Raw genomic sequence first — 115,343 nt, 5'->3', positions numbered from 1 at the left:
GTTTAATCCCGGTGCAACTTTTTGCGGCTTTTGGTCATCTAAGAACGAGAACAATCTAGGAACTTAAGGTATGACAGACAGGAAACGGGCACTCATTACTGGGATCACAGGGCAAGATGGGTCATATCTAAGTGAGCTGCTGTTGGAAAAAGGCTACGAAGTTCACGGCATTATTCGCCGTACGTCTACCTTTAATACCGATCGCATCGACCACATCTATGAAGACCCGCATAGTGAGCATGCCCGCCTGTTCCTGCACTACGGCGATCTAACCGATGGCACGACCCTCCGCCGCATTCTTGAGGAAGTCGAGCCTCACGAGATCTACAACCTGGGTGCCCAATCTCACGTTCGAGTGAGCTTTGATGCGCCTGAATATACCGTTGATACGGTAGCCATGGGTACCTTGCGCCTTCTAGAAGCCATCCGCGATTACCAACGTCGCACGAATCTCCAGGTGAAGTTTTACCAGGCGGGCTCTTCAGAGATGTATGGTAAGGTTCAGGAAATTCCCCAGACAGAAACAACCCCCTTCTATCCCCGCAGCCCCTACGCCTGTGCCAAGGTCTATGCCCACTGGCAAACTGTAAATTATCGGGAATCCTATGACCTGTTTGCCTGCAATGGCATCTTGTTTAACCACGAATCTCCTCGCCGTGGCGAAACCTTTGTGACTCGCAAAATTACCCGCGCCCTGGCTCGCATTGTTGCAGGCCAGCAGAAAAAAATGTACCTGGGCAACCTCGACTCCAAGCGCGACTGGGGCTATGCCAAAGACTACGTCCGGGCCATGTGGCTGATGCTGCAACAAGATGAACCCGATGATTACGTCATTGCAACCAATGAAACCCATTCCATTCGTGAGTTTCTAGACCTGGCTTTCGGGTACGTCAACATGGATTGGCAGAACTATGTAGAATTTGATGCCCGCTATCTGCGTCCTGCGGAAGTCGATATTTTGATTGGGGATTGCAGTAAGGCAAAACAGAAATTAGGTTGGGAACCCTCCGTTACATTCGAGCAACTGGTTCACCTGATGGTCGAGGCTGACCTCAAAGCCCTTGGGTTGATTCCTCTGAACGGCCACAGCATTCAAGCTGTTTTGGACCAAGCCACCGTTCGTGGCATTGGCAGCAGCGTATCGTGATCAGGAGAACCCCATGACAGCAACAGCATTGGATTTAAGCAAGCAACGAATTTTGGTAACTGGTGGTGCAGGTTTCCTGGGGAAGCAGGTGATCGATCAGCTCTGCAAAGCTGGGGCTGATGCGAACAAGATTACGGTGGTGCGATCGCGCGACTACGACCTGCGCCAGATGGACGCTTGCCAGCGTGCTGTAGACCAACAAGACGTTGTCATTCACCTGGCTGCTCACGTCGGCGGCATTGGTCTCAACCGCGAAAAACCTGCCGAGCTGTTCTACGACAACTTGATGATGGGCACGCAGCTCATCCATGCGGCGTACCAGGCTGGCGTCAAAAAGTTCGTCTGTGTTGGCACCATCTGTGCCTACCCTAAATTCACCCCCGTTCCCTTCAAAGAGGATGACCTCTGGGCAGGCTACCCTGAGGAGACTAATGCTCCTTACGGTGTCGCGAAAAAAGCGTTGCTCGTGCAACTTGAAGCATACCGTCAGCAATACGGCTTCAACGGCATTTACCTACTGCCCGTCAACCTCTACGGCCCCGAAGACAACTTCGACCCTCGCAGTTCCCACGTCATTCCGGCCCTGATTCGCAAAGTCCACGAAGCTCAACAACGGGGCGACAAAACCATCCCTGTGTGGGGCGATGGCAGCCCGACCCGTGAGTTTCTCTACTCCACAGATGCGGCCCGAGGCATTGTGATGGGTACGCAGCTCTACAATGACCCTGATCCTGTTAACTTAGGCACTGGCTACGAAATCTCCATCAAAGATTTAATCGAACTGATTTGCGAACTGATGGAGTACAAGGGCGAACTGGTTTGGGAAACGGATAAACCCAATGGGCAGCCACGCCGTTGCCTGGATACCGAGCGAGCCAAAGCTCGCTTTGGCTTCGTTGCTGAAGTTCCCTTCCGAGAAGGGTTGCAGAATACGATCAACTGGTATCGGCAACACCATACCTAACCTCAGTTTGGGATAACTTGAAGTGCCCATTTTGGCGTGCGCTTTACGCACGCCAAAATGGGCTTTTTTGAGGGCGCAAAGCGCGCCCTCAAAAAGCCATAACCTGAACTCTGGTTACCCTAGCGGCGCATTAGCGTCTGAATCAGGCTAACGTGCTTTGGTAGCAAGTCAGATAGTGCGTAGTTGTCCACAATGGTTTTGCGGGCATTTTCGCGGAGAGGTTTAAGTTCGTCTTGATGAGTCAGGGCGTATTCGAGGCGATCGCATATTCCCTTCGTATCAAAGAAGTCCACCAACAATGCATTGACTCCGTCTTGAGCCATCTCCCGAACAGGAGGTGTGTCAGATGCAACAACGAGACACCCGGATGAGAGAGATTCCATAAATGACCAGGAGAGAACGAAGGGGCGAGTCAAGTAAACATGAACGGAAGATGCTCGCAGGATGAGTTTGTAGATGCCATAGGGTAATGTGCCGAGGAAGTGAACCCGATTCATATCCAAGGGGAACCGTTCTAACATCACCTCTTTAAAGCTGTTGCCTTTGGGGGCAGCGGGGCCATAGGCAATACGATCGCCTGCCACAATCACCACATGGCAATTAGGCCGTCGTTCTAGAAGTAGGGCGATCGCCTCAATAAACTGTGGGAAACCCCGATAGGCGTCCATTCCCCGCGATACATAGGTGACAATCTCATCCACATCGGAAAGGTCTAACCCAATTTCAGGGAAGCACATCTTCTGGTTAGGGTCGGGGAAGAAATAGTCAGTATCAATGCCGTCGTGGAGGACGTCGATTTTGGATTGGAATTCGGGGGGAAGTTGGGACTTTTGCCAGTGGGTGGGGCTGATGCCGCGATCGCAACTGTACAAATCGACCAGTAAGGTGGCGTTGCCTGCCCGAATGCGAAGATGATCATCCATGTCCAATGGAAAGGCTGGATCGAAGTCGGCGTCAGTGCCCTTGGCATGACCAAACCATTCGAAGTAGGAGAGTAAGGCTGTATCCGGGAAGGCATCTTTGATAAAAATGCCGTTGCCCCAGCCAGCATGACTACAAACGACATCAGGTACAAAGTCTGATTTCTTTAACTGATCGGCCAATCGGAAGACCGCCTGTCCGTGCAGCACAGCGCTTTCGTAGGAGCGAACATAGTGGTGGGTGCTGGCATGGGGGTCACGACTGGGAGCATAGTTGACTTTGATGACTCCGGGTAGCTGCACATCTTCCGTGTGCTTAGTTCCGTAGACCACTCTGTTGTTAGGGTCACGGGCCAAAGCTTTTGCCAGTTCGCGGTATTGGGCAGGGAAATTGTTGTGCAGAAACAGGATATTCATGGGGATAATCCAGAAGCCACGCCCTCCAGTGTATGCCTGGGAAGGTGAATTTTTCTTACTCCTTAGAAGAAAAATCTAGCGCCAATCATTGCAAATACGCCTTCTGAATGTGCTTTGCATGCTCAGAAAGCCTAGAACTCAGAGGAAAGATGCGCTAAGCGCATCTTTCCTCTGAGTTCTAGGCTTTTTGTAATCGACTGAGCGTTTTGGATGACTAAAGCTTCTCGTCCGTCCAGAGTAGGCGAATGCGTTGACGAAAACTACCTCGAGCTTCACGGCGAAGCATTTGGGTTTTGCGGACAGTTTCCGGGGATATCTTGTAAGCAGCCATGAGAGCCATCAAAACTTCTTGAACATCAGCCAATTCGGTGATCAGGTCTTCGTCCTGGGCCGTGGCGACTTCCTGGGCTTCCTCGATCAGTTTGGCACGGAGAGCCTGGCGGTAGTCGGTTTCTGACAGCACCTCGGTGTCGCAAGTTTTACCTGCGGCCCGAATTAAGTCAGGAATGCGATCGCGAACGAGCTTGTTGAAATGGTTTCGCATGGGAATGGAGTATCAGGGGTGGGCACACGGCTCCCATCGTCTTTAGTGGTAACGCATTGTGGGGGATATGTAGCGATCGCAACGCAAATCCAACGAAGTTTTTCTCGATGAACCTGTTTCTTAAAGCCCTTCAGAAAAAAGGTGGTTGCGTCGCTGTACGGGGTAAATGGAACTTTCTACACCAAGTGGCGCAGTAAGCAGGTTTATGGCGGGCACGACAAAGCAAAGCTTTGTCACGGAAAAACGGTGGGGCCGGTTTGGTAGAGGCCGGGGCTAGACTAGTGCTGCTTTACACAGTTCGCGGAAGTGGTCGCCACGATGCTCGAAACTCTGGTATTGATCGAAGCTGGCACAGGCCGGAGAAAGAAGTACAACACGGGCGTTGTATTGCTGAGCCAGGGTTGTGCTGCGGGCGATCGCCCGATCCATCGTTTCTACAATCTCGTACGTAGTGTACCCTATGGATTCTAACTGCTGGGCAAAGGCTGGAGCAGCACTACCAATGAGAAGCACAGCGGCCGCTTTTTGTTGGATAGTTTTGAGCCACCCAGTGTCGTCGCCATCTTTGGCTTCGCCCCCGGCAATGAGGATGGCTGGAGCTTCGACGGCTGTTAATCCAACCTCAGCGGCATCGTAGTTGGTGGCTTTGCTGTCGTTAATGAAAGCAACGCCCTGCCAGGTGCAGATATGTTCCAGGCGATGGGCTACACCGGGGAAGGTCTCAATGGCCCGGGTGATCGCTTCCGTTTCAATGCCAGCCAGCTTCGCAGCCAGGACAGCCATCAGCAAGTTTTGGTGGTTGTGGCTACCGACCATACGGAGGGCCGAGACGGGAACGATGGGAGCCCCCATGGCGATCGCCCAGCCATCCTCAATCCAGGCTCCCCGTGTGGGTTGGCCCGGTAGGGTATCTTTGCCGGTCACGCTAGTCCAATAGGCGTCGGGCCAGGATGTAGCGACTTGCCGCAGATAAGGGTCATCCCCGTTAAAAATTTGTGATTGGGAGTGATTCAGTAGCTTGGCTTTGATGGCGTAGTAATTTTCCAGGGTGTAGTGGCGGCTGAGGTGGTCGGGAGTGAACGTGGTCCAGACCCCAATGCGGGGGGCGAGGGTCGCGGAGGATTCAATCTGGTAGCTGCTGATTTCAGCGATAATCCAGTCGGGGGAGTGGCCCTCAGCCTGAGCTTTGAGGGCGACTTCGCAAGCGGCAAAGCCGATGTTGCCACAGGCAGGGGCGCACAGGCCCGCAGCCTGGAAGATGGCAGCAATCAGGGCCGTGGTTGTGGTTTTGCCGTTGGTGCCGGTAATGCCAAGCCAGGGGGAATTGGGGAGCGATCGCCAGGCTAGTTCCATTTCGCCCAGGGTTTCGATGTCCTGCTCGCGCGCCTGTAGGAGGGCAGGGAGATCCCATCGGACGCCGGGGCTGACGATAACCTGTTGGAAGGCGGGATCGGGGGTGAAGCGGTGATCCAGTAGGACTGTAATGCCTTCGGCTTCGAGTTGTTGTCGGGTTTGTTGCAAGGTATCTGCGTTACCAGAGTCACTGACAGTGACGGTCCAGCCTTGCCGATGAAGTAGTCGGGCTGCGGCGATTCCAGAGCGGCCTAAACCAACGATGCAAGCTCCCGGCATGGGCGAGTTCTTCCGAAATGGGCAAGGCTAATCTTACTATCAAATCCGCTATCAAATCTGGCTGAAGAACCATAATATGCAGGGTTATATTGCGCCGCACCACAGCAATTCTCATTACGGACTTCAAAGCCAAAATGGGCATTGCTGGCCGCACCCCTGCGTATTATGCGCCGATCATATCCTCAGAGGTTTTGTATATTCCAATGACGGGTTGAAAACGTTGCTTGAACCTTGTGCTTACAATACGAGTACTTGTTGGGCCCCCTGAGTTGTGATGTGTTGTTGGGGCTGCTTCTTGTGTTCTGTTAAAGCTTTAGTGACTTTACCGTTATGCCTGAGTTGCTTGAAATTGCTCAATTGGGAAATCCTGCTTTGCGGGAGATTGCGCAACCTGTTTTGGATCTCCACAATCTGGAGTTCCAGGGTTTTTTAGATCGGCTACTGGCGACGATGCTAGAGGGAAATGGTGTAGGGATTGCGGCTCCACAGGTAGGGCGATCGCTCCAGGCACTGATTGTGGCATCACGTCCAAATCTTCGCTATCCACAAGCTCCGTTGATGGAGCCTGTGATTATGCTCAACCCTCAACTCCTCAGCCACGATGATGAGGTTGTTGTGGATTGGGAAGGGTGCTTGAGTATTCCGGGCTTGCGGGGGCAAGTGCCGCGCTACCGGGCGATCGAAATTAGCTATATGACTCGGGATGGGAAAATGGTGCGGCAGGAACTCACAGATTTTGTCGCGCGTATTTTTCAACATGAGTTTGACCACCTGAGCGGCAAGGTGTACTTGGATCGGGTGGCACAGGTTCAAGATTTGGTAACGGAACAGGAATATCTGAAGCGTGTCCTGTAAAGGCGTGGTTCTGCTTAATCGTAATAGGGTAAATCCCCAGATTCTTTAAGAACCTGGGGATTTCTTAGCTTTATAGCACTACGCCCTTAGAACCAGGAGGATTCTTGTAAAAGCTGTGCTTTGCCCGACTTTTCAGCAAGTAATCTGTCCTAACTTAATTGCATCAGGCTACGTGACTAAAAGAACATAGATTAGCCTTGCTCAGAAGGCTGTGGACGATATGTCAACGACCAGACTAAAGCAGGCGCTAATACAGAACAGGCGATCGCAATAACTCCAACGATCGAAAAGACATCCATCAAGTTCGTAAACATAACAACTTCGCCTCCAGGTAGTGAAGCGTAACCAGGATGAGGCACGTTCCTTCGGGGTGTTCCCTTACTTCTGTCTCTCCAGCACGTTAGCCAGGCTCCAGGAGAGATGAACGTTTTTGCTTCTATCATCTATGATACAAAAGTTAATAAGCTTCAGTAGAGCCAGCCCTTGACTGCTTTACAAAACTTTACGTTGGAATTTGAGTAAGAGTGGCTAGTTGTTCGGTTCTATCGACCTGCTCGTATCGGTTATCCTCTTAAGATTGCGTCCGCGACGCGAGACACGTCGTACATCTCCCGAATGTCATGAACTCGTAGAATGTCGGCTCCTCCGGCGATCGCCCCATAGCAAGCGGCTGCCGTGCCCCAGACGCGTTGTTTGGCATCGGGCTGATTCAATATATGACCAATGAAAGCTTTGCGTGATGGGCCGACCAGAATGGGGTAGCCCAGTGCTTTCAATTTCGGCAGTTCCCGTAGAATCTTCAAGTTTTGGGCATAGGTTTTAGCAAATCCAATGCCGGGGTCGATGGCGATGTGGGTTTGGGAAATACCGCTGGCAAGTGCCGCTTCTATCCGCCGTGCCAAAAAATTATAGATGTCGCCCATGAGGTCGTCGTACTGGGTCAACTGCTGCATGGTTTTTGGGGTACCCCGCATGTGCATCAGAATGATGGGAACACCGAGCTCAGCTACGGTGGGCAGCATATCGGGGTCGTAAACCGCACCCGAAATGTCGTTGATGATATCGGCTCCAGCGGCGATCGCCTCCCGAGCAACAGCAGCTTTGGTCGTATCGACTGATATGGGAACCGTTAGTGGTGGATGGTGCTCAGATCCCTTACGAATGCTTTGAATAACCGGGATGACACGGTGGAGTTCTTCTTCCAGGGAAATATCGTCGGCTTGAGGTCGGGTGGACTGGCCACCAATATCCAGCACATCAGAGCCGCTCTGTACAAGGATGTGGGCTTGATGCAGGGCTGATTCCAGGGTGCTGAAGTCGCCCCCATCGCTAAAACTATCGGGGGTGACGTTGAGGATGCCCATCAGGTAGGTGCGATCGCCCCAGTTCCAGCTTCCCCGCTCTCCAAAATTCCACATACTGTTATGCAAAAACGCCTGTTATATCCAGTTTGCTAGGAAGAGGGACCGTGTGGTGCATTAAAGCGTGCGTCAAGGGTTTGTTTACGCGTGAATCGTAGGAAACCTCAGTTCGGGATAAGCTGAAGTGCTCATTTTGGCGTGCGCTTTGCGCACGCCAAAATGAGCGTTTTCGAGTGCCGCGCAACGCGCGGCACTCGAAAACGCCCTTAACCCGAACTCAGGTTAGGAAAATTGTGTGGTTGTATTGGAGCTTCTGATACAGAAAATAAATCCTAACTTCCTTCTTAAGAATGTGCAGAGAGATTCACTCCGATTTTTATAATCGGGGGCAGTGTCAAGAAATTTTCTGTTATGAGTGATACCCCTCGAATTTTGGCGTTTTCAGGCAGCGCCCGGAAAGAGTCATTGAATAAGCGTCTGGTGCAAATTGCCGCCAATGGGGCGAGAACTGCGGGAGCCGAGGTGACCTATTTGGATTTTCGGGATCTGCCGTTGCCACTGTATGACGAGGATCTGGAAAAGGAGCGGGGAATTCCTGAGAATGTGTTCAAGCTGAAGGAGTTAATGAAATCCCACCAGGGTTTTCTCATTTCTTCACCCGAATACAACAGCTCGGTAACACCGTTGCTGAAGAATGCCATTGATTGGGCATCTCGCCCCACAGACGGTGAGCCGCCCCTTTCCTTAACCGCTTTTACGGATAAGGTCGCGGGATTGATGAGTGCCTCTCCAGGCGGATTGGGTGGATTGCGGGGGTTGATTCATTTGCGATCAATTCTCGGTAACATTCGTGTTCTGGTCTTGCCAGACCAGGTTGCGGTCACGAAAGCTTATGAAGCCTTTAATCCAGATGGAACCTTGAAAGATCCTCAGCAACAGAAGTTGGTTGAAGAAATTGGGGTGAAGGTTGCAACCGTTGCCGCCAAGTTAAACGGGTAACCGGTTATGTTTGAAAAGCCTTCTGCATGGCTTTTCAAACATAAAAGACTTACGCAGTTGTGGTGTGGGTGGGTGCTTCGCACCCCACCCACACCACAACTGCACTACGAATAGGGGACTTGCGTTAGTCCTGAAATAATTAATCTGAGTTCGGGTTAAGGGAGGTTTTCGTGTGCGCTTCTCGCACACCAAATGGGCACTTCAGCTTATCCCGAACTGAGGTTCATTAAGGCTATATCCATGGATGAGATTGGCCCAATTAATCCAACAGGCTCCCTTTCAGCACATAGTAGATGTGCTCCTGTTCCTCGGCGGTCAGCTCAGGAAACATCGGTAGGGAGAGCACTTCCTGGGCTACTTGCTCCGTGACGGGTAGTTGGCCCGGGGTGTAGTTGAGATGCTGATAAACCGATTGCTGGTGGAGCGGAACGGGATAGTAGATCATGGAGCTGACGCCCTGGTCTTGAAGCTGCTGGCGCAGGCGATCGCGCCGTCCCTCTTTCCCCTCGCTCAACACGCGGATGGTGTATTGGTTCCAAACACTGCGTCCACCTACGGTATTCGCCGGAGGAACAATGCCAGGTAGGTGGCTGAGTAACTCGTGATAGCGATGAGCGATCGCATCCCGTTGCCAGTTGAACCCCTCCAGGTACCGCAGCTTGACTCGAAGCACAGCGGCCTGCACCGCATCCAACCGACTGTTGATGCCGATGGCTTCGTGGTAGTAGCGGGCGCGACTGCCATGCTCTTTTAGGATACGGATGCGATCGGCGATCTCGGGGTCCTGGGTTGTAATCGCTCCCCCATCGCCAGCACCCCCCAGGTTTTTGGTGGGGAAGAAGCTGAAGCACCCGATGAGCCCGATGCTACCGACTTTTTGTCCATCCCAACAGGCTCCTGTAGCCTGGGCACAGTCTTCGATCACCGGAAGTTGATGGGATTGGGCGATCGCCATCAGCCGGGTCATATCTGCCGGACGACCAAACAGGTGAACCGGCATGATCGCTTTGGTGCGGGAGGTAATGGCGACCTCAACGGCCGTGGGGTCGATGTTAAACGAATCCGCCTCGATATCGACAAAGACCGGCGTAGCCCCAACGGCACTAATGGTTTCGGCAGTGGCGAAGAAGCTGAAAGGCGTGGTGATCACTTCATCCCCTGGGCCAATGTTGAGGGCGCGTAGGGCCAGGTAGAGCGCGTCAGTACCGGAGTTACAGCCAACGCAATAGGCTGTGCCGGTGTAAGCAGCAAATTCTTCTTCAAAGGCCTGAACAATAGGGCTATTAATATACTTGCCCGAAGCCAGAACCTCCAGCACAGTGCTACTCAGTTCATCACCAATAATTCGATATTGCCGGGTCAGATCAAAGGGGGGAATAAAATTCACGCCAATTTACCAATAACGAGGACGTTCACCCAATCCTGGAATTTGCCTGGATTGTGACCTGGTCACCCATGGGAGCTGGGGGCAAGGGGCGGGTTAGATTCATGGAATTCTTCTCGCCCATCGGGTAATCCCTCGCTATATTCCCAGATTTGGCGCATTGACGTATCTCCTGGGTGGACAGTTTCAGGTGCCAGTTTTCCAACTGGCAGTTTTATCCTTCACTTATAGGTTCTACGGCACAGGGGTTCAGCAATTCTCATTTTGGATTGATGTTCTAGGCGGTGGGGTGAAAGGGGCACGAGGTGCCCCTTTCACCCCATCCCCATCCACTTTGAGTGGACGGGCTTTTGTAGGTGAGGTGGGCAAAAACTACCTCACCTACAAAAGTGCAGCAATTCTCATTTTGAAATCCAACCCGAAAATAGCCCGCCGAAGGCGGGCTATTTTCGGGTTTCAAAGCTGAGAGTTCGTGCCCTTCGGGCACAAACTCTCAGCTTTGAAACCCATACTGAGAATTGCTGACAAAAGTGGGATGCACTTGACGCATCTCCCTGTGGAATTGGTATACTCGCGTCTCGCAAGGGTGTGGAGGCATAGGGTGGAGGAAACAATCCAACTCGATTTGGCGCGGCTGGGGTGGGCTTTGGGCTTAATGGTCATCGCTGTGGGGCTCTCTCTGTGGCAACACCTGGGCCTCGAATGGAAGCTGGGAGTTGCTACGGGACGTACCATTGTTCAACTATTGGCAGTGGGGTACTTTCTGGCGGTCGCCTTCAGTATCCAAAACTCCTGGCTGGTGCTGGCAATTATTGGGGTCATGATGTTTACGGCGACGGTGGTGGCCCGTAACCGGATTAGCCGCAAGCTCCCCCAGCTCTTACCCTTACTTGGTGGAGTGCTGTTCTGCACCACAACTCTGACTCTGGCCTATGTTCACCTGTTGGTGATTCGTCCCCAACCCTGGTTTGATCCTCAATACCTGATTCCCCTGGCCGGCATTCTGTTAGGAAATGCGATGAATGCAGCGGCGATCGCCGGGGAACGCCTGGTCACCAATCTCAACAGTAGCCAAATAGAAATTGAAACACACCTGAGCCTCGGTGCTACCCCTGCTCAAGCAACGCAGCAGTACCGTAACGATGCGATTCAGGCGGGCTTAATTCCCATCCTGAATGCCATGACGGTCATTGGTATCGTCACCCTTCCCGGCATTATTACCGGGCAAATACTGGCCGGGGCTGATCCCTTCAATGCCGCCCTCTATCAAATGCTGATTATGTTCATGCTGGCATTTGTAGATTTACTCGCCAGCCTGCTGGTGACCCAAGGTATCTACCGGCAGTTTTTTAATGGGGCAGCCCAATTTACACGCCATTAGTCAGAACTTACACATTTGTGTTGGGTGTGCTTCGCACGCCCAACACAAATGTGCCAAATATGGTGGGCGCGTAAGCCCTGAATTTGTGCCGTATCTGGTACAGCACAAAATCCTATCGGTTCAACTGGGGTACAAATCCATTCATCTGCGGATCATAAATCCCAAAGAGATTTCCTTCGGCTTCGTAAAGCTCGATCGGAGCGTTGCTGAACTCTCCTACGGAGGCGATCGCCTGTAGTAGTGGATTCATATAGCTCATGCGAGTGGTATCGTCGAGCGGAGCACCAGAATTGGCCATAGCCTGGTCGAGCGCCTGTTCATAGGCTCGGGTCATGCGGACTTGTACCCGATTATCAACAGGTTCGTAGGTACAGGCGCGGGGCTGACCCCCGCAGAGGGGATCCAGTTCTTGAAGTGCGGCTTGAAGGGCGCTGGAAACCCGCAGACGTTCCTGAGCATTGGTCAAAGCTGCCTGGTAGGAGGCCTTAAGAGATTGCCCCCGCTCAAAGGCGGTGCTGCCTTTTTCTAGCTGCTGGAGTTGGGCTAAGGCCAGTTGCCACTGTGCGACCGCTTCTCCCCATTGATTGCGGCGTTCAGCGGCCTGGGCAGCCGTTGCGAGGGCGATCGCGCGGTCGTAGCGATTGTTGGCTTGGCCTTCTAACCGCAGACGATCTTCTGCGGCCTGTAACTGAGGACGGTAGAGTTCTGACAGTTGCAGCGCTTCGGCATAGGCCATTGTTCCATTGGGGACCTGAGCCAATATTGCCAGCACCGACTGCCAGGTGGCCCGTATGCGCTCCAACCCTTCATCAGATTGGGCGATGCTTTGTCGTGTTTCAGCTTCTTTCGCGGCTTTGCGAGCCATCGTGACCCGCTCCTGGGCCTCCACTTCGCGCCGAATGCGAAGATCAATCTGGCCTAAATTAGCCCGATACTCCTTGAGCTTATATTGCGCCAAATCATGGACGGGGCTGTTTTGGGGGACGTTCTCGAGTTGGGCGATCGCGGCCCGCCAACCCTGTTGCACCTCACGCCATACAGAGAGGGGATGGGGCGGGTTTTGGCTTTTGACGGCGGCCTGCATAGCTAAACGCTGAGCCAGTACCACCCGTTCTAGTTTTTGGGCATCGATCTCATAGGTGTTCAGCAATCCCTGAGCCACTTCGTAGTGGGGTGACCAGGAGGGAATGCGAGCCAGTAGATAACTCGCCTCCACCAAAGACTCATAAGCAGCGACCACATCCTGGGCCGACTTCCCAGCGGTCATCTTCTCAGAGGCGGTGGTTTGTAACTGTTGGGCCGTGTCCAGGGCAGTGCAACGGCCTACAACGCAGGGCCGTGTCAGGGCGTAGGTTCCACCAACGGTCAGCATGGCGGCAGCGGCGATCGCTCCCGCTACTACCATACGAGGAATTCGCACCCGCTTCCAGGGCAACCGCCACCGCACCGGAATTTCTGTGGCTTCAACATCGACCACCTCCAGCCGCGGTTCATCCGTGGGGGTCGGTAATACTGTTAAGAATGCCGGGCTTGCCAAGGCTGGGGATTCTGGCAGATCAGACTGGGGATCTGTCGAAATGGGATGAATTGCCGGGGATGGAGAAAAGGGTGGAATGCCTGTAGTGGGAGCGGAAGCAATCCCATCGCTGGAAAAGACCGAGTCCCAGGCCATTCGGTAAAAGCCATAGGGCTCTATCTCACCTAGCCGCCGTACATAGAAGTGGACGGCATAGAGGTCGGGCGATCGCGCCATCCAAGCTTGAATACTTGGCTCTTGCCGCATAGCCATTTCTAGAACTTTGAAGACCAGCGACTGATTGACGCGCTCTTGAGGCGCATGCTGCACTGCCACCAACAATTTTCCTTCCTTTGCCGCGCATTGCACAGGCCAGTGCAAGCTCTCAGGCAAGACGGCCCGCAGGTTCTCTTGCAACTGTTTCTCTAGACTACGCAATTCAGAAAATTGAGTTGTCGTCATCGCCCCTCCCTGTCCCCTGAGTCTGATGGAACACGCCGACGCAAACGAATCTTCGCAAGTCTAGCAGACTTGTTTACCTATCTCCCAGCGCATTAAAGAACCTCCTCCTGTCAAAGCCTAAAGCCTTCGTATTGCAGCGTAGTATCTACAACATGAAGGCTTTGAGCTTTGGTAGATACCCGATAATGCCATTCGGAAACCCCTTATTTAAGAACACGTCTTCCTTTGCTAGCATACGTTCAGCAACGGCCTCAAGGGCTAAAGTTACCAGAGCCATGGATATTCTGATTGTTGAAGATGAAGCTGAGATTGCTCAATTGATTCAGCTTTATTTGGAAAAAGAAGGGTTTACCTGTCGTGCCTGTCGCGATGGCCTTAGTGCTGTGCAACTGTTCCATGAGGTGAAGCCGGACCTCATCATTTTGGATCTAATGTTACCCGGGCTGGATGGGTTAGAGGTTTGTGCGCGCATTCGTCAAAAACCTGGTGCAAAGGATCCCTACATCCTGATGCTGACGGCCAAAGGGGATGAGATGGATCGGATTATCGGCTTATCCACTGGAGCTGATGATTACATGGTGAAACCTTTTAGCCCCCGCGAATTGGTCGCTCGGGTGCGGGCACTGCTACGGCGTAATTTGCGCCAGGGTGGGCAGTCTCACACCTACCAGACGCCACACTTTACGGTGGATTTAGACCAGCGGTTGGCCCAACGTCATCTGCTGTCGCAAGAGATTGAGGCACTAGATTTGACAACTCTGGAATTTGACCTGTTGGCTACCTTTGTCAGTTACCCCGGTCGCGTTTGGAACCGGGCTCAGTTGATTGAAAAGCTCTGGGGCAGTGACTTCTTTGGGGATGAACGGGTGGTAGACACTCATATTGCTCGGCTGCGCAAGAAGATTGAGCCGGACCCTTCTAACCCCGTCTTTGTTAAAACTGTGATCGGCGTAGGTTATCGCTTCGAAGATTCGAGTAGTGCTTGATGCCCATTGCACTCAAGTATAAAAATCTAGGCCAAATAGCTTGTACGCGAGGGAGAACGGAGCAAAGCCCTGCCCATATATAAGTAATGCACTAGACCTGACAAAAATATGTAAGTCCCTTAAGTAAGCTACCTCAGCATCGCTAGATGGCTTACTTAAAGGATTACGGGTCATTAAACTTTTATAGCGTTTCGAGAAATTTAAGCAGATCGGCCATATCTTGGGGAGTGGGTTGAAATTGAGGCATGGGTGGCGTGCGGCCACTTACAACCTGACGAATCAGCCCAACCTTAGACTTACGCGAAGAGACGTTCTGTAAACTGGGCCCAACTTCCCCTTTGCCATAAGCACCATGGCAAGTGGCACAGTTCATTAGAAAAATCTCCGTACCCCGTCTGGCATCGCCATGCAGCGACAAAACATCCCGCGCATAGGGATCAGCGCGGTCAACAAAATGGATTCCGGCGATCGTAATACTGACAATGGCCAGAATCCCAAAGAGAACGGACATCACTTGCCGGATGGGAAAGGATGACGAAGATGCCACGCTTTCGGCCCGGTTGTCCATTACCTGTTGTTTATCCAAGAGTTCTCTAGTCAAAGCCAGGTGGGTGGAGTGTTTCTCAATCTATAACTTAGATTAAGGTTTTTTGCATAGCATGAGGAGATTACACAGATTTATTTAATATGTGTACGGCCTCATCCATTGGGCAGAGATTCCGCAAAGCTGTCAAAACAACTGGTTTTTGGAGCCTGATAAGGCGTATTTTGGGCTTTTGCCGTTTTATCAGTGCCTTCAATTTTCTATTTTAAGCTATGCCTTTATATAGATATCTCTGTTAACTGTGTCGGTGTGTGAAGTATTGGCGTAAAGAACTCTTGCGGATCTAAAGTTCTGTAACGTCTGCCATTTCAGGATAGGGGCTAAGCTGCGAAGCATTTTCCCCTAGGTCTGGAACTCGACAGCAGTTCTCATTATGAGCTTCAAAGCCAAGATTACGCGCCCGTCAGGCGCGCAATCTTGGCTTTGAAGCCCGAAAACCGCTTGCCTTCGGCAAGCGGTTTTCGGGCTTAATTCCATACTGAGAATTGCTGGGAACTCGAAGGCTCCATTTTCTCGATGAGCATCTTGCTATAAGATCAAGGTGATTCTTAAGGAGAGCATACTGTGGTCGAACCCTTACTTTCTGGTATCGTTCTGGGGCTGATTCCCATCACGCTGGCAGGGCTGTTTGTTGCGGCTTACCTGCAATACCGTCGTGGTAACCAGCTTGGCCTGTAAGCCTCTGGTTTGCAATCTGTATTTAAAAAGCGCCAGGGCGATCGCCCCGGCGCTTTTGTTTTGGAAGGTACTCCACTGTGAGGCGTACTTCTTTATGGGCTGTCCAGAGCAAAAAAAGTGACCGCAGTATTGCCATAAACTTTCTCCCGGCATACCGCCAGGGGCATTACTTGTGCCAGTAACTCCGCCCAGGCTTCCTTTGACCAGCGTTTGGGCTCATGCTCTACGGCTAATTCCCCATCGGGAGCCAGCAGGTGGTCTCGACCAATAATTTGAAGGACGGGCAGATAGAGCTCGCTGGCATAGGGTGGGTCAAAGTAGATGCGATCGAAGCTTTGCCCTTTCAGGGTTGGCAGCTTTTGCACAACATCCCCCCGTAGCAGTCGAAATCGTTGCCCAGATTGGGCAATGCGCTGCCAGTTTTCGGTAATCACTGTGCAGGCTTTTGCTGATTGTTCAATGCCCACCACTTCAGCGGCCTCTCGACCCAGGGCTTCTGCACCCATGGCTCCGATGCCACTACACAGATCCAGCCAGCGGCACCCTGGAATGGCTCCCTGCCAGATGTTGAATAGCGCTTCCCGTACTCGTGCCGGAGTTGGACGGGTTGCCTGCCCCGGTAACGTTTTGAGAGGGCGGTTCCCGTAGACGCGCAAACTCATGGATTTAGAAATAGGGGTCTAAAGACAGAATTGATGTTTCGTGTGCATAGAACACGAAACATCAATGGTTTCAAGATTGTTTCTCGTCCGCAAAGCGCACAAAAAACGAGTTAGGAGGCAACCCCCGCAAGCTGTTTCTGCTGCACCAGCGTTACGAAATTGGCGAGAATTTTCAGACCTGTCGTCGAGGATTTCTCAGGGTGGAATTGGGCGGCCATCAGGTTGTCGCGGGCGATCGCTGCCGTCACCGTTTGGCTGCCATGGGTAACGGTTGCCGCAACGACGACTGGATCTGTTGGGTCGGCATAGAAGGAATGTACGAAGTACACCCAGGGGTTAGGTAGCTCCTGCCATAGGGTCAGATCCGACTGCACTACTTGCAGTGGGTTCCAGCCCATATGGGGAATCGTAATTCCGGGTTCTGGGCGGAAGCGTCGTACCATGCCAGGCACAATACCCAGACCTGCTTCGCGTCCCTCTTCGCTGCCTTCTAGAAGAATTTGCAGACCCAGGCAGATACCCAGGAAAGGCTTGCCACTAGCAATGACGTCACGGATAGGATGGATTAGATCGCGCGATCGCAAATGCTGAATCGCTGGGTCAAATGCTCCCACGCCAGGTAGCACAACCGCATCGGCTTGCTCTAGATCGCGGGCCACGTCAGTTACCAGGGTTGTGGCACCCGCCTTCTCCAATCCTTTGCAGGCCGAATGCAGGTTTCCCATGTCATAGTCCACCACTGCAATTCGCACCATGTTTCCAGTCCTCCGCCTGTGTAGCAGAACATTATCACTATAACGTTGAGCGTGTTGATTCAGCGCTACTGCCGGTGATGTTTCAAGCCTGTGGACAGGATGCGGGGAAAGGGGCACGAAGTGCCCCTTTCCCATCTGCCCTGAATCACGGTAGTTCTCCTGATGAGCTTAAAGCCCTGAAACAGCCTATCGAAGGTAGGCTATTTCGGGGCTTCATTCCAAAACGAGAGTTGCTGCTTAATCAACACGCTCACGCAGATGTGATGACGGGGACACGGAGCATCCCTTCCGGCAGCATTAATCGATAGTGATGACGCGAATGGGATCATCGGTTGGCATGGGCTCCTCTTCTTCAGGAAGCTCTTCTCCAAACCAATCGACCACTTTTTGATGAGCGGTCTCTTTGATTTCCGGGGTGATAGCCATTGCGACGGTGGCTAGAGCGGCGGCCAGGGTGCCCAGATCATCGGCGAACCCAGCGATTGGAGTGACATCGGGGATGGCATCCATCGGCAGAACAAAATAGGCCAGTGCGGAATAGATGACTGTTTTGGCCCAGAGAGGTGTTTCAGGTCGTTGGGCGGCAAAATACAGAGTCAACGCTTTTTCCACCACTTCACGTCCCGCTTTGGTGGCAAAGCGAGTCAGCTTGTTCCAAAACTGCTTATCCGAAAAGACCGCCTTAGTCATAGTTGAGTGGACTTGCAACGTATTCTCCAACTCTAGCGTGAGGAATTTTATCTGGGGGGACGGGATGGCCGATCCAATCAGGTAGGGAAACCGTGATCACCTCCCCGCTCAATCAGGGAACACTGAGGAAAATACCTACTCATGCAACATCGTGCATCAGGAGAAGAACCCTGTGAGTGAGATTGGCGTAGTCGCCATTGGGCGTAATGAGGGCGATCGCCTGCAGCAGTGTCTGAAGTCGGTCATCGGTCGAGTTCGGCAGGTGGTGTATGTAGACTCGGGCTCAACGGATGGCAGTGTCAAGATGGCGCGCAACCTGGGCGCTGATGTGGTGGATCTGGATCTCTCCATTCCTTTTACGGCAGCTCGGGCTCGTAATGCCGGGCTGGAACGATTGCTGACCCTCTGTCCTGATTTGACCTATGTGCAATTCGTCGACGGGGATTGCGAGGTCGTTGAGGGCTGGCTCGAAACCGCACAACAAGCTTTAGACACGAACCCTGAGTGGGCGGTCGTCTGCGGTCGCCGTCGCGAACGCTTCCCGGAACAGACGATTTACAACAGGCTTTGTGACATTGAGTGGAACACTCCCGTTGGGGAGGCGAAAGCCTGTGGTGGCGATGCCTTGATGCGGATTGTGACGGTGCAAAAAGCAGGCGGTTACAATCCCGCTCTGATTGCTGGAGAGGAACCCGAACTGTGTGTGCGGCTCCGACAGCAGGGCTGGAAGATTTACCGCCTGGATGCGGAGATGACCCTGCACGATGCCCAGATGACACGATTTGGGCAGTGGTGGAAGCGATCGCTGCGGGCAGGCCATGCCTATGCAGAAGGCTCTTCCTTGCATGGTCAGCCACCGGAGCGGCATTGGGTGAGGGAAACGCGCAGCAATTGGCTGTGGGGATTAGTGATTCCCGGCGGGGCGATCGCATTGGCCTTCTTGACCCATGGTCTGAGCCTGGTACTACTGTTGGGCTATGGCTTAATGGTTTACAAGATTTACCGCTATATGCAGAGCACTGGGCTATCCAACAGCGATGCAGCACTGTATGCGGGTTCCTGCGTTTTGGGCAAATTTCCGAATGTGTTGGGGCAGCTCCAGTTTTATCGCAATCGCCTGCTGGGTAAGACCAGCCGCTTGATCGAATACAAAGGGCCTTAGACAAAGCTCGTCAGCGCTTCCAGAATCTGTTTTAGAGAATGTTTTTTGTGCGTGAGGCGCACAAAAAACATTCTTGCTAGCGGCTTTACAGCACGCTTTTGCTAGCAGTGCAACTCCAACTTACAGTTGTATAGCGCTATGCATCCGGAACTAGGACAGTTTAACTTTTGAAAAACTGCGCTCCGTGTAGCTTCTCAAAAACTAAACGTCCTAACCAGATCAACTCAGGCTGTAGCCCACCATGCAATGCTGCATGTTGCTCACCTAAAATCTTCAAAAATATTAGACTGGTTCTGACATTTGACACCGCTTCACGTTAAACAGCGATAGATTGACAGGAAGACAAAAACCTAGTCTGCTCCATGACTCCCCCTGATTCCATTTCCACTGGCAACGCCTCTTCTGGTGTTAGCGAAGCGCCGCACGAAAAGCGCCCTACCCTGGTGCAATTGCCTGCCTGGTTACGTCGGCCTATCGGTAAGGCCAGCGAATTGTCAACGGTACAACAAATTATCAAGCAGCGGCAAATCCACACGATTTGTGAGGAAGGGCGTTGTCCCAATCGGGGCGAGTGCTATGCCAGCGGGACTGCAACGTTTCTGCTGATGGGGCCGACCTGTACGCGCTCTTGTGCTTTTTGTCAGGTGGATAAGGGGCATGCACCGATGCCTCTCGACCCGCAGGAACCTCAGAAAGTGGCAGAAGCAGTGCAGCTCCTAGGCTTGCGTTATGTGGTCCTGACCTCTGTGGCACGGGATGACCTGGCAGATGGAGGTGCCAACTGGTTTGTGCAAACTATGGAAGCCATTCGCCAGGTTAATCCAGCGACTCAGGTCGAAGTGTTAACTCCCGATTTTTGGGGTGGATTGTCAGGCGAAGCGGGTCAGCGGAAGCGAGTGACCCAGGTAGTTACTGCAAACCCTGCCTGCTATAACCACAATGTGGAAACGGTAAAACGGCTGCAGGGCGTGGTGCGTCGGGGCGCTAAGTATGAGCGATCGCTCCATGTCCTTGCCATCGTGAAGGAACTGAACCCTACGATTCCCACCAAATCTGGTCTGATGCTGGGCCATGGCGAAACTGAGACTGAAATCGTTGAAGCTCTGCAAGATCTGCGAACGGTAGGGTGCGATCGCCTCACTTTAGGCCAGTACATGCGCCCCTCACTGGATCACCTGCCGGTGCAGAAGTATTGGGCACCCGAGGAGTTTGAGCACCTGGGGGCGATCGCTCGGGATATGGGCTTTTCCCATGTGCGATCGGGACCATTGGTGCGGAGCTCTTACCATGCTGGTGAAGAGGCGTAATCATCCGTCCAGATTTGTAGATAGGAGCACACTTAGCTTGCGCCCATCTACAGAGCAGTTGCCAGGCAAAATTATTCCAAAATATTGAGTTTTGTCTGTGAGCGTAGCAATGGGTACAGGTTGGTTAATAATGGCGACAGAGGTTCACGGTTGAATTGATTTTTAAGGACAATCGCAATGACTTCCAAACAAGCACAAACTAAGAAGCCCCCTTATACTTTCCGCGCTGGCTGGGCCTTGCTGCTCCTGGCTATTAACTTCCTCGTGGCGGCTTATTATTTTGGAATTATTCAATAATCCTTTTGGATTAACGAATGCCTTTGTTTCCCCTGGATCTCTGCTCTGGGGGATTTTTTTGCTTTCTACGGAATCTCAGTTTGAGCTGACGGTGTTTTCGAGGGCGGCGCTTCGTGCCGTTCTTGAAAACGCCCATTTTGCGTGCTAACGCGCGCAAAATGGGCACTTCGGCTTATTTTGAATTTGGGTTACTGAAATTAGGTGAGTAGCACGAATGGCACTGACATAAGCTGGGATGCTTGCATAAACCTGGCTTGGGGGCGCGTCGCCCCCCAAACCCCCCGACTGGGGGGACGGCTGCCCGTCCCCCCAGACCCCCCTCGGCAAGGAGGTTTTGCATAGGAGGTGTCAGGTCGCTTCGCTTTGCTGGGGTTTTGAAGCAGACCCCGGCCTTTCTCTAACGTAGGTTTGGGCTTATTTCAGTGCCATTTGTGGGTGGCACCCATTTCACAAAGACTACATTGTGCCTCTAAAAATCCCCTGGGGTCGGATCAACAGCACGGCTACCATCAGCACCAGGGCTACTGCCAGCTTGTATTCTGCTGAGAACAGGTAGGTGCTAAGTTCTTGGGCAATGCCGATGACGTAGGAGCCGGCGATCGCCCCATAGGGATTGCCAATACCCCCCAGAATCACCGACGCAAACATGGGCAGAATCAGGAACCATCCCATGTCGGGACGGACGGCTGTAATCAGTCCATACATGGAGCCTGCAATAGAGGTGAGTCCTGCGGCCAGAATCCATGTCCAGATCACGACTTGATCGACATTAATGCCGGTCACTCGCGCCAGGTCAACGTTATCGGCGACCGCGCGCATCGCTTTGCCGACCTTGGTGTGCTGTAACAGGTAGTGCATCCCCAGCATGGCGACGATCGCCAAACCCACCACAATAATCCGAGTCATCGTGATACGGATGCCACCGAGGTTGAGGGCCGCTAGCACGGGCAAATCGTACTGCTGGTTAGCGGCTCCCCAGGCCAGAATGATGCCGTTGCGGAGGAACAGGGCGAGGCCGATCGAAATGATGATTAAGGTCGTAGATGAGGCGCGGCGATCGCGCATGGGCGACCATATGATTTTTTCGAGGAGCAGGGCGACGGCGATCGTCAACAATGCACCTACGACCGTCGCTAGCCAGATGTTGATCCCCAGCGCATTGGCTGTCCATGTGAAATAGGCACCCAGGGCCATCAAGTCCCCGTGGGCAAAATTTGCCAGTCGTAAAATGCCATAGGTTAAGGTTAATCCCACGGCTGCCAGGGCAATAATGCTGCCCACGGCCACCCCATTGACTAATGTTTGGATAAGCTGTTGATCCATCGGCTAACTCCATTTGGCCCCAATCTTTGTAGCCTATCAGAATTAAACTCAAACGGATTTTGTGAGCGGAGAAGCTCACATACTGAAACCTTTGTGGTAGGGATATGGCATACAACGTCCCTATCGCATAGGTTTTAGCGCGATAGCAAAAGCTAGTAGCCTGCGGCCTAAGTTCGCAACCTATGTTTTGTGTGGGGTGCTTCGCACCCCACACAAAACATAGGTGATGGATTTCCGCCTCAGCGTACTAGTCTAGGTGAGCAACGTATTGCAAACACCGTTCGTATTGCTCGGGGTAGTCTCGAGCGACGCGTTGTTCTAGGCGGTGGGCGATCGCCACGTCATGCTTAGCATTGCCGATTAGATGGGTGTAGCCCAGTTGCTGGGGTTGTTCTTCTGAAAAGGCCGATTCAGGGGTGGCAAACAGACACTCCATGGCAACGCCGGGAAAGGGGGTGTTGGGGTGTTGCCGGTGATAGTTCACGCAGGCCGCTAGAAAGTATTGCTCAATCAGCAGGCAATCCCCTGGCTTATTGTCCATGTGCTCAAAGGCAGCTTGGTTGCGGGGGTGGGTGGCGATTTGTAGCGCCAGGTCGGCATAGTGCCGAATAAAATCTACCTGGGTGCCGCCAAAAATGCCGCAGCAGTAGGCCCGGTTAGAGCGTTGCACAAGATAGGCGTGCCATTCGTCGGGTAGCCATCCGCCCGTCTGTCTGACGCGCTGATCAAAGATCTCAGGTCGGTACCACCAGCAGGTGGCGTCATGTTCTCCAAACACAAAGTATTCGGGGTTTTGGGTGAGCACGGGGGCCGTGGCCAGATCCGGGGGCAATGCCTTCCAGAGAAACACGTCGCTGTCTACATGGATGAACGGATGGCTCTGGCTGCGATAGGCCCACAGCTTGCCGAGAACCCACCAATCTGGGTCCTGATCATGCAGAGCGTTTAACTCCGTAGAGACGGCGTCAAATTGTAGCCCCAGTCCATCCACCAGCATCTGTGCGCCTTCGTCGTCCGTGATCAGAGCGGTTTCGGGATAGTGCTTGCGGGCTGTTTCCAGGGAGAGAATCCAGGCCAGTAAATGGTGCTTTTCGCTGAGCCAGATGGTTTGTCGATGGGCCCGGAAGGGTTTTGTCCAGAAGGACCAGACCGAGCGGGTAATGGATGGGCTCATAGCAAGTTCCCTCCGATCGCCTGTCCAGAACCGTAATAGCTGCTGCTGAGGATGGTGAAGGAATCTTGTGTGGTAACGGTTCCAACGGAGGTTTGTACCGTAATTGAGGTGGTCCGGGGAGAGATGGAAGGGACGCGGACGACAATTTGCGTTGCGCTGGTACTGATAATCGCGGCTTGAACCGTGCCAAACAGAACCATGGGGCTTCCCTGGTTGAAGTTGCGGCCTTGAAGGGTGATGCGATCGCCCGGTCTTCCCGATTTGGGAGTGAATTGGTTGGGGGGTGAATTGAATTCGGGCGGGGGTGGCAGGGCAGGCTGCACCACAAACTCCAGCATGAACCGATTATTAGTGGGCGACTGATCCTGTAGCGTGTTGTCAGGGTCAATGATGACGCTGACCCAGTAGGTGCCAGGTGCCGTGAAGGCCGCCGTAAACTCCAGGGATGGATCGGTAGAGGTTTCCTGGGCTTTTAATGGGCCGTGGAGATAGTTCTCCTGAATGATAGTTCTGGGGAGTGTGGGGAAATCATCGTCAACTGGGCGAGCTTGCAAACTGTATTCGATGGGGGGTTGCCCAGAGGTGGTCGTCACGATCCAACGGACGGGGATGTTGGGGATACTGAGGGTGCCCTGGTTGATTAGAGTTGCCTGGAAGGCGATCGCCTGCTGCACCCGGAGAACCCCTGGAGTTTTCAGGGTGATGGTTTGCACCACCAGATCCACGACATGGGCTCGCCAGGGTTTGGTGTTGGTGCGCTGGTCGTTCACTTTGGCGATCACACTACCACTGCCAGTGACGCTCCTGGGCATCTCCACCGTCAGTCGGGTACTGGTACGCTGAATCATCCTCGCCAGCCGATCTTGAAAGTAGACTTCTACAGTATCTTCAGGGGTTCCAAGGTTGCCCCCATCGATTACCACAATGCTGCCAGCAGGGCCGCTTTCGGGCTGAATATCCGAGATAAACGGCCACTGTCGCCACAGGCGCAACCGGGCTTCATCCACTCCGGCTTTGAGCGACACTTCTGTCAGCATGGCCGGGGTTTGGGTCGCACCATACAGGTCGTTGACCGAATGAATGCCTACCGTTCTGAGTCGTTGAATTTCGCTCTCCTGAATATCAGGCAGCGTATTTAACGGTTCCAGTTCATCGGTTTCCAGGTCGACAGATTTGCGCGTTTCCTGCACCTGGGTATCGAGGGCAGGGGTAAACCCTAGCTTCAGTACCGTCGCTCCCGAGTGCCCTGGAGCCGTGGTGCGAAACAGGAGGCGACCATTCGGGTCACGGCGCACGTCCACCTGGAGATCCAGATTGAGTTGGTTCACCATCATCGATAGGCGACGGTTTTGCGACTTGAGGATTAAGGTGTCCTGGGCCTGATCCAGCTCAGCGGTGACCAGTTGGATGAGTTCAGACAATTCCCACTCTTCGTTGGGGAGGGCAGGGGAATCGTTAGGGGTGAGGGAGCGATCGCGATCTTCCACAGGGCTACGCACCGGGGTAAAACGTCAGGGTCATTCTAAAACGGCTTAAGCCTGTTGCCGACTTGGGCACTAGGGGTGATGGCAGGGTTGTCATCAGGCGGGGGTTAGTGCCGGTGTCAGCTTGATCAGGCGAGACGTGGAAATGGACGGGAATCTCCACGGTAATCTCATCCAGATTGAGATGGGGCCAGGGAGTGTTGGGAGGTGGGGAAGGCAGGGAGGATTCGGCCAGGAGTTCCGCCAGAACATCGGGGGGAGGGTCGTAGGTGGCAGGGATGTCGGCGATCGCCCCCACGGTCAGTTCCACCAAATTGCGAAAGGAAATCGAAGGCATTGTGCTGCGGAGAGGTCGTGTGGTTGTAGGGGCTAGACACCCGGTGTTTTTGGAAACACCGGGTGTCTTAACGCTAAGCTAGGCAGCCGGTTTAGAGAATGGGAGCCAGATCAGACTCTTTAACGGAGCCGCTGCTGTCATTCAGGGGTTTGTAATCGGTCTTGAACTTCAGGGTGACTTGACCGCTCATGCGCGTCAGGGTTTCGATATTCCCCACCGAGGTTTGATCCACCGTGCTGACCTTGAGTTGGTTGTAGTGCGCGCTCATGCTGGCACTGCCCCATCCCCAGAAAGCTCCAGCTTTTAGATTGCCACCGTAGCTATTGCGATCGGTGTTGCTGGTCCGGGATGTGTTAGTTTCCTGGGAAGAAACCTGGAAGATTAGCTTGGTGTCGATCTGACCTTCGGTGATGACGATCCGAGCCATGCCTTCCCGCGCCATTTGCCGCAGTTGGTTCATGCCATCGCGGGCTAAGCCATGCTTGATGGCCGCTACAATGTCGGCCATGTCATCGTCGGTATAGATTTTGGAACCCCGAACTTCGATCCCTCCGACGCTATCAAAGTCTTCTTTTTCAAAGATGGCTTTAACTTCGTCCTCTTTGAATTCGGCGGTTTTGGAATCAATAACACCAAAGGCATAAAGAATCGCCGCTCGATAACCGCCGGTGACAGGAGCCAGGTAGAACAAACGCTTGAGATGGTAAGCCCGACGAGGTTCGCCTTTTTTCAGCTCAAACTTTTCGTCCCCTTCAACCAGGGTGAGCTGCTCCAGCTTTTCATTTACCGCATCATCAGAGACGTTGTCAGAGGCGAACTCCTTCAAGCTCTTGGTGATCTCCGCCACCATGTCGCTGTAAGCCTTCATCTGGTCGATGGTGGCTTTGATGATGGAGTTGAACGTACCGCTAATGAGGCCCTGGGTGAAATTCACAAAGGCCATACCGACCTCCTGGGAACCCCGTACTGCCAGGTCAACGGCATTCTTAGAGGTCTGATTTCCGTCAGTGCCCAGCTTGGTGTTCTCGTTGAGGGGAGCAATCAGCCCCATGGATGCCGCTTCCATACTGCCATCCTGGGGTCGCAGGAAGTCGAGCAGAGTTTCTTGAACAATCGTGGTGACACCCTGCCGCAGCATTTGCCGCTCGGCATCATCGTCACCCAGATTCTCAACGGTTTGCTCGATCACTTCCATTAACCGATCAACACCGCTAGCGATCGCCTCATCAGCCGGTTGCACGACCAGAGAATCTTCCAGATTGGACTCTTCGTTGTTGGGGTTTTCGTTTTGCTTGCGAATGCGAGTCATGATGTTTCCTTTCGTGACGATTTCAGTTGACTGAGACGGATTCAGGATTATCCGTCGTGCGAACAATCCAACCGATGGTGCAACCCCAGGAACGGCTCTCGACCGTTGTCTCTGGCTGACCATGACAGTTGAAACTTTGTGGGGAGAATGTTCGTGCAGATGCCTTTGGCTATCAACATTTGGGATCTGCACGAATTCTCCCAAGCTGGAATTTCGATGCGACCTGTCTCGTAAATGGCTTCAGAACTGTGCCTGTTTCAGAAATGCGAGTTCAATCGGCTGTGATTGTTGAGGGACGGGCATCTTGTCCATCTGGGCGGGTCAGGGCACCTATCCCACAATTGATTGAATTCACAGTCCTCAACTCAACATCGTCTTTTGAGGACGTTCAAGGCGACAACGAAACTATTGACGAAAGGGGCCAAATCGACTTCCAGGAATAGCGGGATCAGGCATTGAGCCCAAAGACACCCGTATCCACCCAATCTTGTTTGAGGAGCACCCACCAATCCACGGAAAGGCCCCGCTGAATGTAGGTGTAGGGCAACCAACCGTAGCCTTCTTTACCCCAACTTGTACCCCAGGAATTCCGGACGAGAATGGCCCCTTTGCTCTTAATGCCACCCGGCTTAAAGTGCTCGATCACCAGGGAGTCGTCGTAGCCCACAGCCGTCATGGCATGACCACCCAGGGGGCGATCGCTACTCACGGGGAAGGGCAGTTGCCCCAGGGTATTCGCCCGACTGGCATGGAGCAACGGAGCATCGAACATCATTGTGCCAAAGGCCAGGGGAAAACCGGCTGCCAACTGGGTTTTGATGGTTAGCAGTAATTCATCATCGTAAGTGTCGGGGGCATCTAACCGGACGTAATGCATCGCCTTGTAGTTGGAGGCAAAGGCGTAGCAAAAGGCGGGAGGCTCTACATTCAGTTGGCCCATTTCGTATGCCCAATACTCTTCGGGGGGCAGCCCAAAGAGCCGCAGGGCTCCCATGGTGGTGCGGAGAAAGACGCCGACGTTTCCCTCCGATTTGAGCAAGTTGCGGGTGGTTTTGTAGAGGAACAGCCGTGAGCGGTGGCGATACTCTTGCGTCGCTTTTTGCTCCAGGTATTCGGCGATCGCCGTCACCACATGGGCGGTGCAGGATTCCATCTTGCCCTGGTCTTCTACCGGGGAAAACCCAGGCCGGAGGTCTACGAAGGAAGGGAGATCTAACTTTTTGAACTGACGATTCTCAATAAACCGGGCAGAGCGGCCCATCACGGTATCGAGCAGAGGACGAACAGCTTTGCTGGTGAGCCGTAAGTCTCGATGGTCGGGATAATCTCGGAGCCAACCCATACCGTGCTGGCGACGAATAGTTTCACTCATGCAGCGTGATTACTTTTGGGGAGACGATTCAGGAACACCGAATCCCGGTGAGAAGCTAAAGTGCGCTTTCCACAAGGATTTTGGGTTTTTTGTGTAGAATTACACAGGAACTCTCTAAACTTCACGTAGTGACCGTAGGATTCCGGACTTTCTCTGATGCCTTTAGCGTAAAGATCCATTACGTACTTTGCTTTTGAGCCAGAACGCTGTCGCAAAGCCGTATAGGGCATTTTTACCCCAAGGATGTTGGGGTGCATCCTAGCTTTTGCAGATTTGGAAGCCCACTTTTGTAGATGAGGCGGGCATTGCCCGCCTCATCTACAAAAGTGGATGCACCCGGATATTGAGATGTAGAAACCATGGTTTCACACTTCAATTCCATGAGAGAGGAAGATAAGATGCGGCGATCGCCCATAACCTTAGGAGGTTATGCTGGACGCAATTTTTCTTTAAGCTCACCTCAGCCTGGTTTGTTGCTTTAGCAGGGTGAATCTCCGCCATGTTCATGCCCATTGATTTTGTGTTGCGTTTGCTAGCCAATCTGCTGACGGTAGTTCTGCTAGGGAGCGGCATTTACATTCTCTACGAGTGGTATGAGGTGGAATTGGTTAGCGATCGCTGGCTCTACCTTGGCATTGGCCTCCTACTCTGGTCATTTCTAGGGTTCCTGCCCATCTTGCTATTGCATCGCCCTGGAAAAGATGAGCCTTCGCCACTGCGCAGTAATCGAGTGCAGCGGGTATCCCGGCCTGATGGGAGTGAAATTCAAGTGGAATTTTATGGCCCCGATCACGCGCCAACGCTCATCCTGACCCACGGTTGGGGACCTGACAGCACAGTCTGGTATTACGCAAAAAAACAACTTGCTGATCAGTTTCGCGTGGTGGTCTGGGATTTACCGGGACTGGGCAAATCCAAAAAGCCCGACAACCGGGATTACTCAACGGAGAAATACGCCCGTGACCTGGATGCGGTGATATCCCTGGTGGATGATCAGCCCGTTTTCTTGCTCGGACACAGCATGGGAGTCATGATTCTGTTGACCTTTTGCCGCTTGTTTCCCGAACGGCTGGAGCAGCGCGTTGCAGGTTTAATCCTGGTGGATGGCACCTATACAAACCCATTGCGAACCACGACGCTGAGCAAGTTGTTACTGGCGTTGCAAAAGCCTCTGTTGGAACCGTTGCTGCATGTGGTGATCGCCCTCTCTCCCCTATTCTGGCTCATAAGCTGGCTCAGCTATTTGAATGGCATAACACTGCTAACTACAGAAATTTCAGGCTTTACGGGTCGTGAAACCCGAGGCCAGCTTAATTTCTCCACCTTAACGGGCCTTAAAGCATCTCCAGGAATTTTGGCCCGTGGCGTTCTGGAAATGTTTCGGTTTGCAGAGGCCTCAACGTTGCCTAAAATTTTGGTGCCAACCCTTGTGATTCATGGCAAGTCTGATATTGCAACACGCCCCTTCGCAAACCAGCGCATTGCTGAGCAGATACCTGCTGCGGAACGGAATGTCCTTGCTCCAGGTGGGCATATGGCATTGATGGAGCGCAATCAGCAGTTTTCAGACATTATTCGCAGCTTTAGTGATGCTTGCTTGAGATTGAAACGGTAAACAGCTTGTTCGCTCAAATCTAAGGCGGGTAATATGCCCACTTCGCAGGAGTTACAGGCAACTACTCGCCTCAGAATTTTTCAAAACTTAGGGCGATCGCTGACAGTTTATTTCAGCGCTATTCACCCATACTGGAATAACCTCAGTTCGGGATAAGCTGAAGTGCTTATTTTGGCGTGCGCAAAGCGCACGCCAAAATAAGCGTTTTCGAGTGCCGCGCAACGCGCGGCACTCGAAAACGCCCTTAACCCGAACTTATAGCGCTGTGCACGTTGATTAAGTACGGTGGTGTGGGGCACTTCGTGCCCACACCACCGTTGCTGTACTTAACGCACTTGCACATTGCTACAGGTTGGAATAGTACTGACGACGCATGCTTGTTGTGTTTGGTGTGAAAATCACACTACATACAGCAAGCATGCGTAAGTCCTCAATATGTTTGAGAAGGTAATGTTTTGTACACAATCCTGCCAGCAGCTATTAAAGGCCTGTGATAGCATCCAACTATTCATATAAATGTTGAAATGCTGAGCTGCTTATGGGTGACAACTGCTGTCAAAACAAGGGTTGTGAGCTAACGAAGCTAAAAAAACAGCAAGCTAAAGTCCTGTGGGCCGTGTTGTTTATCAACCTGTGCATGTTCGTGATTGAATTTGGCTCAGGGCTCCGTGCTGGTTCACTATCTTTAACAGGAGATTCGCTTGATATGCTGGGCGATGCGTTAGTTTATGCCAGCAGTTTGTACGTCATTAATAAGGGTAATAAAGCTCAGGCTGGTTCAGCTTTCTTGAAAGGAATTATTATGCTTCTGTTTGCTATTGCAGTCTTTGCAAAAGCAACCTATCAACTGTTTGTAGGTGCCGTTCCCGCAGCAACCATTATGAGCGTGGTTGGCGTTGTGGCATTACTGGCCAATCTAGTCTGTTTGCTTCTACTAACTCGGCACCGAAACGACAACATCAATATGTCGTCTGTCTGGTTGTGCTCCAGGAATGACATCATTGCAAACACATCTGTTCTTCTCGCAGCCGGATTGGTTTTTCTGACCCAATCCGTACTTCCAGATTTGGTTGTAGGTTTGTTCCTCACAGTTGTTTTTGCGCAATCAGCAGGTAAAGTCCTGACCCAGTCATGGAGAGCAATGCAGCAAGCCTAGTGTAACTTCAGTGTTGCTAGACCCTTGTTGTGGGTATGCCGTGCTCACAATAAGGGTTTTAGAAAAGATGTCTGAGCCTGTGTTGAGTTAGGAAGGGGTGGAGCGTACGCTCCACCCCTCCTTAAATTGAATTTCGAATGGGCATTTCAATATTTGGAGGTGGCAACCAGCAATTCTCATTTTGGAATCCAATCCGAAAATAGCCCGCCGAAGGCGGGCTATTTTCGGGCTTCAAAGCTGAGAGTTCGTGCCCGAAGGGCGCGAACTCTCAGCTTTGAAGCCCATACTGAGAATTGCTGGGTGGCAACTCTGGAGGTATTAGAGGGGTAGGATTCTGGTAGGCTGAAGGAGACGACGGTCTACTCCGGGGAAGCTGATGGATACCAAGGCGTTTAAGCGATCGCTCAACCACTCCGATAACTACCACCGCAAGGGCTTTGGCCATGAAGCCGAAGTTACGGGCATGATGAAGTCGGAGTACGAAAGCCCGCTGATTCAAGAAATTCGCGCCAATGACTACCGCCTGATGCGGGGAGATGTCACCATTCGGCTGGCGGAAGCTTTTGGATTCTGCTGGGGGGTTGAGCGAGCGGTAGCAATGGCCTACGAAACCCGGCAGCACTTCCCCAACGAGCGCATCTGGATTACCAACGAAATCATCCATAATCCCTCAGTAAACCAGCGGCTCCGGGAGATGAATGTCGAATTCATCGAAGTCGATAAAGGCGTCAAAGATTTTTCGGGTGTAGCAAAAGGCGATGTGGTGATCCTTCCCGCCTTTGGAGCCAGCGTGCAGGAAATGCAACTGCTGAACGATCGCGGCTGCACCATTATCGATACGACCTGCCCCTGGGTTTCCAAAGTGTGGAACACCGTTGAGAAGCACAAGCGGGTAGAATACACCTCCATTATCCACGGCAAGTACAACCACGAAGAGACGATCGCCACTAGCTCCTTCGCTGGCACCTATCTGGTAGTGCTGAATCTGGAGCAGGCTCAGTATGTGGCAAATTACATTCTGAACGGGGGCGATCGCACTGAATTCCTCGCCAAGTTCAAAAACGCCCATTCCAAAGGATTTGACCCCGATCGCGACCTGGAACGGCTGGGAGTGGCTAACCAAACCACCATGCTCAAGAGCGAAACCGAGCAGATCGGCAAGCTCTTCGAGCACACCATGATGAAGAAGTACGGCCCGGAAAACCTCAACGACCACTTCCTCGCGTTCAACACCATCTGCGATGCCACTCAGGAACGGCAGGATGCCATGCTGAATCTGGTGGAAGAAAAACTAGACCTGATGGTGGTGATTGGCGGTTATAACTCTTCCAACACGACTCATCTGCAAGAAATCGCTATTGAGCGGAATATCCCCTCGTTCCATATTGATAGCAGCGATCGCATGGGTCCCGGCAATCGCATCGAACATAAACCCCTGGGGCGCGATCTGGAAGTCACCGAAAACTGGCTTCCTTCTGGCCACCTGACGATTGGGGTAACATCCGGAGCCTCAACTCCTGACAAGATCGTGGAACAGGTGATTGAGAAGATTTTGGAATTGAAAGGGGCAATGGCGATCGCCTGAGCTACCATTTCCTGAAACTACACCCTGTTGTAAAACTGTCTGAAAGGATTTTTTTATATACGAAGCGCACGAAAAAGATAACTTCTGAAACGCTTCTAGTAAATGAAGCCGTTGATACTCATCAACGGCTTCATTTATTGGATGTCTTCTATTGCTTCGCAGGCTGCTAAGGGTAGTGGGCGATCGCGCATGAACAAAGACTAATCACGCACGGTTTCAAGCATTTTGCTGGAAAAATAAAAAACTTTTCTAAGCTTTATTTCTATGGTAATTAACCTCAGTTCGGGATAAGCTGAAGTGCTCATTTTGGCGTGCGCTTTGCGCACGCCAAAATGAGCGTTTTCGAGTGCCGCGCAACGCGCGGCACTCGAAAACGCCCTTAACCCGAACTCAGGTTAATTAGATTCCCTAAAACGGCTGTTTCTAGCCGTCATTCTTCCGATTCCTATTTTTAAATATTGGTTTTACTTGCCATTATTTGCGCCATCTGCCAATGAATTTATGATTGGTTTTAATAGGAGAATCTATTGATCTTCTCGTAATACTGGAAAATGTTCAGGAATTAGTATGAATTGTAGCGGTAGAAACAAATAGATCATAAAGCTTTGGAAATAATTGAAGTCTGATTTGATTGGGTATTCAAAAGCTTGATAGCCTGCATTTTTCCCATAAAACTGTGAGAAAAATGGGCTCCAAACACTTGCACACCTACATTTGTGCTTTAGCTGAGTCAAGTAAGTATCCACACAATCAGAGTTAACGATCTAATTTTTTCACCTGAATATTTCTATGCCGCGTCGTCGTGATTTTCTTCTTGGCAGCGCCGCTGCTGCTGCTGCTGTGTCTGTCTTGCCTAAGGCTCGTGCTCAAGAAACCGCGCGGCCCGAAATGGCTGCCCTACAGGAAGGCTACGTAGGGCAGTATCAGGGAGGCGTCTATCTGCTCCCAGCTACGGATGAAACGGTGCAGTGGGGTTGGTTCAATAATGCTGAGCCACCACGGGCCCGGATCAAATCGGGCGACACGATTATTCTAGAGACGATGATGGCTTCCCAGAATCAAATTCTGCCGGGAGTCTCCATTGAGAAAATCACAGAGTTGCGGGTTAATTACCCTGGACGTGGCCCTCATACCATTACAGGGCCTGTGTATATAGAAGGGGCAGCCCCCGGCGATACCCTGAAGGTCAAAATCAATCGCATCGTTCCCCGCACTTATGGGGCAAACTGGAATTTGCCCGGAGATCTGAACCTTGGGCAATTCCCCAGCGTCTTCACTGAACCCCAGGTAAAACACTTTTTCCTGGATCTGAATCGGAATAAAACAGAATTTTTACCCGGTATTGAGTTACCCGTGCGCCCCTTCCCCGGCATTTTGGGGGTAGCCCGTGCCGAGAGTGGCCAGTACAGCACGGTACCTCCCGGCCCCTTTGGCGGCAACCTGGATTGCCGCGAATTGGTAGAAGGTACAACGATCTACCTGCCGGTTTTTGTGGATGGAGCGTTGCTGTGGTCGGGTGATTCCCACGCCGTGCAAGGAAACGGTGAGATTAACCTGACTGCCATTGAATCGGCCTTTAATGAATTGAATCTGACAGTCGAAGTGATTAAGGGCAAAACCCTGAGTTGGCCTCGCATTGAGTCGGATACCCACTGGATTACCCTGGGCTACGATCGCGATATGAATATTGCTCTCGACATTCTGCAAGAGGAAACCGTCAAGTTTCTCGCGGAGTGGAAGGGGATGCGTGCCTCAGAAGCACGGCGCTATATGGCAACCTATGGGGACTGTCGGGTTGCAGAAGTCGTGAACCAATTGAAAGGGGTGTACTGTATGCTGCCCAAGGATGACGATGCACGTCCCTTGCCTCCCAATCCTACGGCTGATACCCGTAGCAGCTATGTCACCTACGCCGTTGATGCCAATGGCATGGAGGCCATGAATAAAGCGGCGATGAGCCTGATTGAACGGATGCAGGCGGAGAAGGGTTTGAGTGCGCTGGATGCTTACGCGTTGGCGAGTTTGGCGATGGATGCTCGCATGGGTGAACTGGAACCCGGTGCCAAGCACATTCACTGTTTAATGCCAAAATCCCTGTGGGTGTAAAGGATATTCGTGCCTGCTTCTTGGGTAGTTGAAGTGTGATTATCAAAGTGCGGTGCTTTACGCCGCACTTTTTTAGTCGCAATGCTGCGAATCACTACGAAGGCTTAATTTTTTACGGGAAGTCGACTTGTAGAAAATAGAAGATTTTAGAATCAGTTCTAACTTTAAACAGACAAATCTACTAGAAAAATCACGCTACCATTCACCGAGAGCGCTCGTGGTATTCCGCTAATGTAATTTCTGCGTTAAAGAATTCGTTTGGGAAAATGGATTGGCGATCGCTAAATCTGTCCTCAAACGCGATCCAAAATCACGTGAGGAAACAGGGTTATGGATGCTCGGACTACAAAAGGTGCCCTGCTGATTGTGGGAGGTGCTGAGGATAAGGAGGGCTCCTGTACTATCCTGCGGGAGTTTACGCGGTTAGCAGGAGGGCAGCGGGCTCGCATTGCGGTGATGACGGCTGCAACCAGTTATCCCGACGAAGTGGGGCGAACCTATACCGATGTATTTTTGCGGTTAGGGGCAGAGGCGGTGGATGTCGTGGATACCCGCGATCGCCGCGATTCTGAAGCCTCTGATCTGATTGATGTCATTCAATCTGCCACTGGTATCTTTTTCACAGGGGGTGACCAGGCCCAAATCATCGACCGTATTAAAGATACGCCCCTGGACAAGGCGATTCGTGAGCAACATGCCAGTGGTGTTGTGGTTGGAGGCACCAGTGCTGGAGCCGCGATGATGCCTGACATGATGATTGTGGAAGGAGATTCTGCGACCAATCCCCGGTTAGATGTCGTGGAAATGGGGCCGGGAATGGGTTTTTTGCCAGGAGTCGTGATTGATCAGCATTTTGCTCAACGGGGGCGTTTGGGGCGATTGCTGTCAGCTCTGCTGATTGAGCCCAGTATTTTAGGATTTGGAATTGATGAGAATACAGCGATCGCCGTCCAGGGTGATGAACTGACGGTGCTGGGGGAAGGTGCGGTGACGGTCGTAGATGAATCAGAGAGTACCTACAACAACCTGAAAACAGCGCTAAAAGACGAAGATTTAGCCGTTTATGGTGTCAAAGTTCATATTCTGCCCCGTGGGCATCAATTTAATCTAAAGACACGCAAGCCCACTCCACCCTGATAGTTGCAGGACTTCACCACACCAATTTAACAGGTGAGATGAGGCGGGCTTTGTCCGCCCATCTCACCTGTTACAGCGCTTTTTAGCGCTTAAAATTTGGTTGTTTTTGTGAGAGCCGCGCGGAGCGCGGCTCTCACAAAAACAACCGTGACTGATTCAAGCGCAAAGCGCTGTAAATTGGTGGCCTGCTGTTATAAAAGTTACATGAAAGCTGCGTAATTCCTTTGACAGATAGTTTTCCGCGAGTTATCTCTGAGGAGAAGATTTGCTTTCATTAAAAAGGCTTCTGCCATTGACAGGAGCGGGAGCACCTTCGTATGTCCTTCTGGCGTTTCTAAAGCAATGGTGAATTTAGCAGCCCCCGTTCTCGACACATCTTTAGATTTGCAACTGGCTCCTATCTCTAACACGATTACGGATGCAGCAAATACTGGCATTACTGTTGCCGAGCTGATTGATGGCCTCATCACAGATGCCGATGCTGATGTAGGAGCGATCGCCATCACCCAGGTAGACAACTCTACAGGTACCTGGCAATACTCCCTGGATGGTGGGGTTAGCTGGGTCGATTTGACCAACGTGTCTGAAAGCAACGCGGTGGTATTGGGCTCAATTCCGCTTTTTGCTCCAGGTGTCAACGGTACTCCTGACCCCAGCGATCAGTCATGGCTCAGTCTTACTCGCTTTTCTCAAGGAAGTTTGTTCTCCCCGGGGGGAACTGAAACATCAACGGGTGCCGGGACAACTCTCAACACAACCCGAAGCGGTAATGAGAATGATACCTATGCCGGGTATAGCAACTACTCGGTAAATCTCCTTAACCAAACCTATACCCTCAAAAATTCTGCTTTCCCTTCCCTCAATCACAATGATGGCTTTCAGATCTCCTTTGAAGCGCAAGTCATTAGCAATACCCTAGCGAATGATGATCGTGCGGTGTTCAGTATCACGCTGGTGATGGCTGATGGGCAAACTGCCATCGAGCTTGGCTTTCAACGGACTGGCCCAGGGCAAGGACGAATTTTTGCCCAATCCGATGATCGGACTCCAAATCCGGGGGGCCTGCCTATGGAGCTCTTCACCTCGGCTGAAGAAACGACCTTTGATACCACATCCAGTCTGGTTCGCTATACCCTCGATGTCTCTGAAACAACCTATTCCCTAAAAGCGAACGGCACCCAGATTTTGACGGGGCCTCTACGCAACTATACAAGCTTCGCTCCGCAACCCATCGGCGGATTCACCCCACCCAATCCCTATACAGTGGCCAATTTGCTGTCCCTGGGGGACAACACGACCTCAGCCGGGGGCAGCTTTACTCTGGGGGATGTGTCGTTGCAGATGGAGACGCGCCTGCGCTTTGTACCTACGGCAAACTCGGTAGGCTCGGCGATCTCGTTTCGTGCCTGGGATGGTAGCGATGGCCACGCTCCGGGGAGCCGGGTGAATACGACAGCGAACGGTGGCACTACCCCCTTTAGTGCCGCTTCGGAGACGGCTACGGTTGCGGTCACCTCGTCTACTGCCATTTATGACTTTAGCGCCGCTACCTATCGGGTCATTGAGGGGAACACGGCTAATACGGTTAATGCGGTTGTGCTAACCCGCTCAGGCAATACAAATATTGCCTCTACCGTAACGGTTGTGCTGGGCCCAGACACCACCAATCCGGCTGCCCTTAACGATTATGGGACGTCGAGCGTAGCGGTGTCCTTCGCCGCTGGAGAAACCCAAAAGGTGATCCCAATTGGGATTTTTGGGGATGTGCGTTTTGAACCGGATGAGCGAATTGCCCTATCCCTGACAGCTCCCAGTGCTAATAGCAGCCTTGGAACACGCGCTACCGCTATCTTGACCCTGGTTAACGATGACCCTTTAAATGGAACCCCGAGAAACGATAGCCTCACCGGGAATGCTGGGGCCAATGTGATCAACGGGTTGGCTGGTCGAGATTCACTCGTGGGAGGTGGGGGGAATGACTCCCTAAACGGAGGTTTGGGAGCCGATACCCTTAACGGTGGAACGGGGGGCGATCGCTTCCTCTACCGGGGCACCAGCATCATTGCGGCACACGGCAATTCCCTCGTTGCGGCACCCGATCGGATTGTGGGTTTTTCGTCGGTGCAGGGCGATCGCATTCAGCTAGATTACGACAACCGCCTGAACACTTCCAACCGCCCCACAGGCGTCTTTAACGCAGGCGCAAAAACTGGAACATCTCTGGCTGCTGCTACCCGAGCAGCCTTTGCCGACAAGAACCAGGCTTTAGGCGGGCAACAAGCTCTCCGAGCTCGTGAAGCTGTCTTCTTCCGCTGGCGCAATCAGACCTACCTGGCTGTAAACGACAACCTGGCTGGCTTCTCCGCGAGCCGCGATTTGATTGTCAATGCTAATGGCATCCAGTTTGCTACGGGAGACGCGACGCGTGGTGCTTTAAACACAGCCAACTACTTCGTGTGACGCCATCCTGGAAAAGCCAAAGAGCAGATGTTTCTGAAAATACCCGCTCTTTGGCATCTGACAGCTTAACCATTTGCAGCACATCCCAGTCTAAAGCCTGGGGCCTACTTTAAGGCGCGCCCTGGTCTTTCACTACAGGATAGATGGGGTAGAGTTCGTTTGCTCCGTCTATCCTGTGATAGAGAAATAAACCCTCAATGACGTAGGGCTATAGAGCAATGTGCAAGTACGTTGATTAAGTACGGTGGTGTTGAGCACTTCGTGCCTGACGCCGTACTTAATCAACGTGCACCGCGTTATAGAACGTTTCGCCCAACCATTGGAGAAACCGTTGAAACGTTTGATTTTTCCTGCACGACACCTGTGAAAAATCAAATTTGTAAACAGAGTAAATTTTATTCGCCTTATGGTAGAGCCCGTATACCAAAAAAATGTACTTTGGGGTCGCCAGACCGGGGGATTTTGCTTATAAAAAACTTTGCCAGAATAAGACTGTCCTGTCAGAAAATCTTTCGCCTAGCCCCCCCGTCGAAAGGTTGTAGATCGAACAGCTACAAGCACTCATTCGCTTACCAAGGTCTGTCATTCCTATGAAAATTGCTGAGCAATCTGAAGTCCAGCCTTCAGGTTCTCCAGTTCTCCTATCTACACAAAAACTACTCAAACGTGGGTGGGTCGGAATCCTTGGAGGGCTGGCGGCGATCGCCCTATTGGGGACTGGAGCTATGCGCCTCATTTCCGTTGTCTCTGCTCCGGCTGAGCCTGATTCTGCCGTCGAGGCAGCCCCCCAACGGGTAGAAGTTGTTGCTCTGGGCCGCATCGAACCTCAAGGCGAAGTCCTACGGGTTGGTGGCCCTACCGGAGAACGCATCGCCGAGTTGCGGGTTAAACGGGGTAGCCAGGTTAAAGCGGGCGATGTACTGGCTGTGCTGGAAAGCTACGACGAGCAAAAAGCCCAACGCGATCTTGCTGCCAGTCAATATGCCGAAGCTGTGCGCCGCCTGGAAGCCCAGACCCGTCTGGGTCAGGCTCAGATTCAAGAGGCTGAGACCCGCGTTAGCCAGGCGGCTGATCCTGTTGAATTTGAAATTGCCGCCCAACAAGCCAGGGTACGAGAGCTGGAAGCATCTCTGGATCTGGCCGAGCAAGATTTACAACGCAACCAGAGCCTATACCAGGAAGGAGCTATCTCCCGGCAGGAGTTAGATCAACAGGTCACTCAGGCACAAGAACTGCGAGAACAGCTTCGCAATGCTCAGGCAACACTGGTACAGGTGGAGCGATCGCGTAGCGCCGACATCCGCAACGCCCGTGCCCAACTGCAATCCCAACAGGCCAACCTGACCCTTTCCCAGATTCAGGCAGAGGTTGAGTCTAGCCAGCAAAACTTGAAGCTAGCTGAAGCCCGACTGGAGCGCACCCTGATTCGGGCTCCCCGCGAGGGACGGGTGCTGCGAATCATGACCGATGGTGGAGAGGCGATCGCCCAGGACGGCGGAGTGCTGGAACTGGGGGACACTCGCCAGATGTACGTGGTAGCCGAAGTTTATGAAACGGACATTGGCCTTGTAAAAGCTGGCCAGAGAGCGGTCATCACCAGCCGCAACGGTGCGTTTGAGGGCACCCTGACGGGAACTGTTGAGGAGTTGGGTTGGCAGATTTATAAGAATGACGTGCTAGATGACGACCCCGCCGCTAATGCCGATGCTCGGGTGATCGAAGCCCGTATTCGCCTGGACAATGGGAAGCTGGTCGAAGGGCTGACTAATTTGCAAGTGGATGTCCGCATCGACGTGGAGCCGTAACCATGCGTACCCCGCTGGCTTTGATGAACCTGGTGCACGAGCGGACGCGATTGGTGGTGGCGATCGCCGGGGTTGCTTTCGCGGTCATCCTCGTCTTCATGAATCTGGGTTTTTTGGGCGCGCTCTCCAAAACGGCCTCCCTATTCTACGGGCGCTTTAACGGAGAACTCTTCATCATTTCGCCCCAGGCGTTAGAAATTACGACCACCAAACCGGTTCCTATTGAGCGGATTTATCAAGTAGCAGGGGTGCGCGGCGTCGAGCAGGTAATGCCGATGTATTTGGGATACATGCAGTGGCGCAATCCCGAAACTCGCCAGAATCGAGCCATCTTTGTGTTTGGTGTGAATCCAGATGACCCGGTATTTCTGTTGCCGGAATTGCAAGATGCTCAAACTCAAGCCGCATTGCGACGTCCCGAAACGGTGCTTATTGATCGCCTTTCCCGCCCCGAGTATGGCCCTCAAACGACAGGAACCGTAACGGAAGCCGATCGCCGCACGGTAACCATCGGTGGGCAGTACACCATGGGAGGCGGGTTTGCAGCGGATGCCACGTTGATCATGAGTGATCAAAACTTTCGTCGTTACTTTGATCCCTTTCCCTTAAGCCAGATCAGTTTGGGGTTGGTGAAGCTGAAGCCGGGAACCGAGGCAGAACAGGTGAAGACCGAGATGCAGCGCATTCTGCCAGAGGATGTGGTGGTCTTGACGAAGGAGGAGATTATCGCGCGCGATCGCGACTATTGGATTAACGCGACGTCTACTGGATTTATCTTTGGTATGGGTGTTGCCGTTTCCTGCATTGTGGGTGTGGTGATTGTCTATCAAATTCTCTACACCGATATTTCCAGTCATCTCAAGCAGTACGCTACCTTAAAGGCAATGGGATATCGCAGTGGTTTTCTTTTCTCCACCGTGATTCAAGAGTCCGTTATCTTAGCCGTATTGGGTTATATTCCTGGCTTCATCGTTTCTCTGTTGCTTTATCAACTCACGTTGTGGGCGACCAGTAATGCCTTACCTGTTGAAATGGAGTTGCTGCGGGCGATCGTCGTATTTTTCTTGACGATCATTATGTGTACTTTGTCGGGGCTATTCTCCGTTAACAAAGTTATTCAGACCGATCCTGCGGAGGTGTTTTAACCATGCGAACGCCTTTAGCCTGGTCAAATCTCACCTATGAGCGCCGCAAATTAATAACGGCGTTAGCCGGGGTATCCTTCGCCGTACTCCTGATGTTTATGTTCCGTGGGTTTGAGAATGCTCTGTATGATAGCCAGGTGCAACTTCTCAAGATGCTCAACGGTGAGATTGTGGTTGTTAATCGCTTGAAGTACAGCATGTTTGTGCCGGAGCAATTTGCTCGGCGGCGGTTGTACCAGGCACAAGCGTTTGATGGGGTGGAAGCGGCCTACGGTCTGTACATGACCACGGCAAACTGGAAAAACCCTGAGACCAAAGCCGTGCGACCTCTACGGGTATTGGCCTTCAACCCGGCAGAACCAGTGCTACCCTTGCCGGGGATTTTGGCAAACCGGGCCGCCTTGCAGTTGCCCTGGACGGCTGTAATTGATGACAAATCCCGCTCAGAAGTTGGACCCACCCTGGCTGGGGTTGAGACAGAACTGGCGGAACAGCAGATTACCATCGTCGGCACCTATAGCCTGGGAACGGATTTTGCATCCGGCAACGGTAATCTGGTGATGAGCGACCAAAACTTTCTGCGGTACTTTGCCAACCTTGGCCCTGAAGAGGATAGCCGCACCCTCAGTACGGTTGATATTGGCTTGCTCCGATTATCTCCAGGGGCTAATGTTGCTCAGCTCGCTAAAACCTTGCAAGATCGACTACCAGATGATGTGCTGGTCCTGACCAAAGATGAGTTTGTCAATTTTGAATTGACTTTCTGGCGTGAGAACACCAGCATCGGCTTTGTATTCACCCTCCTAACCACCATGGGCTTCGTGGTCGGGATTATTCTCGTTTACCAAATTCTCTACACCGACGTATCTGATCACTGGGCCGAATATGCCACCTTGAAGGCCATGGGTTACAGCAACCGCTATTTGCTCTGGGTGGTGGTACAGCAGGCTCTCATTCTGGGGGTTATGGGGTTTGTGCCGGGGTACTTTATCGCATTGGTGCTGTATCACATGACCGCAAACGCCACGGGGTTGTTAATGGTGATGACCCTGACGCGGGGCATTAACGTGTTACTGGCGACGGTCGTGATGTGTCTGATTTCGGGGGCGATCGCCGTCCGCAAGGTACAGGCCGCTGACCCCGCCGAAGTCTTTGGAACGTGAAGGAGACCTCATGATAGAACCATCCTCAATAGCGCCTGGAGGATTGACCCTGGAGGCTCCTGCGGTTCGTATCCAGAATCTAAATTACTTCTTTGGGCAGGGCGATCTGCGGAAGCAGGTGTTGTTTGATATTAATCTGGTGCTGCCCAGGGGGCAGATCGTCATCATGACGGGGCCATCCGGTTCCGGAAAGACGACGCTGTTGACGTTGATCGGCGCACTTCGTACCGTGCAGAACGGGAGCCTGGAGGTGCTGGGACAGGAGATTGTTGGGTTGAGTAAGTCTCAACTGGTGGAGGTGCGGCGCAACATCGGCTTTATCTTCCAGGCCCACAATTTGTTTGACTCCCTTACGGCCTCCCAAAATGTCGAGATGGCGATCGAACTCACCCATGACTGGAAGGAGAAGCGCCAGCGGGCTGTTGATGTGTTGAGTCAGGTGGGGCTGGGCGATCGCGTCGACTACAAGCCCAAAGCTCTATCGGGGGGACAGAAGCAGCGGGTGGCGATCGCCCGTGCCCTGGTCAACCAGCCCCCTCTCATCCTGGCCGACGAACCCACGGCGGCTCTGGACAAGAAATCGGGGCGCGACGTGGTTACTCTGATGCAGAAACTGGCGAAGGAAGAGGATCGCACCATTCTCATGGTGACCCATGACAACCGCATTCTAGATGTGGCCGATCGCATCATTACCTTAGTGGATGGGCGTCTGGAATCAGACGACAATCTGGATCAATTTGTCGTTAGCCATGACCCCAAAGCCCTGGATCGCCGAATGTTTATTATCTGATGACCTATGGCTCTGTCGTTTGCCAGCAAAACTCAGGAATTGTCCTACACCAAAGTCGTGGACTATCTGCAAACCTCTACCCTGTTCGAGAATGCGGTGCAGTTTTCCACCACTCAACCTCGGATTAACCTGACCTACGGCTCAGCCCGTGTTGCTGTTGAGGTGCTGACGTGGGACGTGCATCCCTGGGAAGAACGGGAATTGGCGATCGTGCGGGCTTCGAGCTGCGTGACGGTCAACAGCCATCTTGGCCCGGAATTGATGGATTTTCTATTGACAGAAAATCAACGCATGCGGTTTGGGGCCTTTCATCTGGGGCCGCAGGGTGAGGTGCTGTTTGCCCACAGTGTTCTGGGGGGCGAGGGAATGGATTTGTTGGAATTGCAAACCTGCATCCTGTCCGTGGTCACCATTGCAGATACCTATGACGACCTGATTGTTGAGCAGTTTGGGGGGCAACGGGCTTTGGATTTGGGGATGTAGCGATCGCCACTAGAATTGCAGAAGCAATAGCCCTAATTGTTTTGTGCATGTAAAGTACCCACAGAATAATCAGGGCTTCCCGTGTCCGAATTGAATTCTGTCCATAAACTCCATTGACTGCCCATGATAATGCGGTAATGTGGATGTCGCAGAGTACCAGTCGGATACGGACTTCGCTGGAGCCAAAAGCTTTTCGCGTCAGCCCTCCACGACTTCGTCTCCGCGATGGTATGCCTGCTGTGTGCACTCTTCCCTGATTTACGGACTGTCCCGCTCGACCTGCTATGTCTTCGGAGCCGATCGCCATTGTTGGAATGGGTTGCCGCTTCCCTGGAGCCTACGGCCCGGAAGCTTTCTGGCAACTGCTGCGGGATGGTGTCGATGCCATCACCGACGTCCCGTCTTCTCGCTGGGATGTGGCCCAGTTCTACGACCCTGACCCTCGGCAACCGGGCAAGACGAACTTGCGCCATGGGGGTTTTCTCGACGGCGTTGACCAGTTCGATGCATCTTTCTTTGGCATTGCCCCCCGAGAAGCTATCACCATGGATCCTCAGCAGCGGTTACTGCTGGAAACTTCCTGGGAAGCCCTTGAAGATGCTGGATTTGTGCCTGAGCAGTTGCGTGGCTCCCAAACTGGCGTTTTCATTGGCATCGGCACCCACGACTATTCCATCCGCATGTGGCAACACCTGGTGGATGACCCCTACGCCACCACGGGCACGGGCAATTGCATCGCCGCTAACCGGATTTCCTACAGCTTCGACTTCAAAGGCCCCAGCTTGGCGGTAGACACGGCCTGTTCATCCTCTCTGGTCGCGGTGCATTTAGCCTGCCAGAGTTTGCAAACGGGCGAGTCCGATCTGGCTCTGGCCGGTGGAGTGAATGTGTTGCTGCTGCCGACCGTAACAGTCGGTTTTAGCAAAGGCGGCTTCATGTCTGGAGCAGGCCGCTGTCAGAGCTTTGATGCCAATGCCGACGGCTATGTGCGGAGTGAAGGGGCTGGAGTGGTGGTGCTGAAGCGGTTGTCGGAGGCGATCGCCGATCAAGACCCCATCTACGCCGTCATCCGGGGCACTGCCGTCAACCAGGACGGTTTCAGCAACGGCATCGCTGCGCCAAACCCGCGTGCCCAAGAGGCGGTTTTGCGGACGGCTTACCGTCAGGCAGGCGTCTCTCCGGGGCAAGTTCAATATGTTGAAGCCCACGGCACCGGAACCAAGCTGGGCGACCCTGTCGAGATGGAAGCCCTGGGCACCGTGCTGTCTGAGGGGCGTGAATCTGACCAAATCTGCACCGTTGGGTCAGTTAAGACTAACATTGGCCACAGCGAGACCGCTGCTGGGGTCGCAGGGCTGATCAAAGTTGCCCTCATGCTGAAACATCGTCAACTGGCTCCTAGCTTGCATTTTCGGGAACCGAATCCGGCGATCGCCTTCGACCAAATTCCTCTCCGGGTTCAAACTTCGCTTACGGATTGGGTTCCGCCCGATGGAATGCCGCGTCTGGCTGGGGTGAACTCCTTCGGCTTTGGTGGCACCAATGCCCATGTGGTTGTCGAAGAGTGGTCGGAAGCAGCTCTCTTGCGCACAGAGGTATCTGAGCCGGAGCCAGCCTGGCATATCTTGACTCTCTCAGCAAAAAATGAGGCAGCTCTGCAAGCCCTGGCGGGGCGTTACGCGGAGTTTCTGACCCAAAATCCCACGGTACCTTTAGTGGATCTTTGCCGGATGGCAAATGGGGGGCGATCGCACTTTTCCCATCGCATTGCCATCCCGGCCGTATCCGTTGAATCCATGCGGCTGGTGTTGGAGGCGATCGCCAGCGGGACAGCAGTCGAGGTGCCCAAAGGTGTTGTGGGCAAGGGCAAGGGAACTTCAGAACTAGCTCCTAATATTGCGTTTTTGTTCACTGGGCAGGGTTCCCAATATGCTGGAATGGGGCGCGAGTTGTACCAGCAGTACCCGGTATTTCGGGAGGCCATTGATCGGTGTGCGGAACTTCTGCAACCTCATTTGGATTGCTCTCTGTTGAGCCTCCTGGATCTACCTCTTGCGCAACCGGATTTGCGTTCTACCGAACTGCTAAATCAGACAGCTTATACGCAGCCTGCCTTATTTGCCGTCGAGTATGCCCTGGCGCAGCTCTGGCAATCCTGGGGAATTCAGCCTGCGGTGATGATGGGGCACAGTGTGGGAGAGTACGTCGCGGCCTGCTTGGCCGGGGTATTTTCTCTGGAAGATGCCCTGACGCTGATTGCAGCGCGCGGGCGGCTGATGCAAGCGCTGCCCCCCAATGGCGGTATGTTAGCAGCGATGGCAGACGCGGCCACAGTAGAACCGTTGTTGAGGGATGGAGTGGCGATCGCCGCTCTCAATTCCCCGCAGAACACCGTCCTCTCAGGCTCCCTGGATGCCCTCATCACCCTTAAGCAAGCTTTAGAGGCGCGAGGTATCAAGGCCACTCCTCTGCAAGTTTCCCATGCCTTCCACTCGCCCTTGATGGAGCCGATGCTGGAGGAGTTCCGGGCGATCGCCTCCCAAATCACCTATCGGCCACCCCAACGCCCCATCATCTCCAATGTCACCGGCGATTTTGTCGAGGAAGAGATCGCCACTTCCGACTACTGGTGTGCTCACATTTGCCAGCCTGTGCAATTTGCGCGTAGCGTGGAAACATTGCATGAGGCCGGGTATCGGCTCCTGCTGGAGTGTGGTCCCAAGCCTGTGCTACTGAGCATGGCGCGATCGGTGCTGTCTGATACTCAAAATCTTCACCTTCAAAATGGGGAGTCTAACTCCACGATCTACCTGCCGAGCTTGCGCCCACCGCAGCCAGAGCCACAGCCCTTACTGCATAGCCTTGCCAGTCTCTACACAGCAGGCTTCCCAGTAGATTGGGAAATAATTGATGGAAAGCTTCCTCGGCAGCATCTGCGCTTACCCACTTACCCGTTCCAGCGAAAATCCTTCTGGTGGAACCCACCCCAAACGCCTGCCCTTGCCCCTGCCTCTGCCGCTCTGCCCGTACCCGATCGCCCTCACCCTCTATTAGGGCAACGGGTTAGCGGAACCGGAGTCATGGGATATGAGGGGGCGATCGCCGCTTATTCCCCTGCTTATTTAATCGATCATCAAGTTGGTGAACAGGTAGTTTTCCCGGCAGCCGCTTTTGTGGAAATGGCTCTGGCCGCTGCTACCCGGCAATTGAAGACCCCTACGGTTTCCATTCAAGATCTGCAAATTGAGCAACCTCTGCGCCTGTCAGAAGCTCCTGTAATGCTGCAAACGGTGTTGCATCCTGAGCCTGCCGGAACCTATAGGCTGGCCATTTATAGTCAGCATGCTGCTTCTGACTTTACCCGGCATGGAACGGCTTGTATTGGTTTGGCAGAGCCAGGAGTATATCTCTCTCTAGCAGAGCTAAAGGCCGCTTTTTTCGGTGAATCGGCTCCCATGGAGGCAGCACAATCGAATGCTGTTTCCGCCTACTACGACCAACTGCGTCAGCAAGGGTTGCACTACGGCCCGGCCTTTCAGGGTATTCGTCTGCTGGCACAACTGCCGGGACAAGCTCTGGCCCGGTTGCAGCTTCCTGCTGAGGTCAGTGCTGAGGCGTATGTGCTACATCCGGCTCTCCTGGATGCAGCTTTCCAAACCCTGGGAGCAGCGCTGGGGGCATCACACCCCGGCACTTATCTACCCGCCGGGCTGGCACGTTTGCAGGTATACCGTCCAGCGGGCACATCCCTCTGGTGCTTCACCCAGGTGCATCTGCCTCAAGGTACCAATGGTAAAGCTTCGGCAGAGCTACGAGCCGACCTGTGGTTGATGGATGAAGTGGGTACTGTAGTGGCGCAAATTCAGAGAATGTCTCTGCGCTACCTGCATCCCAGCTCCCTCCAGCGGCTATTTCAGGGGCCACCCTCGGTTGCATCAGCGATCGCCCCCGCTTCAACGAACTCCGCATCCAATCAAGAGAACTTAGAACCCCAGATTTTTCAAACATCTACAGAACTGGGTACACAAACGTTGCCAACGGCATCATCCGCCGATCAAGCAACAGCTATCATGCCAGCCACCGATTGGCTCTATGAGATCACCTGGGAACCCAGTGAAATTCCAGCCACGATCGCGGCTGAATCAAGTACCTGGCTGGTGTTCCTGCCCTCGACGGCCATAGGAACGCGGTTGCTGGAGCAACTGCAAGAGCGTGGTGACTCGGTGCTGCGGGTGTATCCCGGGGAGGGGTTTTCTCAGGAGGGCGATCGCTTCACGGCAAACCCCCTCAACCCTGAGGATTTCCAGGCTGTGGTGCGGGCTGTCGGGCTCTCGACTCTACGCGGTATCCTGCATCTGTGGAGCCTGGAACCCACAGAGAAGGCTGATCCAATGGCTGCTCAACGGTTGAGTTGTGCCAGTACACTGCACCTGATGCAGACACTGCTCAAGACGAAAACCGCTGCGCCATCGCCCCTATGGCTGGTGACCCAAAATACCCAGGCCGTTCAACCCACCGATGCCGTTGTTCCGACCCATGGTTCCCTCTGGGGATTGGGGCGCGTGTTGCGGTTGGAACAGAGCGGCTGGCCCTGTCTCAATCTGGATCTGGATGGCACGGAAGCCTCTCTCGATGGCTGGCTGGCAGAGCTGGATGCGCCTGTACAGGAAACTCAACTGGCCTACCGGCGGGGCGATCGCTACGTTGCCCGGCTGACCCGTCTGTCTGACCCTGTCTCCCGTTCAGCGGATTTGCCTGCGGAGCCTTTCCGGTTACAACTGACGGATTATGGTATTCTCGACAACCTGATCCTGGTTCCCATGGAGCGGCATGCTCCGGCTCCCGGTGAGGTGGAGATTCAGGTGGCGGCTTCAGGGGTAAACTTTCGGGACGTGCTGAATGCCCTGGGAATGATGCGCCCCTACCTGGAACAGATGGGCCATGCCAGTGCAGACCAGGTGCCCTTTGGAGGCGAATGTTCTGGTCGGGTGACTGCTGTTGGAGCTGGAGTGACAGGGTTGCAGGTGGGCGATCGCGTCATCGCCGCTCAAGCAATGGGTAGCTTGAGCCAGTACATCACAATGGATGCCCGCTTCGTAGTGCCCATGCCAACGGGCCTGAACTTCGTCGAAGCGGCAACGGTGCCAACTACGTTTCTGACAGCGTACTACGGGTTATGTCGGTTAGCCCAGGTGAAGGCGGGCGATCGTGTCCTCATTCACGCGGCTGCCGGAGGAGTGGGTCTGGCCGCTGTGCAAATAGCCCAACAGCTCGGTGCGACTGTCTTTGCCACCGCCAGCCCTGGTAAGTGGGACTACCTCCGCTCTACAGGGGTGGAGTACGTGATGAACTCTCGCACTCTAGGCTTTGCCGATGAGGTGATGCGCCTGACGGATGGAGCCGGAGTGGATGTCATCCTAAACAGCTTGAATGGGGATTTTATTTCCAGGAATCTGGAGATTCTAGTTCCTAATGGGCGTTTTATCGAAATTGGAAAACTTGGCATTTGGAGTGCAGAACAGGTACAGGAGCAGCGCCCTGATGTGGCGTATTATCCCTTTGACTTACTGGAGGTTTCCAACGCGCAACCTGAATTAATCACTGAGATGTTGCAAGTGCTCATGGCCGAGTTTCAGGCCGAGCGATTGCAGCCCCTCCCCCACACAATTTTTCCCATTCAGGAATCGGCCAATGCGTTTCGCTTTATGGGGCAGGCCAAGCATATCGGTAAAGTGGTAATTACGCTGCCGCGACCCCAGGTTCCAGTCTCTATCCAGCGTCATGCAACCTATCTAATTACGGGTGGCCTGGGGGATCTAGGCTTGCAGGTGGCTCAGAAACTCGCAGAGGCAGGGGCACGGCATCTATTGCTGATTGGGCGAAAGCCGCCATCCGTGGAAGCGCAGGACGTGCTGCAAAAGCTAGATGCTGCCGGAGTTCAGGTGTCTGTACTGACGGTAGACGTTAGCGATCGCCCTGCCCTCGCGGCTGTTCTGGAACCCTGGCTTGCGCCCCAATCTGCAACCAATGCTCCACCTTTACGAGGCATCATTCATGCCGCTGGCGTGTTGCAAGATAGCCTGGTGCCGCGTCAACGTTGGGACAGTTTTGAGCGGGTGATGGCTCCAAAAATCTTGGGTGGCTGGTATCTACATGAATTGACATCAGCTTTGCCGCTTGATTTCTTTGTAAGCTTCTCGTCCATTGCCTCTCTCTGTGGCTCACCCGGGCAGGCCAACTATGCGGCTGCCAATGGCTTTTTAGACGCGTTGATGCACCATCGTCGCCAGGCCGATCTGCCGGGTCTCAGTCTCAACTGGGGACCCTGGGCGGCTGGCATGGCCGCACGTCTGCCCGATGCTGAACAGCGCTTTGCGGCTGCTGGTTTGCGCCTGGTACCCCCGGCTCTGGGTTTGGAGGTTATGCGATCGCTCCTCTCTGCACCGTATCCCCAAATTGGCGTCATTGGCTTTGATTGGCCCACCTTCTTGCGTCCGCAACCCGCTACCACCCTTCCCTTCTTTACCCACCAACGTGCCGAGGCTGATGAACGGATTCTCCCTGCGGCTGAAGCCCAAGGTTCTACTGCGCTAGAACCCATCCCGGCTGAATCCGATCCATCTCTCAATGCGACCGAAGCAACGACCCCGCCATCCCCCTCTTTGCCTTCTATGAGCCCAACCACCGAATTTCTGCAACACCTTCAGACCCTGGCTGAAGGCGATCGCATCTTCCATTTGCGCCATCACATTCAAGAGCAACTGGCTCGTGTCATGGGCTTTGCCTCCGCTGATGCCATCGATCCGCAGGAAAACTTTGGCGATCTCGGGATGGATTCCCTCATGGCTGTGGAGCTGACCAATCGCCTGCAATCCAGTCTGGGGTGTGCGGTCGCCCAATCTATGCTATTCGACTACCCCACTGTCGAAGCCCTGACTGTCTGTCTGCTTTCCCTGCTGGCCGAATCTCTATCAGCTCAGCCGCGACAGGCCGCTGGTCAAGCCCCCATGCCTGCCTCCCTGACCCCAGCACCCGCTTCTACTCCCCCAGTAACCCCGATTTCCCAGCCTCCTATCACCAGTGGTTCTTCAACGACTATCCCCCAGCCATTGACCACTAATGGTTTCCAGAATGGGGCTATTCCTCAACCCCTGGCAAACAACGGTTCTCAGACCCTATCTATCCCTCAACCGCTCACAGGCAACGGCTCTCAACCCGCCGCTATTCCTCAGCCGTTCAACCATCTCAACTCTCACTCCCCCTCTCAAAACGGCCAACGCATTGCTCAAATCACGGCTGGCCCATCCACCCATTCACCCATCTACCCATCCGCTCCCTCAGCGCCCCTGCCCGATCTCTCCCAAATCCCACCTGCCTATTACCAGCTCTCTCAACTGCCCGAGTACCTTGCCCTGCGGCAGGATCTTGATCGCGTTGAGCCGATGGGTAATCCCTTCTTTGATGTCCACGATGGCATCATGCGTGATACCAGCCGGATTAATGGCCGGGTGGTAGTGAACTACTCCAGCTATAACTATGTGGGCATGTCGGGGGATCTGGAGGTGTCTCAGGCGGCGATGCGGGCGATCGCCCAGTATGGCACTTCGGTCTCTGCCAGTCGCGTTGTCTCAGGTGAGCGCCCTCTGCACCGGGAACTGGAGCGGGAGATCGCTGATTTCCTGGGGACTGAGGATTGCATTGTGTTTATCGGGGGGCATCCGACGAATGTCACCACCATTGGGCATTTGATGGGCGATCGCGACCTCATCCTCTGCGATTCTTTGAGCCATAACAGCCTGCGGGAGGGTTGCAAGCTTTCGGGCTCTACGTTAATGGATTTTCCCCACAATGATTGCCAGGCGTTGGAAACTATCCTGCAACAGCATCGCCTCCAGTACGAGAAGGTGCTGATTGTGGTGGAAGGGGTGTATAGCACGGATGGTGATATTGCACCTTTGCCGGAAATTGTAGCCCTGAAGCACCGTTACAAAACCTTGTTACTGGTGGATGAAGCTCACTCGATTGGTGTTCTGGGGGATACTGGGCGGGGTGTTGGTGAGCACTTTGGAGTGGCCCGTACAGATGTGGATCTGTGGATGGGCACCATGAGCAAAGCTCTGGCCAGTTGCGGTGGTTACATTGCGGGCTGTAAGGAGATTGTGGAATATCTGAAATACACGGCACCCGGTTTTGTGTTTAGTGTGGGGATGGCCCCTCCTAGCGCAGCGGCGGCGCTGGCGGCGTTGCGGAGGCTGAAGGCGGAGCCGGAGCGGGTGGCGACCTTGCGGGCGCGATCGCAACTGTTCTTGCAGTTAGCCCGCCAGAAGGGACTGAATACGGGGATGAGTCGAGACACGCCGGTTATTCCCATCATTGTTGGGGAGCCGCATCGGGCGGTAATGCTGGCTCATGTGTTGTTAGAGCGGGGGATTAATGCGCGTCCGATGGTGTATCCGTCGGTGCCGTTTAATGGGGCGCGGTTGCGGTTCTTTTTGACGAGTTTGCACACGGAGGCGCAGATTCGGTCGACGATTAATGTTTTGGCGGAGGAGTTGGCGCGGCTTTAGGGGCTAAACGGTTCTTTTCGGGTTTGAGTGTCTGAGTAAAGGTTTGACTTGGGGGCGCGTCGCCCCCCAAACCCCCTGACTGGGGGACGGCTGCCCGTCCCCCAGACCCCCTCGGCAAAGGGGTTTTGTTATGCATGAGTCGGGTTGGGTCGCTTCGCATCTGTGGGGTTTTAAATTAGGTCTGGGTGGGGTTTGTCGGTGGGTGTTGTGGGCGGTTGTGTTTCAAGCCTGTGAATGGGTATGTGGAGAAGGGAACATAAACGGCTCCTTCCTATGTGCTGGGGTTGTGACGGAGATAGTTGGGTGGGGAATTTAGCCATGAATGTTGCACTATTCTCCATGGGTTCTGTTCCAATGCTTCTCCTTGATGCAGGTAATTTTTTAACAAGTAAAGTTAAATGCTTATGATAAAAAGTGGCGCGGCGCTTTGCACCGCGCCGCTTTTTATCATAAGCATTTAACCCGGCATGATATTAGGGGTGTTTTAGGGCATGGCGAAAACCTATCGTGTTGCGGCGTTACCGGGTGAGGGGATTGGGCCGGAGGTTGTTGAGGCGACGCTGGAGATTTTGCACGGTTTGGCAGGAATGCATGGGTTTGCGATCGCCCCCCAGTTTGCCCTCATTGGCCCTCCGGCTTTTGCTGCAACGGGCCATTATCTTCCCGATGAAACCCTGGCAATTTGCGAACAGTCGGATGGCATTTTGTTTGGGGCTGTTTCTAAAGGTGGCTTGTTGGAGCTGCGGAAACATTTTGATTTGTTCATCAACCTGCGCCCTGTTCGCCCGTCCCGTCACTTGTATCACACATCTCCTCTTCGCCCAGAGTTGTTGGAGGGCGTAGACTTACTGTTTGTCAGGGAGCTAGCCAGTGGCATCTATTTTGGAGCATCGGGCCGTTCTACAGATGCTCAGGGTGATTATGGTTTCCATACCATGCAATACCACGACTGGGAAGTGCGCCGCATTGCTCGGGTTGCTCTGGAGCTGGCCCAGAAACGGCGCGGAAAACTGACGGTGGCCCATAAGGAAAATGCGCTGCCTCATTTACCCTGGACGGCTCTGACTCAGGAAGTGGCCCAGGATTTTCCAGACGTAATCGTGGAACCGATGTTGGTGGACAACCTGGCGATGCAGTTGGTGATGCGTCCCCAGGAATTTGATGTGGTACTGGCGGGAAATTTGTTTGGGGATATTTTAAGTGATTTGGGTGGGGCGATCGCCGGTTCCATTGGTATGCTCGGCTCGGCGAGTCTCAATGCGAAAGGCTTTGGTCTCTATGAACCGATTCATGGCACCGCCCCCGACATTGCTGGAAAGGGCATCGCGAACCCCATGGGTACTCTGGCTAGCGCTGCCCTGATGCTGGAACAATGGGGCGAGATAGTTGCCGCTCAACATCTGCAATCTGCTCAAGAGCAACTCCTAGCGGAGGGTTACCGTACGGCCGACCTGGCTTCCCAAGGAGGCGATCGCTATCCCTCCACGCGTGAGTTCATTGATCGTCTGGTGCAGAAAATTGAAGCTGTCAGGTAATAGCTTGTTTGGCTGGATAGATGGGTTCGAGCGAGACGGATTTGCTCAGAGTCAGAAACCCGGTGTTTCTAAAACACCGGGTTTCTGGGCTTTGGTTAGGGTTTGAAACTTTTTAGGCGATCGCCATTTCCCCTCGCAAAACTTCTGTTGCTGCAAGGTCAATTGTCATGGTTTGCGGATCAATCACAACACCATATTGCAGCCGTGCATTTTCCAAGCTGACATAATCATCCAGCACATCCTCCAAAACTTTCTGAGGGTCGCGCTTGAGCGGATCGCCGTACCCACCACCACAGGGGCTAATGGTTCGTAAGGTATCGCCTGCGCGTGTTTTACGGCAGGGAAACTTGGAAGGCAAGTCAACCATGTCGCCATCGTAAGCGTTGTAAACCTGTACGGCCCCGGGGGTGCCATCCTTGCCACCAAAAATGCCCCAGGGTGCGTACTTGTTGCCTTCCCCTTCCAGCGACATCTGCCCATTGCCGAGGAATTGAATATCACGAATCGAACCTAAGCCACCGCGAAACTCTCCGGCTCCAGATGCATCCTCAATTAATTCGTAGCGCGATACCCGTAGCGGCAGATGCGCCTCAATGTCTTCGATGGGGTTATTGCGTGTGTTGGCGTAGAGTGTATCCACACCATCCATGCCATCTTTGCCGTGGCGACCGCCATAGCTGCCTTCGGTGATGTCCATATACACCCAGTAATCTTCATCGATCACACCGCTGTAAGACACCACTTTGATGTTGCCGATGCCACCGCTAACGTTCTGCGGGGCAACCTGAGCTAATGCTTTCATCAGCGTATCGGCGACGATATTGCCAGGGCAACAGCGGGCGATGACCGGAGCGGGATAAATCGGATTGGCGAGACAGCCTTTCGGCGCAATGATCGTGATCGGGCGTGTCAAGCCGGAGTTTTGTGGTACATACTCCATTAAGGCTGTGTCGAGCAGAACCGATCGCAACGTCACAAAGATCGCAATATCCACCGTGCCGACGAGGGGCATGTTGATGGGGCGATCGTCTACTTGAGGTGCAGTGCCTGTTAAATCGATGGTCATATCACTGCCGCTGATGGTGACAGTCACGGCAATTTTTAAATCCTTTTTGCTGGGGTCGGGGTCATCGAGAAAGCCATCGATGAAGCCTTCGGCATAATAGGAACCATCCGGTAGTTTTTCAATGGCGCTCCGGAGCATGCGCTCCGAGTAATCCATCAATTCATTACTGGCGGCAAGTACAGTTTCTAAACCGTACTGTTCGACCAATTCCAAAAAGCGGCGTTCGCCAACACGGCAGGCAGCTACCTGTGCTTCAATATCGCCCACGACAATATCGGCACTGCGAATATTCTGCCGTAACATTCGCCATACCTGGCGGTTCTTTTCACCCTTCTCATAAAGCTTCACTGCTTTGAATTGCAAACCTTCTGCAAACGCATCCACGGCATCGACAATGCCGCAACTTCCAGGTGAGCAAGAACCAATATCTAAATGATGTGCGGTTGTGAATGAAAATCCAATCAACTCATCATCTTTGAAGATCGGAATGCCAATGCCAATATCTGGTCCATGGGATGCACCATAGTATGGGTGATTATGCAAAATCACATCACCCGGATAGAACTCTTCACCGTCCTCTTCCATCGCTTTAAGGACACCCCGCATGTATCCCGGAATTGGTCCCAATTGCAGCGGTGTACTATACGCACACTCCGCTAATTGCTGACACTCCGCATCCAGAATGGCGGCTCCAAAGTCTTCTGATTCGCGAATGATACTGGAGTAGGACATCCGTGCAAGCTTATGTCCCATTTCCAGCGCAACGCTATTTAATGCGCCTGCAATAACCTGTGCGGTGACTGGATCAATTTTAGGTAAAACACGTTGTGTCTGTTTGGTGAGAAGAGATGCCATTGTTTCATCCACAAAATTGTTGAGGTCGATCGCTCATTTCCTAATGCTTGAGTAGCGTACGTCTTACAAAACTGCTTCCATCACCATGCGTTTCTCTTCCACAGGTTGCGGTTCTAGATGAATCAGCAAGTTACCATTGGCCTGCACGATCGCCCACGTGTGGGGCGGCAACAGCGTTGTAGAATCCTTCTGGAAGATTACAGCTGGGCCTTCGATCTGAGCGTTAACGGGGAGGCGATCGCGCTCAAAAAAGTTCGTCGAATACTTTTCCAGTTGCCCGTTTACCCGGAAGTAAGTTTCGGTCGTTTTCAGCCAGGCTTGTTCCAGTTCCCCGGTTCCTGGTGTGGGGAGTTCGGAGAGCTTGGGCATCGGGCCTTTCCCGGTAATGCGCAATGTCACCAGCTCGACCGTGTTTTGTGGGAAGGCGTGACCATATTCAACGGTGTGGCGATCGTGGAACTGCTGCCACACCTGACCCAACTTCTCCTCATCAATCTCACCCATGGGAACAGAAACGCGCAATTCATAACCCTGACCGACATACCGACAATCCGCTAACCGTTCCAATGTAATTTCATCATCATTAAATCCATCGGATCGAAGCTGTTCTCGAACCTGTTCCTCCAGTAGTCGCAAATCATGATTAAACTTTCCTAAATTCGGTTCTGAACTGAGCAAAAACTCGTTCTGGATCAGGTCATATTTTAGATCCGTGGTCAGTAGCCCCATCGCAGAGGTAATGCCAGGGTAGCGTGGCACAATCACCTCAGGGATGCCCATGGATTGTGCGACCTCAACGGCGTGGAGTGGGCCTGCACCCCCAAGCGCGACCAGGGCGAACTGGCGTGGGTCATGGCCCTTCTGGATGGTGCGCGATCGAATCGCATTCGCCATGTTGTTGTTGACGATGGTGATCACACCCGCTGCAGCTTCGTAAATGTCTAACCCCAGGCTATCGGCCAGGTCTTGCATCACCTGAAAGGCATTGTCGGGATAGATGTCCATTTCACCGCCCAGGAAGTGTGCTGGGTCAATGCGGTTCAACACCACATTGGCATCCGTCACTGCGGCCTGGAGTCCACCTTTGCCATAACAGGCTGGCCCTGGCGCGGCCCCGGCACTCTTTGGCCCGACGCGGAAGGCTCCCCCTGCATCCACATAGGCGATGCTGCCACCCCCGGCACCGATGGTATGCACATCAATCATCGGCACCATGACGGGATAGCCTGCAATCCAGGTATCACGGGCCGTTCCTTCTACAAAGCCGTCTTCGGTGACAATGCCAATGTCGGTGCTGGTGCCGCCCATATCGAAGGTGATCAGCTTTTGCCGTCCCGACAGGTTGCCTGTAGCCGCACCGCCCAGTACGCCAGCCGCTAACCCTGATAGCAACAGCGTTACAGGTTCCTGAGCCGCCACCTCAGCAGTTGCAACACCTCCGTTCGACCGCATAATATGCAGCTCTAAATCACCGGCCAGCTCCTTCAATCGCTGCCACAGGTGGTCGACATAGGATTTCACCTTCGGCCCCACAAAGGCGTTGATCAGCGCTGTGGTGAACCGCTCAAACTCGCGGAACTGAGGGAAGATGCTGGCACTGGTGGTGACAAAGGCTTCGGGATAAATTTCCTTCACCATGGCTGCCACCTTCGCCTCGTGGCTGTCGTTGATGTAGGAGTTGAGGAAACAGATGGCGATCGCCTCCACTCCTTTCTCTTTCAACGCCTCAATGGCTTCCCTTGCCTCTGCTTCATTCAGTTCCGTCAGCACTTCACCTTTGGGGCCAAGCCGTTCGGTCACAACATGGCGATCGCGCCGCATCACCAGGGGGTATGTCTGCCAGGGGATATCCTGCATGATGGAGTAATGCTGAGGCCGTTGGTGCCGTCCGATGTGGACGATATCCCGATAGCCTTGAGTCGTGATCATCCCCACCCGCGCGCCTTCATGGGTCAACAGAGCATTGGTGGCGACGGTGGTGCCGTGCAGAAAATGGTCAATGTGTTCCGGCGTGATTCCGGCCATCTGGCAAATGGCCTGGATGCCGTCCACCATACCAAGGGAGGGATCATGGACGGTAGTCGGGACTTTGTGAATCCAAATTTGTTGTTGTGCGGTATCAGCCAGAATCAGGTCTGTAAACGTTCCGCCGATGTCTACACCAATGAGCTTCATGGGCTACATCCAATTGGAAATACGGGGTGGAGTGACTGATGGGTAACGCGATCGCCCTCCCACAGAATGCTGGGGGACGCACCACTCACGCACACTGTATACAGCCCTGACCATGCAGAATGTATTTCAGTACACGGTTCACTGAAAAGAAGGGGGAACCGGTTCGTGTTCGTTGTTTCCCTGAAACACCTGAAATCCCTACTGTAAGAACGTTACATCTAATGTCCTTACAATAGGGATTTCAGGTGTTTCAACTAGGGATTAGCCTGCTTTGATGAGGGATTGGGCGATCGCCAAATTTGCAACAATGGTCGACTTCCCGGTGCCTCCTCGAAAGGAGTTGAACGCAATAATCCTGAGCATGGTGGTTCCGTAAGAGATGCAGCTAAGGGAGCAATCTGTTATTACCAAATACGGGAAAAATTACGGCCACTCAGCCATAAACTACGGCAATTCCAACTCGCTTCTCTGAAAAACGCGCGGCTCTTTCGAGAATGAGTAGAAAATTTGAGCGCAAACGCACAGTTTTTAACCTCAAAATCCGACCCAATTTAAGCAGCACGTTCGTAATAGATAGGGGTAATTTTTATGGCACGCATCATTACTGTTGGGGCTGCTCAGCTTGGCCCGATCGCCCGTTCCGAATCCCGTATTTCTGTGGTGAACCGCCTGATTGACTTGATGAAACAAGCCAAAAGTATGGGCTGTCAGCTAGTGGTATATCCCGAATTGGCACTTACCACCTTCTTCCCACGCTGGTACATGGAGGATCAGGCGGAAATTGATCAATTCTTTGAAATGGCAATGCCCAATCCTGTAGTTCAGCCGCTGTTTGATCTATCAGCACAACTCGAAATCGGCTTTTATCTGGGCTACGCCGAAAAGGTTGAGGAACACGGTCAAATTCATCGCTACAACACATCTATTCTGGTCAACCAACGCGGGGAAATTGTCGGTAAATATCGCAAAATTCACCTTCCTGGTCACGCAGAACATGAGCCCTGGCGAGCCTTTCAGCACTTAGAGAAACGCTACTTTGAAGTGGGCGATCTGGGCTTTGGCGTATGGCGTGCCTTCAACGGCATCTTCGGTATGTGCATTTGCAACGATCGCCGCTGGCCTGAAACCTACCGGGTGATGGGTCTTCAGGGGGTTGAAATGGTGCTCCTTGGCTACAACACGCCCCAACATGTTCCGGCCGCTCCCGAACAAGACCACCTCAACCATTTCCATAACCTGCTATCCATGCAGGCAGGCGCATACCAAAATGGCACCTGGGTTGTGGGCGTTGCCAAGTGTGGCCGCGAGGAAGGTTGCGATTTGATTGGCGATAGCTGCATCGTTGCCCCTTCCGGCGAACTAATCGCCAAGTGCCGCACCGTTGAGGATGAATTAATCGTGGCACAATGCGACTTGGATGCAGGGGCTTCCTACAAAAACACAATTTTCAACTTCGCGGCCCACCGTCAGCCTCAGCATTACCAACGCATCTGCGAGCAGGCTGGAACAGTTCTGCTCTGACAACGGCTGGCGCGATCGCCTCCCTTCTGAACTACAGCCAACCATGGGCAGAAGGGAGGCGATCGCTGTTAATCACTGAAGTTGCATAGCTTCAGGGACTTGAACTGACTGAAAGTAGGAGAGGTCAAGTGTGTTCTCCTCACCCCAATCAACACCTTGGAATTGTCCAAGGTCCTTTCGAGCTTGGCGAGAATACCCTAAAGATGCCAGGAGTGAATTGGCGAAAGTAGCACAATTTCTGTTGTACAAGTTGAAATTGATGATAGGTGAATGCGCTTGAAAGTTTTTGGCTGCTCGAATGATGTTCTGAATTTGTTGTCGGCTGTTCCAATGGGGCAGGGGTGGGATGTAATGCCCTTCATAATCCAAATCGGGTGAATACCACCTGACATGTTCTTTGGGGTCTATATATTCTCGAATAGAATGAATGTCATTCTTCTCATTGAATTCACAGTAGATGCGATCACCAAGCCCGTTAGCAAACCCTCCAACTGACATGAAGTAATAGGTTTGCCCGTCTTTCTCCTCTGTGAGGTAGTCAACCTGCATCGTATCGCGTATAAAATCAGCTGCCTTTTGATTGTTGAAGATGATGCTGAGGAAATGATGATTCCCAAGTGGAGAGTTCGCTAAATCTCTTGCAGCCCAGTAAACTCTTCCCAGGTTGTCAAATCTATCCAATTGGGGCGATTGTCCTCCTGTATTCCCTACAAGCGACCATTGCAATTGCTGACCGTTGCTAGACCCTAGCCACCAATTACCGTCATCAGCACAATAGAAAAGTACATCGGTACGACCATCTGCCGTAAAATTGCCCGTCAAGAAACGAATGGAAGGACGGGTGAGATCCTGAAAGCCAGATGTGTTGCCTGCATGAGCCCATTGCAATGTACTGCCATCACTGCGCCCAAGCCACCAATTGTGGTCACCAGCGAAATAGAAGAGGATGTCTGTGCGGCCATCACCTGTAAAATCGCCTGTAAAGAGCCGAATATCACTACGAGTTAGGTCTACAAAACCAGCCGTATTTCCAGCGTGAGACCATTGCAACGTGCCACCATCACTGCGCCCAAGCCACCAATTGTGGTCGCCAGCGAAGTAGAAGAGGATATCGGTACGACCATCACCCGTAAAATCGCCTGTAAAGAGCCGAATGTCATTACGGGTTAGGTCTACAAAACCAGCCGTATTTCCAGCGTGAGACCATTGCAACGTGCCACCATCACTGCGCCCAAGCCACCAATTGTGGTCACCAGCGAAATAGAAAAGGATGTCTGTGCGACCATCACCCGTGAAATCGCCTGTAAAGAGCCGAATGTCATTACGGGTTAGGTCTACAAAAACAGCTGTATTTCCAGCGTGGGACCATTGTAACGTGCCACCATCACTACGCCCAAGCCACCAATTGTGGTCACCAGCGAAGTAGAAGAGGATGTCTGTGCGACCATCACCTGTGAAATCGCCTGTAAAGAGCCGAATGTCATTGCGGGTTAAGTCTACAAACCCAGCTGTATTTCCAGCGTGAGACCATTGCAACGTGCCACCATCACTACGCCCAAGCCACCAATTGTGGTCACCATCGAAATAGAAGAGGATGTCTGTGCGGCCATCACCTGTAAAATCGCCTGTAAAGAACCGAATGTCATTGCGGGTTAGATCCACAAAACCAGCTGTATTTCCAACGTGGGACCATTGCAATGCACTGCCATTACTACGCCCTAACCACCAATTGTGGTCGTTAGCAGAATAGAAAAGGATATCGGTATGACCATCGCCTGTGAAATTACCCGTAAAGAAACGAATAGCATTACGGGTTAGGTTTCCGAAGTTACTATAGCTAGCCATAGATATAGCCTTAAGACAACTTTGTCTTCTACAAACTGGAATTTAAAGACTCCTGATAAAACTAAAAATATTGACGGGGAATTGATGGATAATAAGAAGTAAGATTAAATGCCAATGATAAAAAGTGGTGCAGTGCAAAGCGCTGCACCACTTTTTATCATTGGCATTAACCCGACATGATATAAGGTGACGATCTAAGTAACCTCAGTTCGGGATAAGCTGCAGTGCTCATTTTGGCGTGCGCAAAGCGCACGCCAAAATGAGCGTTTTCGAGTGCCGCGCAACGCGTGGCACTCGAAAACGCCCTTAATCTGAACTCAGGTTAAGTACAGGGCAAAATTGGAGAGCTTGTTGAAACTCATCAATCATTAATCCTATGTTCAGCAGGCTTCCACGTAGGTGGTCAAACCCGTAACGAAAGATGCTTCTAGCTTTACGCCCATGCTTTTTGCATGCCATAGGCTTCTGTTCGGCTAACCATTCTCCTGTGGGAGAGGAAGTTAAAGAACCATCACAAACAGGCGTGTCCTCGTGGACACACCTGTGGCAACATTGGGAATCTTGCTGAAGATTTTATAGCGCCAGTTGCAACAACGTATGAAGCAAAACATTAGCTCCCGCAATCAAATCCTCAGGTGCGGTGTACTCCTTCACATTGTGGCTAATGCCGTGGACACTAGGAACGAAAATCATGGCAGTAGGGCAGACAGCCGCAAGTAAACCAGCATCATGCCCGGCACCGCTGGGGAGACGTTTTGTCGAAAAGCCGAGGGTTTGAGCGGTAGTTTCCACCAGGTCAATCATGGCAGGGTCGAAGTCAACGGGTCGTAGACGTACCAGGGGACGAGCGGTGATCTCGACCCCTTCGGCCTGGGCGATCGCCCCTATCTTCTCCGCCATCCGCCGCTCTGCTTCTTGCAGCCGCAACTCATCGGTATTTCGCAAATCCAGCGTGAATACTGCGGTGTTGGGAATGACGTTCACCAGGTTGGGATGAAGGCGAATAGAACCGACCGTGGCTACCTGATTACCGCCCATTTCTTTGGTCAATTCACGGGCCGCGAGGGCGATCGCCATGGCCGCGTATCCCGCATCATGCCGCAAACGCATGGGTGTTGTACCGGCATGGTTCGACACACCTTTGACGGTATATTCCATCCACGACATCCCTTGTACGCCTGTTACGGCCCCAATCGTCACACTGTCCTGTTCCATCACCGGGCCTTGCTCAATGTGCAGTTCCGCAAAAGCGTGAACGGAAGGGTTACCACATGGAGCATCCCCCTGGTATCCGATGCGTCGTAATTCTTCTTCGACGGTTGTGCCAACGTTGGTGGTCGTGGCGAGCGCTTCTGCTAGGGAAAGGCTACCTGTATAGACCATGCTGCCCATCATGTCGGGATGGAATCGGGCGCCCTCTTCGTTGGTAAAGACAGCAACCGCTAACGGGTGGCGTGGACGAATGCCGGCTTCCTGTAAGGTTTGAATGACTTCCAATCCACCCAAAACGCCGAAGTTGCCATCATAACGGCCTCCAGTGGCGACGGTATCGATGTGAGAACCCGTCATGACCGGCGGCAAATCTTCGGTGCCAGGCCAGGTGCCTACAATATTACCGATGCCGTCGATAGTGATGCTTAATCCCAGATCTCGCATCCATTGCACCACCTGATCGCGTCCTGCTTTGTCGGCATCTGTCAGGGTTAAACGGCAGACCCCACCACCGGCGATCGCTCCAATTTGCGCTAACTCATCAAGGCGTTGAAGAAGGCGATCGCCCCTCACCCGCAATCCATCAATGCCCGGAATGTTTGCAGTATCCGTATATTGAACAGACAACTCAGCAACCATGCTCTAGCCTCCTGTACGTTATGGAAGGTGTAGCTGTTGGCCATATTGACAGTAACCGCTACTCTTGGCTGTACAGCAGACGATATTTTTATTTTAGATGGGGCGAATCCTGGGGTTTTCTACTGACATAATTCAGCCACTTGCGATGGAGTTTTGCCAACGATCTGAGCGTAGCTTTTCGGGTCCATCGCCCCTTCAGTACCGAAGAGGAGAACGCGAGAATCGGCTTCTAGCTGAATTTGCGATCGCAACCCTGACTGCTTAGCAATAGTCAATAACGCCGCCATTCCTGCCGCACCCGATTCTCCGGCGATGATAGGGCGATCGCCCCCCGTCCCCTGGGCTAGCACTCGCATGGTTGCCGCTGCTGCTGCATCGGGGATGGTAACAAAAAAATCCGCTCCTGCCCGCAAAATATCCCAGGCCAGTAGCGAGGCACGGCCTGCCGAAAGACAACCCATCAGCGTATCGAGACTACCTGAAACATCCACCAGTTGATCCTGCTGTGCAGTTTCGTAAAGGCAGGCCGAATTTTCAGGCTCCACCACAATAAAGATGGGGCGGCGATCGCCCAGGCACTCCCAGAGATGGGCGCAAATAGCTGCGGCTAATCCACCTACACCGGCCTGAACAAAAACGTGGGTTGGGCCAGCTTCGCTCCAGAGGGCCTGCCACTGCTGCAAGGCTTCCTCTGCCATGACGCTGTAGCCTTGCATGACATCGCAGGGAATTTCGGTGTAGCCAGGGTAGGAAGTATCTGCAATAAGCACCCAATTATTGGCAGCGGACTGGGCATCGGCCCAACGTACTGAACTATCGTAGTTACCGGGAATCCGCTCGACCCGTGCCCCAAATTGAGCGATCGCCTGCTCCCGCTCCTCACTGACCCCTTCGTGGATAAAAATGACGCAGGTGCATCCCGCTTGTTGCGCACCCCAGGCCACCGATCGCCCATGATTCCCATCCGTTGCCGTTGTCACCACCAAATCTGAAATTTGCTTGGCATAACGCCCCGAGCGCACATCCTCTAAAGAGATATCCGGATCACCTGTGGTCACCTGGAGGTACTGCGCCACCTGACGCATTACGGCATAGGCTCCCCCCAATGCCTTAAAACTCCCCATCCCAAACCGCGTTGCCTCATCTTTGTACCCAATCTGCGTTACCCCCAACGCCTGGCTGAGGCCCGGAAGCGATCGCAACGGTGTTGGCTCATATCCAGGCCACGAAGAGAGTTCACTCATAACGGCGGTTGCCCGCTCTCGATTCAAAATCTGCTTCAGCTCTGTATCGTAGTGCTGGCTACGGTGTGGATTCTTCCAAATCTGTATGGGTTGCCGCGTCATGGTGTTGAAGATAGCCGGATGAGGGGATGAGTTGGTGAGGAATTCGAGCTAGAAATATAGTACGTTTGTCTTTCAGGAATCAAGCCGACCGTTGTTCTTCCAAGAAACATCAATCTACACGCCCTTCTCTTTCTTGTCTTCCCCCTCTCGTCCTCGCTACACCCACGTTCTGGCTTTCTCTACTTTCCCTCATTCATCCACTCATTTACCCCATGACTATCCGCAAAATCATCCACGTCGATATGGATGCATTCTATGCGTCAGTGGAGCAGCGCGATCGCCCCGAACTGCGGGGTAAGCCTGTGGCGGTGGGTGGCCGCCCCGAGCAGCGAGGAGCCGTGGCGGCAGCCAGTTACGAGGCGCGTGCCTTTGGGGTGCATTCTGCAATGCCGTCTCGTACTGCCATTCAGAAGTGCCCTCACCTGATTTTTGTGAATCCGCGTTTTGATGTTTATCGTGAGGTCTCGCAGCAAATCCGCACGATTTTCTACCGCTATACCGATCTGGTAGAGCCGTTATCTTTAGATGAAGCCTATCTGGATGTGACAGAAAATAAGCAGGGAATGCCTTCAGCGACGTTGATTGCAGAAGAAATTCGGCAGGCCATTTATGAGGATTTGCACCTCACCGCGTCGGCAGGAATTTCCATCAACAAGTTTTTGGCGAAGATGGCTTCCGGGATGAATAAGCCAAATGGATTGACGCTGATTCGGCCAGATGAGGCAGAAGCCTTTGTAGAAACGCTACCCATCGCTCGCTTCTATGGTGTGGGGGAGGCAACAGCGGCAAAAATGCATCGGTTAGGCATCCAGACCGGAGCAGACTTAAAGCAATGGTCCGAGGATGCCTTGGTAGAGGCGTTTGGCAAAGTCGGCCACTTCTACTACCGCATCGCCCGAGGGCAGGACGATCGCCCAGTTAACCCCAACCGCATTCGTAAATCCATTGGAGTCGAAACGAGCTTCTTCAACGATTTGCGCGATCGCCCCTCGATTCTCGCCGCCCTCGAAAAAATTGCAGAAGAACTGAAGGAACGCCTGGATGCCAAGCAATCTTATGGCCGTACTCTCACCCTTAAGGTGAAATATGCTGATTACCACCAAATCACCCGCAGCCGTACCGTTACCGAAATCTTGCGCGACCTGCCGCTCATTCAACAATTGGCGGAGGAGTTGTTGGAGATGACAGAGGTCGAGCAAAAGGAAGTTCGCCTGTTGGGATTGACGGTGTCGAATTTGGTTGATGCTTCAGTGGAGAAGCGGAGCGGCCACTCCAATAATGAAACCTACATCCAACTCACCCTCAACTTTTATACTCATAGACATCTTTGTTAACCTCAGTTCGGGTTAAGGGCTTTTTCGAGTGCCGCGCAACGCGCGGTACTCGAAAAAGCTCATTATTGCGTGCGCGAAGCGCACGCAACAATGAGCTTTTAGCAAATTTGTTGTTATGAGGATGCTCCGCGCGATCGCCGCCAAGAATACGTCGAAAAAATTGCCAACGCTGCCCAGATTAGGCCAAACGACACCGCATGGGTACGAGTAAACGGCTCATGATACAAAAATACCCCCAATAGAAGTTGCAAGCTGGGGGCTATATATTGCATGAAACCCAGTGTTGCCAAAGGCAGACGATGGGCCGCATTGTTGAACCACAATAGCGGTAGGGATGTGACCAGACCACACCCGATAAATAGTAGACTCAGTGTCCAGTTAAAACCGAAGTGATTGTTGCCGGCGATCGCCCCCTGCCCCAGCAGTATTAGCGCAACCGGGGTAATGACCAGGGTTTCTACGGCAAGTCCTACCATCGGCTGTACTGGGGTAATCTTTCGCAGCAACCCATATACTGCAAAGGAAATTGCCAACCCCAGGGCAATCCAGGGTATCTTGCCCAGGTTCACAACAAAGTTGAGCACCCCCAGAAATGCCAGAAAAACGGCCAACCCCTGCCATCGGCTTAACCGTTCTCGCAGGAATACGCATCCCATCAACACACTAATCAGTGGATTGATGAAGTACCCCAGACTGGTTTCGACAACGTGGTTGGCATTAACAGCGTAGATATAAATGCCCCAATTTGTGGAAAGAATGATGGCTGTCGTTGTAAACGTGGCAATGTAACGGGGCGATCGCCACAACTTCTGTAATTCCTCCCAGCGTCCCTGTAGCGCCAGCACTCCCAGTAACAGTACCGACGACCAGACAATCCGATGGCAGAGGACTTCTAGGGCCGGAACTCCTCCAAAAAATTTCCAATAAATTGGCAATAAGCCCCAAGCACCATAAGCTAGCAGCGCAAAAAGCAGCCCCTGGGAAGCGGAGGAACGGGAAGAAGCAGTCATTGTAAGTAGCTCACCCACAGTAAAAGAATGCGCAGCCCGTAGCGTGGGAATGCGTCAAACCTTTACCAGGCTAGCAGGCACGACGAATATTGGGGCAATTCATCCATCAACGGAAAAGGTTGCTGCAGGTGTGAGATGGGTTGTGGAAGCGTGGTTGCACAATCCATCTCACACCTGCAGCAGGCCACAAAAAAGAGTGGGAGGTAAACTCCCACTCTCTTCAGCTTTACAGCTTAAGCGGCTGATTGTTTCGCAGGGGCTCGGCTTCCTTCCTGGCGGCGAATATCACGCCAGATTTGTGTGGCGGCGAGAGCTCCGTCAGCAGCGGCCACAATCACTTGGTTCAGCCCAACTTTGAGGTCCCCTACGGCAAAGATGCGTGGGTGAGAGGTGCGGTTCATCCCATCGGTGACGAGGTTGCCGCCTTTGTATTCCAGATCAATACCGTTCAAGTAATCAGCGTGGTACTTCGAACCCATCGATACCAGGCCAGCATCCAGGGGAATTAGCGTCCCGTCCCGCAATTCCACACCGCTCATAATATGGTTCTCACCAACAAAGCGGTGCAAAGGGCGCTCCTCTAGCCTGTAGCCGTGAGTACGGAGGCGATCGCGGAACCCATCACTCACGTCAAAGGCTCCCCCCGTAAATAGGGTAATGTCTGAAGTAAACCAGCCCAGAGAAAAGGCGACCTCCAGGCTACCCTCGTTACGGCCAAACACGCCTACCCGTTGCCCCTGCATCTCATAGCCATCACAAATGAGACAAACATGCAGGTTATACCCGGCATAGTCATAGACATTTTGCATGTCCGTGAAGGTCGGCAGATTGTCAATAATGCCACTGGCCGCAATCAAATAGCGACTGCGTAACGTCACATAAGAGGGATTGTTTCGGCCAATGCGAACGCGTAGCGCAAAGGTTTCGCCCTCGTCAGTCGCCTCTTCTACAAAGGCATTCAAATAATCCCCATCTAGAGAGAGGTAGTGCGCTTTGCCCTGCTTCAACAAATCTCGGCCCGATGAATCTGGTGGCAATCCCAGGTAATTGTGCATCTCCTGCATCCAAAGCGACCGGGCCTTGCCTTTGTCAACAATCAGGGTAGAAAGTAAATAGCGCTGTAGGTAAATGCCAGCAGATAGACCCGCCGGCCCACCGCCTACAACCAGTACATCGTAAACCTGATCGGTGCGTTGTTCAGCCTGTTGTTTGGATAGTTGCATAGAAGCCTCCCGGCGAATGATGAGTGCTGGATGAGGTAGCAGAGTCGCAAAACTCCACTCACAAGGAACAGCCATGGGCTGTGGAAAGCTATATCGAAGGAAAGTCACGGGAACTAACAGTCTTGGTAAATGAGCATCTTGACTGTTCGTACAGTTAAGACGCTGAGCTCCACAAACGTAAGGTTAAGCGAATGCATTGATGGAAGCAGGTTCGCAGCGATCGCACACTCCCTGCACTGCAACCTCGTATTGTTCTGCCTTCAGACCCGGCCGTAGAGCCGACAAGTTAACCCCCTGGAAGACTTCCCAGGCAATGTCTTCAATCTCGCCGCAGCATCGGCAGCGGAAGTGATGGTGCGGATGAACGTTGGCGTCGTAGCGAGCGACTCCCTCCTCAAGCAGCACTTCTCGCACTAGCCCTACGTTCTGAAGCGCTTGTAGGGCAGTGTAAATGGTGGCCTGAGACGCAATGGGAACGTCCTGATTAATGTCTGTCAATAATTGCTCGGCGGTAGGATGGTCGCCTCGGCCGCACAGGTTGGCATACACCGCAAACCGCTGTGGCGTAACTCGTAGGCCCTTGGCTTTCAGCAATTCAATAATATGGCTCGACTGTTCGTTCATTCCCTTGGCCGTCCGAACTGATAAATCCTTTGCACGCTTATTTCACTAATCATAACACTTCCTTTATAGATATTGCTCTTGATTCTGAATAATTTGTTTCTTTAAGTCAGTATGACTATTGACTAATTCCTAAATCAGAATTATTCTTACTTCTAAGTCCAGTAACGAAACATTGAGAGACCTACCGAGGTAAAAAAATATGGCCGTTATCACCCGTGTACCCAGCGTTGTGTTCAAGACCCGAGTACGGGACGAGTCTATTCCTGGCCCCAACCCCTACCGCTGGCAAGATCTGACCACGGAAGAAATCTTTAGCGGCAAGAAGGTTGTTCTCTTCGCTCTGCCGGGTGCGTTCACTCCTACCTGCTCCTCCAGCCACTTGCCTCGCTACGAAGAACTGTACGAAGAGTTCCAAGCACATGGGGTTGACCAGATCATTTGTTTGTCAGTGAACGATGCTTTCGTGATGTTCCAGTGGGGCAAACAGCAAGGTGCTAAGAATGTATTCTTGCTGCCCGACGGAAACGGTGACTTCACCCGCAGGATGGGTATGCTGGTCGATAAGTCTAACCTGGGCTTTGGGATGCGCTCTTGGCGCTACTCTATGCTCGTCAACGACGGCAACATTGAGAAAATCTTCATTGAAGAAGAGTTCGGCGACAACTGCCCCGTTGATCCGTTCGAAGTTTCGGATGCTGACACCATGCTGGCTTACTTGAAAGGCGTTGAGTCTGCTGGAGTATCTGCTTCTCGTAAAGAGTTTGTTGGCTAATTAGTTTGCTTCGCTTTGAATAAACTCCAATTACCCACGGGTGATTGGAGATTTTGTGTTGGCAAGTGGAGCCAGTTGTTGAGGTTTGCTTTGTTAACCAGGACTTACGCATTCCTGTTAGGTGTGATGTGCGAAGTACACTACATGCAACAAGAACGCGTAAGTCCTATTACAGTGCTTTGCGCTTGAATCAAGCCACGGTTGTTTTGTAAGAGCCGTGCGGAGCGCTGCTCTTACAAAACAACCAGATTTTAAGCGTTGAAAAGCGCTGTTATGACGGCTTATTTGAGAAAATATAAATCTCCCCTGAACTACCGTAGATTATGCTCAACAATACATTCGAGTTAATCTCCAATTGGAGTTCTCTTATGGCGAGCCATAATCTTTACTCGGTGAGGCTTTGAGAATTTTGCCGGATGGCATGGCTCCTACCGTCCCTGTTCACAATGCTGATTCCTGTGAGGTTTTGCTGTCTGTTTTTATGAAGAATCTACGGTTAGGCTATCGGGATAGGTGACTTTTTGGAAAAGGTGGCATAGAATCTGAAGGTAACGGAGTGCAGTTGTCCAGTTGTTCATTGCACCCACCAAATGATGATGGAACTCATTTGCGATCGCCCCCGAACACCCACATACCCCTCTGAGCCAAGCTTCTATTACTTTGCCTATGGCTCCTGCATGTGCCCTGTGGATTTGAAGCGTACGGTTGGTGAGGCCACTCATCCCCATGTCATCGGTCATGCTACGTTGTCCGGTTACCGGCTGGGGTTTTATCGCCGCTCTGCGTTTCGCAACTGTGGTGTATTAGATATCGTGCCTGACCCGACGGCTCAAGTAGAAGGTGTTCTGTATCGCCTGCCCTGGCGCTTTAGCGAACCTCTTGATATTCGGGAGCAGGGTTACCACCATGAGTTCATCACGGTGCAATGCGGTGGCAAGCGATATAACAACGTTCGCACTTACACCGTGACGGAGAAATTGGGAGAGGAACACGCTCCCAATGATTGGTACTTTCAGGTCGTGATGCGAGGAGCGGTGACTTGCGGTTTGCCTGAGCAGTACTGCTGGAAGCTCTACCACCACATGACGGAACTGCAATTACAGGAATTGCGATCGGCTTAATATAACGTCTGCAAATCGTAAAGGCCTCTACACTAGTAGGCTGCGGCCTAAGTTCACAACCTATGTTTTGTGTGGGGTGCGAAGCACCCCACACAAAACATAGGTGATGGATTTCCGCCTCAGCGTACTAGTAGGCTACGGCATAAGTCCGTAACCTATTTGTCTGTGGGGGTGCTTCGCACCCCCACAGACAAATAGGTTATATATTTCCGCCTCAGCGTACTAGCCAAACAAATACCCGGTGTTTTTTAGAAACACCGGGTATTTGTTTGACTTCTCAGCTCATCAACGTGGCTCAGACCGCTGACCAGAAGTGGCAGTTCTCGAAGAATTGCCACTTCTAGTTTTTGCGTATCAGTCAATTAAGCCTTAGATAACAGCGTTTGCTGTTTCTCTGGCAGGGTTGTGTACTCCGACACGACTTTGCGGAAGGTGTCGCCATCCACGGTTTCCTGATCAATCAGCATGTCTACCAGCTTGTCGATCAAGGGGCGGTGGTTGCGAATGATCTGGCGGGCTTGCTGGTAGCAGCGCATCACAATCGATCGCACCTGTTGGTCAATCTTCGTGGCGATCTCCTCGGAGTACTCAGAGCGCACCATCAAGTCACGTCCCAGGAATACCTCACTATTTCCCGATTCCAGGGCGAAGGGACCCAGATCTGACATCCCATAGCGGGTAACCATGCGACGGGCGTAGTCAGCGACCGCTTGCAGGTCGCTGGAGGCCCCCTGAGTTACCTCATCATGGCCGAAGATTTCCTCCTCCGCAGCCCGACCACCCAGGAAGATGGTGATCAGATCTAGCAGACGGGCGCGGGTTTCCAGCCCAAAGTCACTGTCTTCACTGGGGAGGGGCTTAGCAAAGCCACCTACACCACCCGAGCGGGGAATAATCGTCACTTTATCGAGTGGATCGGTATGGGGCAGCAGCGTCATCAGCAGCGCGTGGCCAACTTCGTGATAAGCGGTGAGGCGCTTTTTCTTGCTGTCCATCAACGGGTTCATGGTCATACCGATGGTAACCCGGTCGATCGCATCGTCAATTTCCTGAGTGGCGATCGCATCCTTTCGCCGCCGCGCCGTCAGAATGGCCGCTTCGTTGAGCATATTTGCCAGATCAGCTCCCGAGAAACCAGGAGTACGACGGGCAATCACTTCCAGCGATACTTCCGGCTCCAACTTCTTATTGCGAGCATGAACTTGCAGAATGCCCAGCCGTCCTTTGTAGCTAGGCAGATCCACCATCACCTGCCGGTCAAACCGTCCAGGACGCAGCAAGGCCGAATCCAACACATCTGGTCGGTTTGTTGCCGCAATAATAATGATGCCGGTGTTGCCCTCAAACCCATCCATTTCTGTGAGGAGCTGGTTCAGGGTTTGTTCCCGCTCATCGTTGCCGCCGCCAATGCCGGTGCCCCGCTGACGGCCCACCGCATCAATTTCATCAATGAAAATGATGCAGGGAGCATTTTCCTTTGCTTTACGGAACAGGTCACGGACGCGAGAGGCTCCCACCCCAACAAACATTTCCACAAATTCAGAACCAGAAATGCTAAAGAAGGGAACAGCGGCTTCTCCGGCGATCGCCTTTGCCAACAGGGTTTTACCTGTCCCTGGAGGGCCAACCAGCAGCACGCCTTTCGGAATCTTGGCTCCGATGGCCGTAAACTTCTCAGGCTTTTTCAGGAAGGTCACGACTTCCTGTAATTCTTCCTTCGCTTCTTCGATACCTGCCACATCGTCGAACATTACCCCAGTTTTGGCTTCCATCTGAAAGCGAGCTCGGGATTTGCCGAAATTCATCGCTTGGCCAGAGGCGTTGGCTGAGCGACGCAGGATCATTAATAACCCCAGAATCAGCAGAAATGCAAGTAACGCGTGGCTCAACAACCACGCAACCGCTCCACTATCCGCCGAGGGTTGAGCATCAATCTCGACCCCATTTTTCCGGGCGACTTCAATAATCGGCTGATTATCGCTTTCGTTGGCGAACAACCGGACTTCCTCCGGTTGCTTGGCGTCAGCCCCCTTGAAGTGAACTTGGGCAACGCCGCGCACCTGATCCAGTTCGATCCGCTCGACCTGATCTTCTTGAATAGCTTCAATCAACCCGGTGTAGCCGAGGGGTTCTTTTTGGGTCGGTGTCTGACTCAAGGCTGGGGGGGCGATGAGAATACTTTGTAGAAGCAACCAGATGCCGGTTACAGCTCCTGAGGTCACGGCTGCTTTAGAGGGCGATCGCCGTTTGGACAGCGAATGGGTATGCCCCTGAGTGTCGTTACTCCGTTGAAAAACCCGTTCCTGCTTGTCAGACCTTGTCATAACGCAAATGAGCCTTCTTACTATCCAGCCGGAAATACTAGTTGATGGGTTTCTGCAATACAAACCCAAGATAAGTTCACGCTTGCCGTCAACACGATATGCCTAGTGTAACCTTACCCAATGGGCTATGGCAGGAAAGCAACTAGTGTCGCACTAATAGCGAATGAGCCAGCCCTATCGCTTTTATTAATAGGACTTTACTTCAAGAGTATTGGCTTCAAAACTAACGTTCGGAATAGAGACCTAAATCAGTTTCATTAGACATAGTCGTAATGAGTATGACTTAGTGGTATGATAAAGAGTACATACAACTTAAGAAAGACTTCGAATGCTCGATCTTTGTTGCTGACACTTGCCAAAGATGAGTCATTAACGAACCTTTCTCCGTGTTTTCTAGGCAGATCAGAGCTGATGAGCCGTGCTGAATCGTCATTTCATTGCGGGCTCTGCGGGATAAACTGCCCAGTTTGCAACGCGCATTTTGTTCTCCTAACTCTTGGGTTTTCTTATGGTCAAAATTATTGGCATCGGTGGTAGTTTACGTCCAGATTCTTACAGCCAACGGGCGCTACTCTTAGCGGCGGAGCGGGTTAAAGCTCTGGGAGCTGAAGTGGAAGTATTAGATTTACGGACGATGAATTTGCCTTTCTGTGACGGTGGCGATGATTACAGCGCCTACCCAGATGTGGCTCGCCTGCGACAGATCGTCAAAGCAGCAGATGGCTTAATTCTGGCGACACCGGAGTATCACGGCAGTGTCAGTGGGGTTCTGAAAAACGCTTTAGATCTCCTGAGCTTCGACGAGCTATCCAACAAGGTGACGGGGCTAATCAGTGTGCTGGGAGGCCAATCCAACAGTAATGCGCTGAATGATCTGCGGGTCATTATGCGGTGGGTTCATGGTTGGGTTATCCCTGAGCAGGTGGCGATCGGGCAGGCTTGGAAAGCATTTGACTCCGACGACAACCTGGTGGATGAGAAATTAGCAGAACGCTTGGATGCGTTTGCTAAAAGTCTGGTTGAGAGCACCCAGAAATTAAGAGGCGTTGCCGTCTAGGTTTTACTTAAGCCAGGAAAGGGATGTGGAAGACACCTACCTTCCTGGCTAGTCAACTGCAATCCCCTCTTGTGTTGTCACGATGCGACAGCACCAGAGGGGATTGCTATGTGTGTAATATCATGTCGGGTTAAATGCTTATGATAAGCATTTAACTTTACTTGCTATAAACAGGATTTGAGTAGAGAGATATTGCAGAGTTTTAAGAGTTGGGAATAAAAGTGCTCTGGTACAAAAACACCTAAAGAATTTTTGTCATGTCGGTAACGTTGCCAAAATGCCAATTTTTGTCGGATCAAACTGTTAAAGCTATAGCCGTAATAGGTATTAAAGAAGAGATTTATATTCCTTCATGTTAGAAGGGCTTGTTTCTGACTTTAGATAGATGTTTTCTATTAAGTAAGCTAACAGATCGTTTTGATAGGAACTCTAGTGATTGCATAGAGAAATATCTTTGTAGGTTCCCATTCTGTATAGCTTCTATAGAACCGCTTTGCCTTCATGAGTTTGTAAGTACTATTTAAAAAAGGCTCTGAATTCAAAGAATTCAGAGCCTTTGGTGATTTATGGAGGTCTCTAGAAATCGGCCTTTATGCTTTGGCCGATAGCTTCACCAGAGTTATTTATAGACCAGCATTTATATAGGGTTGCTGGCGGTTTTGATTCGATACTTATAAGATAGCACGGCCTATTTTCAGAACTTGCGGAAACTCACATTTTCTTTAGGGTTCGTTACTTCTATTTACAAAATAAGGGAAGGCACGATTGACAAAATTATCCTACTGTATTTGTGCTTATGAACAACAATCGGAAGGAGTATTTTTACTGAAATGTGTTTATCTTTTCTTTAAAGAAGCATTTAGGAATGCAAATTGAATAAAAGCCTGTTTTTTATGGAAGGAGTAGCTAAGCCACACCTCCTATAAAAAAGGCTTTTATTCTTTACGAGATGCTTCATATTCACGAGCATTTCAGCTGCTACTAACGAGATACTTGCCGTTGAATGCCCCACAGAACCGCAACGCTAACAGCTCCGCTTAATGCACCGAAGCCGAAGCGCGACCATCCGATGAGGATGCTGCTCACCCCGGCGATCGCCAGCACCATCCAGAACGATTGTGTCAATGTCAACATTCGCTCTAGCGCCTGATTCTGTTGTAGTAATTGCTGGGCCAGGTCACCTTTCTGCATGAGCGGTAGCGTTTCTTTAAGAGTGGGCTGGGCACTCTGATATTTTGCTAAATCTAACTGGTAATAAGTGCCCAGCTCGCTATCACGCATAGGGGCCACAGAGTGCAACCCAAATTGTTTGGCATGGGCGATCGCCTCCCGAATCTGCCGTTTGGTGGCGTAGGGCTGAAGCGCTTCAAACACTGATTCTCGGTAGACACCTGTGCGTCCCATGTCCAGAATTCTTTGGCTCAGCTCTAATGTGCTGAGGCGGCGTGAGAGGTCGGTCATAAGCGGTTAGAGAGCGATCGCCATAGTAATTCTGTACCCTATTATGCCGATTTTGACATCTTCTTTCAGCTTGCAGAAATGATCATGTTCTAGACATGTGGATGGAGTGAAAGGGGCACGAAGTGCCCCTTTCACTCCATCCACACATTAGCGGTCTGTTGAGTCAACATGAACTGTGATATAGGCGATCGCCCCCTTCCACCCTACGGTCTGGTTTTGTAGCGATCGCACAAAGGCCTGCTGTACCGTCGTAATTTCCTCATTCGAAAGCGCTTTGGACAGATAATCACAATAGCTTGGGCGTCCTTGCCCCGGTTGAAACCAGCGATCGAGGAGTTCTGAGGTGATACGAAGGTCAGTGGGGCGGATGTCAAGTTGAATGTCGGCTGTGGCGTTGAGGGTTTCAAAGAGCGATCGCCAATCCGCCACATCCCAATGCAAAGTTCCGGCGTTGCCCTGGGTGTAAATGACCTCTTCGGCTTTAACCAGGCGTTTGTGTAATGTGGCTTTTAAGACTTTCGGTCCTAGCAGGTCATACAGACGTTGACCGAGACGCGGCACGGGTTCCGCCAGAATCAGGGAGCCATCCGGTTGCAGGCGTTGAAGGAGGGATTGGGCGATTTCCTCCCGCTCTTGCTCGGCTGACAGGATGTTGCGTCCGAGGATGGCATCAAATTTTAGAGTGGGTGCTTGCTGATCAAGAATTGTCGCTAAATCCAGTAAGGAACTTTCTAAAACGATGGGACGGTTCAGTTCGGGGAGCATACCGGCCTGCTCTTGGAGGGCGATCGCGTCGGTTTGCTGCTGGACCTGAGCGTATACAGAGCCTTCGGGTACTTGCCGCACCGCCTCCCAGGTGAGGAGGCCGCTACTCGCATTTAAGGTCAGAAGAACATGGTGACGTTGAGGTTGTGCCAGGGTGAAGAGGCGATCGCGCACGTCTGCCAGGCGCTCTCCAGTCTGGTCGAGGGTGCGTTGGAGCCAGCGATCGCGCCCTCGATCGGTGGGGCTGAAAGTGAGCACTTCGGGTAAGGCACTACTGCCATCAACGAGAGCGGCCAGTTGTGCTTCTCGCCGCCGTGCCACCTGAATGCGAATTTCATCCTCATAGCCCTGATTGGAGGGCTGATAAAAGACCTGGCCCTGCAAGCTGCCAGGGAGATATTGTTGCTCGACCCAATGATCGCGGTAGGCATGAGGATACAGGTAGCCCTGTCCGTGGCCAAAGCTATGCTTATCCCGGTTGGCATCCCGCAGATGTAGAGGCACATCGTCTTCCCGCTCCTGCTCAACCGCTGCCAGAGCATCGAAAAAGCCCATGACGCTGTTGGATTTGGGACAAGTTGCCAGGTAAAGCGCGGCTTGTGCCAGAGGATAACGTCCCTCAGGCATTCCCACCCGATCAAACGTCTGAGCGCAGGCATTAACGACCACGACTGCGTTGGGGTCAGCTAAACCAACATCCTCTCCCGCCAAAATCAGCATGCGCCGGAAGATGAAGCGTGGATCTTCCCCGGCATAGACCATGCGGGCCAGCCAGTATAATGCAGCATCAGGGTCAGATCCGCGCAGGCTTTTGATGAAAGCGCTGATCGTGTCGAAGTGGGCGTCGCCCTCCTTGTCATAGAGAACGGCCCGTTGCTGAATGGATTCTTCCGCAACGGCGAGGGGAATGGCAACAATACCTTCGGCGTTAGGGGGAGTGGTTTCGACCGCTAATTCCAGCGCATTCAGCAGGGCACGGGCGTCGCCATTGGCAATGTTAATCAAGTGCGCTTGTGCATCAAGGGCAATCTGCACCTTTAGCTGACCGTAGCCCCGTTCACGATCCTGTAAAGCCTGGTGCAAAACCTTTTCCAGGTCGCGATCGCCCAAGGGCTTCAATTGAAAGATGCGCGATCGACTCACCAGAGCTTTATTGACTTCAAAGTACGGATTTTCTGTCGTTGCGCCAATCAGAATAACCGTGCCATTTTCTACCCAGGGTAATAGAGCATCCTGCTGAGCTTTATTAAAGCGGTGCACTTCATCAACGAAAAGGATGGTGCGCTGGTCGTACATCCCGCGCTTTTCCTGGGCAGTGGCGATCGCCTCCCGAATCTCCTTTACCCCCGCCAATACTGCGTTGATGGAAATAAAGTGTGCCCGTGTGGTGTTGGCAATTACCATTGCCAGGGTTGTCTTACCTGTTCCCGGCGGCCCATAGAAAATTAGCGAAGAAATCTGATCGGCTTGAATGGCCCGACGCAGGAGCCGTCCTTCCCCCAAGATGTGATCTTGCCCAATGTACTCATCCAGCACTCGCGGCCGCATTCGCGCGGCTAAGGGCGCTTCTGTCTGGGTTACATGCTGGCGATGCTGCTCAAAAAGCTCCATAAGGGTATGGATAGAACGGGTCTTTCCCCTACTGTAGCGGTATGTAGGAACCCTAAAGGCTTAAAATCCTGGAGAAGGGAATGCGAGCTTAGCTCGCACCCCCTTTGTATGAGAGAAGGCCCAGAAGGGTGTGGCGCTTGCGAAACAGGTGCCACACCCTTCTGGGTTTTATGCTTAATCATGATTACCTACCTACAATCCCGAATTCTGCTGAATAGGGAAGACAACCGTAAAACTTGAGCCCTCACCGGTCTGGGACGATACGAGAATTTTGCCCTGCAATAACTCGACCAACTGCGCCACAACTGCCAGCCCTAAACCTGTTCCCTGATCTTGTACAGAGGCAGGGATGTCACCCACGCGAAAATAGGGTTCAAAGATGTGTTTTTGGTCATCCTGGGTCATGCCGATGCCGCTATCCGTAACCGTAATTGACCAACAGTCATCTTCTAGGGTTTCGCCAGAAACGGTAACGTATCCTTTTTCGGTGTAACGTATCGCATTACTGAGCAAGTTTGTGAGGATCTGCTGTAGGCGTAAGGGATCGGTTTGAATGGCTTGAGGGATGCGATCGCAATCCACCTTTAACTCCAAACCTTTATTGCGAACTAATGGCTCAACAATTTCTAGGACGGCTTGAATTAAATCTGACGGGTTGATCGAAGCGATCTTGAGCTTGATTTGTCCGGCGTTCTGTTGCAGTTGTAGGGTGTCATTAATCAGTCGTAGCAGTAATCGACCACTGCGCAATACCCGCTCAATGCTTTCTAAATGAGCATAGGAATCTTTGGGATGAGGGTTTTGCTGTTGACGCAGAAACAAATCGGCATACCCGATGATGGATGTCAGCGGAGTTTTGAGTTCATGGGCCAGCTTCGACATATTGTCTTGACTGGCGCGTACCAAACGCGTGAGTTCCTGGTTCGTTAACTGTAGCTGTGTTTTGAGTTTTTCTAAATTTTCAATACGACCCTGGGTGTAGCTGTCAAAGCAACGGGCGATCGCTTCATCAACCACCGTGTCAATTAATCGAATGGCCCACAGCACTTCCTTGGGAGATGCCTTAATTAAGTCGTCTTCCAATTCTGAGAAAATGACAGAACGCAACAGTCGGTATTCCCGCGCAATTTCTGCGGGCTCGAATCCCTGCTGAGCTCGGATAACGCCATGTTCTAAGCTGGCCTCATCAATGACTCGAAAATCTTCTAACTTGCCTTCGGCGAGTAGGCTAGCGAGCGACTCCAAAACCCTTGGCAGGCTATCGCGCACCGCGTTAAACGTTAGTTCTTTGGTCGCTTCGATGTCTTGATCCTCGAAAACTGACCTGGTCCACCGTTCAACAATCGTGTCACGCTTTTGATTCAGAATTGTGCTGAAATCCATGCTCATGAGTGTAGGAAACAGGCAGGCTTTTCGTTTGGTGAAAGTATTACGCTATCGCCTGAAGAGGGGCGAGCGCATCTAGTAAAAGGCAGAGGGCCAGTAATATGAGCTCTGGTTGAAGAACCATACTGTGCAATCGTGCGGCGCATTGCACCATGCCACTCTCTCGTACCTCATTGGATCAGAAAACGCTGTATTGAGTCCAATACTCTGAACAGTTTTTCCTGAAACCCTTGATTTTGCGTGCGCTTCGCGCACGCAAAATCAAGGGTTTCAGGAAAACTGTCCGAACTTAAGTAACCTCAATTCGGGATAAGCTCAGGAGCCCATTTTGTCGTGCGCTATGCACACGACAAAATGGGCTTTTTCGAGGGGCGCGCAAGGCGCGCCCCTCGAAAAAGCCCTTAACCCAAACTGAGGTTAAGTAGATAGTTTGTGTGAAGGCCATAACACGCGGAAACCGTGTCAATCCATATCAAAAATTCTTTAATCGAACCATGAGAAAAGATATGAGAGAAGGCAATAAAGGCTGTTGCACATTTTGAAATGCGATCGCACCTCTCTCCCGGCAATGGCAGACTAAGTTCGCCGATTTGCATAACTGAGCAAGCTCTGAACGTTTGGCATTCAGCCTGCTCCCTTTATTGGAGGACTCCTTTATGCCGCGATCGATCTACATGATTGGGATGGGGTTGATGCTGACATTAGCTTACTCCTCCTGGGTCATACTGGGTCAAAACATACCCTTTGGGCAACAGGCTCCTGGTGATAAGGCTGCACCTTCGTTGCGCTCCTTCCAATCAACACAAGAGCTTGGTCGAAACCAACTACCCACCATGATTCGGGTAGAAGATGGTGATACGGTTGTGGTGAGCGATCGCCAACAATCCCTAACGGTGAATCTGGCCTGTGTGGATGCGCCCGAGTTAGGGCAACCAGGTGGGGAAGCAGCACGCGATCGCCTACAAACACTACTGCCATTAGGACAAGCCATACAAATGCGAATGTTGGAGGGCGATCGCTCCACAGGTCCTGCCGCGAGCTGTTTCTGGGGCTTGAACCCGTCGGGGCCCTGCTAGTACACGCTGGAGTTGCTAGCGTCACACCTGAGCTGGCTGAAGATTGTTACGACACCCAAAGCCGCTATTAAGACGTTCTTGTAAATAGGGCTTACACAAGCTCGCTATATCTAACGCATTCTTGTTGTGTATGGTGTGCTTTGCACGTCATACACAACAAGAATGTAGAAGAGCTATTCAAAATTACCTGGAAAGGTCGTCTCTCCCGTACATGCAGCATGTGCTACAACAACCTTAGGAGATTTCTGAGAAACAATATCCCCATTATTTGGAAAAAAGGCGCGGCGAAGCCGCGCCTTTTTCCCAAATAATGGGGAAGTTCTTATCTGGAAATTTCCTTAAAGCAACCCTTGATACTCGACAGGTTAAGCGTTTCTAGGTTTGAAGGTGGAGAGTGTGACGTACCCTCCACCTTCAAACCTAGCTTAGTTTCCTATGAGTGCCGCATTTTGTGCGGCACTCATGGCATCTTTGCAAAGAATGCGAGAAATTAGGCCTGCTGCCAGAGTTCAAGCACTTTGCCAGGCAGGAAGCTTGCAACCTCTTGAACCCGCTCCTGGGAAAGCTCATCCTTCGTCGCCGAGAACACTGCCTTAACCACTTGCTCAACTTCAACCTGAGGAGGTAATCCTGCTTCCTGTTTAATCCGGAACAGGAAAGTCGTATCCCGGATGTGCAGGGCAGGGCGAATGCGGCTGAGGAAGTGAACGATAGGATTGGTATCTTCCCACAGATCCTCTACCTCAGTGGCCAATGGAGTGGCCGTGTAAAGAGTTTTGTCCTTGTCGTTTTCTTGCAAGGGAGAATGCAGTTCCTCTGCAACGTGCTCAACCGCCTCGTTGGTCATCATGTCGCGCATCGTGCGGAACACAACTTCGGTAATATCGCGGGCATCGTACAGATCGGCCAGTCCACCCTGAACCATTACCTTTTCCAGAAAAGATCGATGCTCTTCGGAAGGAAAAGCACGAGAATCTTCAACCTCGGTTGGATCGATTTCTGGAAGAGTATTGTTATAAACCTGATCTGGCATATTTCTTTCTCCCATGCGTTCTACATAAATGGCACGTTGGCTAAACCATTCTTTCGCTCCCAAAGACTCTGAAAGCTAAATGATGAGCTAATTGTGCTGTCAACACAATGCCTGAGTTGAAAAGATTCAACACCAATCTGAGGTTTGAGTTTGCCGCAACCAAAAGTCATAAACCGATGGACGGTGCTACTCAGTCGTTTATGAGATGCTTCTTGAGAAGCGGATCGAATGGACTCACCTGGCGGCTCAGGAAGCCATTGAGATTTTTATATACAAACGACTACATCAGGCGAGTAGGTACAATCAAACATAAACCTGGAATGTTGTATTACCTAAGAAGTTGATGGCACGACGCTCTGGGCTTTATGTTTAATAAAGTCGAATTACTGACAGGAAGTAATGATTATGTGTATATATTTTCAGATATGCAATCATTACTTTGGTAAATTTGCCGACATTGCCCAACAGAATTAGATTTCCAAGTCTTGAAGAATTCCGAGAACTGAACACTTAGGAGGTTTCTGCATAAGAATTTACCCAGAATGTTGGTGCTTTGCTCGCGAAGCGGGCAAAGCACCAACATTCTGGGGGTAATTTCATTACTGGAAATCTCCTTAGGTTTTCCTTATGTAGCCATATTTTGCATATTTCTAAAGCTAAAGCCCAAAAAAATGATTTTTCTGTTTCAAAGCAGCTGACAAATCATCCTTTTGGGTTTTGGTGCTGGATTCTAAGTATCATTAGCTCGGGCAGTTTTTTGAAACCCTTGATTTTGTGTGCGCGAAGCGCACGCAAAATCAAGGGTTTCAAAAAACTGCCCAGAGTATTGAAGTATGGAAGTCCGAAAGTTTTCTTTAAAGGGCGGACTGGAGGTGAAAAAATCTACCTTTCAAGAAGCATTTAACATTTAACAAGTTATATAAAAACGGTGTATATCTTGTCTACCCATCAGTTCGACTCCAGCAATTCTCATTTTGAAATTAGGCCCGAAAACCGCGCGCATTTGGCGCGCGGTTTTCGGGCATCAAAGCCAAGAGTTCACGCCCGTAGGGCGTGAACTCTTGGCTTTGATGCCCATACTGAGAATTGCTGGTTCGACTCAACTAAGGTGATTTCTGGAAAAGAACTTCCCCAAAAGATGGGGATATTCTTTCTCGGAAATCTCTTAAGCATAAGAACTGCCTACTCTTTTGAAGAACAGGACTCATATTTTGTCTCTATCTGGTAACGGCACAATGTAATGCCAAGTGGGGTTAAGTAGCAGACGTAGAATGAAGTCCTATACCCAATTAATCAGAGGCATAGGTTCTGGTTTTGGTGTAGTTGTAAGATGAGCCCCGCTTTTTCTTTAAAACATAAGCGATTATAATCAAAGGCCCCTTTCTAACTTTTTTCAGAGAATAGGTAATTTTACTAGGCTCTGTGCCCCAGATTACGGTTTGGGGGATTTGTCCAGGATATGGGGAATTCTAAAAGAATACGGAATGCATAATCCAGCCATAACATTATGGATGTACAGGAGTTACTGAGTCACTATTCCACAGGTATTCGAGACTTTCGTGAGGTGAGCTTCATTGGAGCTGATCTGAGTGGGAGAGACTTGCGGGACGTCAATTTACGCCGAGTGAATCTGAGCCGCGCAAACTTGCGAGGGGCCAATTTGGTCATGGCCAACCTGCGAGAGGCCAATTTAACGGGGGTAGATCTCCGGGGGGCTATGCTTTCCCAGGCCAACCTGATTGGTGCAGAGCTACATCACGCTAACCTCAGCGAAGCAGATTTGACTGAAACTGGGCTGCGGGGAGCTAAATTAATCAGTGCAACTCTGACCCAGGCGCTCTTGAAAGGGGCAAACATGGCAGAAGCTACCCTCGATCGGGCAGACTTGACGGGAGCTAATTTGAGTGAAGCTTGCCTCAATCGTACCAAATTCATCGGAGCGAATTTAACAGGTGCATCCCTGGAGAATGCTAACCTTTCCAATGCCCTGCTCAACGAGGCAATCCTGGCCTCTGCTAATTTGAGCAATGCCATCTTGCATGGTGCCAGCCTGGAGGAAGCCGACCTGCGAGAGGCTGATTTGAGTCGAGCTCGATTGACCAGTGCCAGCCTGATTAACGTCGACCTGAGCTATGCCAGTGCGCGGGATGCCAATTTTAGCTGGGCATCGTTACGAGGAGCCACTCTCCGGAAAACGAACTTTTATCGGGCACGGTTGAATTGGGCCAACTTGAGTGAAACAGATATGACAGAGGCCTTGTTGCTGAGCGCCCGGATTAATGGAGCCAATTTCCAAAACGCCAATCTTATGGGAGCCTTGATGCCGGATGGCATCGCTCACGAGTAATCTTACGTTAGGGTTTGCAAAAAATTGTGCGTGGCACAAAACACCACTTGCAAGATTGAAACTGGGCTCCCTTGCTACCGCTACAAAGGCAGAAAGGGAGCCTGATTTTTAATACAAGACTATGGTTAACCTGAGTTCGGTTTAAGGGCGTTTTCGAGTGCCGCGCCTTGCACGGCACTCGAAAACGCTCATTTTGGCGTGCGCAAAGCGCACGCCAAAATGAGCACTTCAGCTTATCCCGAACTGAGGTTATGGTTACGTAGCGCTTCTCGCTTTGGTGTATCTAGCATTTTCCGCTCTAAGGTTTGTTCTAAAGGTTGTTTTTTCGTGTGCTTCGCTTACGAAAAACAACCTTTAAGGCATGCCTGAGGCCCGAGAGGGCTGTGGGACGCTATCCCGTATTCCTCTCTCGCACCTCCCTATAGCGCTATGCGTGTTAAGTACGGTAGTGTGGGGCACTTTGTGCCCCACACTACCGTACTTAACGCACTTGTGTACTGCTATAGATTGGAGAAATATAAAAGAAGCTTATCAATAAAAAACGCACAGTACCCCAATTTTGAGTTAGGAATGTCAAGATTGGTAGAGAGAAGCAGCCTTTTGAGTGGCTATGCCTAACCATCCCGGCTCCCTTGCGCAACATTACCACGAGCGTACCAAGTACGCCCCTGATACGGTCGCTAATCATCCCCAACCTGATTGGAACCGACAGCCTATTCCCTTCAAGGAATACAAACTAGGCCCAACTTACGACTTGCGGCCCTACTTGACGACAACCGACGAGGATGATCGCCTTTGGCGGCGGCTCTCTCGGGTACTCTTCCACACCTATGGACTAACTTACAAAACCACGTTAATGAGTGGTGAGGCCGTTTATTTGAGGGCTGCACCGTCTGCTGGGGGCCTGTATCCGGCTGAAATTTATCTCATTTCGCGGGGAACTCCAGACCTGCCCCCCGGACTGTATCACTACCAACCCAAAACTCACTCACTCATCCACTTCTGGGAAGATCGAGTGTGGATGTCTCTTCAGGAAGCGTGTTTCTGGCATCCCTCGCTAGAAAACACGCAGATGGCGTTGATCACTACAGCTATTTTTGCCCGTTCAGCCTGGCGCTATTTCGACCGAGCTTACCGCCGCATCTGCCTCGATAGTGGGCATCTGTTAGGTAATCTTGAGCTGGCTTGTGCTGTGCATGACTACCGTCCTCACCTGATGGGTGGTTTTGTCGATCAAGCTGTGAATCAGTTGTTGTATTTGGAACCGGGTGTGGAGGGAGCGATCGCCGTCATTCCCCTAGCTGACCTGTTGGAGGTGAATCAAAACCTTTCCCCTGCCAAAACTGCATTACCCTCCCCCAAAGAGACGGATTTCCCCGAAATTCCTGATGGGCAGCTCCTGGCTCGCCTGCACCACAGCAGCCAGATTCCTCCAGACGCTGAATTGGTCATCGAAAAACCAGTACCGCTTCCTGTCCCCAGGTCTACGGAGCCTCCAGAACCGGTTCAAGACAAATATAATTTTCCCTTCTGTTTGAAGGTGTCTACGGTCTGTATGCCCATTGAATGGGGGGAAAATCTGACGGGGCTGGAGCAAACGATAATCAAGCGTCGCTCAACCCGCGCCTATACTGGGCAAAATTTAACCCTTAACGAGTTACGCCAATTGCTCGATTTCACCTACCAGCCCGAAAACTCCATAGAGCAAGGGTTAGACCGCGCCCCCGATTACTTTGACCTCAGCCTGATTGAAACCTTCATTGCTATCTCCGGAGTGGATGGTTTGGAGGAAGGCTGCTATTACTACGCTCCTAGAGCGCAGGAGTTGCGCCAGATCCGCTTTAAGAATTTTCGGCGAGAGCTGCATCGGCTTTGTCTGGGGCAGGATCTAGGTCGCGATGCTGCTGCCGTGGTGTTCCATACTGCAGATTTGGCAAAGGCAGTGGAGGTGTATGGCGATCGCGCCTACCGCTATCTCCACCTGGATGCCGGTCATCTAGGCCAGCGCCTTAACCTGGCGGCTATTCGCCTGAATCTTGGGGTGAGTGGGATCGCGGGCTTCTTTGATGACCAGGTCAACGAGGTATTGGGCATCCCGGCTGATGAAGCCGTTATTTATATCACGACCTTAGGCCGACCCAGGCAAGTTTGAGGGGGCATTTAGACCTGTGGATAAGGTGAAAGGGGCAGTTCGTGCCCCTTTCACCTTATCCACAGGTCTAGAACAGTATTCGTCTGAAGCCTCGGGCTATTCAAGAAATTCCAGGACGTTGACTTTGGGAGATTCGAGGGCCTGGTATTTGGCAGCGCGGGTTTCGATCTGGCGGAGTTGCCCCAGGGCGAGCCCGCAAGGACTCCCATATTTTGCTCGAACGCGATCGCTCGCAATGTTTAAAGCGGTGCGCGATCGCTCCACGAAATCAACCAGGTCATATAGGGTACCGGGTTCAAAGTAGTCCTTAATGACCAGGGATGGCGAATAGCAGGTTTCCTGGGTGCCGTCGGGCCATTGGATTTGGAAGTGCATTTCGGGCATAGTTTTTGTAAGAAATGGATAGGGGATGAGTTAATAGGGAGATGGGCTTGGTAGTAGACAGAGTTACTCTGTCGGTTTCCCTGCCCTCGGTTCTAGAGCGTGCTGGAAGGGTTGTTGCGTGGGCCTCGTGTACAAAAAACAACGTCTTAATTCTCGTTTCTACGGCGAAGGCATTGCTGATAGTGGTTAAGGTGAAGTTGGGCAGAGTGCTGCCAGGTGTATTGGGAAAGAATGCTTTGGCTATTTTGGACAAGGGATTGGGTAAGGATTGGGTTTAGGGCCGTGAGCATGGCCTGGGCGATCGCCTCCGGGTCTTCTGGATTGACTAATAATGCTTGGTTGGGCGTGAGGAACTCGGTGAAGGGGTAAGTGTTGGCGGTGATGACGGGGAGGTGGGAGGCGATCGCCTCCAGGGTCACGAGCCCCCAGCCTTCCTTGAGGGAGGGAAAACAGAAGACGTCGGCCAGCCGATACAGGGCAGGAAGGTCGGCTTCGGGAATGTTGCCGGGGAGGAGGAGCGATCGCCCCACGTCGATGTTTAATGCTTGGGCCGTTTGAAAGAAGTGCTCGCGGTAGGACTGGTAGTCAAACAGGGTTGAACCGCCTGCAATGACAAGTTGGGATTTGGGGTAGAGCTGGAGCACTTGGGCAAAAGCTTGCAGCAGGCGAATAGAGTTTTTGCGGGGTTCGATGCCTCCAACGGTGAGGAAGATGGGTGCGCCAACCAGGTCGTAGTAATTTCGCAGGGTAGCTTCTTGTCCAGATGGTACTGGGGAAAAACGGTCTAAATTCACGCCATTTGTAACGCGAGGGGCATCAATTTTGTAGTCGTTTTTGAGGATCTGTTGCCAGCGATCGCTCACACAAAAACAGAGATCAGGTTCATAAATTGAGCGTTCCTGACACTGTTGCAAATATGGGCTTTCATAATCCTCAACGTGATGTATGGTGCGGATAATAGGAACGCTTTGAGGTTTCTCGCGCCATTGCAAGAGAGCATTCGCACTAATGCAATCCTGAGCATGATAAATGTCGTATTCTTGCGCAACGGATTGTAAGCCACTGATCATTTCTTGAATTCTTTGCTGAATCAGCGCATCCATTCCGGTAGGGGCGGCAGCCGTAGGAATCAGGTGGGTCGTGCATTGGGGCGATCGCTCGAACCCACGTCCGTCCTTGTCGAGGGCAAAGACCCCAACCGTATGCCCTAATGCTGTTAATGCGTTAGCAACTTCCAGGGTGTGAACGACACTCCCACGAGGCTTAGTGGCATAGGTGAGCAACGCAATACGCAACAGATCAGAAGCGGACATGGAATGTTGGAGTTGTTGAAACGGTAATGGTGGTAGAGCCAGCTTAAGGAGCTTGCGTTGAAAAACCCATCAGTGGCGTTGCTTTAAAGTCCCAAAATGGTAAGGATTCGTCACCCAATTGGAGTGTTAGAGTGTGCTCGGCTCCCTCATTCTCCAGAGATTTCGTCACCTCCCCAACGACGGCACAAACCAGATTGCGTTTGTGAAAGAGGGACTGGATTTCAGGCACCCTTTCGGGGCGCACACTGAGCAAAAATCCATAACTGGGAAAGCTTAAAAGCCATTGTTCCAGAGAGATACCCGCCGGGCAGGGTACGGCATCTAACTTCAACACAGCACTACACCTGGAGGTTTCCATTAGCATCAAACAAGTGCCCACTAATCCACCCATGCTGATGTCTTTGCCTGCATCGCATAAGCCCTTTTCGGCTAGGGTTGGCAGCAATTCTAGATTCATGCGGAGCGTGAGCGGGTCGACCTGGGTCGCAGCATCCCAGAAAGGATATTTGGAATGAGGTTTGCCGTTAAAGTCGCTAACAAGCAGGAGTGCGTCGCCGGGCTGAGCGTGAAAGCTGGTGATGAGCGATCGCGCCCGTCCCAAAATAGCTACGGAAAGACCATCATAGGGGCTATGCAGATTGGTATGACCGCCCACAACGGGGACGTTAAAGGCACGGGATGCCGCCAGCATTCCCTCCCAAATTGGCTCTGCTTTTTCAGCCGATTGGCTCCATAAGGCATCCACAACTGCGATGGGGCGACCTCCCATAGCGTAGATGTCGCTGACATTGACCAAAACGCTACACCACCCGGCAAACCAGGGCTCAGCATCCACCAGCGTGGGCCACATCCCTTCGGCGGCTAACAGCAAATAACCTTGCCCATCGGGAATGGCAGCACAATCATCGCCTAACAGAATGGGAGTTGCTGTGGAGCTATCGGGCACCCAACGTCCCAAATGGGAAGCGATCGGCTGGATATCCTGCTTGTGCAGAATTCCCAAAGCCTGGCTCAATTCAGCGGCGATCGCCCTCAGCATTACGACACCTTGCGATCTAGAGACAACATGGGGCGAACTTCTGTGCCGGGGGGATAGTGGGCCAGTTCTGCTTCCATCAAATGATGGGGGCGATCGCACACCACAATCTCTTCAAGGGAGCCCCAGTGCAACCGCTGGAAAAAGCGAACATTTTGCATCTGAACCGTGGCGAGGAAGCGATCGCAACCCCAGGTGTTGGCTGTTGTCACGGCTTTGTGGATCAGCCCTTTTCCAATGCGCCCGACCCGCCGATAGTCAGGATGTACGCCCAATCGTCCGCCATACCAGAAGCGGGGTTGTGTCTCATAAATCCGCACGACTCCGACAACTCGTTGGTCATAGGGGGCTTCGTGATCGATGGCAATGATGGGGTAGGCGGTGTTGTCAATTTCGTCCTCATCGTTGCTTGCGAATAAGCCTTGCTCTTCGCAAAAGATGGCTTGTCGTAGGTCGAAATAGGCCTGGATGTCTTCGGGCGATCGCGCTAATTCGAAACTGTAGCGATTTGGGGACATGGGGCTATGGTGCTTGAGGATAAAGGGTAAAGGGTAAAGGTTGGATGTTGGGAACCCTGCTTGGGGGCGCGTCGCCCCCCAAACCCCCCGACTGGGGGAACGGGGCGCCGTCCCCCAGACCCCCTTGCGCTAAGGGGTTATCGGTGGGAGGTGAATGTGGCGCTTCGCATCGGTGGGAGGGGATCAGGTTTATGTGCTGTTGGGGGCGGATTTTTCTTAGTAATTTTTCGTGAGGTTATTGGGTGTTATTTCTCGAAGCTGGAGAGGGCGGAGCAGGCTCCGCATTTGGCGCATCCGGCGTTGATGTCTCCGGAGGACATTTGGGCTTGTTTCAGCAGTGCGCCCACTCGCTGATAGACCGCAAACATAAAATCAGTACTGGGTGCCGGATGGCTTGCCAGAGGGGTTTCGCTAATGGGAACGAAAGGAACAACAAAGGGATAGACACCGAGGGTGATCAGGCGATCGCACATCTCCACCAACGTCTCTAAACTATCTCCCAGACCTGCCAGTAAGTAGGTGCTAACCTGTCCCCGTCCAAACACGTTGACGGCTGCCTCAAATGCATTGAAATAATGGTTCAGTGGCACTTCTGCTTTGCCGGGCATAATGCGGGCACGTACTTCGGGATCGGCGGCTTCCAGATGCATACCCAAACTGTCAATACCTGCCGCTTTCATGCGTTCGAACCAGACAAAGTCATCGGGTGGTTCACATTGAGCCTGGATGGGAAGGTTGACGCGAGCTTTGATGGCGCGAGCGCACTCTGTCAGGTAAGCGGCCCCACGATCGCTGGTATTTGGCGTACCCGTCGTCATAATCATGTGCTTTACCCCATCCAACCGGACGGCCGCTTCGGCGACTTCGGCCAGTTGATCGGGGGTTTTGCGGGCGATAGTGCGGCCTGCATCCAGGGATTTCTCAATCGCGCAGAATTGGCAAACGGTGTCGCTGTTGCGATAGCGCATGCAGGTTTGCAGCACCGTGGTCGCCAACACATCCTGGCTGTGCAGCAAGGCTATTTTCCAGTAGGGAATGCCATCGGCAGTCGTGAGCCCATAAAACTTGGGTTGTTGGGGAAAGGAAATGGGGGCGATCGCCTCGGTTTCCCGTTCCAGAACCACCTGGGAGTCAGCCTTAATTCGTGCCAGGAAGGGAGACTCGCTGGCGGTTTCCGTGTAGATGGGCACCATGATTGTGGTTCCATCGATCATCACCGCCTTATGATCCGATGGCCCGGCTCCCCCTTTTCGCCCTGAGGCTCCTACTGAGGGATCAACCAATCGCAAACCGTGAGACTGCAATTCCGTGATCAGACGTTGCTTATTCATGGGCCAATAGGAAATTAGGGATACTCAGCGTTGTGTCGTCAGCACCCAGGAACGGATTACAGATTTTCAGAAGCTCAAAACTTAGAAATCAGCGTGTAGCATCCGATTCCACAGAGTTAGACAAAGGCATATTGAGCGCAGGAGATTCTTCAAGGGCTGGGATAGCCCCGGCGGGAATAGCTGTTGTTGCTTGCATGACATTCCAGGCGCTTTGATTTACCTGCAACTTGAGCAGATCGGGGCGTGAGTAGTGACCCACCGAATCCATCATGCGCTTGCGTTTGGTGATTAAGGAGAAGTCAAGCGTGGCGATCGCCATCCCTTCCCCTTCGGTAATGGGGGCCGACAAGGGCACCCCTTCCGGGCTGATGATGGCGGTGTAACAGCCACCGCTCAAAACTTTCTGCAATTTTTCATCGGGGGTGATCTGTTGCTTTTGCTCGGGTGTGAGCCACCCCGTTGCATTGACTACAAAGCAACCTGACTCAAGCGCATGGTGACGCATGGTGACTTCGATCTGGTCGCCAAAGATTTGGCCGACCATCGAACCTGGAAATTGCCCACAATGAATTTGTTCGTGCTGTGCCATTAACGCATAGCGGGCCAGGGGGTTGTAGTGCTCCCAGCAGGCGAGAGCCCCCAACCGACCAACCGCAGTATCCAGTACCGCTAAGCCAGCCCCATCGCCCTGACCCCACACCATGCGCTCATGGTAGGTAGGGGTGATTTTGCGCCGCTTCATCAACAGGGAACCATCCGCGTCGAAGATCAACTGCGTGTTATACAGCGATCCTCCGTCACGCTCGTTCACCCCTAACACAACCACCATGGCGTAGGAGCGCGCTGCCCGGCTGACCGCGTCCACCACAGGACCCGGTACCGTCACCGCCTCCTCATACAGCCGCATATGCTCGGCCCCCATCAAAACAGGGGGTTGTACAAAGGAGAAATAGGGATAGTAGGGAATGAAGGTTTCAGGAAAAACCGCCAGTTGCACGCCTTCCTTGGCAGCCTGGGCGATCGCCTCCAAGACCTTTTCCGTTGTCCCTTCCCGACTATACAACACCGGACTCAACTGTACGGCTGCGGCTCGAATGGTTTTGGAATAATCCAACATAAGTTCGTGTGTGAGAAGCGAGGATGAGTTCGGCATCACAAAGACACCGCAACACGAAACGGGTGTTTAACGGTCTGCTAGGGCAAATTACGTTTGTCTGGCTCTAAACCAGGGTTTTAATCTTTTGGGTAAACGATAGGTTGCCCAGTCTTAACAATGAACTTCGTGGGTAAGGGCGAATAGCCATTCGCCCCTACAGGTGTTGATTAGAGCGTCCAGGTATCAATAATCAGTGCGCCATCCTTGCGGTGCATGAGCACCAAGTCCAGCACATCCAGGGGATTGATGGGCCGAATTCCGGGAATGAGCGACGGTTCACCATGACCATAGAGTGCTTGCAGGGCAAAGCGGCAGGCGTAAACCTTGCCACCCTCTTCCATAACTTTTACCAACTGGTTGTTGAAATTCTGGTGGCCTGGAAATGCCGCATCGCCCAGCTTGGGGAAACCCCGTTGTACCCCCAGAGTTACCCCTGGCCCATAGAGCAACACCGAAGTTTCGAACCCTTTGCGGATCAGACGCGTGGCTTGCAGCAGATTCACGAACCCAATCGAACCCTCGAACGCAACGGTGTGGAACGTTACCAGGGCTTTTTCACCCGGCTCAGCTTGAACATCAGGAAATACTTTCTCTTCGTAATCAACGAAAAAGTCACCTGTCTGGTGGGCAGGAGTGGTTACTTCAGGCATGGAGGGAAGTCCTTAAATATCGAGAACGAGCAAGCAGAAAACTGTGGAGTGTTTGAAGGAGATTCATGAACCACATTTAGTCAGCACCTTACGGGGGGTGAAAGGTTGTCCCTGTATCTGCTTTTACAAAATCGTTAGATCTGGCTGTATCGATAGGGGATCATTCTATTGCAATGGAATGATGGAGTGATTTGTGCGATCGCCCCTATCGAAAGTGCCAGGTTTCTTACCTCAGGTCTGTAGTGATCATGCCTTAACGTAACCTGAGTTCGGGTTAAGGGCGTTTTCGAGTGCCGCGCAACGCGCGGCACTCGAAAACGCCCATTTTGGCGTGCGCTTTGCGCACGCCAAAATGAGCACTTCAGCTTATCCCGAACTGAGGTTAACGTATGAATGGGATGTAGTGGAAGGGGCGCTTCGTGCCCCTTCCACTACATCCCATTCATACGTTTAAAGCACTACCTACTATTCAAATCAATAGGTAAATCGACAAAAACTTTGTGATAACGCTTGAGTCAACCTGCCCTACCTATAAATACCGCTAAACCTCCACGTTCTGTAACGCAAAGTACAAGGCTGCACGGAATCAGCCCTTAAGGTGCAAACACAGCACTCCCAAGCAAACATTCCTGAGGTTGCGATACATGCGGTCACACTATCCGGTTGTCATTGTGGGCGGTGGGCAGGCAGGTTTATCGATGAGCTACTGCCTGAAAGAGCGCGGCATCGAGCATCTTGTCTTTGAGAAGTATCAAATTGCCCATTCCTGGCGCTCGAAACGTTGGGATTCCTTCTGCCTCGTAACACCCAACTGGCAATGTCAACTGCCGGGTTTTCCCTACACGGGAGATGACCCCCAAGGCTTTATGGGACGGGATGCGATCGTCGAGTACATCGTGAACTATGCCCGCTCTTTTGAGCCGCCCATTCGTGAAGGTGTGGAAGTCACCCGTCTGCGGCAGGGCGAAGCGGGTGGCTTTGAAATCGACACCTCCATTGGTGACTACACCGCAGATCATGTCGTGATCGCGACAGGTGGGTATCATAATCCCCGAATTCCAGCGATCGCCGAACGCTTCCCTGATTCCATGACTCAACTGCACTCATCCCAATACAAAAATCCTGAATCCTTACCAGAAGGTGCGGTATTGGTGGTGGGCACAGGGCAGTCAGGTTGCCAGATCGCGGAGGACTTGCATCGGGCTGGACGGCAAGTGCATTTATGTGTGGGGAGTGCGCCGCGATCGCCTCGTACCTATCGGGGTAAAGATGTGGTGGATTGGTTGGATCAGATGGGTTACTACGATTTGCCTGTAGATGAACACCCCCAAAAAGACGGTGTACGCGCCCGTACCAATCATTACGTCTCTGGCCGCGATGGGGGCAAAGAAATTGATCTGCGCCAGTTCGCTACCGAAGGAATGCAGCTTCATGGTCGCCTACTGCGAATTCAAAATAACCAATTGGAGTTTGGCGACGATCTGAAGACCAATCTCGATCAGGCTGATGGTGTCGCCGAGAGCATCAAGCGCACCATCGATACCTTCATCGAGAAGCACCACATTGAAGCGCCTACTGAGCCGCCCTATGTGCCCCTGTGGGAACCGACGGAAGGGGAAGAAGCGATCGCACTCCCCGTCACCGAAATCAGTACGGTCATTTGGGCCACAGGCTATCATATGGACTTTCGGTGGATTGAACTGCCTGTTTTTGATGGCAAGGGTTACCCAGCGCACAATCGGGGTATTACTCCCTTGCGTGGCCTCTATTTTTTGGGCTTGCCCTGGCTCTATACCTGGGGCTCGGGTCGCTTCTCAGGTATCGCCCGCGATGCCCACTACCTGGTAGATTGTATTGCTTCGCGCCATCAAGTTACCCCTGTTGTGATGCAAACGGTCAATGAGGTTGCCATCGGCTCATAGCTTAGCCTAAAGGCTTTCAGCCTTTAAGGTTGGGTGAATGCTGGGCTGGAATGATGGCCTTAACTACATCTAGAAAACGCTGAATGGTAGGAGAGACTTGTTCCTTCTGCCAGATGAGGGCGATCGCCGCCTGAGGGGTTTCCTCTTGTAACGGGCGGTATATGACTCCCGTACGTTTCAAATTTTCCAGAGATAAGGGGACAATTGCTACCCCAATCTCTGCTGCTACCAGGCTGACAATAGTTTGCATCTGAATGGCTTCCTGAACCACACGCGGGCTGAAGTCGGCCCGCTGGCAGAGGCTGATAATCTGGTCGTAAAGGCCGGGGGCGAGGGGGCGGGGGAACAGGATGAAGGGTTCTGAGGCGAGCGATCGCAACGGTACCATGGCTTCCGCAGCCAGAGGGTGGTGGGCAGGCAGGGCTACCGCTAAATCCTCCTGAAAAACGGTCATACTGGCGAACTGCTCGTCCGTCATGGGGGGGCGAACGAAGCCGACATCTAACCGTCCTGCTCGCAAACGGGTGAGTTGCTGGTCGCTGGTCAACTCCTGCAACTCCAACGTTACATCAGGGGCCTGAGTGCGGAAGCTTTGCAAGATCTCGGGCAACACGTTGTAGGCTGCCGAACTGACAAAGCCAATGCTCAATTGTCCAATTTCACCCCGGCTGGCCTGTTGCCCTTTCTGAATGGCCAGATCTAGCTGCTGAAAAATCTTGCGGCATTCCTTGAAAAAAATCTGTCCCGCCTCTGTCAACTCGACCCGACGTCGGGTGCGATGGAAGAGGTCAAACCCCAGTTCTGTTTCTAACTGACGAATCTGCTGGCTGAGCGGGGGCTGCGCCATGTGGAGGCGTTCGGCTGCACGGCCAAAGTGCAGCTCTTCGGCAACGGCCATGAAATAGCGCAGATGCCTGAGTTCAATCACAACGGCTCCTCACGAGGAATGAACCGTTGGCAGTTGGGCCTGGAGAATTGCGAGCTGCTGCTGAAGCTCGGCAATTTGCTTTTGCATGTCTTTGATCGTCTGTTGCGTTTCGGGGAGCCGACTGCTGAGAACAGAGCTGCGTAGCCAGGTTTGGTGGGGTATGGCAGGATGCCCGGATACAACACTGCCCGGTTCCGTGTTGCTGATGATGACCGATCGCATGGTGGCTCGGGTGCCTCGGCCCACAACCACGCGGTTGCTGATGGCAACCTGTCCTCCTAAAACGACCTCGTCTTCGATTTTGACACCACCGGCGATCGCCGCTAACGCCGGAATGATACAGTCTTTGCCGACCTTCACATCGTGGCCAATTTGATTCAGGTTGTCTAGCTTGGTGCGGGCTCCCACGCGGGTTTCTCCTACAGCGGGGCGATCGACGGCTGCATTGCAGCCCACCTCCACTTCATCCTCGAGAATCGTGCGGCCTGATTGTTCCATCTTGAACCAGGTACCATCCCCACGCGGCACAAAACCAAATCCTTCGGAGCCGATCGCGGCACCGCTGTGAATGACACAATCACGCCCAATCTGCGTTTGCTCATGGATGACGCAGTTGGCATGGAGGATGGTGCGATCGCCAATCACCACGTCAGGATAGATCACCACATTGGGATGAATGCATACCCCATCCCCAATGACGACATCGGGCTGAATGACGACATAAGCCCCAATGGAAACGTCACGTCCCAGTTTTACAGAAGGGTCGATGATAGCCGTGGGATGAATGCCTGGAGCTGGTTGGAAGGGTTTGTAGAAGAGGGCGATCGCCTCCGCAAACAGCAGCCGTGGGTTGCGCGAGCCTATCCACACGACCTCGTGGGCCAGGGCTTGCTGCTGCATCTCCCGATCCATCGGTAAGATGAGCCCCTGGGCAATGGTAGTTTTCAGGAAGGTCTTGTACTTACGGCTTTCGATGTAGCTCAGGGTGCCTGCCACGGGGCTTTCGATGGCTGACACGCCGCTAATTTCAGGGTTCAGGTCGGGGCGCTCATCGAGACTGCTGCCATCGACCGCCCCAAGTTGTTGGACGACCTCACTAAATTTCATTCCATCGCTCCCACGGGCAAAGTATTGTCATCATACTCATATAGCGCTACGCGCTCAGAAGCGGAAGTTTATTTTTGAACAGCCACACTTCGCATAGCTGTTCAAAAATGAACTTTTCTGATCAGGAGTGACACAAGTCCGCTAGGTGCGAGTATTGCTGCGAGATATCTGAAGTTTGGACTAAATCTGCCTGCCGAATTGCGAAACGCCCTCACAGAGGGCGTTTCGCAATTCGGCAGGATTTCGGATTTCGTAAGCTAAAAAGCTGGCGTAGCCAGCTTTTTAGCTTACGAAATCCCATTTGCTCCAAACTCCAGCACGAAGGAGTAGCGCACTGTGCGGCCCTTGATCCCGGATCCAACACGTCAGGTTTTGCTACCGCATTACAGTGGCAAAATTTGGGTTTCGGTTTGGGGTGCAGAATATGGGGGCCGCGATAGTCGTTCGCGCTCAACAGGCCGGTAACGTTGGCAATTGAATCGTAAACTCTGTGCCCTCCTTCAGAGAGGAGTGAAATGTTAACTGTCCATGGTGCTGTTCTTCAATGATGCGGCGGCTCGTGACAAGACCCAGCCCGAGCCCCTGCCCAGCGGCTTTGGTGGTGAAGAAAGGTTCGAAAATGCGCTCTTGGCGATCGGGGGTAATGCCAATGCCATTGTCGTGAATGCGGATCACGATGTGATCAGACAAGTCAGTGGGGACAACGGAGGTGGTGATGGTAATCCTTGGGGAGGCAAAGGTTGCGCTTTGGCTTTGCCATTTCTCGGCGATCGCATCAACCGCGTTACTCAAGATATTAAATAACACCTGAGCAATTTGCTCAGGGTAACAATTGATTGAGGGGAGCTCGCCATAACACTTTTGAATGTCAATATTAAGTCCGTCTTTTCCGTTGCCTAATCGGTGCTCCAGAAGAATCAATGTACTCTCAATATCCTCATTCACATCAATCGTTTTAATGGTGGCTTCATCAAGGTGCGTGAAGTTTTTGAGTGCCTGAGTAACGCGATGAATCCGCTGGGCCCCATGCTTAATCGATGTCAGCACTTTGTGGGTATCATTCAGCATAAAGGGCAAATCAATCTGCTTCTTAAAGTCCTCTACTTCAGGAATCGGCGTTGCAGTATTGCGTTCATAAATCTCCAGTAATGTTGCCATGTGATCAAAGTATTGACGCGCTGGATCAACGTTACAGGCTACGAAACTGAGTGGATTGTTGACCTGATGCACAACTCCGGCTACCACCCGTTTGAGGGTGGTCATCTTTTCCTGTTGAATCAGATTTTCTTGAGCGCGTTTCAAGCTATCTAAAGCGGCTTGCAATTGCAAATTCTGCTGCTCTAGATTTTTCTGAAGTTCGCTAATGGTTAATTGGGTTTGAACCCGCGCTAACACTTCTTCTAATTGAAATGGCTTGGTGATGTAATCGGCACCGCCCATTTGGAAGGCTTTAAATTTATCCGTTACATCGCTAATTGCACTCAGAAATATAATGGGAACCGCTTGCGTGTCTGGATTCTTTTTCAGGTGTTGACAGAGGTCGTAACCACTCATGTCACCTAAGTTGATGTCTAACAGGATCAAGTCTGGAACGAGAGCAGCGATCGCCACCTGGGCCATACGACCACTGGTTGCCTTACGCACCGAGTAGCCATTACTCACGAGAAATGTTGATAGAAACCGAAGATTATCTGGCAAGTCATCCACGATTAAAATATCTCTTTTTTCGCCCTTAACCATTTCCATGACCTGCAATTTCAAATTTTCAAAATCTCGGTTTCCAGTCTCTAAAGCTGTCACATCCATAGCAAATGCGTAGAATCCTATCGATGGGGTGGCGAAATCCAAATGGCTCAAGGTTTGCTCAAATCCAAGACTTTTTTAGTTACAGCAGCAATCTGCTCAAATTCAAACTCTTGAATGAGGTAATTTAATGTTTGTGCGAGCACCCGACGATCTGCAGGAATGTCAGCTAGGAGTTCAGAGATCCAAAGGTCGTTACCTTGTGTTGCAGCCTGATGTAAGGCTTGCACCCAATTGGGTGGCATTGACTCTAGAAGTGATGGCTCTAAACGTAGGGTTGTGGGGGTGTTCGGTAATGACGACGCTGATATTAGGTCTTGAGCTTCATAGAGATATTGGACGGGTACATAACTGGCGATTTTTTCAAAAATTCGGTTGCTCTTAAACGGCTTGGTTACGATGTCGTTGCAGCCCGAGGCGATCGCCTCCTGCTGCTGATCTTCAAAGGCGCTGGCCGTCACTGCAATAATGGGGGTTAAGCGAGTAACCCCCATAGCCTGTTCAATTTCACGAATACACCGGGTCGCATCGTACCCATTCATCCCCGGCATTTGAATATCCATCAGAATTAAATCGGGTTTCCAGGACTGCCAGAGAGCGATCGCCGCTTTTCCATCCTCCACTTCCTGGATCTCAAATCCGGGTAAACTCAACATTTTTACCAGTAATAGACGGTTGACTGGATGATCTTCGACGATCAGAATTCGGCGTGTTGGTTCGTCGCTTGCCAATCCCTTAACCTGCCCCTGAATCGTGACGGGTAAGGGCAGGGGGAGCACGTCCGACAGGCCAGCCTGAATCGCCAGGGTAAACTTACTTCCCTGGCCTAATTCACTTTCGACTGTAATATTTCCTCCCATTAACTGGGCGTAACGCTGGCTGATGGCTAACCCTAATCCCGTCCCTTCCATCGCATTGAGGCCCGTCTGGGTTTGAAAGAACGGCTTAAACAGATGGGGAATTTCGTCGGTAGCAATGCCAGGGCCATCGTCTTCTACCTCAAATACGAGCTGGCAACGCGTTGAGTGAGAGCCGGGGGAGGGCCTAATTGGCAGCTTTTGCACTCGCAGGCTGATGTTGCCCTGGGACGGTGTAAATTTCACGGCATTTCCCAACAGGTTGATCAGGATTTGATTCAGCTTGTTGCGATCAGTCGTAATCAAATGGGGCAAATTGGGTGTCCAGGAAAAAGATAGATTGAGTCCCTTTGTCGCGGCCCGTACCTGCATCATGGACTGCAACGTGTCCAGGATGTGCATCAAGCTAAAACTTTCCTCGTGAAGCGGGATTTCCCCGGCCTCAATCTTCGATATTTCCAACACATCATTGATCAGTGACAGCAGATGCTCGCCACTGCGGCCAATGGTTTCGAGCTGATGAAGGTGCTTCTCGGGTAGCTCTGAGTTGCGACAGAGCAGTTGGGTCAGGCCCAAAATGACGTTCAAGGGAGTCCGTAGTTCATGGCTAACAGTAGCGAGAAATGCCCCTTTGGCTCGGCTGGCGCGATCGGCTTCCTCCTTGGCAACTTTCAATTCTTCGGCCTGCTGCTGGATTTGAGTAAACAACTCTGCTTGCTGCACAGCTACCCCTAACTGGTTGCCGATGCGTACCATCACTTGAATTTCGGAGGAAAGCCAGTGGCGAGGTTGGTTATTTTGATAAGCTGCTAGAAGCCCCCAGAGTTGATTGCGGCAGAAGATGGGAACTGTTATGTAAGCCCGAGCCTGTAAAACAGCCAGTAGCCTTAGATAGCAAGGCTCAAACCCAACTTCAGAAACGTCGGAAACACAGCGATAGTTGTTGGGCTCTTGATAAATACCACCCTGGGTTTCTTTGAAGTAGGTGTCATCCCGCAGCAGCTCCTGTTCTTCCAGATGTTTAGCGATGCAGGCGGGCTGATCTACTGTGTGCTCCAAACTCGAGTCTTTGAGAGTGCTAGAGCGTAGAACAGGACGCCATTCTGGTCCGACAGATTCAGCGATGACCTCACCACTCCAGTCTGGGGTGAAGCGGTAAATGAGGGTGCGATCGCACTCCATTGCCTGCCGCAACTCGTCGGTAGTAGCCTGAAAAATAGAGTCCAAATCGAGGCTCTGGCGCATTCGTTGTAACACCAGAGCCATCGTATGCTCCTGTTTTGCCATTTGCTGGAGATTGATCTGAATGGCAGTGCGTTCGCGTATTTCCGCTTCAAGGGCTGCGTTGGCCTGGACTAGAGCCGCAGTGCGTTCTTCTACACGGCTCTCTAAGAGAGCTTCAGCACGCTTGCGCTCGGTAATTTGTGTTTCTAATTCCTCGTTAATGCGCTGCAATTCCTCAGGGCTCTTGAGAGAGAGAAACTGAGGAAGCAATTCCACCAGGGACAACGCGGTGTAGCCTGAAACGATAGCTGTCATTGCCTTCTCGATGCCGGATATCCAATAGACGGGATACCACAGCGTCCAAATATCAATTAGATGCCCAGTTCCACAGAGCAAGATAAACAAGCTGAATAGAATGAACACCTTTGAAAAAGGAATATCCTGGCGCTGGCGGACGAAGTAAATGAGCAGGATGGGGATCGAAAAGTAGGCGATCGCCGTCAACCCATCACTCAAAATATGCAGCCCTACAAGAGGGGTTTGCCAGAGGTAACAATGACCATGGGGAACGTAGGCATTCGGGGAGAAAACGTGCTTGAGGAGTTCCAGCATGAGGGCCTTCGAACAAATCCTTCAACGGATAGAGCAAGATGTAGTTGCAGTTTCATCGAGAAGACGTCCCCATAGCCGTCTCAGCTTGACAGCGCCAAGCTGAGGGACAGAAAAATCTATACTCCATCTAGGCTAAATTTTTCTGTCCCGACATCTAGACGTAGATAGAGGACAATCTAACTTCCTTTAGAAAAAGCGTCCACGTGCACAACAGAAGCTGGGCTATAGCCCACTAAAAATTAAGTACAAAGAACTTAAATAGGGATAGCCAAAAAGGGTTGTACTGTACCTTTGCAGTAGTGCTCAGATTCCGTAAGGAGCCCCAAGCAAATGTTAAAAAACGAACGTCAGCAAAACTGATTCCAACTTAATCTATTATTACAATTCTAAGTTTCGTCTATATTCCACTTTACGGTCTATTTACAAAATAGATTTTTATGTGTAGCGGACACAAGATATATCAGTAGATGGTTTATAACCAGTCGTTCGAATGCTGCTCTAAAATCCTTGACTTTATATAACGTTTTTGGGTCGGGCAAGGTAAGAATTGTTCAGTACGTCATCTACCAAAAGTAGCAACTTTAGAAGAGCTTTTTAGATGTCGTCACACTACATTAGTCTGCCAGATATGGAGCCTTTATACCATCCTGCATAGCCGATGAAATCCGCTAACTATGACACAACTTTACGCCATCTAAGAGTTCGATTGGCGAACTGAGACTAGGGTATGGGTAGTGCCCAATACGTGTGGATGGGGTGTGAGAAAGGGAACATTTCGTGTCCCTTTCTCACACCCCATCCACACGTTTGAAATATGACTTTTTTGTATGCAGAGCACCTTAGGACGGGAGAGAACCCTTCTCAAAACTGGAAGTTTCTCGTTCAATAGATTTACCGCTGCAACGGAAAAAACTATGGCTTTGAGAAGGGTTTTCATTTCTTGACCTGTACTTGGGCCAAGCACATAAAAAACAATCCTTTCAAAGAGTTTCCAAGCTCGCTCTAATTGAGAAACTTGAGAGCGTGAAGCGATCCCAACTCGTCACTACCGAGGCATGCGTTGCAGAAACGCAGCACATTCCACATGAGTCGTTTGTGGGAAGAAATCGGCAGGCTGGACACGAGTAAGTTGATAGAGTCCATCCGTGCACAGCACTTTCAGATCGCGGGCTAAGGTAGAAGGGTTGCAACTGACATAGGCGATGCGTTCGGGCTGCAAACGACGTAATGTCTCCAGGACGGCACTATCGCAGCCTTTGCGCGGAGGATCTAGCAGCACAATGTCGGGTTTCACATCCAGGGTTGGCAAAAGCTTTTCTACGGCTCCCACATGGAATGTGACGTTACTGATGTTGTTAGCTTCCGCATTAAGGCGAGCCTGGTCAATGGCTTCGGGTTGAATTTCGAGGGCGATCGCCTCCCCCACCTTCTGAGCGATCGGCAAGGTCATCGTGCCAATTCCACAGTAAGCATCTACGACCCGTTCTGTTCCCTGTAGTTGCAACTCATCCATCACTACCTGCACCAGAGCCTCCGCCTGCTCGGTATTCACTTGAAAGAAGGTCGTTGGATGCACCCGGAAGGTTAACCCTGAGAAGGTCTCATTCAAATAGGGCTGCCCCTCGATGAGGCGGGTTTCTGGGCCAAAAATTGCATTGGTCCGGCGAGGATTGACGTTGAGCAGTATCCCTACCAGGTTGGGATATCGATCGCGCCAGGCAGCCGCCTGTTCAGCTAAACCGGGCAGGCGATCGTCTTTGGCGACCAGGGTGAGCAGCATCTCTCCGGTGCGCCGTCCAATGCGAAGTCCCAGGTGGCGCAGCGTACCCTGGTGTTTGTCCTCGTCGTAAACACTCCAGCCCCGTTCTTGAAGATCCTGCTTCACCTCTGCCAATAGTGGATCCAGCCGATTATCTTGAATAGGGCATTGGTTCAGATTGACGATGTGATGGCTGCCCTTCCGGTAGTAGCCTGCCTGAAAGTGCCCTTGAGTAGAAAGGCCCAGGGGATACGTTGCCTTGTTACGGTAATTCAGGTCGGCATCACGATCGGGCGGCAGTGGGAGCAGCGGGTTCACGGGAGGATTGGAAAATCCACCAATGCGTTCTAGATCCTGAATGATTTGAGTCCGCTTGGTCTCCTGCTGGAAGGCATAGTCGATGTGTTGCCACTGGCAGCCGCCACACTTGTCGGCCACAATGCAGCGGGGGCGAATGCGATGGGGCGACTCTTCCAGCAATTCGTGCAGTTTGCCATGGGCAAAGGTGGGTTTGACGTGGACCAGGCGGGTTTGGATGCGATCGCCTACCACCGTCTCAGGCACAAATACCACACGATTTTCCCAACGACCTACCCCGGCTCCATCATGGTTGAGGCCGGTAATTGTGATTTCCAGGAGCGAGCCCTGCTGCCATAGGTCAGGGCTATCCGCTTTTATAAAGGAATGTTGCGATTCCATAATACTTTTCTTATAGGCCCTCAAGTCGTTAAAATACAGGACGATATTGAATTGCCGCTCTCAAATCATCGCCTTAATTATGAGTGTAGTTAGCCAGGTTATTCTCAGCGCCGATGACGAACTTCGCTACCCCAGCAGCGGAGAACTGAAAAACATTGCAGACTTCTTTAAGACAGGCGAACAGCGCACGCGGATCGCCTCGACGCTGGCTGATAACGAAAAGAAAATTGTTCAAGAAGCTAGCAAGCAACTGTGGCAGAAACGCCCTGACTTTATCGCCCCTGGTGGTAACGCCTACGGTGACAAGCAGCGTAACCAGTGCCTCCGCGACTTTGGCTGGTACCTGCGCCTGGTAACCTATGGCGTGCTGTCGGGTGACAAGGAGCCCATCGAAAGCATTGGTCTAGTGGGTGTCCGTGAGATGTACAACTCTCTCGGTGTACCCGTTCCTGGCATGGCAGAAGCAATTCGCTGCCTCAAGAAGGCGTCCCTGTCTCTGCTCGCTGATAGTGATGCAGAAGCAGCAGCGCCCTACTTCGATTTCATCATTCAAGCGATGTCGTAAGGCTCAATCTCCAATTTTTCATGAGTCCTTTCGATCCTAGCTATTCTCAACGAAAGTTGAGTCCCTATAAAACCCAAATATAGAGAGTGCGCGGTACTGTGTGCCGCGCACTCTCTATTTCAGCCCATAGTTCTATAAATTTCAGGACTTACGCAAGTCCGCTATATCTAGAGCATTTAAGTTGTAGGGGGGGACAAAGCACCCCACCTACAACTTCAATGCGTAAGTCCTGAATTCTTTAAGAACATCTGTTCCTTCTAGCGGTAAAATTCGGGCATGATACAACCACAATGACCCAGAAAAGGTTCTTTGAAGGGAGTCCCTTCAATTGGGCCGGGCCGATGTATACCCGGGCAACGGTGACAAAAGCATCAGTGAGTCAATTTGTTGAGGAGACGGAGTTATGCGCTTAGGAAAAGTCGTCAAATCTAACTCCCATTGTGACTATGTGGTGCAAGTCGATGATGTCTGGGATATGAACGATGCTCCCCAGCCTGATGACTACGGCTTTGGCACCTTCGTTAAGCTGATTGACCCCAGCGGCCGCCTGTGGGCTGTCGGTTTAATCTATAACTCTCAACTATTCAACCCAGCTTTTCTTACTAACGGGCCACGACTGTCCAGCGAGCCGGATCCCATTTTTACCCCTGACCTCATTCGTGAGACGCGAACCCTCCTGGGAGTGGTGCTGGTGGGCTGGATGGAGCCCCGAGGAAGTACTGAATGCGGGGCGCATGGTATTCCTCGGGTAATCGTTCCCATCGATACACCCGTTTGTGCCATGACCGCTGATGAAGTGCATCGCTTCCACTGCTGTGAGGATGGTCGCCCACAGTTTTCCTATTTCAGCCATCTGCTGCGTTGTGGTGGCTTATTTGCTTCTTCTCTGGCACAACAGGTTGTTAAAGAATTAGTTGATAGTAATCTTTTTTCCGGGGCAGACCAGCGGGCCTTGGAAATTCTGGTTAGAGAAATGTCCTGGAAAAATACGTTGGGTGCGATTCGCTAAGTTTTTGTAGAGAGAGCAGCAAAGCCTTTCTCTCGGTTGTTATTGCCCGGTTAGGACATGAGACGCGATTGAAGGCATTGCCTTCAATCGCGTCTCATGTCCTAACCGGGCTAAGGCTATCAGAAAACATGGTTTGAGCTCGCAGCCTCTACGGAAACCCAAAATTCCTCTAAGAATGGGTTTGACCCACTATGCCCATAACAAGAACGCAATATATAACGGACTTGCGTTCTACCGCCAAAAAAAATCCGACAGGTCTCAAAGAGGCTGCCGGAGAGTTGTGTGTTCCCTGTTGATGACTCGGCTAGAGTTGAGTCTCTTTAAGTATGCCGATGTGTGGACCGACCCAACAGGATCTAGATCATGTTTCTTGGTGATCTTGATCACAGCTATTTTTCAGTTAGTATCAAAACGTGAAGTTTTGCAGCTATGCCCGGTGGGGGTATGAAAGCCTACGGTTTGGTGTGATTGCTCTCTAGCGGTGTAGGGCCGAATTTTGGCAAAATGCCAGGCGGTCTAAAAAAATTCTGCCGCCTCGAGAACTTCCTGGATAGAGGCTACCAAAAAATGGCAAAAAGCCAGGGGGGACTTCTCCCTTCAGGCCAGCGATCGCCCGACCATACACTTTTCCCCACACCTCATCCTGGGATAGCCAGATAGACTGAGCATTGCCGCCGAGGAGCCGCTGTCCTACCTGGCTGTGCTCGTAGTGCAGCCAACCCAATTGCTCACAAAAGCTCTGCCAGGTTTCCAGGGGCGATCGCCCCCCAGGTTGCTGCTGCCAAATTTGCAGCTGTACTCCAAATCCCAAATGGCCTTCGCTATACGTGAGCCACAACTGATCGAGGGTTTGTAAATCGGTGCAGGGTAACTCAGCTAACTCCTGGAAGGTAAGGAAACTCCCATCAGCACGGCCCATAGCCTGAAGCATAAGGCGGCAGGTCTCCGCATCGGCCCGGTGCCACTGAGCCTGTTCCAGCAGACCCTGTAGACCCGAGTAGTCGATGCCAACGTCGGAGGGTAGGGTTTGGGGTAGGGGAGATTGGGGTGCGATCGCCCGCGCTTTGACCATTCGCTCCAGATCGGCCATTACTTCAGCCGCAGACCCATAGCGTTGGGTTAGAGGACGGGCAATCATCTTATCCAAAATTTGAGCCAGAGCTGGATCCACAGTCTGGGGTGCCTGCTCAGCCCACACCCAGCGGTCTTCCCCATAGGAAAAAAGACCGAAGGGGTCAGTTCCCGTCAGCAGATGCACACAGGTTACTCCCAGGCTGTAGAGGTCGCTGGCAAACACAGGTCGTCCACCCATCTGTTCTGGGGCCACAAACCCGGCACTGCCAATGGCCGTTGCAGTTCGAGCCAGGGCCGTTGCGGTTGCAACCTTGGCCGCCCCAAAGTCTACCAGCACAAGACCCGCTGGGCCACCTGCTGTCGCCATTCTCCGATACAAAATATTTTCGGGTTTAATATCCCGATGGATCACTTGCCGCTGATGAATAAAATCCAGCACCGGCAGGAGCCCTCGTAAAATTTGCACAATCTTGCCGGGCTCTAACGGCCCCTTGGCTTTCAGGACGGCCCCTAGCGTTGGCCCATCAATAAATTCCTGAATCAGATACTGCTGCCCATCCTCCTCAACGTGTGCCAGCAGATCAGGGATATGGGGATGCTGCCCCAGCCCCCCCAATCGCAGAGCCTCCTGGGAAAAAAGTTGAGAGGCTTTGCTGCGGGTTGCTGTATCTTGCGTGCCGGGGAAAAATTGCTTAATGACGCAGGGCGATTGTCCTTTCTTGTGGGTAGCGATCGCCAAAAACGTCCGACCAAATCCACCTTGTCCCAGAGGTTTCAAGGCCCGATACTGCCCCCGTAGCACTAATGGCTTGCCACATCCCAGACAAAATTGAGCATCATCTGGATTGTGAAACGTCGTGCAGTGGGGGTTAAGGCAACAGGTCATGGAAGTATTTTGCCCAGGCGCGGCAGGCAAGGTAGCTCTAGTATTCCCTTCCCGATGGGCTAACCGTCTTTGGTTGAGAAATAATTTGTGGAAAGAGAAGAATGCGGGCGGTCTATATCGATCCTCTATAGCGCTGTGCAAGTGCGTTAAGTACAGAAACGGTGGTGTGGGGCATGAAGTGCCCCACACCACCGTACTTAATCAACGGGCACAGTGCTATATCTCCTGACTTCCCCTTCTGCTATCGCTAATCCGCTAGATTACACCTTTTTCAAAAGGTATATAGTGGGCGATCGCCACAATTGCGCCCCCCGATAGAAAGCCCAACAACATCTGCTCAACCCTTCGACCCTCACATGTCAGGCGATCGCTATAGGATAAAAAGATGAGTGCTTCCATAGAAGCAAGCTGTTGAATTCAGTGGCCTATCCCCTTTAGAATTCACAGATCGAGCGGTAGACCGTTTTAGAAGGAAGAGAACGCGTGACGCAGGCTGGTTCGGATTGGTTGAGTCATGACAACCCAGCAGATTGGGCCTGGCCCTTCTGGTTTACGGTGCCTATTTATCCCTATGGCCGCCGTCGCACCCTCCGGACGGAAGTAGTGCCAGATACTATCTGGACGTTTGACCAGGTACAGGGCATTTTTTATGTGACCGTGCCCATCCGCATGACGGTGGTACGGCTGGAGGCCGGTGGTTTACTCGTCTATGCTCCGGTCGCCCCTACCCGCGAATGTATTCGCTGGATGCGGGAGCTGGAAGCCCGTTATGGAGCCGTTAAATACATCCTGCTGCCCACCGTCTCAGGGATTGAGCACAAGGCTTTTGTAGGGCCATTTGCGCGTTGTTTCCCCACGGCTCAGGTGTACGTCGCGCCTCACCAGTGGAGTTATCCGGTGAATCTGCCCTTGAGCTGGTTAGGATTGCCGGGAAACCGCACCCAACGCCTGCCAGAAGATCCCAGCCAGGTGCCCTTTGCTGATGAGTTTGATTACGAGATTTTGGGGCCGATTTCGTTAGGGTTAGGGCCGTTTGAAGAGGTGGTGCTATTCCATCGGCGATCGCACACTCTCCTCGTAACGGATACCGTCGTCTCTGTACCGGATCACCCCCCTGCCATTACCCAGCTCGATCCCTATCCACTGCTCTTCCATGCTCGGGATGCAGCAGATGAGCCCGTTCAAGACACGCCAACGAACCGTTTAAAGGGATGGCAGCGAATTGCGTTGTTCTCCTTCTACTTCCGGCCCAGCGCACTGAAGACCGTGCCGTTGGGGGAGACGTTGCGGGATTCCTGGCGGGTGGGCGATCGCTCTCGCAGAGCCTACTTTGGGCTCTACCCCTTCCGTTGGAAGACGGGCTGGCAGCAGTCCTACGAGGCATTGCGGGGGAATGGGCGCTTGTTTGTCGCCCCCATTTTGCAAACGCTCATTCTCAATCGGGCTCCCCGACAAACGCTAGATTGGGTGCAGCGAGTAGCGCGGTGGAACTTTAACCGGATTATTCCCTGCCATTTGGATGCTCCCATAGAGACGGGGCCTGAACAGTTTTGTGCAGCCTTTGGGTTTTTGGAACCCCAGGGAAGCCGAGGCGAGCGATTGCCAGATGTGGATTTTGAGTTACTCCGAGAGCTGGATACCGTCCTGCATAAGCGGGGCATTACGCCACCTGCGGTGTTGGAGTGAAATCCAAAGCCTTCTATATCCCTATGCACGTTGACTAAGTACCGTGATGCGGGGCACTTCGTCCCCGCATCACCGCTGCTGTACTTAACGCATTTGCACAGCGCTATATCGCTATATTTTGCTTTGAATGAGAGCGGAACTTATGAGTGTGATGAAAGGGATGTGGAGTGCCCTTTCACCACATCCCATCCACAGGTCTAAATGACTCGATACTGGAGCCGCAGGGTGGCCCAGCGGTTGACATCCAGAGCATAAGCATCTTCAGGGGAACGAGGGCTGCTGAGGTCTTGCAGAATGGCTTGAACTCGGCTCAGAGAGGTTTGGACGGCTGTATTGTTTCCTTCGGTCTCCTGCTGGCTCTGAATAAGGGCTGTGGTTTGAGGGAAGGGGTTGCGGCTGGCGATCAGGAATAGATCCACCAGGCCGCTGTTGAGAGGGGTAATGGGAAGGGAACGGGATGTGCCGGGGGCGATCGCCACCATCGGTGCATCCGCTACGGTGTCGGGTAGTAGGGCGATGCTCAGGGGTCGGTTCATCTGCGGCAGGGTGACCCAGAGTAAGTAGAGGGGAACCTGGCCCAGGTTTTGGACGCGGCATTGCAGAGCCGTGCCAGATGCCACGGTGGGGAGTGCCAGCCCTAGCGAGGGTGGCCTATCTGACGCCGCAGAGGGGGTACTGAGTTGGGCGATCGCCTGTGAGTTCGTCTCCGTCGGTTCCAGCGTTGCTCGCAGGGCCAGACGAGACGTGGTGGCATTTTCCGTCAGGCTGAGGTATTTCATCGCCAGCAGCCGGGGCAATTTGGCGGTCAGCCGAGTCACAGCCGTTTTGACCGCTTCATCTGCGGTGGCGATGGTGCCCGGTACGGCTAAACGGGGGGGATAAAACAATCCATAACTTTTGGGCAAAGCTGGGGTCGCCGATATGTCGCTGGAAGCCGTCAGGGTGGTAGCTTTTACCTTGCCAAACAGTAAGTCGGCGGTTTGCTCGCCAGCCGCGACTACCGTTACCTTGGCAGCCGCAAAGGCACTGGTGGCATCGACGCGTTCAATCCGCTCCAGGGATGGGTCCAGTGCAATGGTCAGCCCCAGATTGCGGGAAATGAGCCGCATGGATTCTCGAACTGGTTGGCCGACTAGTTCCGGAGTGTTGATCGGGGTGGGATCTAGAACATCGGCTTTCAGAAGGAGCCCGGTGCGCGATCGCCCCACCAGGGGTACGGCTTGCTCTCCGCTTCCCGCTAGAAGAACGGAGCCTTCTCCATAGCACTCCAGCACACGGGGCGGTACTCCTCCTAACCACACCTCGACACTACCATCGGTGCCCTGTTCCCACACGGCCCCTTGGCTTTCGGGTAAAGCAGGAGGGAGGGAATAAATGCTCTCCACCGATGATCCCGCTTCCAGTACCGGAGTTTGCAGGTTGTCAACGGTTTGGTGGATACGGCTGACCAGGGAAGGAAAGAAAATTTGAATGGTTTTCGGTGGGGTAGCTTCCCACAGGTATTGGGTCAGGGCGTAGGTTAGTAGGCCTGCGCTGAAGCCGCTCCACTGGCCTTCCAGGGCGGGTTGCCCGGTTTCGGCTGCTCCTAGATACAGGCCAGGAATGGTTTGGTTAATCGTTTTGGTGGCGGCTTTTGCCAGCTGCTCCTGAAGTTCTTGTTCAGCAGGGTTGAGGCGACCGCTGGGGGTGCTGGGGCGCGATCGCACTCGAAAATTACCCTGCAAAGGTGTACTGCGTTGAAGAAACGCTGCATCAATGACGGTCGTGACCTGCTGGGTAGGAAGCGATCGCAACAGCGCCCGCAGAGTTGCCAACCGTACATCATTGAAGGTGGGATGGTCTTCTGTTGGCAACGTGCCATCAATGGGCACGAGCGTTTGAAAAGTCAGGTTGGTTTCCAGGGAGCGCACCTGGCTACCCAAACCACTGAAGTGAAACAGTACCCGCTCGTTGGGCTGCGCTGCCATCAGGTGGGCCTGAAATGCATCTTCAATGCTCCGACGGGTGGCAGCTTCGTCAGTCAGGGTGAGAATATCCGTGGCTGCAAAACCAAACCGATGAATCAGCAGCTCTCGTTGCAATTCCACATCGGTGATGCATCCGGCCAGGGCCGTTCCTTTAATAGGAGCAAAGTCGCATACCGATTCGGGGTATTGATTAATACCAATCAGAAGGGCGCGTTGACGGCGGGTAGGTTCTGCCAGGGCTTGCTGATAGCGATCGCCCAGGGCAAAGAAACTCGACTGGCTGAGGCCCAACGTGGCGATCGCCCAGCCTGTGCGTTGTAAAAATGCCCGTCGCGTCAGTGCCATGCCCATCTGCCCTGCGGTGTGCGAAGCAGGCGAAAACGGCGGTAAGGGAAGCCGCTTTTTCCTTGCCCTGCTTCTATTTCACCACCAAATTGTAGGGAATGTGCTAGACCTGCTGGTGATTTTTACAGAATTTCGATCAGGATTGAGGGTATAAAGCTTTAGGTTCTATGCCCTCAATCCTGATCGAAATGATTACTGCTTGTTTTACCCTGAGTTCGGGCTAAGGCTTTTTCGAGGGGCACACCTCAGCAATTCTCATTTTGAAATCAGGCCCGAAAACCGCGCGCCTTCGGCGCGCGGTTTTCGGGCCTCAAAGCCAAGAGTTCACGCCCGTAGGGCGTGAACTCTTGGCTTTGAGGCCCATACTGAGAATTGCTGGGCACACCTTGTGTGTCCCTCGAAAAAGTCCCTTTTGGTGTGTAGTTTGCGCCCGCCAAAAGGGACACTTGGGCTTGTCTCGAATTGAGGTTGGTTTACTTGGGAGAAATCACCATAACAACCCCAGCCATGATGAAGCCCAATCCGACGATACGCAGGGTCGGTAGGGGTTCTTTGAAGATGAAGTAGCCCAGTAAGACTGAAAACACATAGCTTAGAGCAACAGCAGGCCCTACAACGCTGAGCTTGACTCGGGTCAAAACTAAAATGTAAGCAATAGATGCCAGCCCGTAACAGGCCAGTCCCGTGACCAGCTCAGGAGTGGTAGCAATTTTCAGAATTTGCTCCACAGCGTTACTGACTTCAGCTTTTCCTAACTTCAGAGCCCCTAATTTCAGGAAAAACTGGCCCGCTACTCCAATCAAGATTGAGGTTAACAACAGCAACAATTCTTGTAGCGACACAGGCACCTCCTCTTAGATCCCCATTAGTGTACGGTATCCGCACCGCCTTCACAGTCATTTTCGTCAGAACAAACGAGTACCTGACCATACTGGCCTTGACCGGTGAAATGTAGCGGGCTTCGTCGGCCACATCCTATCGGCCACAATTGGTGTGCTGAAATATTGGGGTTAGAAGTTGTTTTTTCGTATGCAAAGCACATAAAAAATAACCCCTCCAATCAGCTTTAAAATACGCCCTTGTATTCGCAATACTCTGGACAGATCTTCTCAGGCTCCGTGCTCTCTGTAGGTTCGTTGTACACAAAATCAAGGGTTTCGAAGCGGTTGTTGAATAAACGAGCTCAACAATCAGTTCAAAGAAATAATTTTTCTACCCTTTAGGTACGAACCATGACAGCTGAAAAATCGTTCTAGAGTAGTCGGAGTTCCCCATGTGCTACGAAAGTGAACTTAATAAAGAGGGAATTTTCTGGACGCTGAGTTTGGTTTGGGTGTAGAACCGAACAAGGTTATTCCTTCGCGCTAGTTAAGATTGAAGAAACATACTCCCGTTAGGAGTTTCTACAACCTGCTGATTGAATGATGTTTATGACTGGCACTGTTAAATCTCTCTACACTCAAGAGCAGATCGCCGTCTGGTTACAAGGGCTGCTGGCGATCGCCTGGGCCGATGGTCATTTTGATCCTGAAGAACAAGACCTGATCACAAGCCTCAATGAGCTGGAGCCAGCCCCGAAAGTTACCCTTGACTCAGCCACTACCCTTTCCCCTCAGGAAGTAGCTGCTGTCATTGGGCAGGATCGGACGATGGCCGAAAACTTTCTACGAACTGCTGTGATGGTGGCGATCGTGGATGGGGTGTATTCTGAGCCCGAGGATGTGTTGCTGCACCAATATTGCACACTACTACAACTTGACGAAACCATTCTGGAATCCCTACGGGCAACCCTTTACCCGGCAAAAACTGCTACGGCAACTTCTGTCGCTTCCTTTTCAGCGGATGCCGATGAACATCACTACCGCCCAGTTTTAAAGCCTGTGCAACAGTGGCTAGATGAACTGGAAATCCACGATCCCCGCCTGGCTCGCTTCCTGTGCAAACTGATTCCGCCCCAATGTCCCTTTGAGCGGGATGTGGTGCTTTTTGGCCGCAAGCTTGTTCACATTCCCCCTATGTGTAAGCTCAACCCTCTTTATGAGCAACTGGTAGGGCTGCGGTTTAGAGCGCTATCCTACTTAGCGGATGATTGTGGGGAGGATGTGACTCCGTATTGTTAAAGCAAAGGGCGCAAGCCGATTTAACGAACACTGCATCGCCCGATTCGCGCAAACAAAAACACCCAGCAATGCAGTAACTTTGTTGCCCACATGCCCCCTACACAGGCGAACCCTGCGGGCCACCCACCCCAGGAAAACCCCAGCGGAAAACACCCTGAGGGTAATGCCAGAGAGGGGCTTAGCTTCGAATATTCCAACCACTGCCCATGTTGTCGCCAGCCGACACGATCGCCAAAAGCCTGCCAGACCGCATGATCGTGATCCGTCGGAGGGGGGCCGTCCGGGATTCCGCCACAATCCAAATAGATCTGTCGCTGTACGCTAAACCCAAACCGTCCCTGGCTGTAGTGTGTCCAAAGTCCGTCAATTGTGCTCAAATCCTGACAGGGAAAGTTCTGTAGCTCCTTGGGCCGAACAAAGTCGTCTTCCTTGCGACCGACCGCTTGCAGCATGCGCCAGTTGGTTTCCCAGTCTGCCTCTTTCCATTTTCCCGCTTCTAGCAATTCCTTCAGTTTTTGGTAATCGATCCCGCACTCTGAGGCTAGCTGATTCACATTAAATGCAGGGGTTTTTGGTTGAACGGCGGGGAATGTGGGCGATCGCTCCCCTCGGCCTGCTTGTACTAGCCTCCCGGCGGGGACTGAATTTGGTAGTGATTGAGCCGCAGGAGTGGCTTTCACCAGCGAGGGTGCTTTTTGCCGGGTTGTCTTCGTATGTTGCAGTAATTCTCGCAGGGCATGCTGGGCTGAGGGATAACGATCCTTCACGAGGCTTTGAGTCATTCTGTCTAACACTGCAGCGAGCCCAGGGCTAATCTGACGCCCACCGAGAAACTGCCGCCAGATCAAAATTCCCTCCATCGGGTCATACAGTTCAGAAGGCTTGACCTGGGTCAGGAGATGCAGGCACATCACCCCCAAGCTATAGAGATCGCTGGCAAAAACCGCTTTGCCATAAATTTGTTCAGGGGCTGCATACCCTGTGCTACCAATTGTGGTGCCTGTTTCCCCCATCAGTGTAATAGTCGCTGCCTTCGCAGCCCCAAAATCAATCAACACCAGGCGTTTATCACTGCTGCGCCGAATCACATTTTCAGGTTTGATGTCTCGGTGGATAATATTCTGGCTGTGGATGAACTGAAGAACTGGTAGCAAATTAAGCAAAACCGATCGAATTTGCGTCTCGTCGAAGGGTTTACCTAGACGCGTGAGCAGGTCGGCCAACGTTCGCCCTTCAATGAATTGCTGCACCAAATAATGGCTGTTATTTGCCTCAAAAGCCTCAAATAACGTGGGGATCTGTGGGTGCTGATCCAACTGTAAAAGCCGCTCAGATTCTTGCTCAAACAGGCGGAGCGCTTTTTCTAAATTGCTACCACCCTTACGCAGGCTGGTATTGGGAATGAACTGCTTAACCACAACGATGGTGTTGCCCCGGTAGGTGTCATTGACCAAATAGGTACGCCCAAATCCACCTTGGCCAAGGGTGCGATCGCACTGATACCGCCCTCTCAACAGAAAAGGCATACCGCATCGATAGCAAAAATTTGCCCCGACGGGGTTCTCGGTTTGACAATGCGGGTTGAGGCAATGCAACGTGTTCATAGTTCTATCATGACAGGTCAAGCTAATTGGCCATACCCGTCGATGTTGAGAGGTTGTTGTTCCGTAAGTTCTACTTCCGAAACACCCCGTTCAAGGGGTGCATTCCACTTTTGCAACGTTGGAAACCCACTTTTGTAAGTGAAGCGGGCAACGCCCGCTTCACTTACAAAAGTGGGATGCCCCCCCGTTAAAGTGCGTCAAAATCGGGAATGGTGCCTAGTTTGCGAATGGTTACTTTCACATCCATGCCCAGATAATCTTCGGTATTGCCAAACCAGGAGCCGGCCAGGGGAATGACCTGAGCAGGATGGCGGGCGATCGCCACACGAATCAAGTCATAGCCTGCGGTAATACGGTTCGTCGGGTCATAGGCTCGCCATCCTGCCCCCGGAAGATAAACCTGGAGCCAAGCATGGGTTGCTCCTGACCCGGTCATCCCGACCTCGCCACCATCCAGTGCAGCATCATAGAGATAGCCGCTAACGAAGCGACAGGCAAAACCCAGGCGTCGGAGTGATTCAATCATCAGCCAGGCATAATCTCGGCAGGTGCCTGATTTCAACCGCAGCGTTTCGCTAGGGGATTGTGTGCCCTCTACCTCACGGGTCTGGTAGGTCAAGGTTTCGTTAATCGCGTCCATCATGCGTTGCAAGACATCGAGGGTATCGTCTTGATCGCCTGCAACGAAGCTTTTGGACCAGGCGGCCAAGCTACCATCCGGGTCTTCAGCATGGGGACGCATGAATGCCGAGAGATCCACCCATTCATCAGGGGTGTATTGAACGGGTACTTCTTCGGCACGGGTTTCGAGAGGGAAGTCGTCGATCGCCCGAATCCCATGGTGCTCTCCTCGAACTCGGCAGGTAACCTGCAATTCTGTGGCAGGTTCGCTAAATTCCAGCACGGCTACATTGTTAGACAACGTATCCATTAACCACCGGGTTTTGGCAGGAATATTCGTTTCCAGGGAATAGCTTAACGTTCGTCCCGCGTAACCTAAACTTGGCAGAAAAATAGCACGGTGTTCACCAAAGGTTACTGGATTGGCATAGCGATACGTCGTGATGTGTTCAAGATCATAAATGACAGCCATAATTCATAGGGGCAACGGGATTATCAATACTCTAAACTCAGATTTTGTACCGAACCCAGAACCATTGTTTTTTGTCGCGAAGCAATGAAAAAATAATGGTTCTGGGTTCGGTTTTAGAAAGTTGCAAGATGTGAGTAGCTGACTGAGGATGCTGTAACCTCAACAGTAAACGATGGCCTAATCCCTTACTGTTATGGCAAATAAATCTTTAGGGCTCAGTTCGGAACTTCATGAATATCTCCTCTCCGTTTCCTTAAAGGAGGCGGATGTTTTGCAGCAGTTGCGGCAGGAGACGGCACAGCATCCTCAGCAGATGATGCAGGTGACGCCTGACGAGGGGCAGTTCCTTGGGTTTTTAGTGCGGTTGTTAGGGGTTCGCAAAGCCTTGGAAATTGGCGTATTTACAGGGTACAGCTCTCTATCGGTAGCCCTGGCTCTGCCGGACGATGGTCAGCTGATTGCTTGTGATGT

General features: G+C 52.2%; 90 protein-coding genes and 1 riboswitch (1 of these 91 cut by a window edge). Of the genes, 41 read left to right on the top strand and 49 right to left on the bottom strand.

Translation table 11 applies throughout. From position 1 onward, the window contains the following. Positions 1-70 precede the first annotated feature (70 nt). Both gmd and NDI52_RS05895 read left to right on the top strand, forming a co-directional pair. Complete coding sequence (gene gmd, locus NDI52_RS05900) at positions 71-1,147, top strand: GDP-mannose 4,6-dehydratase (protein WP_190771120.1); 1,077 nt, start codon at positions 71-73, stop codon at positions 1,145-1,147. Between the two features lie 13 nt (positions 1,148-1,160). Then, a complete protein-coding gene (locus tag NDI52_RS05895; RefSeq protein WP_190771119.1) occupies positions 1,161-2,111 on the top strand; it encodes a GDP-L-fucose synthase in 951 nt (316 codons plus the stop codon). A 119-nt stretch (positions 2,112-2,230) separates the two neighbouring features. Here the strand turns inward: NDI52_RS05895 and NDI52_RS05890 are convergent, their stop codons facing one another. The 3 genes from NDI52_RS05890 to murD form a co-directional block, all read right to left on the bottom strand. Further along, positions 2,231-3,448: a glycosyltransferase gene (locus NDI52_RS05890; protein WP_190771118.1), complete on the bottom strand. Its 1,218-nt coding sequence runs from the start codon at positions 3,446-3,448 to the stop codon at positions 2,231-2,233. Between the two features lie 214 nt (positions 3,449-3,662). Continuing rightward, entirely contained in the window at positions 3,663-3,992 is a 330-nt protein-coding gene (locus NDI52_RS05885) for a nucleoside triphosphate pyrophosphohydrolase (RefSeq protein WP_190771117.1), read from the bottom strand. 273 nt (positions 3,993-4,265) lie between these two features. Beyond that, positions 4,266-5,624 carry a UDP-N-acetylmuramoyl-L-alanine--D-glutamate ligase gene (murD, locus tag NDI52_RS05880; protein ID WP_190771116.1) on the bottom strand — a complete coding sequence of 453 codons (1,359 nt, stop codon included), beginning with the start codon at positions 5,622-5,624 and terminating at the stop codon, positions 4,266-4,268. Between the two features lie 330 nt (positions 5,625-5,954). Between murD and def the strand changes: the two genes are divergently transcribed. Further along, positions 5,955-6,479 (top strand): peptide deformylase, encoded by a 525-nt coding sequence (gene def, locus NDI52_RS05875; protein WP_190771115.1) that lies wholly within the window; start codon positions 5,955-5,957, stop codon positions 6,477-6,479. A 191-nt stretch (positions 6,480-6,670) separates the two neighbouring features. Here the strand turns inward: def and NDI52_RS05870 are convergent, their stop codons facing one another. After that, positions 6,671-6,793 carry a hypothetical protein gene (locus NDI52_RS05870; protein ID WP_277874397.1) on the bottom strand — a complete coding sequence of 41 codons (123 nt, stop codon included), beginning with the start codon at positions 6,791-6,793 and terminating at the stop codon, positions 6,671-6,673. 40 nt (positions 6,794-6,833) lie between these two features. Further along, a riboswitch (Glutamine riboswitch) is annotated at positions 6,834-6,908 on the bottom strand. A 134-nt stretch (positions 6,909-7,042) separates the two neighbouring features. After that, entirely contained in the window at positions 7,043-7,897 is an 855-nt protein-coding gene (folP, locus tag NDI52_RS05865) for a dihydropteroate synthase (RefSeq protein ID WP_190771114.1), read from the bottom strand. A gap of 354 nt (positions 7,898-8,251) precedes the next feature. Here folP and NDI52_RS05860 point away from each other — a divergent pair, with 354 nt between their 5' ends. Beyond that, positions 8,252-8,839, top strand: a complete 588-nt coding sequence (locus NDI52_RS05860; protein WP_190771113.1) for an NAD(P)H-dependent oxidoreductase — start codon at positions 8,252-8,254, stop codon at positions 8,837-8,839. Positions 8,840-9,098: 259 nt separating this feature from the next. Here the strand turns inward: NDI52_RS05860 and NDI52_RS05855 are convergent, their stop codons facing one another. Beyond that, positions 9,099-10,226: a DegT/DnrJ/EryC1/StrS family aminotransferase gene (locus tag NDI52_RS05855; RefSeq protein ID WP_347280042.1), complete on the bottom strand. Its 1,128-nt coding sequence runs from the start codon at positions 10,224-10,226 to the stop codon at positions 9,099-9,101. Positions 10,227-10,383: 157 nt separating this feature from the next. Between NDI52_RS05855 and NDI52_RS05850 the strand changes: the two genes are divergently transcribed. Together NDI52_RS05850 and fetB are read left to right on the top strand one after the other, a co-directional pair. Further along, positions 10,384-10,689, top strand: coding sequence for a hypothetical protein (locus NDI52_RS05850; protein WP_190771112.1), 306 nt, complete (start codon positions 10,384-10,386; stop codon positions 10,687-10,689). 135 nt (positions 10,690-10,824) lie between these two features. Then, entirely contained in the window at positions 10,825-11,604 is a 780-nt protein-coding gene (fetB, locus tag NDI52_RS05845) for an iron export ABC transporter permease subunit FetB (RefSeq protein WP_347280041.1), read from the top strand. Between the two features lie 112 nt (positions 11,605-11,716). Here fetB and NDI52_RS05840 read toward each other — a convergent pair whose 3' ends face one another. Next, positions 11,717-13,582, bottom strand: coding sequence for a hypothetical protein (locus NDI52_RS05840; protein WP_190771110.1), 1,866 nt, complete (start codon positions 13,580-13,582; stop codon positions 11,717-11,719). A 275-nt stretch (positions 13,583-13,857) separates the two neighbouring features. Between NDI52_RS05840 and NDI52_RS05835 the strand changes: the two genes are divergently transcribed. Beyond that, positions 13,858-14,568, top strand: a complete 711-nt coding sequence (locus NDI52_RS05835; RefSeq protein WP_190771109.1) for a response regulator transcription factor — start codon at positions 13,858-13,860, stop codon at positions 14,566-14,568. A gap of 181 nt (positions 14,569-14,749) precedes the next feature. Here NDI52_RS05835 and NDI52_RS05830 read toward each other — a convergent pair whose 3' ends face one another. Next, positions 14,750-15,169: a cytochrome c gene (locus NDI52_RS05830; RefSeq protein WP_242045890.1), complete on the bottom strand. Its 420-nt coding sequence runs from the start codon at positions 15,167-15,169 to the stop codon at positions 14,750-14,752. Positions 15,170-15,736: 567 nt separating this feature from the next. Here NDI52_RS05830 and petG point away from each other — a divergent pair. Beyond that, a complete protein-coding gene (gene petG / locus NDI52_RS05825) occupies positions 15,737-15,850 on the top strand; it encodes a cytochrome b6-f complex subunit V (protein WP_190431032.1) in 114 nt (37 codons plus the stop codon). A gap of 92 nt (positions 15,851-15,942) precedes the next feature. On the opposite strand, the gene rsmD is transcribed toward petG, so the two are convergent. Further along, the gene (gene rsmD / locus NDI52_RS05820; RefSeq protein WP_190771108.1) at positions 15,943-16,512 is read right to left on the bottom strand and encodes a 16S rRNA (guanine(966)-N(2))-methyltransferase RsmD; all 570 of its coding nucleotides are present in this window, start codon (positions 16,510-16,512) and stop codon (positions 15,943-15,945) included. Between the two features lie 110 nt (positions 16,513-16,622). After that, positions 16,623-17,267: an imidazole glycerol phosphate synthase subunit HisH gene (hisH, locus tag NDI52_RS05815; protein WP_190771107.1), complete on the bottom strand. Its 645-nt coding sequence runs from the start codon at positions 17,265-17,267 to the stop codon at positions 16,623-16,625. A gap of 77 nt (positions 17,268-17,344) precedes the next feature. Between hisH and NDI52_RS05810 the strand changes: the two genes are divergently transcribed. Next, complete coding sequence (locus NDI52_RS05810) at positions 17,345-17,575, top strand: hypothetical protein (RefSeq protein WP_348250379.1); 231 nt, start codon at positions 17,345-17,347, stop codon at positions 17,573-17,575. On the opposite strand, the gene NDI52_RS05805 is transcribed toward NDI52_RS05810, so the two are convergent. Next, positions 17,565-17,957, bottom strand: coding sequence for a DUF1232 domain-containing protein (locus NDI52_RS05805; RefSeq protein ID WP_190771105.1), 393 nt, complete (start codon positions 17,955-17,957; stop codon positions 17,565-17,567). The genes NDI52_RS05810 and NDI52_RS05805 overlap by 11 nt on opposite strands. A 172-nt stretch (positions 17,958-18,129) precedes the next feature. Here NDI52_RS05805 and NDI52_RS05800 point away from each other — a divergent pair, with 172 nt between their 5' ends. From NDI52_RS05800 to NDI52_RS05790, 3 genes are all read left to right on the top strand, one after another. Then, positions 18,130-19,119: a glycosyltransferase gene (locus NDI52_RS05800; protein WP_190771104.1), complete on the top strand. Its 990-nt coding sequence runs from the start codon at positions 18,130-18,132 to the stop codon at positions 19,117-19,119. A 362-nt stretch (positions 19,120-19,481) separates the two neighbouring features. Next, on the top strand, positions 19,482-20,426 hold the full coding sequence (lipA, locus tag NDI52_RS05795; RefSeq protein WP_190771103.1) for a lipoyl synthase: 945 nt from the start codon (positions 19,482-19,484) through the stop codon (positions 20,424-20,426). Positions 20,427-20,603: 177 nt separating this feature from the next. Further along, positions 20,604-20,723, top strand: coding sequence for a photosystem I protein PsaX (locus NDI52_RS05790; protein WP_190771102.1), 120 nt, complete (start codon positions 20,604-20,606; stop codon positions 20,721-20,723). 456 nt (positions 20,724-21,179) lie between these two features. Here NDI52_RS05790 and NDI52_RS05785 read toward each other — a convergent pair whose 3' ends face one another. The 5 genes from NDI52_RS05785 to NDI52_RS05765 all read right to left on the bottom strand — a co-directional run bounded on the left by NDI52_RS05785 (position 21,180) and on the right by NDI52_RS05765 (position 26,350). After that, a complete protein-coding gene (locus NDI52_RS05785; RefSeq protein WP_190771101.1) occupies positions 21,180-22,046 on the bottom strand; it encodes a branched-chain amino acid ABC transporter permease in 867 nt (288 codons plus the stop codon). A 247-nt stretch (positions 22,047-22,293) separates the two neighbouring features. Next, complete coding sequence (locus tag NDI52_RS05780; protein WP_190771100.1) at positions 22,294-23,220, bottom strand: DUF6734 family protein; 927 nt, start codon at positions 23,218-23,220, stop codon at positions 22,294-22,296. Continuing rightward, complete coding sequence (locus tag NDI52_RS05775) at positions 23,217-24,719, bottom strand: IPT/TIG domain-containing protein (protein ID WP_190771099.1); 1,503 nt, start codon at positions 24,717-24,719, stop codon at positions 23,217-23,219. The genes NDI52_RS05780 and NDI52_RS05775 overlap by 4 nt, the downstream gene beginning before the upstream one ends. After that, complete coding sequence (locus tag NDI52_RS05770) at positions 24,712-25,041, bottom strand: hypothetical protein (protein WP_190771098.1); 330 nt, start codon at positions 25,039-25,041, stop codon at positions 24,712-24,714. The genes NDI52_RS05775 and NDI52_RS05770 overlap by 8 nt, the downstream gene beginning before the upstream one ends. Before the next feature lie 91 nt (positions 25,042-25,132). Continuing rightward, positions 25,133-26,350 (bottom strand): hypothetical protein, encoded by a 1,218-nt coding sequence (locus NDI52_RS05765; protein WP_190771097.1) that lies wholly within the window; start codon positions 26,348-26,350, stop codon positions 25,133-25,135. Positions 26,351-26,598: 248 nt separating this feature from the next. Here NDI52_RS05765 and NDI52_RS05760 point away from each other — a divergent pair, with 248 nt between their 5' ends. After that, positions 26,599-26,793 (top strand): hypothetical protein, encoded by a 195-nt coding sequence (locus NDI52_RS05760; RefSeq protein ID WP_190771096.1) that lies wholly within the window; start codon positions 26,599-26,601, stop codon positions 26,791-26,793. 5 nt (positions 26,794-26,798) lie between these two features. Here the strand turns inward: NDI52_RS05760 and NDI52_RS05755 are convergent, their stop codons facing one another. Next, complete coding sequence (locus NDI52_RS05755) at positions 26,799-27,722, bottom strand: C1 family peptidase (RefSeq protein ID WP_190771095.1); 924 nt, start codon at positions 27,720-27,722, stop codon at positions 26,799-26,801. Positions 27,723-27,954: 232 nt separating this feature from the next. Next, the gene (locus NDI52_RS05750; RefSeq protein WP_277874835.1) at positions 27,955-28,083 is read right to left on the bottom strand and encodes a hypothetical protein; all 129 of its coding nucleotides are present in this window, start codon (positions 28,081-28,083) and stop codon (positions 27,955-27,957) included. A gap of 144 nt (positions 28,084-28,227) precedes the next feature. Here NDI52_RS05750 and NDI52_RS05745 point away from each other — a divergent pair, with 144 nt between their 5' ends. The 14 genes from NDI52_RS05745 (at position 28,228) to leuB (ending at position 53,269) form a co-directional block, all read left to right on the top strand. Further along, positions 28,228-29,337 (top strand): alpha/beta hydrolase, encoded by a 1,110-nt coding sequence (locus tag NDI52_RS05745; RefSeq protein WP_190771094.1) that lies wholly within the window; start codon positions 28,228-28,230, stop codon positions 29,335-29,337. 33 nt (positions 29,338-29,370) lie between these two features. Beyond that, positions 29,371-29,493 carry a hypothetical protein gene (locus tag NDI52_RS05740; RefSeq protein WP_277874395.1) on the top strand — a complete coding sequence of 41 codons (123 nt, stop codon included), beginning with the start codon at positions 29,371-29,373 and terminating at the stop codon, positions 29,491-29,493. A gap of 382 nt (positions 29,494-29,875) precedes the next feature. Continuing rightward, the gene (locus tag NDI52_RS05735) at positions 29,876-30,493 is read left to right on the top strand and encodes a cation transporter (protein WP_190771093.1); all 618 of its coding nucleotides are present in this window, start codon (positions 29,876-29,878) and stop codon (positions 30,491-30,493) included. A gap of 376 nt (positions 30,494-30,869) precedes the next feature. Then, positions 30,870-32,078, top strand: coding sequence for a 4-hydroxy-3-methylbut-2-enyl diphosphate reductase (locus tag NDI52_RS05730; protein WP_190771092.1), 1,209 nt, complete (start codon positions 30,870-30,872; stop codon positions 32,076-32,078). A 789-nt stretch (positions 32,079-32,867) separates the two neighbouring features. Continuing rightward, entirely contained in the window at positions 32,868-34,184 is a 1,317-nt protein-coding gene (locus NDI52_RS05725; protein WP_190772985.1) for an acetamidase/formamidase family protein, read from the top strand. A gap of 330 nt (positions 34,185-34,514) precedes the next feature. Continuing rightward, the gene (locus NDI52_RS05720) at positions 34,515-35,321 is read left to right on the top strand and encodes a cyanophycinase (protein ID WP_190772984.1); all 807 of its coding nucleotides are present in this window, start codon (positions 34,515-34,517) and stop codon (positions 35,319-35,321) included. Positions 35,322-35,663: 342 nt separating this feature from the next. Further along, complete coding sequence (locus NDI52_RS05715; protein ID WP_190772983.1) at positions 35,664-37,781, top strand: bluetail domain-containing putative surface protein; 2,118 nt, start codon at positions 35,664-35,666, stop codon at positions 37,779-37,781. Positions 37,782-38,371: 590 nt separating this feature from the next. Then, a complete protein-coding gene (locus NDI52_RS05710) occupies positions 38,372-39,586 on the top strand; it encodes an HlyD family efflux transporter periplasmic adaptor subunit (protein WP_190772982.1) in 1,215 nt (404 codons plus the stop codon). Between the two features lie 2 nt (positions 39,587-39,588). After that, entirely contained in the window at positions 39,589-40,731 is a 1,143-nt protein-coding gene (gene devC / locus NDI52_RS05705; RefSeq protein ID WP_190772981.1) for an ABC transporter permease DevC, read from the top strand. A 2-nt stretch (positions 40,732-40,733) separates the two neighbouring features. Next, positions 40,734-41,894 carry an ABC transporter permease DevC gene (devC, locus tag NDI52_RS05700; RefSeq protein ID WP_190772980.1) on the top strand — a complete coding sequence of 387 codons (1,161 nt, stop codon included), beginning with the start codon at positions 40,734-40,736 and terminating at the stop codon, positions 41,892-41,894. Between the two features lie 10 nt (positions 41,895-41,904). Then, complete coding sequence (locus NDI52_RS05695) at positions 41,905-42,684, top strand: DevA family ABC transporter ATP-binding protein (protein ID WP_190772979.1); 780 nt, start codon at positions 41,905-41,907, stop codon at positions 42,682-42,684. A 6-nt stretch (positions 42,685-42,690) separates the two neighbouring features. Further along, positions 42,691-43,167, top strand: coding sequence for a YbjN domain-containing protein (locus tag NDI52_RS05690; protein WP_190772978.1), 477 nt, complete (start codon positions 42,691-42,693; stop codon positions 43,165-43,167). 284 nt (positions 43,168-43,451) lie between these two features. Beyond that, a complete protein-coding gene (locus NDI52_RS05685) occupies positions 43,452-51,734 on the top strand; it encodes a type I polyketide synthase (RefSeq protein WP_199307844.1) in 8,283 nt (2,760 codons plus the stop codon). A gap of 491 nt (positions 51,735-52,225) precedes the next feature. Beyond that, entirely contained in the window at positions 52,226-53,269 is a 1,044-nt protein-coding gene (gene leuB / locus NDI52_RS05680; protein WP_190772977.1) for a 3-isopropylmalate dehydrogenase, read from the top strand. A 112-nt stretch (positions 53,270-53,381) separates the two neighbouring features. Here the strand turns inward: leuB and NDI52_RS05675 are convergent, their stop codons facing one another. Beyond that, positions 53,382-55,190 carry a hydantoinase B/oxoprolinase family protein gene (locus tag NDI52_RS05675; protein WP_190772976.1) on the bottom strand — a complete coding sequence of 603 codons (1,809 nt, stop codon included), beginning with the start codon at positions 55,188-55,190 and terminating at the stop codon, positions 53,382-53,384. 63 nt (positions 55,191-55,253) lie between these two features. Beyond that, positions 55,254-57,365 (bottom strand): hydantoinase/oxoprolinase family protein, encoded by a 2,112-nt coding sequence (locus NDI52_RS05670; RefSeq protein ID WP_190772975.1) that lies wholly within the window; start codon positions 57,363-57,365, stop codon positions 55,254-55,256. Between the two features lie 588 nt (positions 57,366-57,953). Between NDI52_RS05670 and NDI52_RS05665 the strand changes: the two genes are divergently transcribed. Beyond that, positions 57,954-58,886, top strand: a complete 933-nt coding sequence (locus NDI52_RS05665; protein ID WP_190772974.1) for an N-carbamoyl-D-amino-acid hydrolase — start codon at positions 57,954-57,956, stop codon at positions 58,884-58,886. 72 nt (positions 58,887-58,958) lie between these two features. On the opposite strand, the gene NDI52_RS05660 is transcribed toward NDI52_RS05665, so the two are convergent. The 3 genes from NDI52_RS05660 to NDI52_RS05650 all read right to left on the bottom strand — a co-directional run bounded on the left by NDI52_RS05660 (position 58,959) and on the right by NDI52_RS05650 (position 63,928). Beyond that, on the bottom strand, positions 58,959-60,731 hold the full coding sequence (locus NDI52_RS05660; RefSeq protein ID WP_190772973.1) for a VCBS repeat-containing protein: 1,773 nt from the start codon (positions 60,729-60,731) through the stop codon (positions 58,959-58,961). Positions 60,732-61,304: 573 nt separating this feature from the next. After that, entirely contained in the window at positions 61,305-62,582 is a 1,278-nt protein-coding gene (locus tag NDI52_RS05655; RefSeq protein WP_190772972.1) for a Zn-dependent hydrolase, read from the bottom strand. A 119-nt stretch (positions 62,583-62,701) separates the two neighbouring features. After that, positions 62,702-63,928 carry a diaminopropionate ammonia-lyase gene (locus tag NDI52_RS05650; RefSeq protein WP_190772971.1) on the bottom strand — a complete coding sequence of 409 codons (1,227 nt, stop codon included), beginning with the start codon at positions 63,926-63,928 and terminating at the stop codon, positions 62,702-62,704. Positions 63,929-64,140: 212 nt separating this feature from the next. Between NDI52_RS05650 and dinB the strand changes: the two genes are divergently transcribed. Then, positions 64,141-65,262 (top strand): DNA polymerase IV, encoded by a 1,122-nt coding sequence (dinB, locus tag NDI52_RS05645; RefSeq protein WP_190772970.1) that lies wholly within the window; start codon positions 64,141-64,143, stop codon positions 65,260-65,262. Between the two features lie 113 nt (positions 65,263-65,375). Here the strand turns inward: dinB and rarD are convergent, their stop codons facing one another. The 3 genes from rarD to NDI52_RS05630 form a co-directional block, all read right to left on the bottom strand. Further along, positions 65,376-66,272, bottom strand: a complete 897-nt coding sequence (gene rarD, locus NDI52_RS05640; protein WP_190772969.1) for an EamA family transporter RarD — start codon at positions 66,270-66,272, stop codon at positions 65,376-65,378. Positions 66,273-66,505: 233 nt separating this feature from the next. Continuing rightward, complete coding sequence (locus NDI52_RS05635) at positions 66,506-67,495, bottom strand: NAD(P)/FAD-dependent oxidoreductase (RefSeq protein ID WP_190772990.1); 990 nt, start codon at positions 67,493-67,495, stop codon at positions 66,506-66,508. A gap of 183 nt (positions 67,496-67,678) precedes the next feature. After that, positions 67,679-68,119, bottom strand: a complete 441-nt coding sequence (locus NDI52_RS05630) for a Fur family transcriptional regulator (RefSeq protein WP_190772968.1) — start codon at positions 68,117-68,119, stop codon at positions 67,679-67,681. Between the two features lie 199 nt (positions 68,120-68,318). On the opposite strand from NDI52_RS05630, the gene NDI52_RS05625 reads away from it, so the two are divergent. After that, positions 68,319-68,891 (top strand): peroxiredoxin, encoded by a 573-nt coding sequence (locus NDI52_RS05625; protein ID WP_190772967.1) that lies wholly within the window; start codon positions 68,319-68,321, stop codon positions 68,889-68,891. Between the two features lie 590 nt (positions 68,892-69,481). Then, positions 69,482-70,012, top strand: coding sequence for a gamma-glutamylcyclotransferase (locus tag NDI52_RS05620; protein WP_190772966.1), 531 nt, complete (start codon positions 69,482-69,484; stop codon positions 70,010-70,012). Between the two features lie 362 nt (positions 70,013-70,374). Here NDI52_RS05620 and ftsH read toward each other — a convergent pair whose 3' ends face one another. After that, entirely contained in the window at positions 70,375-72,336 is a 1,962-nt protein-coding gene (ftsH, locus tag NDI52_RS05615; protein WP_190772965.1) for an ATP-dependent zinc metalloprotease FtsH, read from the bottom strand. A gap of 508 nt (positions 72,337-72,844) precedes the next feature. On the opposite strand from ftsH, the gene NDI52_RS05610 reads away from it, so the two are divergent. After that, positions 72,845-73,393 carry an NADPH-dependent FMN reductase gene (locus NDI52_RS05610; protein ID WP_190772964.1) on the top strand — a complete coding sequence of 183 codons (549 nt, stop codon included), beginning with the start codon at positions 72,845-72,847 and terminating at the stop codon, positions 73,391-73,393. 981 nt (positions 73,394-74,374) lie between these two features. Here NDI52_RS05610 and NDI52_RS05605 read toward each other — a convergent pair. The 3 genes from NDI52_RS05605 to NDI52_RS05595 form a co-directional block, all read right to left on the bottom strand. Then, entirely contained in the window at positions 74,375-74,854 is a 480-nt protein-coding gene (locus NDI52_RS05605; RefSeq protein WP_190772963.1) for a hypothetical protein, read from the bottom strand. 147 nt (positions 74,855-75,001) lie between these two features. Continuing rightward, positions 75,002-77,230 (bottom strand): AAA family ATPase, encoded by a 2,229-nt coding sequence (locus NDI52_RS05600; protein WP_190772962.1) that lies wholly within the window; start codon positions 77,228-77,230, stop codon positions 75,002-75,004. 192 nt (positions 77,231-77,422) lie between these two features. Then, positions 77,423-78,619: a sensor histidine kinase gene (locus NDI52_RS05595; protein ID WP_199307843.1), complete on the bottom strand. Its 1,197-nt coding sequence runs from the start codon at positions 78,617-78,619 to the stop codon at positions 77,423-77,425. A 653-nt stretch (positions 78,620-79,272) separates the two neighbouring features. Here NDI52_RS05595 and NDI52_RS05590 point away from each other — a divergent pair. Beyond that, the gene (locus tag NDI52_RS05590) at positions 79,273-79,692 is read left to right on the top strand and encodes a hypothetical protein (protein ID WP_190772961.1); all 420 of its coding nucleotides are present in this window, start codon (positions 79,273-79,275) and stop codon (positions 79,690-79,692) included. Between the two features lie 490 nt (positions 79,693-80,182). Here the strand turns inward: NDI52_RS05590 and NDI52_RS05585 are convergent, their stop codons facing one another. Further along, positions 80,183-80,725: a DUF2267 domain-containing protein gene (locus NDI52_RS05585; RefSeq protein WP_190772960.1), complete on the bottom strand. Its 543-nt coding sequence runs from the start codon at positions 80,723-80,725 to the stop codon at positions 80,183-80,185. A gap of 1,507 nt (positions 80,726-82,232) precedes the next feature. On the opposite strand from NDI52_RS05585, the gene NDI52_RS05580 reads away from it, so the two are divergent. Together NDI52_RS05580 and NDI52_RS05575 are read left to right on the top strand one after the other, a co-directional pair. Beyond that, on the top strand, positions 82,233-83,072 hold the full coding sequence (locus tag NDI52_RS05580; protein ID WP_190772959.1) for a pentapeptide repeat-containing protein: 840 nt from the start codon (positions 82,233-82,235) through the stop codon (positions 83,070-83,072). A gap of 610 nt (positions 83,073-83,682) precedes the next feature. Next, positions 83,683-85,224: a SagB/ThcOx family dehydrogenase gene (locus tag NDI52_RS05575; RefSeq protein WP_190772958.1), complete on the top strand. Its 1,542-nt coding sequence runs from the start codon at positions 83,683-83,685 to the stop codon at positions 85,222-85,224. A 96-nt stretch (positions 85,225-85,320) separates the two neighbouring features. Here NDI52_RS05575 and NDI52_RS05570 read toward each other — a convergent pair whose 3' ends face one another. From NDI52_RS05570 to NDI52_RS05540, 7 genes are all read right to left on the bottom strand, one after another. Continuing rightward, entirely contained in the window at positions 85,321-85,608 is a 288-nt protein-coding gene (locus NDI52_RS05570; RefSeq protein WP_190772957.1) for an MSMEG_0570 family nitrogen starvation response protein, read from the bottom strand. A 146-nt stretch (positions 85,609-85,754) separates the two neighbouring features. Further along, on the bottom strand, positions 85,755-86,921 hold the full coding sequence (locus NDI52_RS05565; protein WP_190772956.1) for an MSMEG_0565 family glycosyltransferase: 1,167 nt from the start codon (positions 86,919-86,921) through the stop codon (positions 85,755-85,757). A gap of 43 nt (positions 86,922-86,964) precedes the next feature. Then, the gene (locus NDI52_RS05560) at positions 86,965-87,960 is read right to left on the bottom strand and encodes a sll0787 family AIR synthase-like protein (protein WP_190772955.1); all 996 of its coding nucleotides are present in this window, start codon (positions 87,958-87,960) and stop codon (positions 86,965-86,967) included. Next, complete coding sequence (locus tag NDI52_RS05555) at positions 87,960-88,475, bottom strand: MSMEG_0567/Sll0786 family nitrogen starvation N-acetyltransferase (RefSeq protein ID WP_190772954.1); 516 nt, start codon at positions 88,473-88,475, stop codon at positions 87,960-87,962. The genes NDI52_RS05560 and NDI52_RS05555 overlap by 1 nt, the downstream gene beginning before the upstream one ends. 245 nt (positions 88,476-88,720) lie before the next feature. After that, on the bottom strand, positions 88,721-89,806 hold the full coding sequence (locus tag NDI52_RS05550; RefSeq protein WP_190772953.1) for an MSMEG_0568 family radical SAM protein: 1,086 nt from the start codon (positions 89,804-89,806) through the stop codon (positions 88,721-88,723). A gap of 88 nt (positions 89,807-89,894) precedes the next feature. Then, positions 89,895-90,923: a Nit6803 family nitrilase gene (locus NDI52_RS05545; protein ID WP_190772952.1), complete on the bottom strand. Its 1,029-nt coding sequence runs from the start codon at positions 90,921-90,923 to the stop codon at positions 89,895-89,897. Between the two features lie 206 nt (positions 90,924-91,129). Beyond that, the gene (locus tag NDI52_RS05540) at positions 91,130-91,612 is read right to left on the bottom strand and encodes an MSMEG_0572/Sll0783 family nitrogen starvation response protein (protein WP_190772951.1); all 483 of its coding nucleotides are present in this window, start codon (positions 91,610-91,612) and stop codon (positions 91,130-91,132) included. Between the two features lie 644 nt (positions 91,613-92,256). Here NDI52_RS05540 and NDI52_RS05535 point away from each other — a divergent pair. After that, positions 92,257-93,534, top strand: a complete 1,278-nt coding sequence (locus NDI52_RS05535; RefSeq protein ID WP_190772950.1) for an MSMEG_0569 family flavin-dependent oxidoreductase — start codon at positions 92,257-92,259, stop codon at positions 93,532-93,534. A 16-nt stretch (positions 93,535-93,550) separates the two neighbouring features. Here the strand turns inward: NDI52_RS05535 and NDI52_RS05530 are convergent, their stop codons facing one another. The 5 genes from NDI52_RS05530 to rlmD form a co-directional block, all read right to left on the bottom strand. After that, positions 93,551-94,459: a LysR substrate-binding domain-containing protein gene (locus NDI52_RS05530; RefSeq protein ID WP_190772988.1), complete on the bottom strand. Its 909-nt coding sequence runs from the start codon at positions 94,457-94,459 to the stop codon at positions 93,551-93,553. Between the two features lie 12 nt (positions 94,460-94,471). Continuing rightward, positions 94,472-95,569, bottom strand: a complete 1,098-nt coding sequence (gene lpxD, locus NDI52_RS05525; RefSeq protein WP_190789394.1) for a UDP-3-O-(3-hydroxymyristoyl)glucosamine N-acyltransferase — start codon at positions 95,567-95,569, stop codon at positions 94,472-94,474. Between the two features lie 450 nt (positions 95,570-96,019). Continuing rightward, positions 96,020-97,375, bottom strand: coding sequence for a response regulator (locus NDI52_RS05520; protein ID WP_199330830.1), 1,356 nt, complete (start codon positions 97,373-97,375; stop codon positions 96,020-96,022). A 47-nt stretch (positions 97,376-97,422) separates the two neighbouring features. Continuing rightward, on the bottom strand, positions 97,423-100,065 hold the full coding sequence (locus tag NDI52_RS05515; protein ID WP_190772948.1) for a response regulator: 2,643 nt from the start codon (positions 100,063-100,065) through the stop codon (positions 97,423-97,425). A gap of 1,045 nt (positions 100,066-101,110) precedes the next feature. After that, complete coding sequence (gene rlmD, locus NDI52_RS05510; protein ID WP_190772947.1) at positions 101,111-102,523, bottom strand: 23S rRNA (uracil(1939)-C(5))-methyltransferase RlmD; 1,413 nt, start codon at positions 102,521-102,523, stop codon at positions 101,111-101,113. A gap of 79 nt (positions 102,524-102,602) precedes the next feature. On the opposite strand from rlmD, the gene apcD reads away from it, so the two are divergent. Both apcD and NDI52_RS05500 read left to right on the top strand, forming a co-directional pair. Further along, positions 102,603-103,088, top strand: coding sequence for an allophycocyanin subunit alpha-B (apcD, locus tag NDI52_RS05505; RefSeq protein ID WP_190772946.1), 486 nt, complete (start codon positions 102,603-102,605; stop codon positions 103,086-103,088). Positions 103,089-103,491: 403 nt separating this feature from the next. Next, positions 103,492-104,097 carry a hypothetical protein gene (locus NDI52_RS05500; RefSeq protein WP_190772945.1) on the top strand — a complete coding sequence of 202 codons (606 nt, stop codon included), beginning with the start codon at positions 103,492-103,494 and terminating at the stop codon, positions 104,095-104,097. Between the two features lie 475 nt (positions 104,098-104,572). Here the strand turns inward: NDI52_RS05500 and NDI52_RS05495 are convergent, their stop codons facing one another. Further along, the gene (locus NDI52_RS05495) at positions 104,573-106,057 is read right to left on the bottom strand and encodes a serine/threonine-protein kinase (protein WP_190772944.1); all 1,485 of its coding nucleotides are present in this window, start codon (positions 106,055-106,057) and stop codon (positions 104,573-104,575) included. Positions 106,058-106,312: 255 nt separating this feature from the next. After that, complete coding sequence (locus tag NDI52_RS05490; protein ID WP_190772943.1) at positions 106,313-106,456, bottom strand: hypothetical protein; 144 nt, start codon at positions 106,454-106,456, stop codon at positions 106,313-106,315. Between the two features lie 84 nt (positions 106,457-106,540). On the opposite strand from NDI52_RS05490, the gene NDI52_RS05485 reads away from it, so the two are divergent. Next, positions 106,541-107,743 (top strand): DUF4336 domain-containing protein, encoded by a 1,203-nt coding sequence (locus NDI52_RS05485; RefSeq protein WP_190772942.1) that lies wholly within the window; start codon positions 106,541-106,543, stop codon positions 107,741-107,743. Positions 107,744-107,940: 197 nt separating this feature from the next. Here the strand turns inward: NDI52_RS05485 and NDI52_RS05480 are convergent, their stop codons facing one another. After that, a complete protein-coding gene (locus NDI52_RS05480) occupies positions 107,941-110,055 on the bottom strand; it encodes a caspase family protein (RefSeq protein WP_190772941.1) in 2,115 nt (704 codons plus the stop codon). A 473-nt stretch (positions 110,056-110,528) separates the two neighbouring features. Next, a complete protein-coding gene (locus NDI52_RS05475) occupies positions 110,529-110,897 on the bottom strand; it encodes an EamA family transporter (RefSeq protein WP_190772940.1) in 369 nt (122 codons plus the stop codon). Between the two features lie 588 nt (positions 110,898-111,485). On the opposite strand from NDI52_RS05475, the gene NDI52_RS05470 reads away from it, so the two are divergent. After that, positions 111,486-112,175 carry a Mo-dependent nitrogenase C-terminal domain-containing protein gene (locus tag NDI52_RS05470; RefSeq protein WP_190772939.1) on the top strand — a complete coding sequence of 230 codons (690 nt, stop codon included), beginning with the start codon at positions 111,486-111,488 and terminating at the stop codon, positions 112,173-112,175. A 20-nt stretch (positions 112,176-112,195) separates the two neighbouring features. Here NDI52_RS05470 and NDI52_RS05465 read toward each other — a convergent pair whose 3' ends face one another. Together NDI52_RS05465 and NDI52_RS05460 are read right to left on the bottom strand one after the other, a co-directional pair. Next, the gene (locus NDI52_RS05465; protein WP_206754943.1) at positions 112,196-113,701 is read right to left on the bottom strand and encodes a serine/threonine-protein kinase; all 1,506 of its coding nucleotides are present in this window, start codon (positions 113,699-113,701) and stop codon (positions 112,196-112,198) included. A gap of 265 nt (positions 113,702-113,966) precedes the next feature. Further along, the gene (locus NDI52_RS05460) at positions 113,967-114,872 is read right to left on the bottom strand and encodes a transglutaminase family protein (RefSeq protein ID WP_190772937.1); all 906 of its coding nucleotides are present in this window, start codon (positions 114,870-114,872) and stop codon (positions 113,967-113,969) included. A 193-nt stretch (positions 114,873-115,065) separates the two neighbouring features. Here NDI52_RS05460 and NDI52_RS05455 point away from each other — a divergent pair, with 193 nt between their 5' ends. Continuing rightward, a protein-coding gene (locus NDI52_RS05455; protein WP_190772936.1) for a class I SAM-dependent methyltransferase crosses the window boundary here: on the top strand, positions 115,066-115,343 show its 5' portion. 385 nt of this gene lie beyond the right edge of the window; only the first 278 of its 663 coding nucleotides appear in the window; its start codon is at positions 115,066-115,068; its stop codon lies off the right edge, out of view.

The sequence above is a fragment of the Leptolyngbya sp. PL-A3 genome (assembly GCF_039962325.1).
Classification (GTDB): Bacteria; Cyanobacteriota; Cyanobacteriia; order Elainellales; family Elainellaceae; genus Vacuolonema.
Note: the sequence above shows the minus strand (reverse complement) of the source record. Positions and strands in the feature narration are given on the sequence as shown.

Bases quoted from the DNA above. Each gene is read 5' to 3' on its own strand.
- gmd (WP_190771120.1), top strand. From the start codon at position 71: ATGACAGACAGGAAACGGGCACTCATTACTGGGATCACAGGGCAAGAT.
- NDI52_RS05895 (WP_190771119.1), top strand. From the start codon at position 1,161: ATGACAGCAACAGCATTGGATTTAAGCAAGCAACGAATTTTGGTAACT.
- NDI52_RS05890 (WP_190771118.1), bottom strand. From the start codon at position 3,448: ATGAATATCCTGTTTCTGCACAACAATTTCCCTGCCCAATACCGCGAA.
- NDI52_RS05885 (WP_190771117.1), bottom strand. From the start codon at position 3,992: ATGCGAAACCATTTCAACAAGCTCGTTCGCGATCGCATTCCTGACTTA.
- murD (WP_190771116.1), bottom strand. From the start codon at position 5,624: ATGCCGGGAGCTTGCATCGTTGGTTTAGGCCGCTCTGGAATCGCCGCA.
- def (WP_190771115.1), top strand. From the start codon at position 5,955: ATGCCTGAGTTGCTTGAAATTGCTCAATTGGGAAATCCTGCTTTGCGG.
- NDI52_RS05870 (WP_277874397.1), bottom strand. From the start codon at position 6,793: ATGTTTACGAACTTGATGGATGTCTTTTCGATCGTTGGAGTTATTGCG.
- folP (WP_190771114.1), bottom strand. From the start codon at position 7,897: ATGTGGAATTTTGGAGAGCGGGGAAGCTGGAACTGGGGCGATCGCACC.
- NDI52_RS05860 (WP_190771113.1), top strand. From the start codon at position 8,252: ATGAGTGATACCCCTCGAATTTTGGCGTTTTCAGGCAGCGCCCGGAAA.
- NDI52_RS05840 (WP_190771110.1), bottom strand. From the start codon at position 13,582: ATGACGACAACTCAATTTTCTGAATTGCGTAGTCTAGAGAAACAGTTG.
- NDI52_RS05835 (WP_190771109.1), top strand. From the start codon at position 13,858: ATGGATATTCTGATTGTTGAAGATGAAGCTGAGATTGCTCAATTGATT.
- rsmD (WP_190771108.1), bottom strand. From the start codon at position 16,512: ATGAGTTTGCGCGTCTACGGGAACCGCCCTCTCAAAACGTTACCGGGG.
- hisH (WP_190771107.1), bottom strand. From the start codon at position 17,267: ATGGTGCGAATTGCAGTGGTGGACTATGACATGGGAAACCTGCATTCG.
- NDI52_RS05810 (WP_348250379.1), top strand. From the start codon at position 17,345: ATGTTTCAAGCCTGTGGACAGGATGCGGGGAAAGGGGCACGAAGTGCC.
- NDI52_RS05805 (WP_190771105.1), bottom strand. From the start codon at position 17,957: ATGACTAAGGCGGTCTTTTCGGATAAGCAGTTTTGGAACAAGCTGACT.
- lipA (WP_190771103.1), top strand. From the start codon at position 19,482: ATGACTCCCCCTGATTCCATTTCCACTGGCAACGCCTCTTCTGGTGTT.
- NDI52_RS05790 (WP_190771102.1), top strand. From the start codon at position 20,604: ATGACTTCCAAACAAGCACAAACTAAGAAGCCCCCTTATACTTTCCGC.
- NDI52_RS05785 (WP_190771101.1), bottom strand. From the start codon at position 22,046: ATGGATCAACAGCTTATCCAAACATTAGTCAATGGGGTGGCCGTGGGC.
- NDI52_RS05780 (WP_190771100.1), bottom strand. From the start codon at position 23,220: ATGAGCCCATCCATTACCCGCTCGGTCTGGTCCTTCTGGACAAAACCC.
- NDI52_RS05770 (WP_190771098.1), bottom strand. From the start codon at position 25,041: ATGCCTTCGATTTCCTTTCGCAATTTGGTGGAACTGACCGTGGGGGCG.
- NDI52_RS05765 (WP_190771097.1), bottom strand. From the start codon at position 26,350: ATGACTCGCATTCGCAAGCAAAACGAAAACCCCAACAACGAAGAGTCC.
- NDI52_RS05755 (WP_190771095.1), bottom strand. From the start codon at position 27,722: ATGAGTGAAACTATTCGTCGCCAGCACGGTATGGGTTGGCTCCGAGAT.
- NDI52_RS05750 (WP_277874835.1), bottom strand. From the start codon at position 28,083: ATGGTTTCTACATCTCAATATCCGGGTGCATCCACTTTTGTAGATGAG.
- NDI52_RS05745 (WP_190771094.1), top strand. From the start codon at position 28,228: ATGCCCATTGATTTTGTGTTGCGTTTGCTAGCCAATCTGCTGACGGTA.
- NDI52_RS05740 (WP_277874395.1), top strand. From the start codon at position 29,371: ATGCCCACTTCGCAGGAGTTACAGGCAACTACTCGCCTCAGAATTTTT.
- NDI52_RS05735 (WP_190771093.1), top strand. From the start codon at position 29,876: ATGGGTGACAACTGCTGTCAAAACAAGGGTTGTGAGCTAACGAAGCTA.
- NDI52_RS05730 (WP_190771092.1), top strand. From the start codon at position 30,870: ATGGATACCAAGGCGTTTAAGCGATCGCTCAACCACTCCGATAACTAC.
- NDI52_RS05725 (WP_190772985.1), top strand. From the start codon at position 32,868: ATGCCGCGTCGTCGTGATTTTCTTCTTGGCAGCGCCGCTGCTGCTGCT.
- NDI52_RS05720 (WP_190772984.1), top strand. From the start codon at position 34,515: ATGGATGCTCGGACTACAAAAGGTGCCCTGCTGATTGTGGGAGGTGCT.
- NDI52_RS05715 (WP_190772983.1), top strand. From the start codon at position 35,664: ATGGTGAATTTAGCAGCCCCCGTTCTCGACACATCTTTAGATTTGCAA.
- NDI52_RS05710 (WP_190772982.1), top strand. From the start codon at position 38,372: ATGAAAATTGCTGAGCAATCTGAAGTCCAGCCTTCAGGTTCTCCAGTT.
- devC (WP_190772981.1), top strand. From the start codon at position 39,589: ATGCGTACCCCGCTGGCTTTGATGAACCTGGTGCACGAGCGGACGCGA.
- devC (WP_190772980.1), top strand. From the start codon at position 40,734: ATGCGAACGCCTTTAGCCTGGTCAAATCTCACCTATGAGCGCCGCAAA.
- NDI52_RS05695 (WP_190772979.1), top strand. From the start codon at position 41,905: ATGATAGAACCATCCTCAATAGCGCCTGGAGGATTGACCCTGGAGGCT.
- NDI52_RS05690 (WP_190772978.1), top strand. From the start codon at position 42,691: ATGGCTCTGTCGTTTGCCAGCAAAACTCAGGAATTGTCCTACACCAAA.
- NDI52_RS05685 (WP_199307844.1), top strand. From the start codon at position 43,452: ATGTCTTCGGAGCCGATCGCCATTGTTGGAATGGGTTGCCGCTTCCCT.
- leuB (WP_190772977.1), top strand. From the start codon at position 52,226: ATGGCGAAAACCTATCGTGTTGCGGCGTTACCGGGTGAGGGGATTGGG.
- NDI52_RS05675 (WP_190772976.1), bottom strand. From the start codon at position 55,190: ATGGCATCTCTTCTCACCAAACAGACACAACGTGTTTTACCTAAAATT.
- NDI52_RS05670 (WP_190772975.1), bottom strand. From the start codon at position 57,365: ATGAAGCTCATTGGTGTAGACATCGGCGGAACGTTTACAGACCTGATT.
- NDI52_RS05665 (WP_190772974.1), top strand. From the start codon at position 57,954: ATGGCACGCATCATTACTGTTGGGGCTGCTCAGCTTGGCCCGATCGCC.
- NDI52_RS05660 (WP_190772973.1), bottom strand. From the start codon at position 60,731: ATGGCTAGCTATAGTAACTTCGGAAACCTAACCCGTAATGCTATTCGT.
- NDI52_RS05655 (WP_190772972.1), bottom strand. From the start codon at position 62,582: ATGGTTGCTGAGTTGTCTGTTCAATATACGGATACTGCAAACATTCCG.
- NDI52_RS05650 (WP_190772971.1), bottom strand. From the start codon at position 63,928: ATGACGCGGCAACCCATACAGATTTGGAAGAATCCACACCGTAGCCAG.
- dinB (WP_190772970.1), top strand. From the start codon at position 64,141: ATGACTATCCGCAAAATCATCCACGTCGATATGGATGCATTCTATGCG.
- rarD (WP_190772969.1), bottom strand. From the start codon at position 66,272: ATGACTGCTTCTTCCCGTTCCTCCGCTTCCCAGGGGCTGCTTTTTGCG.
- NDI52_RS05635 (WP_190772990.1), bottom strand. From the start codon at position 67,495: ATGCAACTATCCAAACAACAGGCTGAACAACGCACCGATCAGGTTTAC.
- NDI52_RS05630 (WP_190772968.1), bottom strand. From the start codon at position 68,119: ATGAACGAACAGTCGAGCCATATTATTGAATTGCTGAAAGCCAAGGGC.
- NDI52_RS05625 (WP_190772967.1), top strand. From the start codon at position 68,319: ATGGCCGTTATCACCCGTGTACCCAGCGTTGTGTTCAAGACCCGAGTA.
- NDI52_RS05620 (WP_190772966.1), top strand. From the start codon at position 69,482: ATGATGATGGAACTCATTTGCGATCGCCCCCGAACACCCACATACCCC.
- ftsH (WP_190772965.1), bottom strand. From the start codon at position 72,336: ATGACAAGGTCTGACAAGCAGGAACGGGTTTTTCAACGGAGTAACGAC.
- NDI52_RS05610 (WP_190772964.1), top strand. From the start codon at position 72,845: ATGGTCAAAATTATTGGCATCGGTGGTAGTTTACGTCCAGATTCTTAC.
- NDI52_RS05605 (WP_190772963.1), bottom strand. From the start codon at position 74,854: ATGACCGACCTCTCACGCCGCCTCAGCACATTAGAGCTGAGCCAAAGA.
- NDI52_RS05600 (WP_190772962.1), bottom strand. From the start codon at position 77,230: ATGGAGCTTTTTGAGCAGCATCGCCAGCATGTAACCCAGACAGAAGCG.
- NDI52_RS05595 (WP_199307843.1), bottom strand. From the start codon at position 78,619: ATGAGCATGGATTTCAGCACAATTCTGAATCAAAAGCGTGACACGATT.
- NDI52_RS05590 (WP_190772961.1), top strand. From the start codon at position 79,273: ATGCCGCGATCGATCTACATGATTGGGATGGGGTTGATGCTGACATTA.
- NDI52_RS05585 (WP_190772960.1), bottom strand. From the start codon at position 80,725: ATGCCAGATCAGGTTTATAACAATACTCTTCCAGAAATCGATCCAACC.
- NDI52_RS05580 (WP_190772959.1), top strand. From the start codon at position 82,233: ATGGATGTACAGGAGTTACTGAGTCACTATTCCACAGGTATTCGAGAC.
- NDI52_RS05575 (WP_190772958.1), top strand. From the start codon at position 83,683: ATGCCTAACCATCCCGGCTCCCTTGCGCAACATTACCACGAGCGTACC.
- NDI52_RS05570 (WP_190772957.1), bottom strand. From the start codon at position 85,608: ATGCCCGAAATGCACTTCCAAATCCAATGGCCCGACGGCACCCAGGAA.
- NDI52_RS05565 (WP_190772956.1), bottom strand. From the start codon at position 86,921: ATGTCCGCTTCTGATCTGTTGCGTATTGCGTTGCTCACCTATGCCACT.
- NDI52_RS05560 (WP_190772955.1), bottom strand. From the start codon at position 87,960: ATGCTGAGGGCGATCGCCGCTGAATTGAGCCAGGCTTTGGGAATTCTG.
- NDI52_RS05555 (WP_190772954.1), bottom strand. From the start codon at position 88,475: ATGTCCCCAAATCGCTACAGTTTCGAATTAGCGCGATCGCCCGAAGAC.
- NDI52_RS05550 (WP_190772953.1), bottom strand. From the start codon at position 89,806: ATGAATAAGCAACGTCTGATCACGGAATTGCAGTCTCACGGTTTGCGA.
- NDI52_RS05545 (WP_190772952.1), bottom strand. From the start codon at position 90,923: ATGTTGGATTATTCCAAAACCATTCGAGCCGCAGCCGTACAGTTGAGT.
- NDI52_RS05540 (WP_190772951.1), bottom strand. From the start codon at position 91,612: ATGCCTGAAGTAACCACTCCTGCCCACCAGACAGGTGACTTTTTCGTT.
- NDI52_RS05535 (WP_190772950.1), top strand. From the start codon at position 92,257: ATGCGGTCACACTATCCGGTTGTCATTGTGGGCGGTGGGCAGGCAGGT.
- lpxD (WP_190789394.1), bottom strand. From the start codon at position 95,569: ATGAAATTTAGTGAGGTCGTCCAACAACTTGGGGCGGTCGATGGCAGC.
- NDI52_RS05520 (WP_199330830.1), bottom strand. From the start codon at position 97,375: ATGGATGTGACAGCTTTAGAGACTGGAAACCGAGATTTTGAAAATTTG.
- NDI52_RS05515 (WP_190772948.1), bottom strand. From the start codon at position 100,065: ATGCTGGAACTCCTCAAGCACGTTTTCTCCCCGAATGCCTACGTTCCC.
- rlmD (WP_190772947.1), bottom strand. From the start codon at position 102,523: ATGGAATCGCAACATTCCTTTATAAAAGCGGATAGCCCTGACCTATGG.
- apcD (WP_190772946.1), top strand. From the start codon at position 102,603: ATGAGTGTAGTTAGCCAGGTTATTCTCAGCGCCGATGACGAACTTCGC.
- NDI52_RS05500 (WP_190772945.1), top strand. From the start codon at position 103,492: ATGCGCTTAGGAAAAGTCGTCAAATCTAACTCCCATTGTGACTATGTG.
- NDI52_RS05495 (WP_190772944.1), bottom strand. From the start codon at position 106,057: ATGACCTGTTGCCTTAACCCCCACTGCACGACGTTTCACAATCCAGAT.
- NDI52_RS05490 (WP_190772943.1), bottom strand. From the start codon at position 106,456: ATGGAAGCACTCATCTTTTTATCCTATAGCGATCGCCTGACATGTGAG.
- NDI52_RS05480 (WP_190772941.1), bottom strand. From the start codon at position 110,055: ATGGCACTGACGCGACGGGCATTTTTACAACGCACAGGCTGGGCGATC.
- NDI52_RS05470 (WP_190772939.1), top strand. From the start codon at position 111,486: ATGACTGGCACTGTTAAATCTCTCTACACTCAAGAGCAGATCGCCGTC.
- NDI52_RS05465 (WP_206754943.1), bottom strand. From the start codon at position 113,701: ATGCCTTTTCTGTTGAGAGGGCGGTATCAGTGCGATCGCACCCTTGGC.
- NDI52_RS05460 (WP_190772937.1), bottom strand. From the start codon at position 114,872: ATGGCTGTCATTTATGATCTTGAACACATCACGACGTATCGCTATGCC.